Source organism: Actinomadura graeca (assembly GCF_019175365.1).
Classification (GTDB): domain Bacteria; phylum Actinomycetota; class Actinomycetes; order Streptosporangiales; family Streptosporangiaceae; genus Spirillospora; species Spirillospora graeca.
This window is the reverse complement of record NZ_CP059572.1, coordinates 57,672-169,393: the sequence shown is the minus strand read 5'-3', so window position 1 is coordinate 169,393 and position 111,722 is coordinate 57,672. Positions and strand designations below refer to the sequence as shown.

General features: G+C 74.4%; 103 protein-coding genes, 1 pseudogene and 3 riboswitches (1 of these 107 only partly in view). Of the genes and pseudogenes, 53 read left to right on the top strand and 51 right to left on the bottom strand.

The features are described 5' to 3' along the window. Window positions 1-465: the 5' portion of a TetR/AcrR family transcriptional regulator gene (locus tag AGRA3207_RS00775; RefSeq protein WP_231332608.1), read on the bottom strand. 237 nt of this gene lie to the left of the window's left edge; 465 of the gene's 702 nt are visible here — the first part of the coding sequence; it begins with the start codon at window positions 463-465; the stop codon falls past the left edge of the window. Between the two features lie 101 nt (window positions 466-566). Here AGRA3207_RS00775 and AGRA3207_RS00770 point away from each other — a divergent pair, with 101 nt between their 5' ends. Together AGRA3207_RS00770 and AGRA3207_RS00765 are read left to right on the top strand one after the other, a co-directional pair. After that, window positions 567-1,514 carry an ATP-binding cassette domain-containing protein gene (locus tag AGRA3207_RS00770; protein WP_231332607.1) on the top strand — a complete coding sequence of 316 codons (948 nt, stop codon included), beginning with the start codon at window positions 567-569 and terminating at the stop codon, window positions 1,512-1,514. 63 nt (window positions 1,515-1,577) lie between these two features. After that, the gene (locus AGRA3207_RS00765; protein WP_231332606.1) at window positions 1,578-2,366 is read left to right on the top strand and encodes an ABC transporter permease; all 789 of its coding nucleotides are present in this window, start codon (window positions 1,578-1,580) and stop codon (window positions 2,364-2,366) included. Here the strand turns inward: AGRA3207_RS00765 and AGRA3207_RS00760 are convergent. Beyond that, window positions 2,299-3,420: an EamA family transporter gene (locus AGRA3207_RS00760; RefSeq protein WP_231332605.1), complete on the bottom strand. Its 1,122-nt coding sequence runs from the start codon at window positions 3,418-3,420 to the stop codon at window positions 2,299-2,301. The genes AGRA3207_RS00765 and AGRA3207_RS00760 overlap by 68 nt on opposite strands. A 150-nt stretch (window positions 3,421-3,570) precedes the next feature. Here AGRA3207_RS00760 and AGRA3207_RS00755 point away from each other — a divergent pair, with 150 nt between their 5' ends. Continuing rightward, entirely contained in the window at window positions 3,571-6,384 is a 2,814-nt protein-coding gene (locus tag AGRA3207_RS00755) for a hypothetical protein (protein WP_231332604.1), read from the top strand. 141 nt (window positions 6,385-6,525) lie between these two features. After that, entirely contained in the window at window positions 6,526-7,653 is a 1,128-nt protein-coding gene (locus tag AGRA3207_RS00750) for a helix-turn-helix transcriptional regulator (RefSeq protein WP_231332603.1), read from the top strand. Window positions 7,654-8,044: 391 nt separating this feature from the next. On the opposite strand, the gene AGRA3207_RS39685 is transcribed toward AGRA3207_RS00750, so the two are convergent. From AGRA3207_RS39685 to AGRA3207_RS00735, 3 genes are all read right to left on the bottom strand, one after another. Beyond that, on the bottom strand, window positions 8,045-8,563 hold the full coding sequence (locus AGRA3207_RS39685; protein ID WP_273699986.1) for an ATP-binding protein: 519 nt from the start codon (window positions 8,561-8,563) through the stop codon (window positions 8,045-8,047). 564 nt (window positions 8,564-9,127) lie between these two features. Next, on the bottom strand, window positions 9,128-9,331 hold the full coding sequence (locus AGRA3207_RS00740; protein WP_231332602.1) for a DUF3040 domain-containing protein: 204 nt from the start codon (window positions 9,329-9,331) through the stop codon (window positions 9,128-9,130). A gap of 56 nt (window positions 9,332-9,387) precedes the next feature. Then, a complete protein-coding gene (locus AGRA3207_RS00735) occupies window positions 9,388-11,001 on the bottom strand; it encodes a glycoside hydrolase family 10-like protein (RefSeq protein WP_231332601.1) in 1,614 nt (537 codons plus the stop codon). 139 nt (window positions 11,002-11,140) lie between these two features. Here AGRA3207_RS00735 and AGRA3207_RS00730 point away from each other — a divergent pair, with 139 nt between their 5' ends. Continuing rightward, entirely contained in the window at window positions 11,141-12,166 is a 1,026-nt protein-coding gene (locus tag AGRA3207_RS00730; protein ID WP_231332600.1) for an Rv2578c family radical SAM protein, read from the top strand. A 148-nt stretch (window positions 12,167-12,314) separates the two neighbouring features. Here AGRA3207_RS00730 and AGRA3207_RS00725 read toward each other — a convergent pair whose 3' ends face one another. Together AGRA3207_RS00725 and AGRA3207_RS00720 are read right to left on the bottom strand one after the other, a co-directional pair. Next, window positions 12,315-13,334, bottom strand: a complete 1,020-nt coding sequence (locus AGRA3207_RS00725; RefSeq protein WP_231332599.1) for an aldo/keto reductase — start codon at window positions 13,332-13,334, stop codon at window positions 12,315-12,317. Between the two features lie 407 nt (window positions 13,335-13,741). Next, window positions 13,742-14,320: a MarR family winged helix-turn-helix transcriptional regulator gene (locus AGRA3207_RS00720; RefSeq protein WP_231332598.1), complete on the bottom strand. Its 579-nt coding sequence runs from the start codon at window positions 14,318-14,320 to the stop codon at window positions 13,742-13,744. A gap of 92 nt (window positions 14,321-14,412) precedes the next feature. Between AGRA3207_RS00720 and AGRA3207_RS00715 the strand changes: the two genes are divergently transcribed. Both AGRA3207_RS00715 and AGRA3207_RS00710 read left to right on the top strand, forming a co-directional pair. Then, window positions 14,413-15,414 carry an EamA family transporter gene (locus AGRA3207_RS00715; RefSeq protein ID WP_231332597.1) on the top strand — a complete coding sequence of 334 codons (1,002 nt, stop codon included), beginning with the start codon at window positions 14,413-14,415 and terminating at the stop codon, window positions 15,412-15,414. Window positions 15,415-15,416: 2 nt separating this feature from the next. Further along, window positions 15,417-16,316: an NAD(P)H-binding protein gene (locus AGRA3207_RS00710; protein ID WP_231332596.1), complete on the top strand. Its 900-nt coding sequence runs from the start codon at window positions 15,417-15,419 to the stop codon at window positions 16,314-16,316. Window positions 16,317-16,483: 167 nt separating this feature from the next. On the opposite strand, the gene AGRA3207_RS00705 is transcribed toward AGRA3207_RS00710, so the two are convergent. Continuing rightward, window positions 16,484-17,083, bottom strand: a complete 600-nt coding sequence (locus AGRA3207_RS00705) for an HAD family hydrolase (RefSeq protein WP_231332595.1) — start codon at window positions 17,081-17,083, stop codon at window positions 16,484-16,486. A 59-nt stretch (window positions 17,084-17,142) separates the two neighbouring features. Here AGRA3207_RS00705 and AGRA3207_RS00700 point away from each other — a divergent pair, with 59 nt between their 5' ends. Then, window positions 17,143-17,901, top strand: coding sequence for a DeoR/GlpR family DNA-binding transcription regulator (locus AGRA3207_RS00700; RefSeq protein ID WP_231332594.1), 759 nt, complete (start codon window positions 17,143-17,145; stop codon window positions 17,899-17,901). Between the two features lie 113 nt (window positions 17,902-18,014). Here the strand turns inward: AGRA3207_RS00700 and AGRA3207_RS00695 are convergent, their stop codons facing one another. The 4 genes from AGRA3207_RS00695 to AGRA3207_RS00680 all read right to left on the bottom strand — a co-directional run bounded on the left by AGRA3207_RS00695 (window position 18,015) and on the right by AGRA3207_RS00680 (window position 20,648). After that, the gene (locus AGRA3207_RS00695; RefSeq protein WP_231332593.1) at window positions 18,015-18,524 is read right to left on the bottom strand and encodes an SRPBCC family protein; all 510 of its coding nucleotides are present in this window, start codon (window positions 18,522-18,524) and stop codon (window positions 18,015-18,017) included. Further along, window positions 18,521-18,841, bottom strand: coding sequence for an ArsR/SmtB family transcription factor (locus AGRA3207_RS00690; protein ID WP_231332592.1), 321 nt, complete (start codon window positions 18,839-18,841; stop codon window positions 18,521-18,523). The genes AGRA3207_RS00695 and AGRA3207_RS00690 overlap by 4 nt, the downstream gene beginning before the upstream one ends. 16 nt (window positions 18,842-18,857) lie before the next feature. Further along, window positions 18,858-19,238, bottom strand: coding sequence for a VOC family protein (locus AGRA3207_RS00685; RefSeq protein ID WP_231332591.1), 381 nt, complete (start codon window positions 19,236-19,238; stop codon window positions 18,858-18,860). A gap of 462 nt (window positions 19,239-19,700) precedes the next feature. Further along, on the bottom strand, window positions 19,701-20,648 hold the full coding sequence (locus AGRA3207_RS00680) for a S1C family serine protease (RefSeq protein ID WP_231332590.1): 948 nt from the start codon (window positions 20,646-20,648) through the stop codon (window positions 19,701-19,703). Window positions 20,649-20,987: 339 nt separating this feature from the next. Here AGRA3207_RS00680 and AGRA3207_RS00675 point away from each other — a divergent pair, with 339 nt between their 5' ends. From AGRA3207_RS00675 to AGRA3207_RS00660, 4 genes are all read left to right on the top strand, one after another. Then, on the top strand, window positions 20,988-21,698 hold the full coding sequence (locus AGRA3207_RS00675) for a spermine/spermidine synthase domain-containing protein (protein WP_231332589.1): 711 nt from the start codon (window positions 20,988-20,990) through the stop codon (window positions 21,696-21,698). 152 nt (window positions 21,699-21,850) lie between these two features. Then, window positions 21,851-22,444: a biotin transporter BioY gene (locus AGRA3207_RS00670; RefSeq protein WP_231332588.1), complete on the top strand. Its 594-nt coding sequence runs from the start codon at window positions 21,851-21,853 to the stop codon at window positions 22,442-22,444. A 130-nt stretch (window positions 22,445-22,574) separates the two neighbouring features. Beyond that, window positions 22,575-23,810, top strand: a complete 1,236-nt coding sequence (locus AGRA3207_RS00665; protein WP_231332587.1) for an isochorismate synthase — start codon at window positions 22,575-22,577, stop codon at window positions 23,808-23,810. Window positions 23,811-23,956: 146 nt separating this feature from the next. Further along, the gene (locus tag AGRA3207_RS00660; RefSeq protein ID WP_231332586.1) at window positions 23,957-24,553 is read left to right on the top strand and encodes a YbhB/YbcL family Raf kinase inhibitor-like protein; all 597 of its coding nucleotides are present in this window, start codon (window positions 23,957-23,959) and stop codon (window positions 24,551-24,553) included. A 76-nt stretch (window positions 24,554-24,629) separates the two neighbouring features. On the opposite strand, the gene AGRA3207_RS00655 is transcribed toward AGRA3207_RS00660, so the two are convergent. Continuing rightward, a complete protein-coding gene (locus tag AGRA3207_RS00655) occupies window positions 24,630-25,445 on the bottom strand; it encodes an Fpg/Nei family DNA glycosylase (protein ID WP_231332585.1) in 816 nt (271 codons plus the stop codon). A 71-nt stretch (window positions 25,446-25,516) separates the two neighbouring features. Further along, window positions 25,517-26,560, bottom strand: coding sequence for a fatty acid desaturase family protein (locus AGRA3207_RS00650; RefSeq protein WP_231332584.1), 1,044 nt, complete (start codon window positions 26,558-26,560; stop codon window positions 25,517-25,519). A 283-nt stretch (window positions 26,561-26,843) separates the two neighbouring features. Here AGRA3207_RS00650 and AGRA3207_RS00645 point away from each other — a divergent pair, with 283 nt between their 5' ends. Together AGRA3207_RS00645 and AGRA3207_RS39680 are read left to right on the top strand one after the other, a co-directional pair. Next, window positions 26,844-27,644 carry a tyrosine-protein phosphatase gene (locus AGRA3207_RS00645; RefSeq protein ID WP_231332583.1) on the top strand — a complete coding sequence of 267 codons (801 nt, stop codon included), beginning with the start codon at window positions 26,844-26,846 and terminating at the stop codon, window positions 27,642-27,644. A gap of 74 nt (window positions 27,645-27,718) precedes the next feature. Next, entirely contained in the window at window positions 27,719-27,841 is a 123-nt protein-coding gene (locus AGRA3207_RS39680) for a hypothetical protein (RefSeq protein WP_273699985.1), read from the top strand. Between the two features lie 163 nt (window positions 27,842-28,004). Here the strand turns inward: AGRA3207_RS39680 and menD are convergent, their stop codons facing one another. Together menD and AGRA3207_RS00635 are read right to left on the bottom strand one after the other, a co-directional pair. Then, entirely contained in the window at window positions 28,005-29,675 is a 1,671-nt protein-coding gene (gene menD, locus AGRA3207_RS00640; RefSeq protein ID WP_231332582.1) for a 2-succinyl-5-enolpyruvyl-6-hydroxy-3-cyclohexene-1-carboxylic-acid synthase, read from the bottom strand. Beyond that, window positions 29,672-30,625 carry an o-succinylbenzoate synthase gene (locus AGRA3207_RS00635; protein ID WP_273699984.1) on the bottom strand — a complete coding sequence of 318 codons (954 nt, stop codon included), beginning with the start codon at window positions 30,623-30,625 and terminating at the stop codon, window positions 29,672-29,674. The genes menD and AGRA3207_RS00635 overlap by 4 nt, the downstream gene beginning before the upstream one ends. A gap of 300 nt (window positions 30,626-30,925) precedes the next feature. On the opposite strand from AGRA3207_RS00635, the gene AGRA3207_RS00630 reads away from it, so the two are divergent. Beyond that, window positions 30,926-31,267, top strand: coding sequence for a PadR family transcriptional regulator (locus AGRA3207_RS00630; protein WP_231332581.1), 342 nt, complete (start codon window positions 30,926-30,928; stop codon window positions 31,265-31,267). Beyond that, a complete protein-coding gene (locus AGRA3207_RS00625) occupies window positions 31,264-31,989 on the top strand; it encodes a hypothetical protein (RefSeq protein WP_231332580.1) in 726 nt (241 codons plus the stop codon). The genes AGRA3207_RS00630 and AGRA3207_RS00625 overlap by 4 nt, the downstream gene beginning before the upstream one ends. Before the next feature lie 72 nt (window positions 31,990-32,061). Here AGRA3207_RS00625 and AGRA3207_RS00620 read toward each other — a convergent pair whose 3' ends face one another. Continuing rightward, a complete protein-coding gene (locus AGRA3207_RS00620) occupies window positions 32,062-32,961 on the bottom strand; it encodes a 1,4-dihydroxy-2-naphthoyl-CoA synthase (protein WP_231332579.1) in 900 nt (299 codons plus the stop codon). 131 nt (window positions 32,962-33,092) lie between these two features. On the opposite strand from AGRA3207_RS00620, the pseudogene AGRA3207_RS00615 reads away from it, so the two are divergent. The 3 genes and pseudogenes from AGRA3207_RS00615 to AGRA3207_RS00605 all read left to right on the top strand — a co-directional run bounded on the left by AGRA3207_RS00615 (window position 33,093) and on the right by AGRA3207_RS00605 (window position 37,038). Continuing rightward, window positions 33,093-34,276 (top strand): annotated as a pseudogene (locus tag AGRA3207_RS00615) (AMP-binding protein). 58 nt (window positions 34,277-34,334) lie between these two features. Further along, window positions 34,335-35,405, top strand: coding sequence for a cation diffusion facilitator family transporter (locus AGRA3207_RS00610; protein ID WP_231332578.1), 1,071 nt, complete (start codon window positions 34,335-34,337; stop codon window positions 35,403-35,405). 259 nt (window positions 35,406-35,664) lie between these two features. Further along, window positions 35,665-37,038: an RNA polymerase sigma factor gene (locus tag AGRA3207_RS00605; protein WP_231332577.1), complete on the top strand. Its 1,374-nt coding sequence runs from the start codon at window positions 35,665-35,667 to the stop codon at window positions 37,036-37,038. Window positions 37,039-37,185: 147 nt separating this feature from the next. Here the strand turns inward: AGRA3207_RS00605 and AGRA3207_RS00600 are convergent, their stop codons facing one another. From AGRA3207_RS00600 to AGRA3207_RS00590, 3 genes are all read right to left on the bottom strand, one after another. After that, a complete protein-coding gene (locus AGRA3207_RS00600; RefSeq protein ID WP_231332576.1) occupies window positions 37,186-38,337 on the bottom strand; it encodes an esterase-like activity of phytase family protein in 1,152 nt (383 codons plus the stop codon). A gap of 191 nt (window positions 38,338-38,528) precedes the next feature. Next, window positions 38,529-39,407 (bottom strand): ABC transporter permease, encoded by an 879-nt coding sequence (locus AGRA3207_RS00595; RefSeq protein WP_231332575.1) that lies wholly within the window; start codon window positions 39,405-39,407, stop codon window positions 38,529-38,531. Window positions 39,408-39,409: 2 nt separating this feature from the next. After that, window positions 39,410-40,393 (bottom strand): ATP-binding cassette domain-containing protein, encoded by a 984-nt coding sequence (locus AGRA3207_RS00590; protein ID WP_231332574.1) that lies wholly within the window; start codon window positions 40,391-40,393, stop codon window positions 39,410-39,412. A gap of 94 nt (window positions 40,394-40,487) precedes the next feature. On the opposite strand from AGRA3207_RS00590, the gene AGRA3207_RS00585 reads away from it, so the two are divergent. Next, window positions 40,488-40,982 carry a MarR family winged helix-turn-helix transcriptional regulator gene (locus tag AGRA3207_RS00585; RefSeq protein WP_231332573.1) on the top strand — a complete coding sequence of 165 codons (495 nt, stop codon included), beginning with the start codon at window positions 40,488-40,490 and terminating at the stop codon, window positions 40,980-40,982. 305 nt (window positions 40,983-41,287) lie between these two features. Continuing rightward, window positions 41,288-41,776, top strand: a complete 489-nt coding sequence (locus tag AGRA3207_RS00580; RefSeq protein WP_231332572.1) for an NUDIX domain-containing protein — start codon at window positions 41,288-41,290, stop codon at window positions 41,774-41,776. A 23-nt stretch (window positions 41,777-41,799) separates the two neighbouring features. Here the strand turns inward: AGRA3207_RS00580 and AGRA3207_RS00575 are convergent, their stop codons facing one another. The 3 genes from AGRA3207_RS00575 to AGRA3207_RS00565 form a co-directional block, all read right to left on the bottom strand. Then, window positions 41,800-42,048, bottom strand: coding sequence for a hypothetical protein (locus AGRA3207_RS00575; protein ID WP_231332571.1), 249 nt, complete (start codon window positions 42,046-42,048; stop codon window positions 41,800-41,802). 99 nt (window positions 42,049-42,147) lie between these two features. Next, on the bottom strand, window positions 42,148-42,861 hold the full coding sequence (locus tag AGRA3207_RS00570; protein WP_231332570.1) for a maleylpyruvate isomerase N-terminal domain-containing protein: 714 nt from the start codon (window positions 42,859-42,861) through the stop codon (window positions 42,148-42,150). Between the two features lie 241 nt (window positions 42,862-43,102). Further along, a complete protein-coding gene (locus AGRA3207_RS00565; protein WP_231332569.1) occupies window positions 43,103-43,519 on the bottom strand; it encodes a plectin in 417 nt (138 codons plus the stop codon). Window positions 43,520-43,654: 135 nt separating this feature from the next. On the opposite strand from AGRA3207_RS00565, the gene AGRA3207_RS00560 reads away from it, so the two are divergent. Next, window positions 43,655-44,230, top strand: a complete 576-nt coding sequence (locus tag AGRA3207_RS00560) for a TetR/AcrR family transcriptional regulator C-terminal domain-containing protein (RefSeq protein ID WP_231332568.1) — start codon at window positions 43,655-43,657, stop codon at window positions 44,228-44,230. A 202-nt stretch (window positions 44,231-44,432) separates the two neighbouring features. Here AGRA3207_RS00560 and AGRA3207_RS00555 read toward each other — a convergent pair whose 3' ends face one another. Genes AGRA3207_RS00555 through AGRA3207_RS00545 form a run of 3 tightly spaced genes read right to left on the bottom strand, consistent with a single transcriptional unit; the run spans window position 44,433 to window position 47,343 of the window. Next, on the bottom strand, window positions 44,433-45,098 hold the full coding sequence (locus AGRA3207_RS00555; protein WP_231332567.1) for a LutC/YkgG family protein: 666 nt from the start codon (window positions 45,096-45,098) through the stop codon (window positions 44,433-44,435). Beyond that, window positions 45,095-46,618 carry a lactate utilization protein B gene (locus AGRA3207_RS00550; protein ID WP_420830848.1) on the bottom strand — a complete coding sequence of 508 codons (1,524 nt, stop codon included), beginning with the start codon at window positions 46,616-46,618 and terminating at the stop codon, window positions 45,095-45,097. The genes AGRA3207_RS00555 and AGRA3207_RS00550 overlap by 4 nt, the downstream gene beginning before the upstream one ends. After that, window positions 46,615-47,343, bottom strand: coding sequence for a (Fe-S)-binding protein (locus AGRA3207_RS00545; RefSeq protein ID WP_231332566.1), 729 nt, complete (start codon window positions 47,341-47,343; stop codon window positions 46,615-46,617). Before AGRA3207_RS00545 ends, AGRA3207_RS00550 begins: the two co-directional genes overlap by 4 nt. 395 nt (window positions 47,344-47,738) lie before the next feature. Here AGRA3207_RS00545 and AGRA3207_RS00540 point away from each other — a divergent pair, with 395 nt between their 5' ends. Then, a complete protein-coding gene (locus AGRA3207_RS00540) occupies window positions 47,739-47,945 on the top strand; it encodes a DUF5999 family protein (RefSeq protein WP_231332565.1) in 207 nt (68 codons plus the stop codon). A 95-nt stretch (window positions 47,946-48,040) separates the two neighbouring features. Here AGRA3207_RS00540 and AGRA3207_RS00535 read toward each other — a convergent pair whose 3' ends face one another. From AGRA3207_RS00535 to gcvP, 3 genes are all read right to left on the bottom strand, one after another. Then, complete coding sequence (locus tag AGRA3207_RS00535) at window positions 48,041-48,658, bottom strand: alpha/beta hydrolase family protein (RefSeq protein WP_231332564.1); 618 nt, start codon at window positions 48,656-48,658, stop codon at window positions 48,041-48,043. Between the two features lie 125 nt (window positions 48,659-48,783). Continuing rightward, window positions 48,784-49,926 carry a tetratricopeptide repeat protein gene (locus AGRA3207_RS00530; RefSeq protein WP_231332563.1) on the bottom strand — a complete coding sequence of 381 codons (1,143 nt, stop codon included), beginning with the start codon at window positions 49,924-49,926 and terminating at the stop codon, window positions 48,784-48,786. A gap of 105 nt (window positions 49,927-50,031) precedes the next feature. After that, the gene (gcvP, locus tag AGRA3207_RS00525) at window positions 50,032-52,905 is read right to left on the bottom strand and encodes an aminomethyl-transferring glycine dehydrogenase (protein WP_231332562.1); all 2,874 of its coding nucleotides are present in this window, start codon (window positions 52,903-52,905) and stop codon (window positions 50,032-50,034) included. Window positions 52,906-52,965: 60 nt separating this feature from the next. After that, window positions 52,966-53,077, bottom strand: a riboswitch (glycine riboswitch). Continuing rightward, window positions 53,078-53,173, bottom strand: a riboswitch (glycine riboswitch). A 280-nt stretch (window positions 53,174-53,453) separates the two neighbouring features. Here gcvP and AGRA3207_RS00520 point away from each other — a divergent pair. Then, window positions 53,454-55,943 carry a lysylphosphatidylglycerol synthase transmembrane domain-containing protein gene (locus AGRA3207_RS00520; RefSeq protein ID WP_231332561.1) on the top strand — a complete coding sequence of 830 codons (2,490 nt, stop codon included), beginning with the start codon at window positions 53,454-53,456 and terminating at the stop codon, window positions 55,941-55,943. Window positions 55,944-56,107: 164 nt separating this feature from the next. Here the strand turns inward: AGRA3207_RS00520 and AGRA3207_RS00515 are convergent, their stop codons facing one another. The 8 genes from AGRA3207_RS00515 to AGRA3207_RS00480 form a co-directional block, all read right to left on the bottom strand. Beyond that, entirely contained in the window at window positions 56,108-56,713 is a 606-nt protein-coding gene (locus AGRA3207_RS00515) for a MerR family transcriptional regulator (RefSeq protein WP_231332560.1), read from the bottom strand. Window positions 56,714-57,063: 350 nt separating this feature from the next. After that, window positions 57,064-57,534, bottom strand: a complete 471-nt coding sequence (locus AGRA3207_RS00510) for a bifunctional nuclease family protein (protein WP_067468341.1) — start codon at window positions 57,532-57,534, stop codon at window positions 57,064-57,066. Window positions 57,535-57,676: 142 nt separating this feature from the next. After that, entirely contained in the window at window positions 57,677-58,417 is a 741-nt protein-coding gene (ftsR, locus tag AGRA3207_RS00505; RefSeq protein WP_231332559.1) for a transcriptional regulator FtsR, read from the bottom strand. Between the two features lie 147 nt (window positions 58,418-58,564). Further along, window positions 58,565-59,101 (bottom strand): FHA domain-containing protein, encoded by a 537-nt coding sequence (locus AGRA3207_RS00500; RefSeq protein ID WP_231332558.1) that lies wholly within the window; start codon window positions 59,099-59,101, stop codon window positions 58,565-58,567. Window positions 59,102-59,420: 319 nt separating this feature from the next. Beyond that, window positions 59,421-60,086 carry a DUF881 domain-containing protein gene (locus AGRA3207_RS00495; RefSeq protein WP_231332557.1) on the bottom strand — a complete coding sequence of 222 codons (666 nt, stop codon included), beginning with the start codon at window positions 60,084-60,086 and terminating at the stop codon, window positions 59,421-59,423. A 164-nt stretch (window positions 60,087-60,250) separates the two neighbouring features. Beyond that, window positions 60,251-60,583 (bottom strand): small basic family protein, encoded by a 333-nt coding sequence (locus tag AGRA3207_RS00490; RefSeq protein WP_231332556.1) that lies wholly within the window; start codon window positions 60,581-60,583, stop codon window positions 60,251-60,253. Window positions 60,584-60,611: 28 nt separating this feature from the next. Further along, window positions 60,612-61,583 (bottom strand): DUF881 domain-containing protein, encoded by a 972-nt coding sequence (locus AGRA3207_RS00485; protein WP_231332555.1) that lies wholly within the window; start codon window positions 61,581-61,583, stop codon window positions 60,612-60,614. A gap of 117 nt (window positions 61,584-61,700) precedes the next feature. Next, entirely contained in the window at window positions 61,701-62,342 is a 642-nt protein-coding gene (locus AGRA3207_RS00480; RefSeq protein ID WP_231332554.1) for a LysE family translocator, read from the bottom strand. A 98-nt stretch (window positions 62,343-62,440) separates the two neighbouring features. On the opposite strand from AGRA3207_RS00480, the gene AGRA3207_RS00475 reads away from it, so the two are divergent. The 3 genes from AGRA3207_RS00475 to AGRA3207_RS00465 all read left to right on the top strand — a co-directional run bounded on the left by AGRA3207_RS00475 (window position 62,441) and on the right by AGRA3207_RS00465 (window position 67,494). After that, entirely contained in the window at window positions 62,441-63,781 is a 1,341-nt protein-coding gene (locus tag AGRA3207_RS00475) for an aminotransferase-like domain-containing protein (RefSeq protein ID WP_231332553.1), read from the top strand. A gap of 205 nt (window positions 63,782-63,986) precedes the next feature. Continuing rightward, window positions 63,987-65,975: an ABC transporter ATP-binding protein gene (locus tag AGRA3207_RS00470; RefSeq protein WP_231332552.1), complete on the top strand. Its 1,989-nt coding sequence runs from the start codon at window positions 63,987-63,989 to the stop codon at window positions 65,973-65,975. 97 nt (window positions 65,976-66,072) lie between these two features. Further along, window positions 66,073-67,494 carry an aminotransferase class V-fold PLP-dependent enzyme gene (locus AGRA3207_RS00465; RefSeq protein WP_231332551.1) on the top strand — a complete coding sequence of 474 codons (1,422 nt, stop codon included), beginning with the start codon at window positions 66,073-66,075 and terminating at the stop codon, window positions 67,492-67,494. A gap of 775 nt (window positions 67,495-68,269) precedes the next feature. On the opposite strand, the gene AGRA3207_RS00460 is transcribed toward AGRA3207_RS00465, so the two are convergent. Next, window positions 68,270-70,768 (bottom strand): mannose-1-phosphate guanyltransferase, encoded by a 2,499-nt coding sequence (locus AGRA3207_RS00460; protein WP_231332550.1) that lies wholly within the window; start codon window positions 70,766-70,768, stop codon window positions 68,270-68,272. A 9-nt stretch (window positions 70,769-70,777) separates the two neighbouring features. After that, window positions 70,778-71,491: a cardiolipin synthase ClsA gene (gene clsA / locus AGRA3207_RS00455; RefSeq protein WP_231332549.1), complete on the bottom strand. Its 714-nt coding sequence runs from the start codon at window positions 71,489-71,491 to the stop codon at window positions 70,778-70,780. A 79-nt stretch (window positions 71,492-71,570) separates the two neighbouring features. Here clsA and AGRA3207_RS00450 point away from each other — a divergent pair, with 79 nt between their 5' ends. Further along, window positions 71,571-72,098, top strand: coding sequence for an NUDIX hydrolase (locus AGRA3207_RS00450; RefSeq protein ID WP_231332548.1), 528 nt, complete (start codon window positions 71,571-71,573; stop codon window positions 72,096-72,098). Here AGRA3207_RS00450 and AGRA3207_RS00445 read toward each other — a convergent pair. Then, window positions 72,085-73,254, bottom strand: coding sequence for a sensor histidine kinase (locus AGRA3207_RS00445; protein ID WP_231332547.1), 1,170 nt, complete (start codon window positions 73,252-73,254; stop codon window positions 72,085-72,087). The genes AGRA3207_RS00450 and AGRA3207_RS00445 overlap by 14 nt on opposite strands. Window positions 73,255-73,373: 119 nt before the next feature. Between AGRA3207_RS00445 and AGRA3207_RS00440 the strand changes: the two genes are divergently transcribed. Further along, the gene (locus AGRA3207_RS00440; protein ID WP_231332546.1) at window positions 73,374-73,907 is read left to right on the top strand and encodes an AAA family ATPase; all 534 of its coding nucleotides are present in this window, start codon (window positions 73,374-73,376) and stop codon (window positions 73,905-73,907) included. 87 nt (window positions 73,908-73,994) lie between these two features. Next, window positions 73,995-74,106, top strand: a riboswitch (TPP riboswitch). Continuing rightward, a complete protein-coding gene (gene thiC, locus AGRA3207_RS00435; protein ID WP_231332545.1) occupies window positions 74,103-75,836 on the top strand; it encodes a phosphomethylpyrimidine synthase ThiC in 1,734 nt (577 codons plus the stop codon). It overlaps the preceding riboswitch by 4 nt. Window positions 75,837-76,119: 283 nt before the next feature. Here the strand turns inward: thiC and AGRA3207_RS00430 are convergent, their stop codons facing one another. After that, the gene (locus tag AGRA3207_RS00430; RefSeq protein WP_231332544.1) at window positions 76,120-76,617 is read right to left on the bottom strand and encodes a hypothetical protein; all 498 of its coding nucleotides are present in this window, start codon (window positions 76,615-76,617) and stop codon (window positions 76,120-76,122) included. Beyond that, entirely contained in the window at window positions 76,614-76,820 is a 207-nt protein-coding gene (locus tag AGRA3207_RS00425) for a hypothetical protein (protein ID WP_231332543.1), read from the bottom strand. The genes AGRA3207_RS00430 and AGRA3207_RS00425 overlap by 4 nt, the downstream gene beginning before the upstream one ends. Before the next feature lie 244 nt (window positions 76,821-77,064). Here AGRA3207_RS00425 and AGRA3207_RS00420 point away from each other — a divergent pair, with 244 nt between their 5' ends. The 3 genes from AGRA3207_RS00420 (at window position 77,065) to AGRA3207_RS00410 (ending at window position 79,222) form a co-directional block, all read left to right on the top strand. Beyond that, entirely contained in the window at window positions 77,065-77,811 is a 747-nt protein-coding gene (locus AGRA3207_RS00420; RefSeq protein WP_231332542.1) for a helix-turn-helix domain-containing protein, read from the top strand. A gap of 123 nt (window positions 77,812-77,934) precedes the next feature. After that, the gene (locus AGRA3207_RS00415; RefSeq protein ID WP_231332541.1) at window positions 77,935-78,429 is read left to right on the top strand and encodes an NUDIX hydrolase; all 495 of its coding nucleotides are present in this window, start codon (window positions 77,935-77,937) and stop codon (window positions 78,427-78,429) included. Between the two features lie 211 nt (window positions 78,430-78,640). After that, window positions 78,641-79,222: a TetR/AcrR family transcriptional regulator gene (locus AGRA3207_RS00410; RefSeq protein ID WP_231332540.1), complete on the top strand. Its 582-nt coding sequence runs from the start codon at window positions 78,641-78,643 to the stop codon at window positions 79,220-79,222. A gap of 76 nt (window positions 79,223-79,298) precedes the next feature. Here AGRA3207_RS00410 and AGRA3207_RS00405 read toward each other — a convergent pair whose 3' ends face one another. Both AGRA3207_RS00405 and AGRA3207_RS00400 read right to left on the bottom strand, forming a co-directional pair. After that, window positions 79,299-79,937: a 4'-phosphopantetheinyl transferase family protein gene (locus AGRA3207_RS00405; RefSeq protein WP_231332539.1), complete on the bottom strand. Its 639-nt coding sequence runs from the start codon at window positions 79,935-79,937 to the stop codon at window positions 79,299-79,301. After that, the gene (locus AGRA3207_RS00400; protein WP_231332538.1) at window positions 79,934-80,770 is read right to left on the bottom strand and encodes a metallophosphoesterase family protein; all 837 of its coding nucleotides are present in this window, start codon (window positions 80,768-80,770) and stop codon (window positions 79,934-79,936) included. The genes AGRA3207_RS00405 and AGRA3207_RS00400 overlap by 4 nt, the downstream gene beginning before the upstream one ends. Before the next feature lie 209 nt (window positions 80,771-80,979). On the opposite strand from AGRA3207_RS00400, the gene AGRA3207_RS00395 reads away from it, so the two are divergent. The 4 genes from AGRA3207_RS00395 (at window position 80,980) to AGRA3207_RS00380 (ending at window position 86,047) form a co-directional block, all read left to right on the top strand. Beyond that, window positions 80,980-81,546: an RNA polymerase sigma factor gene (locus tag AGRA3207_RS00395; protein WP_231332537.1), complete on the top strand. Its 567-nt coding sequence runs from the start codon at window positions 80,980-80,982 to the stop codon at window positions 81,544-81,546. A 169-nt stretch (window positions 81,547-81,715) separates the two neighbouring features. Continuing rightward, complete coding sequence (locus AGRA3207_RS00390; protein WP_231332536.1) at window positions 81,716-83,218, top strand: DUF4331 domain-containing protein; 1,503 nt, start codon at window positions 81,716-81,718, stop codon at window positions 83,216-83,218. A 109-nt stretch (window positions 83,219-83,327) separates the two neighbouring features. Next, complete coding sequence (locus AGRA3207_RS00385; RefSeq protein WP_231332535.1) at window positions 83,328-84,653, top strand: tetratricopeptide repeat protein; 1,326 nt, start codon at window positions 83,328-83,330, stop codon at window positions 84,651-84,653. After that, window positions 84,650-86,047, top strand: coding sequence for a nickel/cobalt transporter (locus tag AGRA3207_RS00380; protein WP_231332534.1), 1,398 nt, complete (start codon window positions 84,650-84,652; stop codon window positions 86,045-86,047). The genes AGRA3207_RS00385 and AGRA3207_RS00380 overlap by 4 nt, the downstream gene beginning before the upstream one ends. Window positions 86,048-86,064: 17 nt before the next feature. Here AGRA3207_RS00380 and AGRA3207_RS00375 read toward each other — a convergent pair whose 3' ends face one another. Both AGRA3207_RS00375 and AGRA3207_RS00370 read right to left on the bottom strand, forming a co-directional pair. Then, on the bottom strand, window positions 86,065-86,568 hold the full coding sequence (locus AGRA3207_RS00375; RefSeq protein ID WP_231332533.1) for an anthrone oxygenase family protein: 504 nt from the start codon (window positions 86,566-86,568) through the stop codon (window positions 86,065-86,067). After that, window positions 86,565-87,428 carry an NAD(P)H-binding protein gene (locus AGRA3207_RS00370; protein ID WP_231332532.1) on the bottom strand — a complete coding sequence of 288 codons (864 nt, stop codon included), beginning with the start codon at window positions 87,426-87,428 and terminating at the stop codon, window positions 86,565-86,567. Before AGRA3207_RS00370 ends, AGRA3207_RS00375 begins: the two co-directional genes overlap by 4 nt. Window positions 87,429-87,526: 98 nt before the next feature. Here AGRA3207_RS00370 and AGRA3207_RS00365 point away from each other — a divergent pair, with 98 nt between their 5' ends. Next, a complete protein-coding gene (locus AGRA3207_RS00365) occupies window positions 87,527-88,468 on the top strand; it encodes an AraC family transcriptional regulator (RefSeq protein WP_231332531.1) in 942 nt (313 codons plus the stop codon). A 3-nt stretch (window positions 88,469-88,471) separates the two neighbouring features. Here the strand turns inward: AGRA3207_RS00365 and AGRA3207_RS00360 are convergent, their stop codons facing one another. Both AGRA3207_RS00360 and AGRA3207_RS00355 read right to left on the bottom strand, forming a co-directional pair. Next, complete coding sequence (locus AGRA3207_RS00360) at window positions 88,472-89,593, bottom strand: carbohydrate kinase family protein (protein ID WP_231332530.1); 1,122 nt, start codon at window positions 89,591-89,593, stop codon at window positions 88,472-88,474. A 94-nt stretch (window positions 89,594-89,687) separates the two neighbouring features. Beyond that, the gene (locus tag AGRA3207_RS00355) at window positions 89,688-91,013 is read right to left on the bottom strand and encodes a hypothetical protein (protein WP_231332529.1); all 1,326 of its coding nucleotides are present in this window, start codon (window positions 91,011-91,013) and stop codon (window positions 89,688-89,690) included. A gap of 184 nt (window positions 91,014-91,197) precedes the next feature. On the opposite strand from AGRA3207_RS00355, the gene AGRA3207_RS39675 reads away from it, so the two are divergent. From AGRA3207_RS39675 to AGRA3207_RS00320, 6 genes are all read left to right on the top strand, one after another. After that, entirely contained in the window at window positions 91,198-91,929 is a 732-nt protein-coding gene (locus tag AGRA3207_RS39675) for a GntR family transcriptional regulator (RefSeq protein WP_273699983.1), read from the top strand. 101 nt (window positions 91,930-92,030) lie between these two features. After that, window positions 92,031-93,467, top strand: coding sequence for a PTS ascorbate transporter subunit IIC (locus tag AGRA3207_RS00340; RefSeq protein ID WP_231332528.1), 1,437 nt, complete (start codon window positions 92,031-92,033; stop codon window positions 93,465-93,467). Between the two features lie 39 nt (window positions 93,468-93,506). After that, window positions 93,507-93,809, top strand: a complete 303-nt coding sequence (locus AGRA3207_RS00335) for a PTS sugar transporter subunit IIB (RefSeq protein ID WP_231332527.1) — start codon at window positions 93,507-93,509, stop codon at window positions 93,807-93,809. Then, complete coding sequence (locus tag AGRA3207_RS00330; RefSeq protein WP_231332526.1) at window positions 93,806-94,243, top strand: PTS sugar transporter subunit IIA; 438 nt, start codon at window positions 93,806-93,808, stop codon at window positions 94,241-94,243. The genes AGRA3207_RS00335 and AGRA3207_RS00330 overlap by 4 nt, the downstream gene beginning before the upstream one ends. Beyond that, window positions 94,236-94,976 carry a sugar isomerase domain-containing protein gene (locus AGRA3207_RS00325; RefSeq protein WP_231332525.1) on the top strand — a complete coding sequence of 247 codons (741 nt, stop codon included), beginning with the start codon at window positions 94,236-94,238 and terminating at the stop codon, window positions 94,974-94,976. Before AGRA3207_RS00330 ends, AGRA3207_RS00325 begins: the two co-directional genes overlap by 8 nt. Window positions 94,977-95,074: 98 nt before the next feature. Then, a complete protein-coding gene (locus AGRA3207_RS00320) occupies window positions 95,075-95,332 on the top strand; it encodes an EF-hand domain-containing protein (protein ID WP_231332524.1) in 258 nt (85 codons plus the stop codon). 149 nt (window positions 95,333-95,481) lie between these two features. Here the strand turns inward: AGRA3207_RS00320 and pgi are convergent, their stop codons facing one another. Beyond that, window positions 95,482-97,113 (bottom strand): glucose-6-phosphate isomerase, encoded by a 1,632-nt coding sequence (gene pgi / locus AGRA3207_RS00315; RefSeq protein ID WP_231332523.1) that lies wholly within the window; start codon window positions 97,111-97,113, stop codon window positions 95,482-95,484. Between the two features lie 265 nt (window positions 97,114-97,378). On the opposite strand from pgi, the gene AGRA3207_RS00310 reads away from it, so the two are divergent. The 9 genes from AGRA3207_RS00310 to AGRA3207_RS00270 all read left to right on the top strand — a co-directional run bounded on the left by AGRA3207_RS00310 (window position 97,379) and on the right by AGRA3207_RS00270 (window position 107,184). Continuing rightward, window positions 97,379-98,398: a lactonase family protein gene (locus AGRA3207_RS00310; RefSeq protein WP_231332522.1), complete on the top strand. Its 1,020-nt coding sequence runs from the start codon at window positions 97,379-97,381 to the stop codon at window positions 98,396-98,398. A gap of 83 nt (window positions 98,399-98,481) precedes the next feature. After that, a complete protein-coding gene (locus AGRA3207_RS00305; protein ID WP_231332521.1) occupies window positions 98,482-99,858 on the top strand; it encodes an NADP-dependent succinic semialdehyde dehydrogenase in 1,377 nt (458 codons plus the stop codon). A 484-nt stretch (window positions 99,859-100,342) separates the two neighbouring features. Continuing rightward, a complete protein-coding gene (locus tag AGRA3207_RS00300; protein ID WP_231332520.1) occupies window positions 100,343-101,404 on the top strand; it encodes an NrtA/SsuA/CpmA family ABC transporter substrate-binding protein in 1,062 nt (353 codons plus the stop codon). After that, the gene (locus AGRA3207_RS00295; RefSeq protein WP_231332519.1) at window positions 101,401-102,300 is read left to right on the top strand and encodes an ABC transporter permease; all 900 of its coding nucleotides are present in this window, start codon (window positions 101,401-101,403) and stop codon (window positions 102,298-102,300) included. Before AGRA3207_RS00300 ends, AGRA3207_RS00295 begins: the two co-directional genes overlap by 4 nt. After that, window positions 102,297-103,019: an ABC transporter ATP-binding protein gene (locus AGRA3207_RS00290; protein WP_231332518.1), complete on the top strand. Its 723-nt coding sequence runs from the start codon at window positions 102,297-102,299 to the stop codon at window positions 103,017-103,019. The genes AGRA3207_RS00295 and AGRA3207_RS00290 overlap by 4 nt, the downstream gene beginning before the upstream one ends. Window positions 103,020-103,027: 8 nt before the next feature. Next, window positions 103,028-104,056 (top strand): ABC transporter substrate-binding protein, encoded by a 1,029-nt coding sequence (locus AGRA3207_RS00285; protein ID WP_231332517.1) that lies wholly within the window; start codon window positions 103,028-103,030, stop codon window positions 104,054-104,056. Next, complete coding sequence (locus tag AGRA3207_RS00280; RefSeq protein WP_231332516.1) at window positions 104,053-105,096, top strand: LLM class flavin-dependent oxidoreductase; 1,044 nt, start codon at window positions 104,053-104,055, stop codon at window positions 105,094-105,096. The genes AGRA3207_RS00285 and AGRA3207_RS00280 overlap by 4 nt, the downstream gene beginning before the upstream one ends. Next, a complete protein-coding gene (locus AGRA3207_RS00275; RefSeq protein WP_231332515.1) occupies window positions 105,086-106,255 on the top strand; it encodes an LLM class flavin-dependent oxidoreductase in 1,170 nt (389 codons plus the stop codon). Before AGRA3207_RS00280 ends, AGRA3207_RS00275 begins: the two co-directional genes overlap by 11 nt. Beyond that, window positions 106,255-107,184: an ABC transporter substrate-binding protein gene (locus AGRA3207_RS00270; RefSeq protein WP_231332514.1), complete on the top strand. Its 930-nt coding sequence runs from the start codon at window positions 106,255-106,257 to the stop codon at window positions 107,182-107,184. Before AGRA3207_RS00275 ends, AGRA3207_RS00270 begins: the two co-directional genes overlap by 1 nt. A gap of 117 nt (window positions 107,185-107,301) precedes the next feature. Here the strand turns inward: AGRA3207_RS00270 and AGRA3207_RS00265 are convergent, their stop codons facing one another. Continuing rightward, entirely contained in the window at window positions 107,302-109,254 is a 1,953-nt protein-coding gene (locus tag AGRA3207_RS00265) for a glycine betaine ABC transporter substrate-binding protein (RefSeq protein ID WP_231332513.1), read from the bottom strand. A gap of 106 nt (window positions 109,255-109,360) precedes the next feature. Next, window positions 109,361-111,508, bottom strand: a complete 2,148-nt coding sequence (locus tag AGRA3207_RS00260; protein ID WP_231332512.1) for a thiamine pyrophosphate-dependent enzyme — start codon at window positions 111,506-111,508, stop codon at window positions 109,361-109,363. Window positions 111,509-111,722 lie beyond the last annotated feature (214 nt).

The window sequence follows — 111,722 nt, the reverse complement described above, 5'->3', positions numbered from 1 at the left end:
GGTCTCCTCGGCGAGCAGCGCTGCGAGGTGCTCCTGGGCCTGCCGGCCGATCTCGCGCTGGCGGGCCATGAGCGCGGGGCTGTCGTGGACGGTGCGGGTCCAGGTCTCCGAGCCCTCGTGGAAGGCGGTGTGGTAGGCGCGGGCGTCCAGGCCCTCGAAGAACCGGCGGCGGAACAGCGCGACGACGCTCTCGCCGGGGCGGCGGTCGCGGAACTGGCGGGCGGCCTGCTCGATGTGCTCGCCCTGCCGGTCGAAGAACAGGTCCTCCTTGGTCCTGAAGTAGTTGAAGACGGTGTTGACCGAGACGTCGGCGGTGCGGGCGACGTCGGCGATGGTGACGTTGTCGAACCCGCGCGTGAGGAACAGGCCGGTGGCGATGTCGGAGATGCGCCGGCGCGTCTCGCGCTTCTTGCGCTCGCGCAGCCCCAGGCCCTCGCCGGGCCGGGGGGCGGTCCCGTCTGCCATGCCGGAGATCTTACCGGCGATAGACCGGCTTAAAATTTGGAGTGACTTAAAATTTGTGGTTACTCTAGTGAACGTCGTCCCCCTCGTCACCGGAGGTCACCGTGATCGATGCACGCGGGCTGGCCCGCACCTTCACCACCAAGCGCGGAGCGGTCGAGGCCGTGCGCGGCGTCGACATGGCCGTGGGGCCCGGTGAGATCGTCGGGTTCCTCGGCCCCAACGGCGCGGGCAAGAGCACCACCCTGCGGATGCTGACGACGCTGCTGGCGCCGACCGCGGGCGCCGCCACCGTCGCCGGGCACGACCTGCGCGCCGACCCGGCGGGCGTGCGCCGCGCCATCGGGTACGTCGCGCAGGGCGGCGGCACCGACCCGCTCGTGCCCGTCGGCGAGGAACTGGATCTGCAGGCCCGCCTGCATGGGGTGCCCGGCCGGGCGCGGCGCATCGCCGCGCTGTGCGCGCGGCTGGACCTGGAGGGGCTGGGAGCGCTCCCGGCGGGGTCGCTGTCGGGCGGCCAGCGGCGGCGCCTGGACATCGCGCTCGGGCTCCTCCACCGGCCGCCGCTGCTGTTCCTGGACGAGCCGACCACCGGCCTGGACCCGCAGAGCCGCGGCGACCTGTGGGAGCACATCCGCGCGATGCGCGGCGAGGACGGCACCACCGTCTTCCTTACCACGCACTACCTGGACGAGGCCGACGCGCTGTGCGACCGGCTGCTGATCATCGACCGGGGCCGGATCGTCGCCGAGGGCACGCCCGCCGACCTCAAGCGCCGCGTCTCGGGGGACGTGGTCGTCCTGGAGGTGGCCGACGCGGCGGCGGCCGCGCGGGCGCGGGCCGCGCTGTCGGGGTGCCCTGCGGTCCGGGAGGCCGTGGTCGCCGGGCGGGTCGTGCGGCTGTCGGTCGCCGACGGCGGGCGGGAGCTGGCGGGCCTGGTCCGCGCGCTGGACGCGGCGGGGGTGGAGCCGTCCTCGCTGAGCCTGGCGCGTCCCACGCTCGACGACGTCTTCCTCACCGTCACCGGCCGCCCGCTGCGGGACGCGGCCTGAACCCCTCAGCCCCCTCAGACCCCTCAGCCCTTCCCTCGATCCCGGACTGCCTGGAGTAGCGCGATGCCCTTCTGGAGCGATGTGACGTCCCCTCCCCGTGTCGTTCGCGACACCCGCCTGATCTTCCTGCGGTGCCTGCGGCAGACCCTTCGCAGCAGGGTCGCCGTCGTGTTCGGCGTGCTGCAGCCGCTGCTGTACCTGCTGCTGTTCGGGCCGCTGCTGTCGGGGCTGGCGGGGGTGCGCGGGTTCGGCGGGGGCGCCTGGCAGGTGTTCGTGCCCGGCGTGCTGGTCCAGCTCGCGCTGTTCGGCGCCGGGTTCGTGGGGTTCGGGCTGATCGCCGACCTGCGCTCGGGCGTGGTGGAGCGGCTGCGGGTCACGCCGGTGAGCCGGACGGCGCTGCTGCTCGGCCGGGTGCTGCGCGACGCGCTGGTGCTGGCCGTCCAGGCGGTGATGCTGCTGGCGGCGGGATTCGCGCTGGGGCTGCGCGCCCCGGTGTGGGGGGTGGCCGCGGGCCTGGCGTTCGTGGTGGCGCTGTCGGTGAGCATCGCCTCGCTGTCGTACGTGCTGGCGCTGCGGACGCGCAGCGAGGACGCGTTCGCGCCGCTGCTGTCGGCGCTGACGCTGCCGCTGATGCTGCTGTCGGGGGTGCTGCTGCCGATGGGCCTGGCGCCCGGCTGGCTGGACGCGGTGTCGCGGTGCACGCCGTTGCGGTACGTGGTGGACGCGGCGCGCGCAGCGTTCCGCGGCGACTACGCCGGCGCGGCGGCCGCCGAGGGGGCGCTGGTCACGGTGGTGCTGCTGGTGGTGTCGGTGACGCTCGGCGCTCGGCGGTTCCGCAGGGAGAACGCCTGATCCGCCGGGACGCAGGGCCCGGGGTCCTGGTGTCCTCGGGGCTTGGGGCCCGGGGTCGGCGGCCGGGTGCGGGGGCCGCGGTCCCGGGCGCCTCGTCGGGCGCGCCGCGGTGGGCGGCATGCGCGGGCGGGCGCCCGCCCGCGGCGCGCTGGGCGATGTAGGCGCCGGTCAGCACGATGGCGCCGCCCGTCATCTGGAGCGGGGTGAGGCGCTCGCCGAGGACGGCCCAGGCGATGAGGGTGGCGGCGACGGCCTCGGTGTAGCAGATCGCCCCGCCGACCTGCGCGGGCAGCCGCTGCAGGCCCGCGACGCCGGTGAGGTAGGCCAGGACGGTGCTGACCAGCGCGATCGAGGCGAGGAGCGTCCAGCCGGGCGCGGCGTGGCCGCCGACGGGCACCGAGGCGGGCAGCACCTCCCACGGCAGCGCCCAGGGCGCCGCGGGCACGGTCAGCGCGGCGGTGGCGACGGCCAGTCCGGACGCGGTGACGACCAGGGGGTCGACCCGGCCGGCGAGGCCGTCGACGAACAGGAAGTAGCACGCCTGGCAGGCGGCGGCGCCGCATCCGGCGGCGAGGCCGACCGGGTCGAGGTCCAGGCCCGCCCACACCTGGACGACCAGCGCCAGGCCCGTCATCGCGACCGCCACCCCCGCGACGGCGGTGCGGCGGACGGGGGCACGGCGCGCGAACCGCAGCCACGCCAGCACCAGCACCGGGCCGCTGAACTCCAGCAGGATCGCGACGCCGACCGGCAGCCGTGACGCGGCGACGTAGTAGCACGCCTGGCAGCCGGCGACGCCGGTGAGCCCGTTGAGCGCCAGCCGGCCGAGATGCGGGCGCAGGCCCCGCGCGGCGGTCCGCCCGCGCAGCAGCGCCACCGCCGGGACCAGCACGGCCGCCGCCACCGCGATCCGCAGCCACACCGCCTGCAGCGGCGCGAGCCCCGCTTCGATGAGGGCCTTGCCGAACGGCCCCGAGGCCCCGAAGCACACCGAGGACACCAGCACCAGGCCCACGCCCCCGGCGCGCGCCCGCGCCGCACCGTCCGCCGCCACCCGCGCACCCCTCCGCAGCCCGGCCTTCGCCTTATCATGAGCATCGTGCCATAACGCTCCTTACGGGACGAGGGGTGCGGCCGGGCCCGGCCGTCCCGGGAACACCGGGCGGGGCCGGGCATACCGTCCGCAAGGACTACTATTCGCCGGGTGAGCTGGCAGGCGGCCGGGGCGGGACCCGGTGGAACCGGAGGCGGGCCGAGCGGGGACCTGTTCGCGGCGGTCGAGGGCAACGTGCGGGAGCTGGTGGCCTCGCCGTGGTGGCAGACCGCGCCGCCGCAGGAACGCGCCGGGCAGATCGCCGCGCGGATGCTGTGGGGCGCCGGGGAATGGTGGCTGTACGGCGCGTGGGGCCGCTGGTACCGGTGCGGGCTGGACGGCAGCTGGCATCCCTGCCCGCCCCCGGCGGACGCCGAGGACCGGCGGGTCGCGGTGCCCGCGCCGCGCGGCGCGGGCACGCCGCCGGTGCCGCCGCAGCTGTTCCCCACCGGGCCGGACCTATCGGCCGGGCGGGTCGCGCCGCTGGGGTTCCTCGGTGCCGTCCCCGACACCGCCGTGGTCGCGCGGATCTCCCAGGCGCTCACCACCGCGCTCGCGGTGAACCCGGCGCAGTTCGCCCAGCGCGACCCGATGTTCCAGCCGGGCACGCCCAGCACCGTCGCCGCGGCCTGGGGCGCGCTGCTGTGGTGCGCGGGGTCGCCGGTGGTGCTGACCGAGCACCCGCTGATCGAGTCGTTCATCCCGTTCCTGACGACCTCGGCCGAGCAGCTGCACTGGATGATGCCGCCCGACTTCGGCACGCTCGCCGGGTACTACGTCCACCGGCTCGGCGCGGGCGACGGCGGCGGCGCCGCGCACATCGCGCGGGTGATGTACGAGGTGGCGGCGGGCCTGCAGGCCGACCCGCGGTTCCGGCCGGGCGCCGACGCGCTCGCCGCGGTGACGGCGGCGTCGCTGCGGCTGGTCAACCAGGACCTGGCCACCGTCCGGTACGGGCCCGAGGCGATCCTGCAGGAATGGCGGCGCCGCTGCCCCGCCGAGCACGCGACGCCGATGGTGCGCGACACCGCGCCCGGTGAGTACCTGCGGCTGGCCCTGTACGACCTGCAGCAGATCGTCGCGGGGCTGACGGGCCCGCGGCGGCCGGCGGCCGCGGGCCGCGGCCACGACGAGGTGCGGCGCGCCGGGATCGCGGTGCTGGCCGCCGACCTGCAGGCCGCGCCGAACGCGCTGGCGGCGCTGCAGCGCTGGCTGGACCCAGACAGCGCCCGGACGCTGCAGGCGGTGCTGTCGGATCCGGCGAACCCGCTGCGTTCGCTGTGGCCGCGTGACGGGCGGCTGCCCGAGGCGCTGCGCAGCGACGACCCCGACGCGCTCGCCGCGCTGCTGGCCACCACCTACACCCTCGGGCTGACCTGGTGCCGGCTGGCGCAGGTCCCGCCGCCGTCGACGGGCTTCGCGGTGCCGCAGGCGGTCGCGGCGGAGCTGACGTCCCCGGCGATGCACTCCCCGCCGTCCACCGACGAGCTGTCGGCCTGGGACATCATCAAGGCGGCGCGCGCGCACATGGCGGCCGAGCGCGCCACCGGCGACCAGCCGGTCGCGCCGGTGCCCGACCCGCAGCAGCGGCCGCCGGGCCCGCCGCCCGCGGTCGCGCCGGTGGAGCCCCCGGCGGCGCCGCCCGTCCCGCCCGTCCCGCCGGTCGCGTCCGCGCCGCCCATGCCGCCTGTGCCGGCACCGGTCCCGCCGCCCGTGCCCTCACCCGTCCCTCCGCCGGTCCCGGTCCCGGCGCCCCCGGGCGACCCGTTCCAGGCCCGCGCCGAGCCGCCCGCCGCGGCACAGCGGCCGCAGGCTCCCGCGCCGGCCGAACCGCCCCCTCCCCCTCCCCCTCCCCCTCCTCCCCCGGTCCCGGTGGCGCCGCCGACGGCCGTGGTGGAGGAGGGCCCGGCCGCGGCGGCCGACCCGGTGTGGCCGGTGGAGCCGGCGACGCAGCTGGACACCGACGCGTTCAAGACCCAGCTCGACCCGGGCCCGGCGTGGCCGGCCGCCGACCCCGCGCCCGCACCCGGCCCCGCGGCGGCTCCGGTGCCGCAGCCGGATCTGCCGGTGCCGCCCGCGCCGGTGCCCGGCCCGGTGCCCCCGGCGCCGCCCGCGCGGGTCCCCGAGCCGGGCGCGCAGGTCGCCGAGGCGTACGGGATCCGGTTCCTGTGCGGCGCCGACGACATCGGCCGGGTGGTGACGGAGGTGCGGCGCCGCGGCAAGTGGGCCAGGCGGCTGCGCGGGCAGGAGGTGTCCAGCGCGTCGGCGCCGGCGCTGCTGCTGATCGGCGCGCCCTCCAGCGGGCAGCGCCGGCTGGCGCGGATGGTGGCGCGCGCGCTGGCGGAGGTGGATGCCTCCAGCGGGGAGGTCCACGGCGTCCACGCCGAGGACCTGCGCGAGGACGGCCCGGAGGGGCTGCGCGCCGCGCTGGACGAGCACGCCGGGCACGTCCTGCTGCTGGACGGCCTGGACGGGCTGATCCTGGACGAGACGCAGGGCCCGGCGTATGCGTCGGTGCTGTACCGGGCGCGGCTGGAGGGCGTCAACGACACCGCGCTGCTGGCGACGTGCGAGCCGGACCGGGTGGGCGAGCTGTCGGCGGTGTCGCCGGAGCTGGTCACCGACCTGCGCGCGGTGCGGCTGCCCGATCTGGCCGACCCGGCCGCGCGCGCGGCGCTGCTGGGGGTGCTGGCCGAGGAGCGGTCGCTGCGGCTGGGGCCGGACGCGTGGGTGGTGGTGAACCGCGAGGTGGGGGCGCTGCGCAGCCGCGGCCGGCTGACCGGCGCGCGGCTCGTGGAGTCCTACCTGGACCGGGCCGTGACCCGTCATCTGGGCAGTGCGGAGGCGACGCAGGCGATCGGCAGCGCCCTGTCGCTCACCGCGGCCGACTTCGAGGGCCTCGCGGCGGAGTTGTCGGGCAGGTGACCGCGCCGCACGCCGCCGCCGCGCTGTGCCGCCGCGCGGTGAAGTGCGTGCTGCGGTGAAGTGCGTGCTGCGCCGTGCCCGCAGGGGTTTGAGACCTTCGCGCCACCGCATAATGTCGGCGGCGCGGGTCACGATGGTGGTGTGGATCGCGTGGACCGGTTACTGGCGCTCGTCGCCGAGCTGCGCGCGGCCTCGCCCGCGCCGGTGCAGCCGTCGGTGCTCGGCGAGCGGCTGGGGGTGAGCGAGCGGACCGTGCGGCGCGATCTGGAGCTGCTCACGCACGGGGGGCTGCCCGCCGAGGCGGGCGAGGGCGGGTACGCGCTGCCGCGGGTGCCCGCGCCGCCCGCGCTGGGCGAGGTCGCCTCGCTGATGGGCCCGGTGCACGACACGCTGGCCGAGGCGGTGCGCACCCGGCGGATCGTGCGGCTGGCCTACACCGACCAGAGCGGCGTGCGCAGTTTCCGTGACGTCGAGGCGCACGGCCTGGTCGTCGCCCCGTACGGGGAGTACCTGGTGGGCTGGTGCCGGATGCGCGAGGGGCCGCGGATGTTCCGGCTGGACCGGGTCGGGGCGGCGTTCCTGTCGGGGCGGGGCGCGGAGGTCCGAGATCTGGACGACCTGCTGGCGGCGCTGCGGGTGCCGATGCCGCGTCCTCCGGCCGAGCCGGGGCCGCGGGGCCCGGCGGGCGCGGCGCGTGCGCGGGCGTGGACGCTGGACCGGCTGGCGTCGGTGCGGTCCCGGCTGCGGGAGGCGGCCGCGGAGGTGCGCGAGGGCGGGGAGGGCGCGGCGGCGCTGCGCGGCGTCCTCGGGCATCTGGCGGAGTGGACGCGGTGGCAGCTGGCGGCGGTGCGGGCCGCGGCGACCGACGAGGAGCCGGTGCTGGAGGGCCGCCGCCCGCCGTTCCCGCCGGAGTTCGACCGCGACCTTCCCTACAGCGAGCGGGAGCGGATGATCCAGGACGCGATGGCGCTGCGCTCGCTCGGCGACCTGGCCCGCGACCTGCAGGCGGTGCTGGAGGCGGCGGCGCACTGGGTGGCCGACTGCGACGACGCGCTGTGGGAGCAGGAGCTGCCCGACCCGCGTCCGTTCGGCCCGCCGGGCGCGCCGCGGCCGCTGGCGGACCTGCTGGCGGGGTGGCGCGGCCCGCTGGCGCACATCGAGTGGCATCTGGACCGGCTCGCCGACGAGCCGCCCGCCGAGGGCATGTGGCCGCCGTCGGTGGACGACGAGGGCGTGTGGCTCGTCGACCGCTGCCCTCTGCAGGCGTGACCGAGCGCCGTCCGGCACCCGCGTCCGGCGAGCGCCGTCCGGCGGGCGGAGCCCGGCCTGCGCCATCTGCCGCCCGCCGTCCGACCCTTGCATCCGGCGTGCGGTGCTGACGTGCGGTGCTGACACCCGCCGTGGGGCATGCGGCACAGAGGTGCGCTGTTCGCCACAGCAGGCTGGAACGCGCGGGCCGGCGCGCGCTGCACGTGGGCTTCGACGCGGGGTCACGCGCGGAGGACGCGCCGCCCTGAGATGGGCCCGTCGGCGTGGGGTGGCGCCTGAGGCCCTCGGAGGGCTTGGGGGAACGCGGCGGATCGGGCTGGGAGCTCCGCCGCGGCTGGTGCGGCCTCGGCGCGTCGGTGGGGGGTCCTGGAGGGGGGCCAGGGTACGGGGGTCAGTTCCCGGGGGCGCCGACGGTGAGGGGGCGGCTGTCGAGGGGGTCCAGGAGGCGGGTGAACCACACGGTCTTGCCGGCGCCGTCGGGGCGGGCGCCGAACTCGGTGGCGAGCGCGGCGACCAGCAGCAGGCCGCGCCCGGCCTCGGCCCAGTCCAGCACGTGCGGCGGGGTTCCGGGCGCGGGGGGCGCCATGGGGTTGCCGTCGCCGACCTCTCCGGCGATCCGCCGCCCGTCCAGGCGCAATGTGAGCCGGACGGGGCCGGTACCGTGGACGACCGCGTTGGTGACCAGCTCGTCGACCATGAGCACGATGTCGTCGATGTCGGCGGGGTGGCTCACCCGCCACGCCCGCAGCGTCCGGTCCGTGAGGGCCCGCGCGCGTGAGGCCGCGCGGGTCTCCGCGGCCAGTTCCCACACCGCGCGGTGGTGGCCTTCTCTGTCGATCTCGTCGATCTCGTCGATCTCGTCGATGGACCCTTCGATGGACCCGTCGATGCCGAGTTCCTTCGTTCCCAATGCCCCGTCTCCTCACCTCTGGTGGTTTCCGCAGGTCAGCGGCCCTCAACAGGCTTCTTCCCCGCAGACGACGCGGCATGGGGCGATGCCCGCAGATCTGGCCGCGCCGGCAGTTCCCCGTGTCGGCGGCGGACAGGGTGGTCGCACCCGGCCGCGGCGGCGCCTCCGCGCACCGCCCACGGTCGATCCAGGGCAGTTCCCTTCTTTTCCCGCGTCGGTCTAGATAAGAGGACGCACCGCCCACCGGGTCGGTGCACGGGTCAAGGTGGGCCTCACTCTCAGGTGAGGTGATCGTGACACACGGGGACCGGTGGAGGGAGCACGGCGCGGTTGCCGCTAGGCTGGGGGGCGTCGGTGTGGCATGTGTCCCCCGGGCTCTACACAACGCCTTCGGGGAATACCGCCGGTCCGTCCGGGCTGGAGCTCCGTTGTGCCTTTCGCCGTGAGGCGACCACCACACCGGCCTCAGCGTCGAGGCCCCGGCGAGATCTGATCTCGCCGGGGCCTCGGCGTTCACCGGGCGCGTCCGGGGCGCGGCGGGCGTGCCGGTGCGCGGGGGTCCCGCTAGGACATCGCGGCGGCGACCGCGCCGCCGACGGCGGCCAGGACGACGATCGCGGTGACCACGACGACGGCGACCACGCGGACGCGGTGTCCGGTGCGGTCCTCGCCGAGCCTGGAGAGGCGATGGGCCAGCCGCGGATCGTCCTCGCTCAGGCGGACCTCGATCTGCATGAGGATCCGCTGCTCCTCCATCGACAGCGCCATGCTCGTACCTCCGGGGGGCGTTCAGGTGTCTGGTTCCTGCCCGCGGAGCAAGATCATTATCCCCCGGTGGCGGTAACCGTTGCGCCACGTGCCGGGGCGCTCTCGTGGTGGAGGCGGTCGAGGGCGGTGACGTAGTAGGTGTAGGTGCGGCCGGGCTTGGCGGAGGGGTCGATGATGGCGCCGCCGCGGACGTCGGCCACGAGTGCGGACGGGTCGACGGGGGCGCAGCCGGGCCGCCGGCCGCCCACCCGGTACACCGCGTAGGACGCCGCGCCCTCCGAGGGCCGCCAGCGCACCCGCACGCCACCGCCGTCGGCGCCCGCGGCGACGTCCTGGACGGGCGGCGGCGCCTTGCCCGCGCCGTCGCGGGCGGGCGGGGGGATCGCGGGGGCGGCGTAGTGGTCGCGGCGCAGCCGGTCGGCGAACCCGCGCCGGTCGGAGACGATGTCGGTGGCGCTGAAGAACACGTCGCCGCGCACCTGGGGGTGCCGGGCGTTCAGGGTGAGATGGCGCGACAGCTCGGCGGGCTTCTTCCAGGTGTCGTCCTGGCCGACGCGGTAGGCGGCCTGCCCGATGGTCAGCTGCACGCCGGTGCCCTCGACCTGCCGGGACCACCACTCGGCGAGGGTGGCGTAGTCGGCGCGCTCGTCGCCGATCGGCCAGTACAGCTGCGGGGTGACGTAGTCGAGCCAGCCCTCGCGGATCCAGGTGCGGGTGTCGGCGTAGATGTCGTCGTAGCTCTGCAGCGCGCGGGTCGCCGACCCGGCGGGGTCGGTGCTCTTGTTGCGCCACACCCCGAAGGGGCTGATGCCGAACCGCACCCACGGCTTGGTGCGGTGGATCTGGTCCGACAGCGACTCCACGAGGGTGTCGACGTTGCGGCGACGCCAGTCGGCCTTGCCCAGGCCGCCGCCGTGGGTCTTGTAGGTGGCGGCGTCGGGGAAGTCGCCGTCCTCGGGGTAGGGGTAGAAGTAGTCGTCGAAGTGGACGGCGTCGATGTCGTACTTGCGGACGACGTCCAGCACCGCGCGGGTGGTCAGGTCCCGCACCTGCGGCAGGCCCGGGTCGTACCACAGGCCCTTGCCGTACTTGCGGACCCAGTCGGGATGCTGGCGGGCGGGGCTGTTGGGGGCGAGCTTGTCCAGGTCGCCCTGCCGGCTGACGCGGTAGGGGTTGAACCAGGCGTGGAACTCCAGGTTGCGCTCGTGCGCCTCCTTCAGCATGAACGCCAGGACGTCGTAGCCGGGGTCCTTGCCCTGCGTGCCGGTGATCCACTGCGACCACGGCTCGTACGGGGAGGGGTAGAACGCGTCGGAGTTGGGGCGGATCTGCACGAACACCGCGTTCATGTTCATCGCCTTGGCGGTGTCGAGCAGCTTGACGAACTCGGCCCGCTGCCGCTCGGCGGGATGGGCGGTGTCCTTGGGCCAGTCGATCCCGGCGACGGTGGCGATCCACATGCCGCGCACCTGCCGGGCCTTGGAGTCGCGGGGGGCGGGCGTGCCCGGGCACTCCGCGCGCGCGCCCGCGGGGACGGGCGCGCGCCCGGCGCGGTCGTCGTCGGTGCCGCCGAGCGCGGCCACGCCGCAGCCGGCCAGCGCGCCCGCCGACAGCGTGGCGGTCATCGCCGCCGCCGTGACCCTGATCCGCGTCCTCACTCGCCATGCCATAGCGAGTCATTGTTACGTACCCGTTGCGATGCCACGCACGGAACGGCGATCCCGGGGCGCCGCCGTCGTTGCATCGTTCGAACATGTGTTCCATACTGTCAGTCGAGGTCAGGCCGATCACGTGTTCGATGGAGGCGGTGTGCGCTGGGATCATCTGCGGCTGGCGGAGGACGCGGCCGCGCCGGGGCTGCCATTGATCGAGCGGCGGTCGGTGGCACGCACGTTCGACACGCCCGGGTTCCGCGGCATGACCTTCTACGAGGTGCGGGCCCGGACGGTCATCAACCGGGTGCCGGCCGCCTCCCGCGTGCCGTTCGAGTGGACGATCAACCCTTACCGGGGCTGCTCGCACGCGTGCGTGTACTGCTTCGCGCGCAAGACCCACGAGTACCTGGACCTGGACGCCGGGGCCGACTTCGACTCGCGGATCGTGGTGAAGGTCAACGCCGCCGAGCGGGTGCGGGCGGAGCTGGCGGCGCCCCGGTGGCGGGGCGCGCCGATCGCGATGGGCACCAACGTCGACTGCTACCAGCGGGCCGAGGGCCGCTACCGGCTGATGCCGGGCATCCTGGCGGCGCTGCGCGACGCCGCCAACCCGTTCTCGATCCTGACGAAGGGGTCGCTGATCCTGCGGGACCTGCCGCTGCTGCGCCAGGCGGCCGGGCGGACGAGGGTGAGCGCGGCGGTGTCGGTCGGGTTCGCCGACGAGTCGCTGTGGCGGCTGGTGGAGCCGGGCACACCGTCCCCGCGGCGGCGGCTGGAGGTGTGCGCGGCGCTCAACGGCGCGGGCGTCGGCTGCGGCGTGCTCATGGGACCCGTCCTGCCCTACCTGGCCGACTCGCCCGCGCAGCTGGAGGACGCGGTGCGGCGGATCGCCGCGGCGGGCGCGACGTCGGTGACGCCGATCCCGCTGCACCTGCGGCCCGGCGCGCGGGAGTGGTTCCAGGCGTGGCTGCGCCGGCACCGCCCCGACCTGGTCGTCCCCTACGCGCGGCTGTACCGCGGCGGCGCCTACGCGCCGCGGGAGTACCAGGACGGGATCGCCGCGCAGGTCCGTGACCTGGCCGCCCGGTACGGCATCGCGGGCCCGCAGCACCGGGACGCCGCGCCGCCTGCTCCCCCGCCTGCTTCCCCGCCGGGCCCCCGGCAGCTGACCCTGCTCTGAGCCGGGCCCGGCGCCGCCCGGGCGGGGGCGCGGCGCCCGGCCCAGAGCAGGGCCCCGCGGTCCTCGGACGCATGACCCGGTCCGCCGGGGGCGGGGCCCGGATCGCCGTGGCCCCCGGGTCGCCCCGCGCGGACGCCGGTGGCCGCGGTCAGCGGCGGCGCAGTGCCGGGTCGAGCAGCGAGGGCGGGGTGTCGTGCTTCTCGTGCGGGGCGAGGTCGGTGCCGGGGGCGACGATCGCGTCGATCGCGTCGAGGACGTCGGCGGGCAGCACGGTGCCGGCGGCGGCGAGCTGCGAGCGCAGGTGCTCCGGCGTGCGCGGGCCGATGATCGCGCAGGTCACGGCGGGGTGCGCGGTCACGAACCCGAGCGCGAGCTGAATCATGGTCAGGCCGGCCGCGTCGGCGACCGCGGCCAGCCGCTCGACGGCGTCGAGCCGTGCCCGGTTGGCGGGGACGGCGGGGTCGAAGCGCTCGGGCATGAACGCCGACCGGTGGGTGGCGATCTCCCGGCCCGCGCGGACCGCGCCCGACAGCCACCCGGAGGCCAGCGGGCTCCACGCCAGCACGCCCAGCCCGTACTGCCCCGCGACGGGCAGGACGTGCGCCTCGACGCCGCGCTGCAGGATCGAGTAGCTGGGCTGCTCGGTGGCATAGGCGCCCAGGTGGTGCTCGCGGGCGGCCCACCGCGCCTGCACGAGGCGGTAGGCGGGGAAGGTCGAGGAGCCGAAGTAGCGGATCTTGCCCGCGCGGCGCAGGTCGGTCAGTGCCGACAGCGTCTCCTCGTCGCCGGCGCCGGGGTCCCACCGGTGGATCTGGTAGAGGTCGACGTGGTCGACGCCGAGGCGGCGCAGGCTGTCCTCCAGCGCGGTGACCAGCCAGCGGCGCGAGCCGCCCCGGTGGTTGCGGTCCTCGCCCATCGGCATGCCCGCCTTGGTGGCCAGCACGATGTCGTCGCGGCGTCCGGCGATGGCCTTGCCGACCATCTCCTCGGACTCGCCGCGCCCGTACATGTCGGCGGTGTCGATGAGGTTGATCCCGCCTTCCAGCGCGGCGTCGACGAGGGCGGTGGCCTCGTCCTGGGTGGTGCGGCCGATGCCGCCGAAGTTCATCGCGCCGAGCGCGAGGGAGCCGACCTGCACACCGGTGCGGCCCAAGGTGCGGTACTGCATGAGCGTGTTCCTCCAATGCGGCGGGCTTGCGGAACTGGCAGCGGGTGGACGAGCCGGGCGATCGCAGGCGGTGCGCGCCCGGCACGCGCGCCCGGCGCCGCCCCCTCGTCCGAAATAAACGGGACCTTGTCCCGTTTGTGGATCCGACGATACGGGACGATGTCCCGTTTAGCAACGGCGAAGGTCAGGAGCCGGGTGGTCGCGGTCGCCGCGGCCGGACGCGGCCGGCCGCGGCACCCCGTACAGCTCGGCCTGGAAGCGCAGGTTCCGCTCCCCCCCGGCAGGTAGCCGTCGAGGGTCCGCTTCGCTGGATCTGTGGCCCTCGGGCATGGGCCTGCGGGTGCGCCGCGGCCCGGCGGCGCGGCCGCGCGGAGGCGGGAGGCCGGGAGCGAGGGGGCGCGGGGGGCTCAGCGCCTGGCGGCCGTCCCTCCGCCGCCCTGCTCTCCCGCCTGCCCCGCCTCAGCCGCTTCGGCGGGCCCGTCGGCGTCGTCGGCCTTGTCGCCGAGGCTGAGGAGCAGGGTGCGCAGGGTCGCGGCGAGGCCGTCCTGGCCGTGGCGGTCGAGCCCGGCGAGGATGCGCCGCTCGTTGTCGAGGTGGGCGGCGACGGCGCGGTCGATGAGCTCGCGGCCGGCGGGGGTGAGGGCGACCACGACGCTGCGCCGGTTGGCGGGGTCGACCTCGCGCGTGACGTAGCCCTTGGCGACGAGCCGGTCGAGCCGGTTGGTGACGGCACCGGAGGTCACCATGGAGTGCCGGGCCAGGCCGCCCGCGGTCATGCCGTCGCGCGGCCCGGCGCGCCGGAGGGTGGCCAGGACGTCGAACTCGCCCCGGTTGAGCCCGAACTCCGCGAAGGCCGCCTGGAGCTCGCGGTCGACGATCTGGGCCAGCCGGGAGAGGCGGCCGAGGACCCCCATGGGGGAGGCGTCGAGGTCGGGGCGGGCGCGGGCCCACTGCTCCACGACGAGGTCGACGGCGTCGCGTGCCACGGGGACTCCTCAGCGTTGAACTGTTTGACGCCAAGCTATCACCGGCGTACGGTCCTTAACGTTGAACATTTCAATGTTGAAAGGTTGTGAGGATGGGTACCGCGTCTCCCCCCGCACCGGCCGCTCCCCCGGCGGTTCCGGCGCCGCGTCCCGTCGGGGGCGCCCTGGCCGCGACGGCGCTGACCGCGACGGCGCCGGTCAGCTGGGGCACCACCTACCTGGTGACCACCGAGTTCCTCCCGCCCGGCCATCCGCTGGTGTCCGGCGTGATCCGCGCGCTGCCGGCGGGGCTGGTGCTGCTGGCCGTCACGCGCCGCCTGCCGCGCGGCCGGTGGCTGTGGCGCTCGCTGCTGCTCGGCACCCTCAACATCGGGGCGCTGTTCGCGCTGCTGTTCGTGGCGGCCTACCGGCTGCCCGGGGGGGTCGCGGCGACGCTGTTCGCCGTCCAGCCGCTGCTGGTCGCCGGTCTCGCGTTCGCACTGCTCGGCGAGCGTCCCGCCCGGCGGCGGCTCGCCTGGGGCCTGGCGGGCGTGGCGGGCGTCGGGTTGATCGTCCTGCGCGGCGGGCCGTCGTTCGACGCGCCGGGCGTCCTGGCCGGTCTCGCGGCGGCCGCCGTGATGGCCGCCGGGATCGTGCTGACCAAGCGGTGGGGCCGCCCGGAGGGCGCGGGCGCGGCGGCCATCGCCGGGTGGCAGCTCACCGCGGGCGGCCTGGTGCTCGTCCCGTTCGCGCTGGCGTTGGAGGGGCTCCCGCCGGCGCTGGACGCGCGCGCGGCCGGCGGCTACGCGTGGCTGTCGGCCGTCGGCGCCCTGCTGTCCTATCCGGTCTGGTTCCGCGGGATCGGCCGGCTGCCCGTGGTGGCGGTGTCGTTCCTGCCCCTGCTCTCGCCCGTGGTCGCGGCGCTGCTGGGCCTGCTGTTCCTCGGGGAGTCCCTGACGCCGCCGCAGGGGGCCGGTTTCATGCTCGCGCTGGCCGCGATCGCCGCCGCGCAGCTGCCGCCCGGCGCCCTGCGCGCCCACCTCCCCGCCCGGGGCCCCGCCCGCGTCTTCGCCCGTCGTCCCGCCCGTGTCCCCGCCTCCCCCGAAGGAGAATGACCATGCCGCGCACCGTTCTGATCACCGGCGCCACCGGGACCGTGTCCACCGCGCTGATGGGCGCGCTGGAAGGGACGGGGGTGGGGCTGCGCGCGCTCGTGCGCGATGGGTCCGCGGCCGCCGCCGCCCGCGAGCGGGGAGCCGAGGTCGTCGTCGGCGACCTCGGCGACCCCCGGTCCCTGCCGCCCGCCTTCGAGGGGGTGCAGGACGTGTGGCTGCTCACCCCGAACGGGCCGCGCGCCCCGGAGTACGCCCTGAGCGCCGTGCGGGCCGCGCGGCGGGCCGGGGCGGAACGTCTCGTGCGCCTGTCGGCCGTCGGCGCGGCGCACGACGCGCCGAACCGCAGCGGCAGGCTGCACGCGCTGGCCGACCGCGAGACCGAGCGGTGCGGGCTGCGCTGGACGATCCTGCGCCCGCACTGGTTCATGCAGAACCTGCTGGGCGAGGCGGGCGACATCGCCGCCACGGGCACGTTCTCGCTGAACATGGGCGCGGCGCGGATCGGCATGGTCGACGTCCGCGACGTCGCCGACTGCGCGGCCCGCGTGCTCCTGGACGCCCCGGACCGCCACCACGGCCGGATCTACACCCTCACCGGCCCGCGCTCGCTGACGTTCGGGGAGGCCGCCGCCGAGCTGGGCGCGGCGCTCGGCAGGCCGGTCGCCTACCGCGCGGTCGGCGACGACGTCAAGCGCGCCGCGCTGCTCGGGCTCGGCGTCACCGAGTGGATCGTGGACATGCTGGAGGAGTACGCGCGGGCGTACGCCGGCGGCTGGGGGGACCTCACCACCGGCACGGTCGCCGGGCTGCTCGGCCGTCCCCCGCGCGACGTCGCCGACTTCGCCCGCCACCACGCCGCCGCGTTCGCGCCGCCCGGCGGGGCGTCAGCGGGCGGGGCGTAGCAGGCAAGGCGTAGCAGGCAAGGCGGGCGGCGCGAGCCGTACGGCGTCGATGCCACCGGTGACCCGGAGGGATGATCATCATCCGTTGCCCGTGCCGGTGAGGGCCTGGCGCAGGTCCCCCGGTGCCGGGGCCCTCGGCGGCTTCTCGGCCCGCGGGGCGGCGGGGGTCACCCGGCCGGCAGCCGCAGGTCCTGACGGAGGCGGTCGGCGCCGGTGAACAGGTGGGCGCGCAGCCCCGCCTCCCGTGCCCCGTCGATGTTCTCCTGGCGGTCGTCGACGAACACCAGGTCGCCGGGGTCGGTGTCCAGGGCGTCGCTGACGTGCCGGTAGATGCGGGGGTCGGGTTTGGCCATGCTCAGGTCGGCACTGAAGAACCGGCGGCGGAACAGCGCGGCCCAGGGGCGGCGCTCGATGTCGCGGGCCAGTTCCAGCGGCGCGTTGGACAGCAGCGCGAGCGGGACGCGGCGGGCGGCCAGGTCCTCCAGCACCGCCAGGGTGCCGGAGTCCAGGTGCGACCACATGTCCAGGTCCAGCTCGACGAGGGTGTCCAGCAGGGCGGTGCCAGCGACGCGGCCGAGGTCCCCGCACAGCGCGCCCCAGTAGCCGGCGGCGTCGACGGCGCCGAGGTCGTAGGCGCGGCGGCCGCTCCAGTAGGCGTCCCAGAATGGGCCGGGCTCGGCGCCGAGCGCCGCGGGCAGCCGCGCGGCGGACTCGTCGGGCGGCCTGCGGCACACGACCTCGCCGTAGTCGATGACGACCCACTTCATGTGACCCTCCGATGTTCGCTCCGCCGCCTTTCTAACACGGATGACGTTAGATTGAACATATGGAAGGTGCGGAGCGGGTGCTGGCGATCGTGGAGCGGCTGCGGTCGGCGGAGCGGGTGACGGTCGCGGACCTGGCGGCGGAGACGGGCTGCTCGGAGATGACGATCCGGCGGGACATGGACCGGCTCGCCGAGGACGGGGTGCTGCGGCGGGTGCGGGGCGGGGCGGTGAGCCTGCTGCTGCGGGGGGAGGCGACGCCGTTCGCGCTGCGGCTGCGGGAGGCGGCCGAGGCCAAGCGGAGGATCGCCGCGCGGGTGGGCGCGCTGGTGGCCGACGGGGAGTCGGTGGTGCTGGACGGCGGGACCACGACGCTGGAGGCGGCGCGGGTCCTGGCCTCGCGCAGGCTGACGGTGGTGCCGCTGGACCTGCACTCGGCGAACGCGCTCAGCGCCGCGCCGGAGGTGACTCTGCTGGTGCCCGGCGGCCGGACGACGCCGGGGACGCTGTCGCTGACGGGGCACCTGGCGGAGGCGTCGCTGCGGGCGCTGCGGGTGGACACCGCGGTGCTCGGGGTGTGCGGGCTGTCGGCGCGGCACGGGCTGACCGCGCACGACCTGGCGGAGGTGCCGGTCAAGCGGGCCGCGCTCGCCGCGGCGCAGCGGGTCGTGGCGGTGTGCGACGGCGCCAAGCTGGGCCGGACGGGCCTGGGCCATGTGTGCCCGGTCACGGCGCTGGACGTGCTGGTCACCGACGCCTCCGCGCCCGCCGCCGCGGTCGCGGAGATCGAGGCGGCGGGCGTGGCGGTACACCGGGTGTGACCGGCCGCAGGACGGGCGCGTCCCCGGGACGCCCCCCGGCCGCCCACCGCGTGCGGGGCCTTTGCCCGGTCGTGCCTGGTCTCGTGCCTGGTTTTTGTGGGGGCGTGCGGTGGTCAGGCGGCGGCCGCGGCGACGGCGGTGGCGAGGCGGGCGACCACGGCCGTCCAGCCGTTGCCGCCGCCCATGATCCGCCGGGACATGGCCTGGTAGGGGTTGTCGGGGTCGAAGCCGTCGTGCTCGAGGAACAGGCGGGTGCCGGTGCCCTCGGGTTCCAGCCTCCAGGTGACGGTGGAGTCCAGCGCGTTGTCCTCGCCGGGGTCGGTCCAGCTGTAGCGGAGCATCCGCCCGGTCTCGAAGTCCAGGACGCGGCAGTGGCAGACGCCGCCGAAGGCGACGTTGGGCCGGGGCGTGGTCGTCAGGGTGAAGGCGTGGCCGATCTCCAGGCGGAAGTCGCAGGGCATGAACCAGCGGGCGAGCAGCTCGGGATCGGTCAGGGCCCGCCAGACGCGGTCCGGGGGGTGGGGCAGGAACTCCTCCACCCGGATGGTGCGCAGGTCGTCCGCGGCGCCGGATCCCTCATTCCGGGATCGGGGCGCCCCGGGGTCGTCGGGGGCGCGGGTCATGGGTCCTCCTCGTCCAGGACGCGGCGCAGGGCGGCGGTCTTCTGCCGCCAGAACCGCTCGTAGGGGTGCAGCCAGTCGGCCAGGTCCATCAGGGGCGCGGCCTCCAGGTGGTAGTGGCGTTCGCGTCCGCGGCGCGTCTCGGCCACGAGCCCGGCGTCGCGCAGCACCCGCAGGTGCTCGGAGACGCTGGGGCGGGCCATGTCGAAGTGGGCGGCGAGCGCGCCCGCGGTGCGGGGCCCGTCCAGCAGCAGGCGCAGCAACTCGCGGCGGACGGGGCTGGCCAGCGCGGAGAACAGCGCGTCGGCGGTGGCGGTCACGGGACCGGTGCCCGGCTCAGGCGGCCCCGGCGGCGGCCTCGGCCAGGACGATGCCGTTGCCGTCGGGGTCGGCGAAGGTGGCCTGCCGCCCCCAGGGGGTGTCGGCGGGGCCGTGGACATCGACGCCGGCGCCGCGCAGGCGCGCCAGGTCGGCGTCGATGTCGGTGGTCTCCAGCATCAGGCCGGTGAGGGCGCCGGGTTCCATCTCCAGCCAGGTGACCAGGACGGCGCTGGTGCCGCCGCCGGCGGGCCCGACCTCCAGCCAGCGGGCGCCGTCGGCGAAGGGGACGGGACTGTCACCGAGGACCTCGAAGCCGAGGACGCCGACGTAGAAGTCCTTGGCGCGGTCCTGGTCGGAGACGGGGAGGGAGAGGCGGCTCATGCGGGTGATGGTCATGCGGCCACTATACGTAGGATTTTCCCTACGTATCAAGGGTGCGGCGGACGGGCGGGGACCGACAAGGTGGACGGCGAGGCCGGTGGCGCCGGGAGACGAGACCGGGGCCGTCGTAGTCGCCGCCGCACCCGGCCCGGCAGGGCAGGGCGCGGCGGTGGGCAGGTCGCGCAGCCGTTGGAGCTGGCGTCGTCCACCAGCTGTTCGGGGCGGCGCGGCCGACGGACGGCGCGCCACTGGGCGAGGTGGTGGCGCGGCGGGGCTGGAGGAGAGGGACCTGCCGGTGGAGCGGGTGGCCGGGCGCGCAGCTCGGCGACCTCCCCGTCGGTGCCGGCGCCGCGGCAGTCGGGGACGGCGGGATCGCGGCGGGCACGGCCGCACACCGAGCTGTCCGCCCGGCCCATACCGGGCGGCGTTCCGGCGGCCCGCCTTGGCCGGTCACTGGCCGCCGCCGGGGCGGGCGGGTCAGGCGTGTTCGGCGTCCAGCTCGTCGGGTTCGGCGATGACGTCGACCATGGCGCCGTTGCGCAGGACGGTGATGGGCAGCGGCCGTCCGATGGCCTCGGCGAACATGAGCCGCTGCAGGTCCTGGGCGCTGGTGACGGGGGCGCCACCGGCGGTCAGGACCAGGTCGCCGCGCCGCAGGCCGGCGCGGTCGGCGGGGCTGGCGGGGACGACCTCGGCGACGCGGACGGCGCCGTCCTGGCCGGTGCGGGCGCGCAGGGCGGCGGGGACCGGGACGGGCGCGGCGGCCAGCCCGAGGTAGGCGCGGCGGACGCGGCCGTCGCGGATGAGCGCGCCGATGATGCGGCGGGTGGTGGCGTTGATGGGCACGGCCAGGCCGAGGCCGATGCCGGCGACGGCGGTGTTGACGCCGACGACGCGGCCGCGGGCGTCGGCCAGCGCGCCGCCGGAGTTGCCGGGGTTGAGGGCGGCGTCGGTCTGGATGACGTCCTCGATGACGCGGACGGCGCCGCCGCTGCGGGTGGGCAGGGACCGTCCGAGGGCGGACACCACCCCGGCGGTGACCGACCCGGCGAGGCCGAGGGGGTTGCCGACGGCCACGACGAGCTGCCCGACGACCAGGCGGTCGCTGTCACCGAGGGCGACCGGGCCGGGGGTGTCGCCGTCGGCCCGGACGACGGCCAGGTCCGACAGGGGGTCGGTGCCGATGACGGTGAACGCGGTGGTGGTGCCGTCGGCGAACGCGGCCTGCCCGCCTGCGGCGCCGCCGACGACGTGGGCGTTGGTGAGCAGGAACCCGTCGCCGGTGAAGGCGACGGCGGACCCGGCGCCCTCGCCCCGCCGGTGGCGGACGCGCAGCGCGGCCACGCGGGGCGTCAGCTCGCGGGCGACGGCGGACACCGCGGCGGAATAGGCGTCCAGGGGCTCGCCGGGGTCATGGGGGATCATCGCACCTCCCGATGATTACATGTTTACAACGCAACATTTGCGAAGGCCGAAGTGTTCCCGGGCCGAAGCCGGGCGGCATGATCGGGACGGCGCGCCAAGGACGGCCGTCACGGCGGTTCGCGCGGCGCGCTTCAGGGGCGGCCTCGCGGCGCAGGACGCTGCGGACCACCCCGCCGGGAAGGCGCTGGCGCGGAAGGAGGTGCCGCTCGACAGCCTCCGGGAGCTCAGATCCTCCTCGGGTACCGAAGGCAGCCGCGCGTGCCCGATCCTCGCGGGTGATCGCCCTCGGGGGCGTCGGCGCGGGCGCGAGCGGCCCGGCACGGGCCCTAGGGTCGGGGCATGGGCGTGATGCCGGAGGCGGCGGGGGAACCCGTGGTGCTCGAACGGGCCGCGGGGGTCGGCGGGGAGATGGTGCTGCGCCGCGCGGGCGCGCACCTGGAGATCATCGGCAACGGGGTGTTCCTGATGGACACCCGCAACGGCGAGTCCGAGCGGCTGCTCGTCCGGGCGGCGGCGGAGGGGCTGCGGGGTCCGGCGCGGCTGCTGATCGGCGGCCTGGGCGTGGGGTTCTCGCTGGCGGAGGCGCTGCTGCTGCCGCAGGTGGCGGCGGTGACGGTCGTCGAGCGCGAGCCCGCGGTGGTCGGCTGGCACCGGACGCTGCTGCGCCCGTGGTCGCGGGGCGCGCTGGAGGACCCGCGCGTCACACTCCAGTGCGCCGACCTGCTGGACGTCGTCGCCGACCCGCGCGCGGGCACCTTCGACGCGCTGTGCCTGGACATCGACAACGGGCCCGACTGGACGGTCACCCCGGGCAACGCCCGCCTGTACGGCCCGGCGGGGCTGGAGCTGCTGGCGGAGCGGCTGACGCGCCAGGGGGTCCTGGCGGTGTGGAGCGCGAACGCCGCCCCGCGTTTCGAGGAGCTGCTGCGGGAGCGTTTCGCGCGGGTCGAGGCGCGTCCGGTGCCGGTGCCCCGGGGCGAGCCCGACGTCGTCTACCTGGCGCGCGACCCGTTCCCGGCCGCCCGTTTCCCGGTGACCGTCTCCGGGTGACCGTCGCGTGCGCGTCGAGTGCTCTGCAGCCGGGCGGGGGGGCGGAAGCGGCGAGGCACAAAGCGGCGCGGGTGGATTCTGTGGCCGTCGGCATCGGAGCCCGGTGAGCGGTTCGCTAGGTTTCGCCTGGTAACAGCTTCTTGGGAGGACCAGTGGTTTCTGTCCACGCTGCCCGGCGGCGTCCCGTCGTCCTGGGCGACCTGCTGCCCGGATCCCTGGCCCGCGACGCCGCGCTCGTCGCGGGCGCGGCCGCCCTCGTCGGCGTCGCCGCGCAGATCGCGGTGCCGCTGCCCGGCACACCGGTCCCGGTGTCGGGGCAGACGTTCGCGGTGCTGCTCGCGGGCGCCGCGCTCGGCCGGGTCCGGGCGGCCCTCGGCATGGTGGTGTACCTGCTGGCCGGTATGGCGGGCGTGCCCTGGTTCGTGGACGGGGCGTCCGGCACCGGCGCGCCGTCCCTCGGCTACGTGATCGGGTTCGTGGTCGCGGCGGCCGCGGTGGGATGGATGGCCGAGCGCGGCGGCGACCGCAGCCCGGCGCGCACCGTCGCCACGATGACGGCCGGAACGGTGATCATGTATGCGGCGGGCGTCCCGTACCTGATGGCCGCCCTGCACGTCGGGCCGGCGCGGGCACTGGAACTCGGGGTGACGCCGTTCCTCGCGGGCGACGCGCTGAAGGTGCTGCTGGCCGCCGGGCTGCTGCCGGCGGCATGGCGGCTGACCGGCGCCCGGCGCGGCCCCGCGTGAAGGCGCGCGTCACCCCCGAATGAGGCGCGCGGCGCGGGGAATACACGGGGCCGGGCTGTGGCGCACGCCTCACCGCACACGGCCGCCCCGGCTGTTTGAACGGGTTCAAATCTGCCGTACAGTGGCTTGCGTGAACCTCGCCGTGACCGCACCGGACCGGCTGTCCGTCCGCAGCGTCCCGATCCCCGACCCTGGCGACCTGATCTCACGCCTGCCCGACCCCGCCGCGCTGGCGTGGGTCCGGCACGGCGAGGGCATCGTCGGCTGGGGCGAGGCCGCGCGGGTGACCCTGCCGGGCGGCGCGGACCGCTTCGCGGCGGCGGGCCGGGCACTGGGCGAGCTGTTCGGCGCGGCCGGCGTCGACGACCGGGTCGGCGTGCCGGGGTCGGGGCCGGTGGCGTTCGGCGGGTTCGGGTTCGACCCGGCGTCGCCGGACTCGGTGCTGATCGTGCCCCGGCAGGTACTCGGGCGCCGCGGCGGCCGGGCATGGCTGACCACGATCGGCGAGGCCCCCGACCCGCTGGCGCTGGTACGCCCGCCGGCGGAGCCGTCCTCGCTGACCTGGAACGACGGCGCGCTCCCGGCACCGGCGTGGCAGGCCGCGGTCGCCGCGGCGGTACGGCGGATCCGCGGCGGCGCGCTGGGCAAGGTGGTGCTGGCCCGGGACCTGGCCGTGCGCGCGGCCGAGCCGATCGACGCGCGCGTGCTGCTGCGGCGGCTCGCCGCGCGGTTCCCCGGCTGCTACACCTTCGCGTGTGCGGGACTGGTCGGCGCGACGCCGGAGCTGCTGATCCGCCGCACCGGCGGCGACGTGGAGTCGCTGGTGCTGGCGGGCACGACCGCGCGCGGCGCGGGACCCGCCGGCGACGCCGAGCGGACGGCGCGCCTGCTGGCCTCCGCCAAGGACCGCGAGGAGCACGCCTACGCCGCGGAGATGGTCCGCGACGCGCTCGCGCCGCTGTGCGCGGAACTGCACGTCCCGGACGAGCCCGAGCCGCTGACGCTGCCGAACCTGATCCACCTGGCCTCGCCGGTGCGGGGACGGCTGGCCGGGGACCGGTCGGTCCTGGACGTGGTGGCCGCGCTGCATCCGACGCCCGCGGTGTGCGGGACGCCGACGCCGGTGGCGGCGGAGCTGATCCGCGAGCTGGAGGGCATGGACCGGGGCCGCTACGCCGGGCCGGTCGGCTGGGTGGACGCGCGCGGCGACGGCGAATGGGGCATCGCGCTGCGCTGCGCCCAGCTCGACGGGACGCGGGCGCGGCTGTTCGCCGGATGCGGCATCGTCGCCGACTCCGACCCGGCGGCGGAACTGGCCGAAGCGCAGACCAAGTTCGGCGTCATGCGCTACGCCCTGCAGGGCTGAACCCCCGCCCCCGACTGCCCGCCAGAAATGGACGGTAGCGGATAAAAAGGGGCGATCCGTACACTGTCGGCCACGGAGCCACACGACGACGGCAGTTCCGAGAGCGGGCGGGCGCCACCAGGACCGAACCATCCTGAGGAGCACTCATGATCACCAAACGAGTCATGTCGTACGCCCTGATCGCCGCCTCGGCCACCGGCCTGTCCTGCGCCGCCGCGCCGCCGGCCGCCGCGTCCCCCCGTCCCCCCGCCGCGCCCGCCGCGTTCACGGTGACCAGCACCGCCTTCACCGAGGGCGGCACCATCCCCAAGGTCCACGAATGCACCAGCGGCGGCAACGACCCCCGCCAGAAGAACGAATCCCCGCCCCTGGCCTGGACCGGCTCCCCCGCCGCCGCGCAGAGCTACGCCCTCATCATGCGCGACCTCGACAACAACAACCTGCTCCACTGGATCATCTACGACATCCCCGCGACCGCGACGTCGCTCCCCCAGAACGTCGAGCACGTCTACCAGCCCCCCGTCCCCAAAGGCTCCCGGCAGATCTACTACCGCGGCAGCGCCAGCCTCTTCGGATACCAGGGCCCCTGCTCCCCCAACAGCGTGAACACCTACGAATTCGTCGTCCACGCGCTCAACAAGGCCACCCTGGACAACCTCGACGCCGACTCCTCCATCCAGACCGCCGCCCGCACCATCACCCAGGCGTCGATCGGCTCCGCACGCATCACCGGCGAATCCTGACACCACCGCCGCCGCCTCCCCGGCCGCCCGCGGCCGGGCGGGGCGGCCCCGCCCTCCACCGGCCCACCAGGGACGATCAGACCGCCGCGGGCTGGCACACCGGACACCAGAACAGGTTCCGCGCGGCCAGCTCCGCCGCCCGGACCGGCGTGCCGCACACCAGGCACGGCTGCCCCGCACGCCGGTACACGTACACCTCACCGCCATGGCCGTCCACCCGCGGCGGACGCCCCATCGCCTCCGGCGTGTGCTCCGGACGGACCGTGTCGATCCGCCCCGCACGGACCCCGTCCGCCATCAGCAGCACCAGATCGTCCCAGATCGCCGCCCACCGCTCCCGCGCCAGACGCCGCCCCGGCAGCCGCGGGTCCACGCCCTGCCGGAAGAGCACCTCCGCCCGGTAGATGTTGCCCGGCCCCGCCACCACCGACTGGTCCATCAGCAGCACCGCGATCGCCGTGCGGCTCCGGGACACACGCCGCCACGCCACATCCGGATCCGCGTCCGCACGCAGCGGATCCGGCCCGAGACGGTCCCGCAGCACCTTCACAACCCCCGGCTCCAGCAGCTCGCACCTGCTCGGCCCCCGCAGATCCGCGAAATGCGCCGCCCCGGCCAGCCGGAGCCGGACCGCACCCGTCGGCTCGGGCGCGGGCAGCGACCCGAACGTGTACGTCCCATAGATCCCCAGATGGACGTGCAGCGTCCGCTCATCGGCCAGCACAAGCAGCAGATGCTTGCCATGCGCGTCGGCCCGGACCAGCACCTGCCCGTCCACGGCCGCGGCCCCCACGGCGAAACGCCCCTGCGGACTCGAAGCACGCACGGCACGGCCGCCGAACATCCGCTGATGCTCGGCGGCCAGACGATGGATGGTGTGTCCCTCGGGCACCTGGCCAGCATAGGCGCGCGAGCACCCGCCACGGGCCGGATCGGTCCCGGATCCTCCCGTCCCGGACCGGTTCAGGGACGGCCCCGCAACGGCGCCCCCGCCTCACGCATGTGCCCGAGCGCCTCACGGTAGGACGCGACCAGCCCGGCCTCGGTGAACGGCAGCCCCACCCGCGCGCAGTGCTCACGCACCAGCGGCTGCACACGGCGCAGGTTGCACCGCGGAATGCCCGGGAACAGATGGTGCTCGATCTGGTAGTTCAGCCCGCCCATGAACCAGTCGGTCACACGCCCGCCGCGCACGTTCCGGGACGTCAGCACCTGGCGCCGCAGATGACCCCACCGCTCCCCCGGCCGGGGCATCGCCATCCCCTTGTGGTTCGGCGCGAACACACTGCCCAGGTGCACACCGAACAACGCCTGATGCAGAGCGATCAGGACCAGCGCCTTCGCCGGGGACACCAGCGTGAACGCCAGGCCCACATACAACGCGGCGTGCAACGCCAGCAGCCCGCCCTCGACCACACGCTCACGCCGAGACCGCCCGCGCAGGAACAGCGCACTCCCCACCTTGAGGTTCAGCCCTTCGAGCGTGAGCAGCGGGAAGAACAGCAGCGCCTGATGACGCGCCACCCACCGCAGCGGACCGCGCCGGCCCGCCGCCTGCTCACGCGTCCAGGCCAGGACGCCCTCGCCCACATCCGGGTCCTTGCCGACATGGTTGGGATTGGCATGGTGACGGTTGTGCTTGTCGGTCCACCAGCCATGCCCCATGCCCAGCAGCAGGTTGCCCAGCAGCAGCCCCAGGACCCGGTTCGCACGGGCGCTCCGGGCGATCTGCCGGTGCCCCGCGTCATGGCCGAGGAACGCGGTCCGCGCCGACACCACCGCCAGCGGCACCCCGAGCAGCACCACCCACCAGGACCCGCCCGCCCACGCGACCGCCGCCCAGAGCGCCGCCGTGGCGGCCAGGTTCAGCCCGATCGCCCTCGCGTAGTAGCCGGTGCGGCGATCCAGCAGCCCGCTCGCGCGGACCTGCCGCGCCAGCGGCGCGAAGTCGCTGCCGGCACCCGCCCTGCCGGGAGAGGCGGGAGGGGCATCGAGGGTCGCGGGCATGAAGGCTCCATTCGTGGGACTCGGCGCCCGTCCGGGCCGCCGGGTCGCCAAGTTACGGAGCGTAGATGCGCCAGGTCGCCACGCTACGGAGCCATCCGCCTTCTCACTCGCAGGTCCCGGTGTGCCCATGACAGATCGCTCCGGCCACCGACGCGGCCGGGACACGTCGTCCCCCGGCACCACCCCGGGCAGGGACGGAGTCAATGCGCATACCGGGACGTATCAGACAATGGGGCACCCTGAGTCAAGGAAGAGTCAGAACAGACCTATAGGGTCATAAGCCATGAACGAATGCACTCGGTGGATCGATCTGGACGGCGCCGCCAACGCCCGCGACCTCGGCGGCCTCCCCACCACCGACGGCGGCTCGACACGCTGGGGCCGCGTGCTGCGCTCGGACAACCTCCAGGACCTCTCGGTCACCGACCTGCGCGTCCTCCTCGATGACTACGCCCTCAAGAACATCATCGACCTGCGCACCGACGCCGAGGTGCGCCTGGAGGGCCCCGGACCGCTGACCCGCGTCCCCGCCGTGACCATCCACCAGCTCTCGCTGTTCGCCGAAGGCGGCCGCCACACCGACGCCGCCGCCGACCTGCCCGCCTCCCCCCGGACGGCACTCCCCTGGCAGGACGACACCGACGACGTCCCCGAGCACGACCGCTCCCTCGGCCACTACCACGGCTACCTCGCCGACCGGGCCGACTCCATCGTCGCCGCCCTGCGGGTGATGACCCGCACCGACGGCGCGGCACTCGTCCACTGCGCCGCCGGCAAGGACCGCACCGGCGTCGTCTGCGCCCTGGCACTGGAGGTCGTCGGCGTCACCCGGGACGCCATCGTCTCCGACTACGCCCTCAGCGGCGAGCGCATGGAACGCATCCTGGGCAGGCTCCGCGCCAGCGGCACCTACGCCGCCGACCTCGACTCCCGCCCCGCCGACACCCACCGCCCCCGCGCCGCGACGATGACGAGGTTCCTCGACTGCGTCGACGAGCGATCCGGCGGCCCCCTCGCCTGGCTGACCGCCCACGGCTGGACCGACGAGGACACCGGCGCCCTCCGCGACCGCCTCCTCGGCTGACTTCACCCATGGTGTAGTCATGCGGCCGAGGGGTAGCGCCGGGATCACCGGCCCGCTACCCGGAAGGCACACCCATGACACCGCGCCCGCCCCACCGGACCACCCTGCGCAACCTGCTCGCCCGTCCCGCCGACGCCCCGCCGACCCGCACCCTCGCGATCCCAGCCGATCGGCCTACCGCGCACGACGGCGCCTGAGCTGCATCGACTGCGCAACCCCGGTAAGGCGAATGGCGGTTCGAGTTCTCATGTGGGTGTTGTTCTTAGTTTTTCAGAGGTTGTGGAGTTGCTAAACGTCCAGCGCCTTTACATTGTAATTTGAGGGTTGAAATGATTGAGGGTCGTGGCGACGCGTAGGTCGTCAGTGCTGGAGGACGGAGCGGACGGCGGCGTGCGCCGCCTTGCGCATCTCGGCGTGCAGGACCGCGTTCGCCTCCCTGTCGGTGCGGGCCTCCACGATCCGCAGCCCCTCCCCCGCGATGGCCTTGGGCAGGTCCGCCGCCGCGTCCAGCCGCCGGTACGGGACACCGTGCGCCGCCGCGACCGCCTCCAGGTCCACGCGGTGCGGGGTCCCGAAGACCCGCTCGAACGGCCCGTGCATCGCCGCCTGCGGCAGCAGCGAGAAGATCCCGCCGCCCCGGTTGTTGACGATCACGATCGCCAGGTCCGGGCGGCGGTCGTGCGGGCCCATGATCAGGCCGTTCTGGTCGTGCAGGAACGCCAGGTCGCCCAGCAGCGCGTACGAGCGGCCGCTGTGCGCCAGCGCCGCGCCGATCGCCGACGACACCAGCCCGTCGATGCCGCTCGCCCCGCGGTTGGCCATGATCCGGATGCCGCGCCGGGGACGCATCACCTGGTCCAGGTCGCGGATCGGCATGCTCGCCGCCGTGAACAGCAGCGACCCGCCCGGCAGCGCCGCCACCAGGTCCCGCGCCAGCCTCGGCTCGCTCACCTCGGTCACCGCGTCCAGCACCGCGTCGACCGCCGCCGCGGCCGCGAGGTCGGCCGTCCGCCAGGACTTCAGCCACACATCGTCACCCGAGACCACCGGGATCTCCACCTCCGGCGCGACCTGCGTCGCCGACCGGACCGGATCGGGCCAGTGCGCCAGGTCCGGCGCCAGCACGATGTGCTCCTCCGCCCGCCGCAACAGCGACAGCAGCGGACGTGACAGCCCCGGCTTCCCCAGCGTCACCACCACTTCCGGGCGGTGCCGCTCCACGAACTCCGGCACGCCCAGCAGGAAATGGTGCGACGACAGCGCGTGGTCGCCGTAGCGGGCGTTGCCGTTCGGCTCGGCGAGCACCGGCCAGCCCGCCATCGACGCCGCCGCCACGTACCGTTTGACGTTGACCGCGCCGTCCCCCACCACCAGGACCCCGCGGCGCGTCGGCGGGACGTGCAGGACCGACCCCGGCGTGGCGGCCCGTACCTTCGTCCACGCCCCCGTCGCGTCACCATCGAGGGGCTCGCACCACGTCTCGTCCCCGTCCGGGATCAGCGGCTCCCGGAACGCCGCGTTCAGGTGCACCGGCCCCGGGACGGGCGCCTGCGCCAGCCCCCACGCCCGGCTGATCAGCGACCGCCAGTACGCCACCATCCCCGGGCGGTTCTCCGGCACGCCGATCTCTGTGCTCCACCGCGCCGCCGTCCCGTACAGCTTCACCTGGTCGACCGTCTGGTTCGCACCGGTGTCACGCAGCTCCGGCGGACGGTCCGCGGTGATCACGATGAGCGGGACACCGGACTCGTGCGCCTCGATCACCGCCGGATGGAAGTTCGCCGCCGCCGTCCCCGACGTGCAGATCAACGTCACCGGACGGCCCGCGCGCTTGGCCATGCCCAGCGCCAGGAACGACGCCGACCTCTCGTCGATCCGCACGTGCAGCCGGACCCGGCCCGCCTCCTCGGCGGTGTGCAGCGCCAGCGCCAGCGGAGCGGAGCGGGACCCCGGCGCCAGCACCACGTCGGTCGTCCCGCAGCGCAGCAGTTCGTCCACCACGACGGCCGACAGCGCGGTCGCCGGGTTCAACGCGCCTCCCCGATCACCGGCGGGCCGTCCATGTGCGCCTGCGCCGCGAGCGCGCGGCGCCGCCACGGCCCGGCGTCCCGCACCTCGAACCGGCGCAGCGCCTCCTCGTCCACGACGGGACGGCGCACCGCGATCTCACCGGCCACCGGCCGCAGCGGATCGTGCACCACGTCGCCCTCCAGCAACGACAGCGTCGCCAGGCCGCACGCGTACCGCAGGTCCGGAAGCGCCGCCGCCAGCGCGACCCCCGCCGCCAGGCCCACCGACGTCTCCACCGCGCTCGACACCACCACGGGCAGCCCGCACGCCTCGGCGACCCGCAGCGCCGCCCGCACCCCGCCCAGCGGCTGCGCCTTCAGCACCGCCACGTCCGCGGCACCGGCGGCGCGGACCCTCAGCGGGTCCTCCGCCCGGCGGATCGACTCGTCCGCCGCGATCGGCACGTCCACACGCCGCCGCACCAGCGCCAGGTCCTCCAGCGTCGCGCACGGCTGCTCGGCGTACTCCAGCCCCCACCGGTCCAGCGACCGGATCATCCGCGCGGCGTGCTCGACGTCCCACCCGCCGTTGGCGTCCACGCGGATCAGGCCGTCGGGTCCCAGCGCGTCACGGACGGCCTCCACCCGCGCCATGTCGTCGGCGTCGTCCTGCCCCCGCTCGGCGACCTTCACCTTCGCGGTGCCGCACCCCGACACCTTCGCCATCTCGAACGCCGTCTCCGGGCCGACCGCCGGGATCGTCGCGTTCACCGGGACGCGGTCGCGGACCGGCGCGGGGAAACCCTCCACCGCGGCCTCGCGGGCCGCGGCCAGCCAGCGCGCGCACTCGGCCGGGCCGTACTCGGCGAACGGCGAGAACTCCCCCCAGCCGGCGGGGCCGCGGAACAGGACGCCCTCCCGCCGCGTCACGCCGCGGAACCGCGTCCGCATCGGGATGGAGTAGACCCGCACCCGCTGACCCCCTGCCGCGCCCTTACCGAACAATAAGTAGTACCCCAGAGAACGTATCGGATGGGCCCAAGTCATGACGCACCGGTTTGTTCCAGCTGCTCAAGCCCAGACTCTCATGCCGGAACGTGTCGCGAGATCCGTACCCGACCGCACGGACCCCGTCCGGCCAGGCTCCCGATGGTTCCCAGCCGAGCCGGTCCGGCCCTGTAAGCCCCTCTGACCTTCACCAGCCGGCGGATAGCCGTACCTCGCGGCACATCCGCCGGGACGGGACGCCCTCTGATGGGTACATTAGTACCCATGGAACGGGTGACCGGGGCGCAACTCGACATCCTTGAGACGCTCCTGAACGCACATTCCCAGCAGGTCCAGCTCCACGGCTGGGAGATCATGAAGATGACCGGCCGCCACGGCCCCACCGTGTACCGCGCACTCGACCGCTTCCTCGACGCAGGCTGGGTCGAACGCGAATGGGAGACCGGCCACCCCGACGGCCGCCCCCGGCGCCGCTACTACTCCCTCTCCCCCACCGGCGCCATCGAAGCCAGGCAGGTGCTGCTGCGACGCCGGCCGAAAGCCCTCAGGCGACAGCACCGGCGAGCACCCGGCGGCACCGCCTTCCCCACCCGGGAGGGCACATGACCGCGACCATGATCGCCATTGTCTGCGGCATCGCCGCCGGGCTGGCCGTCGCCGAGCTCAGCGCCCTCGCCTCCACGACCTCCCGCAAGATCATCATCTGGTCCGCCCGGCAGATCTACGCCCACGACCCCGCCGCCGCCGACGGGTACGCCGAAGAATGGGCCGGCGGCGTCGCAGGCCAGACCAGCAACATCGCCAAACTCGCCACCGCCCTCCGCTTCTCCATCCCCGCACTCACCGCGATCGCACGGCGGGCGATCCGCAGAACCCGGCAGGCACCACGCGGACTCGGCGGAGCCCTGGCCGACCTCTTCAAGCAGCTCCGTGACCTGCGTCGCGAGCTGGCAGAAGCGACCCCGACCGCCGAACACCGCTGGCTGCTCCTGGTGGCGCTCCTCGGGAGCCTGACAGGCGTCGCCCTGGCGCTGACGTTCGCGGGCATGGATGTCTTCACCGACCGCGCATTCCCCAGCTCCGCCACCGTGATAGGCGGAGGCGGCGCCCTTGGCTACTCGACCCTGAGCTTCGTCGTAATAAAGCGACTGCTTCGAGTGGCGAGACCGATCCCCCTGTCCTCGAAGAACCGAGGAGCACAGGCCGGTCGCACGGACGCCGCACCCGGCGAGGACGAACCCAGCACCACCCAGGCGTTCTTTCTCGTCAATCCCCCTGCCAGTTGCTTCTCCACCACCCCGCCGCACGGGACGAAGCGCACGCTCTGATCTCGCTGGATCAGCAGGTCGGAGGCCAGGGGGCGGGGTCGCCCGTAAACCCCGGACCGAACGGCGAAACTGCTAGTAGTGCCACGGGAAAGGCGACCAATCGGGGTCGCGCTTCTCAAGGAAGGAGTCCCGCCCTTCGGCCGCCTCGTCGGTGCCGTAGGCCAGCCTCGTCGCCTCCCCGGCGAACACCTGCTGCCCCACGAGCCCGTCGTCGACGAGGTTGAAGGCGTACTTCAGCATCCGCTGCGCCGTCGGGCTCTTGCCGTTGACCTTCCGCGCCCACTCCAGCGCCGTCGCCTCCAGCTCGGCGTGCGGGACGACCGCGTTCACCATCCCCATCCGGTGCGCGGCCTCGGCGTCGTAGGCATCGCCCAGGAAGAAGATCTCCCGCGCGAACTTCTGCCCGACCTGCCGCGCCAGGTACGCCGACCCGAACCCGCCGTCGAAGCTCGCCACGTCCGCGTCGGTCTGCTTGAACCGGGCGTGCTCCCGGCTGGCCAGGGTCAGGTCGCACACCACGTGCAGGCTGTGCCCGCCGCCCGCCGCCCACCCCGGGACCACGCAGATCACGACCTTGCCCATGAACCGGATCAGCCGCTGCACCTCCAGGATGTGCAGCCGCCCCGCGCGCGCCGGGTCGATCGTGTCGGACGTCTCACCCTCGGCGTACCGGTAGCCGTCCTTCCCGCGGATCCGCTGGTCGCCGCCCGAGCAGAAGGCCCAGCCGCCGTCCCGCGGCGACGGCCCGTTGCCGGTCAGCAGCACGCATCCGATGTCGCTGGACATCCGCGCGTGGTCGAGCGCCCGGTACAGCTCGTCCACGGTGTGCGGGCGGAAGGCGTTGCGCACCTCGGGACGGTCGAACGCCACCCGCACCGTCCCATGGCCGACGGCCCGGTGGTAGGTGATGTCGGTGAAGCCGAAGCCCTCGACCTCCTTCCACGCGTCCGCGTCGAACAGCTCCGAGACCATGTCTTCCTCTCCTGCCGGGTCCGCCGCGCCGGCGCGGCGGTCCGGCCCATTCAACCGCGTCGCCGGGGCCGCCACGGCGACGCCACCTCCGTTTGAACACGTTCAGCGCAGTCGTCTACCCTGGCGGGATCATGGATCGCCGCCTGCACGCCGTCGTCCTCCCGCCGGGCCCCCGCCTGTTCAGGGCGCTCGCGGCGGCCCTCGACGGCACGGGGCCCGCGGTGTGCCCGCTGCCGCCCGGCCTGCCCGCGCCCGCGTTGCGCGACCTCCTCAGCGCCCTGGCCCCCTGCTCCGTCGAGACCGAGGACGGCCTCACCCGCCACGATGGCGGCACGTCCGCGGCCCCCGTGCCCGGCGATGCCGCCGTGCTGATCGCCACGTCCGGCTCCACCGGCGCCCCGAAGTTCGTCGAGCTGACCGCCGCCGCGCTCCGGCACTCCGCCGCCGGCACCCTCGCCCGCATCGGCGCCGCCCCTGGCGACCGGTGGCTGTGCTGCCTGCCCACCAGCCACATCTCCGGCGTCCAGGTCCTCGTCCGCGCCCTCGTCTCCGGCACCGAACCGATCATCCTCCCCCGCTTCGACACCGCCGCCGTCACCGCCGCGGCCGCCCCGGGCGTGCACACCGCGCTGGTCCCCACCCAGCTTCGCCGCCTCCTGGACGCCGGGGCCGACCTGTCGCGCCTCGGCGCCGTCGTCCTCGGCGGCGCCGCCGCCACGCCCGGCCTGCTCGACGAGGCCCGCGCCCGGGGCGGACGCGTCTTCACCAGCTACGGCATGAGCGAGACGTCCGGCGGCTGCGTCTACGACGGCGTCCCCCTGGACGGGATGCGCGCCGCCATCGGCGACGGCGGCCGCATCCGCCTCACCGGTCCGTCCCTGTTCGGCGGCTACCGGCTGCGCCCCGACCTGACCGCAGCCGCCCTGGACGGCGGCTGGTTCCTCACCCAGGACCTCGGCACCGTCGAGGACGGCCGGCTGCGCGTCCGCGGCCGCGTCGACGATGTGATCAACACCGGCGGCGAGAAGGTCGTCGCCGGCGAGGTCGCCACCGCGCTGTCCCGCCATCCCGGCGTCCGCGACGTGGTGGTGGTCGGACGGCCCGACCCCGAATGGGGTGAGCGCGTCACCGCGGTGATCGTCCCCGTCCCGGGCGCCCCCGCCGCACCGGCCCTGCCCGAGCTGCGCGCACTCGTGCGCGAGACCCTGCCCGCGCACGCGGCCCCCGCGAGCTGGAACTGGTCGAGGCCATCCCGCTGCTCGCCTCCGGCAAGCCCGACCGGGCCCGCCTGCGCGTCCCCGCCTCCGGGCGGTAGCCGCGGCGGAGCATCCGGACGCGCATGGCGAGGCGATCACCGGGGCAGGACGTCCACCATGACCAACGGGCACGGCGACCCGCCCGGCGGCGGGCACCGGGAGGAGCGCCGCGCCGGGCACGACGGGCCGGAGCACGAACGGCCGGAGCACGAGAGCGGCCTGACCGTCCTGCTCGCGCTCGCCGCCAACCTCGGGATCGCCATCGCCAAGATCGTCGCGGCGGTGGCCACCGGGTCGGCGTCGATGGCCGCCGAGGCCGCCCACTCCATCGCCGACACCTTCAACGAGGTGCTGCTGATGGTCGGGCTGCGCCGCAGCGGCCGCCCCGCCGACCGGCGCCACCCCCTCGGCTACGGCAAGGAGCGCTACATCTGGACGCTGCTCGTCGCCGTCGCGATCTTCGGGATGGGCGCGCTGTTCGCCTTCTACCAGGGTTTCCAGACGCTCACCGGCCACCGCGGCGGGGAGGCCGACCCGCTGGCCGGGTACTGCGTCCTCGCCGTCTCGTTCGTGCTGGAGGGGATCTCGTGGCGGCAGGCGCTGCGGCAGGTCCGCGGCGCCGCCCGGGACGAGCGGCTCCCCCTCGCCGCCTACATCCGCCGGACCGACGAGCCCACCGCGATCAGCGTCCTGCTGGAGGACTCCGCCGCCCTCATCGGCCTTCTGCTGGCGTTCGCCGGCCTCGGGCTGCACCAGCTCACCGGCGCAGCCGCCTGGGACGGCGTCGGATCGGTCCTCATCGGGGTGCTGCTCACCGCCGTCGCGCTGGTCCTCGGCCGCATCAACCTCAACCTGCTCATCGGCAACCAGGCCGACCCCCGCGTCGTCGCCGACGTCCGCGACCGGCTCGGCGCCGCGCCCGAGGTCGACTGGGTCGTCGACATCGTCACCATGACCGTGGGCGCCGACCGCGTCCTGGTCTGCGCCCGGCTCGACTTCCGCGACGCCCTGACCGCCGGGGACGTCGAGCGCGCCTGCGTCCGGATGGCCCGCGAGCTGCGCGCCGCCCACGAGGAGATCGACGAGGTCTTCCTTGAGCCGGTGCCCCGCGACGACCCCGAGCTGCGTGAACGCGTCATCGCGCGGTACGGCCGGACGCTGCGGCCGCGGGAGCCGGGATCCGGGTGAGGTCTATCACGTTGCCCTGGCCCCGGCTCCGGCCCTTTACGCAGTAAGGTCGGATCGGGGCGGCCTGACGGCATGAAACAGCCCATTCCGGGCACCACGACCGCCTGGACCGGCCTCCCCGAGGCCCTCCGGCAGGACGGCCGGTCCGGCACACCGGGAACAACGACCCGGCCGTGCGACGTTGCGATAAGTGCGTGCGCCACCAGGGACCGAAAATGACGCGCCGCACTCACACCACTGAAGGGAGGGGGGCGTCCTCATGCCGCGAACCGCCGCACAGACCCCGCTCACGGAGCCCGCGAGCCCGGCACTCGACGAGCTCCTCAAGCGTGGCCGCGCCCAGGGGCGCCTCTCGCTCGACGAGGTGCGGGGGGCCTTCGAGGCCGCGGGCATCAGCCCCGCGCAGGGCCGCTCCCTGCTGCGCGAGCTGTCGGAGTCCGGCATCTCCCTCGCCGGCGAGGGCGACGCCGCCGGGCACGCGGCCGCCGCGAACGGCACCACCGCCAACGGCACCGCCGACCACGCCGGGAGCGAGCCCGCCCTGGCCAAGACCGCCCCCAAGAAGCGCTCCACCAGGAAGGCCACCGCGAAGCCCGCGGGCAAGAGCGCCGCGCAGACGGCCGGGAAGACCACCCGCAAGGCCGCCGAGGACGCCACGGACGAGGGCTTCGAGGTCACCGAAGTCGAGGCCGCCGACTCCGCCGCGGACCTGGACGACCAGTCGACCACCATGGGCGACTCCGTCCACACCTACCTCAAGGCGATCGGGCGGCGGCAGCTGCTCACAGCCGAGCAGGAGGTGGACCTCGCCAAGCGCATCGAGGCCGGCCTGTACGCCGAGCACAAGCTGGAGACCGAGCGGCCCGGCCCGCGCGTCCGCGCCGACCTGGAGTGGGTGGCCGCCGACGGCCGCCGCGCCAAGGCCCACATGCTGGAGGCCAACCTCCGCCTCGTCGTGTCGGTCGCCAAGAAGTACTCCGACCGGGGCCTGTCGCTGCTGGACGTCGTCCAGGAGGGCAACCTCGGCCTGATCCGGGCGGTCGAGAAGTTCGACTACTCCAAGGGCTACAAGTTCTCCACCTACGCGATGTGGTGGATCCGGCAGGCCATCCAGCGCGGGTTCGCCGACTCGGCCCGCACGATCCGGCTGCCCGTCCACGTCCTGGAGATGCTGAGCAAGCTCAGCCGCGTCGAGCGCGACATGCACCAGCGCCTCGGCCGCGAGCCCACGCCCGAGGAACTGGCCGTCGAGCTGGACAGGAGCCCCGAGCAGATCCGCGAGCTGCTGCGCACCAGCCGCCAGCCGATCAGCCTGGACTCCACCATCGGCGAGGACGGCGAGACCAGGATCGGCGACCTCATCGAGGACACCGACAGCCCCGAGGCCGCCGAGCTGGTGGACCGCCAGCTCATGGCCGACCAGCTGCGCCGCACCCTGGACATCCTGTCCCCCCGCGAGGCCAAGATCATGGCGATGCGGTTCGGGCTCTACGACGGGACGCCCCGCACCCTCGACGAGATCGGCAGGGCCCTCGGCCTGACCCGGGAGCGGATCCGCCAGCTGGAGAAGGAGTCGCTGTCCAAGCTGCGGCACCCCAGCAACGCCAGTCCCCTCCTGGACTTCGCGGTCTGACCCGCGCCGCCCGGACACCGACGCGAGACGGGGCCCGCCGGATCTCAGCGATCCGGCGGGCCACGTGCCGTACGCGGTCGGTCCTGCGCGGTCGGTCCTGCGCGGTCGGTCCTGCGCGGTCGGCCGCGCCCGGTCAGCGATACCCGGTCAGCAGCCCCGGGCGGCGAACGCCAGGAACTGCGTGGTCTCACGGCTGTCGAAGTTGTCGTCCGACCCGATGACCAGCGTGCACTCCCCCGTCCTCAGGCGCGGCCCCCAGGCCAGCGCCTCCAGGTTCTGCGTCGGCGTGCTGTAGCGGCCGAGGTCGGCGACGAGCCGCTTGGCCGCCGGACGGTACCGGGCACCGTCGGCCAGCCTGTCGCGGGACAGCACGTTCGTGGCGCCCCGGACGTCGAACTCGTACAGCCTGACCTTGTAGTCGACGCCCTCGATCCACGACCGTTCCAGCGCGAGGAAGCGGCCGTCACCGGCGGAGAGGATCTCCGAAACGCCGCTGTCGGCGGCGCCGCCCGCGGGGATCGGCGCCGCCGGGAGCGGGTCGACGGGGTAGGCGTACTGCGCCTGCGGGCGCCCGTCACGGCTCCACAGCGTCAGGCGGGTCACCGAGCCGTGCTCGACGGTCGGCGGCTCGCCGTCCTCGTAGCGCGGGCCCTCCACCATCGCGGCGATGCCGTGCGGGGTGAACGTGAGCCCCTCGAACCCGAAGTTGCGCCGGGGGCCGCGGTCGGCGTCGGTCAGCGAGAGGTTGGCGGGGATCCGGAGCCCGCCCCGGTACCGGCCGTCCCGGTCCGACCAGCGGACGAAGAGGTCCGACACGGGGATGTCCTGGTGGGTCGCGTCCGGGCGGTCGCCCTCGTGCCCCCACAGCAGCCGGCCGCTCCACGCGTCGAAGCGGATCGTCTCCGGATCGGCCGACTCGGGCTTGCCGTACGCCGGATAGGGGCCGCCGCCGGGCCGCTGGAGCGTCGTGACCCCGGTGATCCTGGCATCGGTGAACGCCCCGCTTCCGGGGTCGATGTCCAGCCGGCCGGTGTAGAACCGCGCCGGGTCGTACCGCCACCGGTCGTCGGAGATGAAGTACCAGGTGCCGGTGCGCGGGTCCCGGTCGATGCCCGACAGACCCCCGACGGTGGTGTCCTGGAATTTCATCATGTGCGGCAGCCGCCGCTCGCCGAGGAACCGCGTGATCCGCAGCGGCTGCGGCGCCGCCGCCGGGGCCGCGGCGTCCGCGCGCGGCGCCGCGGCGTCCACGGCCACCGCCGCGGTCGCCGCCGCCAGGACCGCGGTCACCGCCGCCACGCCGCGATTGACCGCCTTAAATCTTTTCGCGTTCAATGTCACCCTTTGCTTAGGACCGAATCCACTCCGTTCGCAAAGGTTATGCGCGGGCACCGCGCGGCGCGGTGCTTTTCTTCGTACAGGCGCGGCGCGGCTCCGGGCGCGCCACGACCCGGCGGGCCTCCGGGGAGGACGGCCCGCCGCAGGGTCGCTCACTCGGCGCGGCGGAACTCCAGGATGGCCACGCCCATCAGCCCCAGCCCCATGAGCAGGACGATCAAGACCTCCAGCCACACCGGGACGACCCAGCCGTTCCAGGTGACGCCCGGGTTGAAGGTCCGCTCCAGCGCCGGCGAGACGTCCAGGTGCGCGAAGACCGCCTGGCGCAGCGGATCCACCGCGTAGGTCAGCGGATTGAAACGGGTGAGGACGGTCAGCCAGGTCGGCAGCCCGCTCAGCGGGTACAGCGCGCCCGACAGGAACATCATCGGCATCATCGCCATCTGCATGAGGCCGAAGAACGACTGCATGCTCTTGATCCGCGCGGCCATCATCACGCCGAACCCGGTGAGCGCGAACGCCCCGATGAACATCAGCCCGACCAGCTCCAGCAGCAGGAGCGGGTCGTAGGGCACCCCGGCGAGGCCCGCCAGCAGGACGATCACCATGCCCTGCAGCGTCGCGACCAGCGCGCCGCCGACGCACTTGCCCACCACGATCGCGCCGCGGGCGACCGGCGCCACGAGCATCTCGCGCAGGAACCCGAACTCGCGGTCCCACACGATCGACCCGGCGGAGAACATCGCGGTGAACATCACCGACATCGCGCAGACGCCGGGGAAGATGAAGGTCTTCAGGTCCACGTCCCCGCTGGGCCCGCCGCCACTGGCCATCAGGTTCGACAGGCCCGTGCCCATGACCAGCAGCCACAGCACCGGCTGGATCAGGCCCGACACCATCCGCAGCTTGTCCCGCCAGAAACGGATCAGCTCCCGGTGCAGGACGATCTTCACCGCGCGCAGGTCGTGCCGGACGCTGCGCTCGGGCACCGTGACCCGCACGACCCCGGCGCTGGGAGCGGTGCTCGTCATCGTCACCTCCTCGCGATGCGCATCATCATGCGCATGTGGTCGCTCGCGCCGGCCTCGGCGTCGCGGATCGTCGTCCCGGTGAAGGACATGAAGACGTCGTCCAGGGACGGCCGCGAGACGCTCACCGACCTGATCGGCACTCCCAGCTCCGCGAACAGCCGCGGCACGAACGCCTCCCCCGAGGCCACCGCGAAGGCGACGGCGCCCTCGGACACCACCGCCTCCAGCCCGAACCCGTCCCGCAGCGCGGTGATCGCGGCCTCGTCGTCGGCGGTCTCGATGCGCACCCGGTCCTTGCCGACGCCCGCCTTCAGCGCCCCGGGGGTGTCCAGCGCCACGATCTCGCCCTTCTCCATGATCGCGATCCGGTCGCAGTACTCGGCCTCGTCCATGTAGTGCGTCGTCATGAAGATCGTGATCTCCTCGGCCTCCTTGAGCTGCCGGATGTACTCCCAGATCGACGACCGGGTCTGCGGGTCCAGGCCGACGGTCGGCTCGTCCAGGAACAGCACGCGCGGCGAGTGCAGGAGGCCGCGCGCGATCTCCAGCCGCCGCTTCATGCCCCCCGAGTAGGTCTGCACCCGGTCACCGCGCCGCTCCCACAGCCCGACCATGGTGAGCACCTGGGCGATGCGGGCGGACGTGGCCGACCGCGGCACCCCGTACAGCTCGGCGTGGAAGCGCAGGTTCTGCTCCCCCGACAGGTAGCCGTCGAGGGTCGGGTCCTGGAACACCAGCCCGATGTTGCGGCGCACGGCGTCGCGCTCGGCCACCACGTCGTGCCCGGCGACCCGCGCGGTGCCGCCCGAGGGACGCAGTAGCGTGCAGAGCATGTTGATCGTGGTGGACTTCCCCGCGCCGTTCGGGCCGAGGAAGCCGAAGGTCTCCCCTGGCCGCACCGCGAACCCGATCCCCCGCACCGCCTCCACGTCGCCGAATCTCTTGATCAGGCCGTCGACCTCGACGGCCGGCCCCGCGCCCGGCATGAAGCCTCCCGCGTGCTCGGCTTTTGGACCATCCAACGGTAGGATTCCCCTATCTCTCAGGTCAAGAGAAATTAGCGATGCCAAGGGAGGGGCCGTGCAGGAGAAGCCGGACCCGCTGCGCGACTCACCGTCCTACCTGCTGTTCGAGCTCCTGAGGCTCGCCCGGCGGACCTCGGCGCGGATCTTCCCCGGAGAGCGCGTGCGCCTCCCCCACCTGATGGTCCTGGGCTGCGTGGCGCGCCTGGGGCCGCTGTCGCAGCGCGAGGTGAGCGAGCACCTGCGGATGGACGCCGGCGACATCGTCGGCCTGGTGGACACGCTGGAGGAGGCCGGCTACGTGGAGCGGCGCCGCGACGCCGAGGACCGGCGCCGCTACGCCCTCGGCGTCACCGAGGCGGGACGGCTGTTCCTCAGCGCGGCCCGCGAGCGCCGCGACCATCTCGACGCCTTGCTGTTCGGCCCCCTCGCACCAGAAGAGCTCGAACAGTTCACGCACCTGATGCTGCGGGTGCTGGCCCACCACGACCCGCGCTTCACCGCCCGGCCGCCCGGCCGTCCCGCGGACCGGGGATCGCACGCCGGACGGTGACCGCGGGCCGTTTCGCGAACGCGCCGCCTTTGTCACCACCGTGTTAAGGGACCCTCACCTCTGAGCCCGATCTTCGCCCGGCGACGTTCGCCCTGGTCAGCGGCCCGCCACCCGTCAGCGCACGGGCCCGTCCCACCCCTTGACGATCTCGTGTCAAGCGTTGTCGCCCCCAGTCATGGCCCTTTCGTCATCGTTCGGGCGGTTACCGAACGGATTCGCGGCACCGCGCCGATCCCGCGGACGGATGCGGTCCCGCGTCCTCGGCGGCCGATCCGGAGGGTGCCCGTCACGCCTACCCTCGGTACATGCCTGACCTTGCGTACTACGCCTCCCTGCCGCGTACCCGCGGCGCCGCGGCGGCCCTGCTCCTAGACGACCTGGGACAGGTCCTCCTGGTCAAGCCCACCTACAAGGAGGGCTGGTTCCTGCCCGGCGGGGTCATCGAGGCCGACGAGTCGCCCCTCGCCGCCTGCGTCCGCGAGTGCGAGGAGGAGCTCGGCCTCGTCCCCCGCCTGGACGGCCTCGTCTGCGTCGACTGGTGCTCCCCGCAGAACGGCGTCGACTCCGTCAACGTCTTCGTCTTCGGCGGTACCATCACCGCCGCCGAGGCCGGGGCGATCCGGCTGCCGCCCGAGGAGCTCTCCGACCACGTCCTGGTGACGCCGGAGAAGATCTCCGAGCTGGCGCCGCCGCACATCGCCCGCCGGATGCCCCACAGCCTGCGGGCCATGGCCGAGCGGCGCGCCGTCTACCTGGAGAACGGCCGCGAGCAGCCCTTCGGCGCCGTCCCCTGAAGACCCCGCCCGCCGCGCCCGGCTCACACGGGCGCGGCGTCGTTGATGTGCCGGGCGCGCTCGGGGTCGGCCGCGCGGGCGCAGTGGGCCGAGCAGTACCAGTGCCGGTCCACCTCGACACCGTGCCCGAGGACACGGCACTCGCAGTGCTCGCAGATGGGCGCCATCCGGGTGATCGCGCACTCGAACGAGTCGAACGTGTGCACGCCGCCCTGGGCGTGCACCTCGAAGGACAGCGCGTAGTCGTTACCGCAGACCTCGCAGATCGCCATCGGGTCTCCCTCCTCTCCGCCCGCCGCACCGCGCTCCCTGTCTACCCAGGTCGCGCCGCCGCTATCCCGGCGTCCGGCGTCCCGCCGCCCCGGCGGCGCTCACCCGCAGCGCCCGGCCCCGGCCCCGCCCGGCGACCCCGGCGGACGACGGCCGCCGCGCCTCCCGCCCCGCCGCCGCCCGGCCCCCTCGTCGGGCTCCGGCCAGCGCGGTGACCGTCCCGAGGAGCGCAGCACCGCCTCCCATGCGTCCCCCGCCGCCAGCGGCAGGTGCGGCACGCCCCAGTGCCACGCCGACACCAACAGGTCGGGGTCGCGCGGCCGGTAGTCGGCGCCGCACGCCCGGGCCATGTCCCACGCGTGCAGATGCCACTCCACGCACGCCGCGCCCGCGTGGTCGCCGACCGTGTACTTGGTCCCCCGGTAGATCAGATGCGTCCGGTCCCACATGTCCGGCATCAGGTCGGCGTACGCGCCCGCCGACACCCCGAACGCCATGATCCGCTCAGGCCCGGGCTCGGCCGGCAGCACCGCCAGCTCCGCCGCGTTCTGCCTGGCCTGCTGCCTGATCAGCACCGCGGACGCCGCGTCCTGCGCGAACAGCTTCGCGAGCCGGCTGTCGGGCGCGTCCTGCAGGTACTCCAGGAAGTTCTCCGCGACGCACCGCAGGTGTCCGGCCAGGTCGAGCAGCTGCCAGTCGGCGCACGGCGTCGGCACGTCCCAGTCGCCGATCCCGTCCGAAAGCGCGCGGATCGCCTGCACCCCGTCCTGATAGGACTCGAGGACGCGATGCCGGTCCGGCGGCGTGCGCTCCACGTGTCTTCCCCCCGCGTCCAGAGCACCCCTGCGCGTGCCCTCCCCGCCGGGACTCCCCCGCCGCCGCGGTCCCCCGCGGCGTTGCGATGCGAGGAGCCCCCGGCGTTCCCCGAGAGGGCAGACTCTCAGAGTTCGGTGGCCGGTGCCACTCGGTGAACCTGTGTCGTCCCACGTCGGGGACTTCCCGCCCGCCTCCCCAGGCGGACGGGACGACCCGGCCGCGCGCGGCGGCCCGGCCCGCTCAGAGCACGGTGGCCGGCCGCGTCCGGAAGGCCAGCCGGTGCGCCTCGCGGGCGGTGCGCAGCCGGTCGACCTCCTCGGTCCACGGGTGGACGGACGGACGCGCCTTGGCCTTGCGGTAGGCGATCTCCGCCGCCCGGCGCGTCTTGGCGTCCTGCGTGTCGGTCGAGTACGCCTTGGGGCCCATCGCGGCGCGCTCGGCCGCCTCCGCCGCCGTGAGCGCGCCGGTCAGCGCCTCGTCGAACGCGACCGTCAGCGCCCGCAGCGCGGCCTCCGGCGTGTCCGCGCCCTGCGCGTCCCGCAGCGCCCGCTCCGCCTCGGTGGCCGCCGCCAGCAGCCGGGGATAGTCGTCGGCCAGCCGCCGGTCGGCCTCGTACGACTCCGCGACGTCCTTGCTCACCCGGCGGCCCAGCGGCATGGTGGTCTCTCCTCTAGCTCACGATCGTCAGGCTGCGATCGTCGTGTCCGATCCAGGCAAGCGTACGCGGGCCGTCCGGTGTGTCGTGACGGGGCACACCCGGCCCCGGCCCTTTACGTAGTAAGGTTCAGACCCATGGTCAGGCAACCAGCCATCAACGCCCAGAACCGCGCCCCGCTGTCGACCGAGCGGATCATCGAGACCGCGCTGCAGATCGTCGACGGCCAGGGCCTGTCCCGCCTCACCATGCGCCGCCTCGGCGACGCGCTGGAGGTCGAGGCGATGGCGATCTACCACCATCTCCCCCGCGGCAAGGAGCAGCTCCTCGATGGCCTCGTCGCGCACGTCGCCGCCGCGCCCGCGGCCGTGCCCGCCGGAGCCGCGGACGGCGGCTGGCGCGGGGCCCTGCGCTCGTGGGCGCGCGACTACCGTGCCCGCCTGCTCGCCCACGCCGGCGTCCTCCCCCTCGTCGTCACCCGCCGCAACCCCACCGCGCTGACGGAGACCGTGGTGTCCCTGCGCGAGATCATGCGGCGCGGCGCCGTCACCGAGGACGCCGCGGCCACCGCCGCGCACACCCTCGTCGGCTACGTCATCGGCCACTGCGCGCTGGAGGTCCGCGGCACCGGCGAGGACGGCGCCGACCGCGTGGTCGACTGGGACGCCCGCTTCGACGCCGGCCTCGACCTCGTCCTCACCGCCGCGGGCTGAGCATCGACGACACCCGCTCGGCCGGAGCAGGTGACCTCACGCGGGCGGGCCGGAACCGTCACGCGGGCGCGCTACCAGCCCGTCGGGATGACGCCGGAGGCGAGTCGCGACGGGCTGATCGCGAAGCGATGTCGCGCCCGCCCAAGCGCGGTCAAGGGGGTGAGCCGCCAGGCGAGCCCCCTTGGGCCGGGATTGCATGAGTTCAGTCCTCCACGACCAGGACTTCGAGGTGGCATGGGCCGTGGACGCCTTCGACCCGGGTCATCTCGATGTCGTGGGTGGCCGAGGGTCCGCTGATCCAGGTGAGCGGGCGGGACGGGTCGAGCCGGCCGACGGCCTCCGGGACCGTTCCGACGATCTGGTCGGCCTGCACGACGCACAGGTGGTAGCCCGGGACGAGGGTCAGGGCGCGCCGTCCCTGGGCGCGGCCGCCGTCGAGGACGACGGTCCCGGTCTGCGCGACGGCGACCGCGCAGCCGGTGACGGCGCCGTCCACGGCCGCCAGGGTCCCCATGTCGACGGCGGGGGTGTCGGCGAGGGCGCGCACGCCGTCCAGTTCGGCGAGCCAGCCGAACGGCAGGTCCGCCGGGACGACGATCTGCTTGGCCTCGCGGCCCCACAGCGCCGCCGCGACGGCGGTGGCCAGCTCGTCGGCGCTGACGTGCCGGACCGCGGCGCGCTGGTCGGCGACCCGCTCGGTGAACAGGGCGAGGACGTCCGCGCGGGTCTCGGCCTCGGAGCCGGTCAGCCGCCGGGCGTAGTCGCGCGGCACCGGCGGGCGGGCGGCGCGCGGGCCGCCGACGGCCTCGCGGACGCGCCGCAGGATCTCCTCCCGCGGGCCCGCGGCCGCCTCCCCCGGGGCGCTCACGCGTTCCTCCGCCGCCACCAGCCGCGGAAGCTCTCCGACGGCGGGAGGGGCAGGTCGCGCGCCTCGGTCCACGTGCCGAGCAGGCCCGGCAGCCGCCGGATCCGCCCGCCGCGCGACATCAGCCGGACCCAGCGGGTGCCGCGCCGCAGGGCCGTCTCGTAGCGGCGGGGGTCGCCCATCGTCCAGGCGAGCCCGCGCATCATGAGCAGCTCCGGCGTGGGGACGGGACGGCGGCGGCGGGACTCGACGACCTTCCCGCGCAGGTGCACCAGGACGCCCGGGATGTCGATCTTCACGGGGCAGACGTCCGCGCAGGCGCCGCAGAGGGTGGAGGCGTACGGCAGGGACGCGTCGGCGGCGCTCTCCACGCCGCGCATCTGCGGGGTGAGGATCGCGCCGATCGGGCCCGGGTAGACCGGGCCGTACGCGCGGCCGCCCGTCCGCTCGTAGACGGGGCAGACGTTCAGGCAGGCCGAGCAGCGGACGCAGCGCAGCGCCGCCCGGCCGATCTCGTCGGCGAGGGCCTGGGTGCGCCCGTTGTCGAGCAGGACGAGGTGGAACTCCGCGGGCCCGTCGCCCGGGGTCACGCCCGTCCAGGACGAGACGTACGGGGTCATCCGGTCGCCGGAGGAGGAACGCGGAAGGAGCTGGAGGAACACCTCCAGGTCCGCCCAGGTGGGGACGACCTTCTCGATCCCGGCGACGGTGATCAGCGTGTCGGGGAGGGTGAGGCACATCCGGCCGTTGCCCTCGGACTCCAGCACCACCACCGTGCCCGTCTCGGCGACCAGGAAGTTCGCGCCGGTGATCGCGACGCGGGCGCTGAGGAACCGGCCGCGCAGGTGCGCGCGGGCCGCGGCGGCGAGCGCCTCCGGGTCGTCGGGCAGGTCGGGCGGCGCGCCCGGCATCTTCCGCAGGAACAGCTCGCGGATCTCCGCCCGGTCGCGGTGCGCGGCCGGGGACAGCAGGTGGGACGGCTCGTCCTCGCCGAGCTGGACGACGAGGTCGGCGAGCGCGGTCTCGCGGAGGGTGATGCCCGCCCGCGCGAGCGCGTCGCCCGCGCCGATCTCGCGGACGGCCAGCGACCCGGCCTTCAGCACCTCCGCCGCGCCGGTGGCCCGCACCAGCGCGGTGACGATCCGGCGGGCCTCGGCGGCGTCCGGCGCCCAGTGGACGGTGCCGCCCGCGGCGGTGACCGCGCGCTCCAGCCCTTCCAGGTGGGTGTCGAGGCCGAGCAGCGTCTCGTCCCTGATCGCCCGGCCGGCCTCGCGCAGCGCCTCCCAGTCGGCGGGCTCGGCGGTGGCCGCGGCGGCGCGGCCCCGGGCGACGGCGGTCGCGCCGCGCAGGTTGCGGCGCTGCCGGGTGTCGGTGAGCGCGGCGCGTGCCGCGGCGGCGAACTTCGGACGGGGCGGCGGGCCGGGCCCGCGCGCCCCGGCGGTGCCGCGCCCGTCCGTCCCGGCGGTGCCATCGCCGCCCGTCCCGGCGGAGGAGGGCGTCCTCCCCGGGGACGAGGGCGTCACGACGGCCCCGTCTCGGCGAGGATCTCGGCCAGGTGCACGGCCCGGACGCCGCCGCGCAGCCGGGACAGCGCGCCGCCGATGTGGGCCAGGCACGAGTTGTCGGCCGCGCACACCACGTCGGCGCCGGTGTCGCGGATGTGCCGGACCTTGTCGGCCACCATCGCGACCGACACGTCGGCGTTCTTCATGGCGAACGCGCCGCCGAAACCGCAGCACTCCTCCGCCGCCGGGAGTTCCACCAGGTCGAGGCCCCTCACCGCGCGCAGCAGCCGCAGCGGGCGGTCGGCGACGCCGAGCGTCCGCGCGGACTGGCAGGTGGGGTGGTAGGTGACGCGGTGCGGGAAGTAGGCGCCGACGTCGGCGGCGCCGAGGACGTCCACCAGGAACTCCGTCAGCTCGTAGACGGCGAGCCCCTCCGCGGCGCGGGCGAGCGCCGGGTCCCGGGCGGTCCGCGCGATCCGCGGGTAGGCGCCGCGGACGGTGGCGGCGCACGAGGCGGACGGGGTCACCACGACCTCGCAGCCCTCGAACGCGCCCGTGAACGCGCGGGCGAGCGCGGCGGCCTCACGGTGGTAGCCGGTCGTCCAGTGGACCTGCCCGCAGCACGTCTGCCCGGGCGGGTAGGCGACCTCGTGGCCGAGCCGTTCCAGCAGGACCGTGACGGCCTTGCCGGTCGCGGGGAACATCGCGTCGTCGAAGCACGCGACGAACAGCGCCACGCGCATAAAGGCCCCACCCCCAAGACGCCCTTGCGGGTGCCCATGCCCCTTGGGACACCGGCCCCCGATCCCGTGGGACATCGTAGGGGCCGGGGCCGGGACGTCCGGGTGAAACGATCGCACCCGGCTGGCCGGAACCGGGCCGCCCCGGTCATGGTGATCGCACCGGATGGAACGTTTGCCGACCGGACGGCGTGTCGTTCTCCGTCCGTTATCGACGGCCAGGCACGCTATGCCTGGCACTTCGGGGTGAGACGGGTCACACGCCTGCGGTACTCCGGTACCAAAGGACAACCGTCCCAACGGGCTATGGCCCGATGGGGACGAACCGAATCACACTGGGGTGCGTCAATTAGGAAAAGCACCGCCACCAACGAGTAGTTGAGACCGGAGGCACGCCGATGTGCCCGCACCAGCCGCCTTGTCCCTCCCACGAAGCGCCTGACCGCGACGCCGCGCGCACCCTGGCCGCCCACCCCGAGCAGGGGTGGAGCCTGCTGTGCAACGGCGTCGTGCTCTTCGAGGACACCGGTGAGCTGCTGCCCGACGGGGGAATCATCGCACCGCACCGGCCGACGGACCTCCAGGCTCCGTCAGCCGCCGCCTAGACAGTCTCCACGGGGGACTAGTTCGAACGGGTGATCATCCTCGGGGGCACGCACTCATGCCCATGACCTCTGGGCCCGCCCCGGGCCCAGAGGTGTCACTCCCGGGCCGTCCGCGCAGGACGGCCCGCCCAGCGGCGGAGCCATGGCTCCACCGCCCGTCCCACCGCCGCCGGGTCCCGGTTCAGATCATGCCGCTCTCCGGCGAGGACCGTGACCCGGGCGGCGTCCGCCGCGCCGGGGACGCCGAACGGGTCACGGTCGCCGTTGACGACCAGCACCTCCACGCCCGCGCCGCGCAGCTCGTCCACGCGCGTCTTCTCCGGGCGGCCCGGCGGATGCAGCGGGAACGCCAGCGCGACCACGCCCGCCGCCCCCGCCGCCCGCGCGGTGCGGCAGGCGACCCTGGCCCCGTTGCTCCGCCCGCCCTGGATCAGCGGGACGCCGCCGAACCGCTCCCGGACCGTCCCGACGGCCTCCAGCCACGCCTCGTCCTGCTTGGCGGCGGGGCCCGGTGCCCGGCGGCCCGCCAGCCGGAACGGCTGTGTCACCCGCGCGACGGCGCCGCCGAGGCCGAGCGCCACCTCCCGGACGGCCAGCAGGTCCGCGGCCTCCACCCCCCCGTTCGAGCCGTGGGTCAGCACGAGCAGGAACGCGGGGTTGTCCGCCGCGTCCACCCTCACCTCGGCCGGCCCGTGCGCCGTGACGATGTCCATGCAGGTCACCGTAGTCCTCCCGGTGATCGTCCGGGGCGGACCCGCGCGACGGAGACGACCGGTGGTGATCGGGGTCCCCTCGCCTCCGAGGGGCCGGGTGGCCGGTGGCCGGGTGGCCTGCCGGGTCAGGTCTCCGGCCAGTTCGGCGCCGCGGTGCCCATGGCGAGCCGCAGCCGCTCGGCGAAGCTCTCGTGCAGCAGCGGACCCCAGGGGTAGTCGCTCGGGACCCGCACGGCCTTCCCCAGGACCTCGCGCGTCTCGCCGGGCCGCCGCTCCCCCGGCCCGTCGGCGTACCGCACCGCCAGCAGCGCGTACATGTGGTCGAGCGCGCCGAACGCCTCGCCCGCCAGCGCCGGGAGCGTCCCGTCGGTGACGGACTGCTCGACGACCGGTTCCCACCACAGGTCCGCCGGGTCGGCGTCCTCGTCCTCGCCGCCGAAGTCGCGGCGGAGCCGGGCGCGCACCTGCCCTGCGATCCCGGGGTCGGACAGCCCGCGCCGCCACACCTCCCCCGCCTCGCCGCCACGTCCGCGCAGCGGCAGCGTCCGCGCCAGCAGCTCCGTCGCCAGCGGCCCGACCTCGGGGTCGGCGGGGTCGGCCGGATCGCCGAGGGACGCGGCGAACGCCCCGATCGCCTGGTCGAGGTAGGAGATGCCCAGCGCGACGGCCAGCCGCGCGTACGCGTACGGCGCGCCGTCCCGGTCGATCAGCCTGAGCCCGGCGGCCAGCATCCGCTGGGCCCGCGCCGGCTCGCCGCGTTCCAGCAGCCGCTGCGCGAGATCGTGCGCGGCGAGGGGCCCGTATCCGGCGTCACCGGTCGCGACCACCGCCTCCCAGTGCTCCCGGGCGGCGTCGAAGTCGCCCGCGTCGTCGGCGGACCTGGCGAGCGCCAGATGTGCCGGAGGCAGGTACGCGGGATTCCCGAACTCCACCACGGCCCGCCAGGCGGGCGCCGCCAGCTCGTGTTCACCGGCGCGCTCATGGGTCAGCGCCAGGTGGTACGCGGCGCGCGGGCCGTACTCGGGATCGCCGGTGGCGATGGCGGCCCGGTCGGCCTCCCGCGCCCGCGCCACGTCCCCCGCGTCGTCCAGGACGACCGCGAGCCCGAGCGCGGCCCGCGCCCGGTGCGGCGTGTCGCCCCGGGCCAGCACCTCCTCGAAGAGGAGCGCGGCCCGGTCGGCCTCGCCGTTCTCGGCGAGCGCCCGCGCCTCCTCGCACAGCCGGGCCGGGTCATCGGATGCGGACGCGGTATCCGCGGGCTCGCTCATCGATCTTCCGCCCTCTGGGGGTTCGGGGTCCGCACAGAGCCTAGCGACCCGTCCCCCCGGCGTCTCGTGGCGACACGATCGTTTATGGGGGCGGCCCCCTGAGGATCAGTCCTCGAAGGCTTCGGGGGGCGGGCAGGAGCAGACCAGGTTGCGGTCGCCGTAGGCCTGGTCGATGCGGCGGACGGGAGGCCAGTACTTGGCGTCGCGGAGGGCGGGGAGGGGGTAGGCGGCCTCCTCGCGCGAGTAGGGGTGCTTCCAATCGTCGGAGATCAGGCAGTTCGCGGTGTGCGGGGCGTTCTTGAGCGGGTTGTCCTCGGCGTCGTAGGCGCCGTCGGCGACACGCTGGATCTCGCGGCGGATCTCGATCATGGCGTCGCAGAAGCGGTCGAGCTCGGCCAGGTCCTCGCTCTCGGTGGGCTCGATCATCAGGGTGCCGGCGACCGGGAAGGACAGGGTCGGGGCGTGCAGGCCGTAGTCGATCAGGCGCTTGGCGACGTCCTCGGCGGTGACGCCGGTCTCCTTGGTGATCTTGCGGAGGTCGGCGATGCACTCGTGGGCGACGAGGCCGTTGCGTCCGGTGTAGAGGATCGGGTAGTGCGGGGCGAGGCGGGCGGCCAGGTAGTTCGCGGCGATGATCGCGCCCTCGGTGGCGGCCTGGAGCCCGTCCGGGCCCATCATCGCGATGTAGGCCCAGGAGATCGGGAGGATGCCCGCCGAGCCCCAGGGGGCGGCGGAGATCGGTCCGACGCCGGTGGCGGGACCGGCCTCCTCGCGCAGCGGGTGGCTCGGCAGGAACGGCGCCAGGTGCTCGCGGACGCCGATCGGGCCCACGCCGGGACCGCCGCCGCCGTGCGGGATGCAGAAGGTCTTGTGCAGGTTCAGGTGCGAGACGTCCGAGCCGAACTCGCCGGGGCGGGCGAGGCCGACCAGGGCGTTGAGGTTGGCGCCGTCCACGTACACCTGGCCGCCCGCCTCGTGCACGGCGGCGCACACGTCGGTGATCGTCTCCTCGAAGACGCCATGGGTGGACGGGTAGGTCACCATGATCGCCGACAGCCGGTCACCGTGCGTGCCGATCTTGGAGTGCAGGTCGTCCAGGTCGATGTTGCCGCCCTCGTCGCAGGCGACGACGGCGACGCGCATCCCGGCCATGACGGCGCTGGCGGCGTTGGTGCCGTGCGCGGAGGACGGGATGAGGCACACGTCACGGTGCCCCTCGCCGCGGGAGGCGTGGTAGGCGCGGATGGCGAGCAGGCCCGCCAGCTCGCCCTGGGAGCCGGCGTTGGGCTGGACGGACACCTTGGCGTAGCCGGTCATCTCGGCCAGCGCGTCCTCCAGCTCGCCGATCAGCTCCAGGTAGCCCTGGGCCTGCTCGACGGGCGCGAACGGGTGGATGCCGGCGAACTCCGGCCAGGTGACCGGCTCCATCTCGGTGGTGGCGTTCAGCTTCATCGTGCAGGAGCCGAGCGGGATCATGGAGCGGTCGAGCGCGATGTCCTTGTCCTGGAGCCGGCGCAGGTAGCGCAGCATCGCGGTCTCGGAGCGGTGCGCGTGGAAGACGGGGTGGGTCAGGTACGGGCTCTCGCGGCGCAGCCCGCCGGGAAGCGCCTCGTCCGCGCCGGAGACGTCCGCGGGGACGCCGAACGCCTCCAGGACGGCGGCGACGTGCCCGGGCAGCGTCGTCTCGTCGCAGGCGACCGCGACGTGGTCGGCGCCGGACGGGCGCAGGTTGATCCCGCGCTCGCGTGCGGCGGCCACGACGGCGGCGGCCCGTCCGGGGACGCGGGCGAGGACCGTGTCGAAGAAGGAGCCGTGCACGACCTCGACGCCGCCGCGGCGCAGCCCCGCGGCGATCTCGGCGGCGCGGCGGTGCGTGCGCTGGGCGATGGCGGCCAGGCCCTCGGGGCCGTGGTACACGGCGTACATGCTGGCCATCACAGCGAGGAGCACCTGGGCGGTGCAGATGTTGCTGGTGGCCTTCTCGCGGCGGATGTGCTGCTCGCGGGTCTGCAGCGCCAGGCGGTAGGCGGTGGCGCCGTCGGCGTCGACGGACACGCCGACGAGGCGTCCGGGGAGCTGCCGCTGGATGCCCTCGGCGACGGCCATGTAGCCCGCGTGGGGGCCGCCGAACCCGTAGGGGACGCCGAACCGCTGCGCGGAGCCCACCGCGATGTCGGCGCCGAACTCGCCCGGCGGGCGCAGCAGCGTCAGCGCGAGCAGGTCGGCGGCGACGACGACCTTCGCGCCCCGCTCGCGGGCCTGCGCGCAGACGGGCTCCAGGTCGCGGACGGCGCCGGACGCGCCCGGGTACTGCAGCAGGACGCCGAAGAAGTCGCCCTGGGGCAGCCCGTCCGACACGTCCGCGGTGACGACGTCGATGCCGAGGGGGACCGCGCGGGTCCGGACGACCTCGATCGTCTGCGGGAGCGCGTCGGCGTCGACCAGGAACGTTCCGGGCTCACGGCGCCGGGAGGCCCGGTGCGCGAGCGCCATGGCCTCGGCGGCGGCGGTCGCCTCGTCCAGCATGGACGCGTTGGCGACCGGCAGCCCCGTGAGGTCGCCGACGGCGGTCTGGAAGTTCAGCAGGGCCTCCAGGCGGCCCTGGGAGATCTCCGGCTGGTACGGCGTGTAGGCGGTGTACCAGCCCGGGTTCTCCATGACGTTGCGGAGGATCACGCCCGGGGTGATCGTCCCGTGGTAGCCCAGCCCGATCATGGACGTGAGGACGGTGTTGCGGGCGGCGAGCTCGCGCAGGCGGTCCAGCGCGGCGGTCTCGCTGAGCGCGGGCGGCAGGTCCAGGGGGCGGCCGGTGCGGATCGCGGCGGGCACCGCGTCGTCGATGAGCGCCTCGGCGCCGGAGTAGCCGATCGCCGCCAGCATCCTCGCCTGGTCGTCCGGCGAGGGGCCGATGTGACGGTCGGCGAACACGGCGCGGGGATGCTGCGGCGAGGCCACCGGTGCGAAGTACTGGGCGGTCATGGGGAGAGCCTCCTGGCTGCTGCGGTCGCTCAGGCCACCGCCGGCGCGGACCGGCGGCCTGTCTCCCCCTCTGTCATCGGCACCTGAGAGCTTCACCCGCGCGGCGGGGTTTCCCCTTCGGTGAGCCGTCCTTCCCCGTCGGGGGAGATCGACGCCTGCTTTCCAGAGGTGCCTCGCCCGAACGGTCCTTTTGCCTGAGAGGTTCCGGGGAGGTTGCCCCTTCGGCGCCTCACGCCGGCTTGCGCGAGGTCTCTCCCGTTCAGGGTCGACGGCGTGTCTGGGGCAAACCCTACCCAACGATCGCCCACTCCGATCGTCCCGGGCCCGCGAAGATCGGGACGGTGCCCCGGTGACCTGGGGCGCCGCGCGTGTACCGACCAGTACGATGAGCACGGCCCGGCGACGGGACGGGCCGCGGGGCCGGGGCGGAGAAGGGCGGCGGACACGGGTGGAGGCGCGCGCTGCCGGTGACGGGCTCCCGCTCGACGGCGCGGCTCCGGGTCTGGGACGCTGATCACGATGACCGATGGCCAGTGCGGCGGCCCGGCGTGACGCGGCCGACCGGAGTGACACCGGCCCGCGGCGGGACGCGGCGCCCCGGGCGGGGCACCGCCACGGGCGTACCCGTCGACGAGCCCGCCCGGCCGGACCGGATCCGGCGTCCCGTGGACGCGATCCGGTTCGCGGCGTCCTGCGCCCTGCTGGTGGCGGTGATGCTGCTGGTGTCGATCGCGCAGCAGACGACGCACGGCCTCCAGACCGACATCGCCGAGGGCACCGCGCACGCGCCGAGGCTGCTGCTGTCGCTGGCGACGCTGGCGTCCAGCTTCGGGGTCCTGGCCGTCCCGGTGGCCTTCGCCTTCGAGCGGCTGTTCCACAAGGACGGGACGCGCGTCGCCATCGCGCTGCTGGCCGCCGCGATCGCGTTCCTGATCACGATCGGGCTGGACGACCTGGTGGTGCCGTCGGCGCCCGGCGGCGTGCTGGACTCGCTGATCTGGGGCGGCACGGCGACCGCGCCCGTGCACACCGACATCGCGCCGGTGATCGCGTTCGTCACCGCGGTCGGGATGGCGGGGCGGTTCCGCTGGCAGGCCGCGACGTGGACGATGATCGGGCTGGCGGCGCTGACCGGGCTCACCGCGTCCTACGCCTCGGTCGCCGCGCTCGCGGCGACGTACCTGCTCGGCCGGGCGATCGGGCACGGCACCCTGTACGCGGTCGGGACGCCGAACCCCCGCCCTCCCGGCACGGCGGTGATGGGGGCGCTGGAGCGGCTCGGGCTGCGGCCGGAGCGCGCCGCGCGCCTGGACGCCGAGGAGGGCGGCGGCACCGAGGAGGCCCGCCGGTACGGGGTGGTCCTGGCGGACCGCCCGGCCGGCGACGGCCCGGCCCGCGTCCCGCCGCGGCGCGGCGAGTGGCATCTCGACGTGCGGGTGCTGGACCGCGACCAGCAGACCGCCGGGGTCCTGTACCGGGTGTGGCGGCTGCTGCGGCTGCGCGGCACGATGACCGGCCGGGCGCTGCGGTCGCTGCGCCGCTCGCTGGAGCAGGAGTCGCTCATGGCCTACGCCGTGGACGCGGCGGGCGTTCGGACGCCGCGGCTGGCCGGCACGTCGGAGGTCGGCACCGAGGCGGCGCTGCTCGCCTACGAGTTCGTGCCGGGGCGGCGGCTCGGGGACGTCCCCCGCGAGGAGGTCACCGACGGGCTGCTGACGGACGTGTGGCGGCAGTTCCGGCGCCTGCAGGCGGGGAGGCTCGCGCACCGCCGGCTGGAGGACGGCGCCGTCCTGGTCGGCGACGACGGCCGCGCCTACGTCACCGACCTGCGCTCCGGCGAGACCGCCGCCGGCGATCTGGCGCTGCGGCTGGACCTGGCGCAGCTGCTCACCACGCTGGCGCTCCGGGCCGGGCCCGAGCGCGCGGTGCGGACGGCGGCGGACGTGCTGGGCGAGGAGGCCCTCGCGGCGACCGTCCCGCTGCTGCAGCGGGTGGCGCTGTCGAGGGCGACGCGGACGACGCTGCGGCAGCACAAGGACCTGTTGACGCGGATCCGGGAGCAGATCGTCCGGCTGGAGCCGGAGACGGAGGCCGCGCCCGTCCGGCTGGAGCGCTTCCGGCCCCGGACGATCTTCAGCATCGTGGCGCTGTCGATCGCCGCCTACATCGTGATCCCGCAGGTCGGGAGCCTGGACATCGGGCTGCTGGTGTCGACGGCGACCTGGTGGTGGGTCGCGGTGGCGCTGGGCGCGGCGATGCTCACCTACCTGGCGGCGGCGTTGATGCTGATGGGCTTCGTGCCCGAGCGCCTGCCGCTGTGGCGGACGGTGCTGGCCCAGGTCGCGGCGTCGTTCGTCAAGCTGGTGGCGCCGGCCGCGGTCGGCGGGGTGGCGGTCAACACCCGGTACCTGCAGCGCTCCGGCGTCCGCCCGGGCCCGGCTGTGGCGAGCGTCGGCGCGTCGCAGCTGGTCGGCATGGTCACGCACATCCTGCTGCTGGTCCTGTTCGGGTTCCTCACCGGGTCCGCGAACAAGGCCACCCAGGACCTGGCGCCGTCCCGCACGGTCGTCATCGCGGTGCTCGCGCTGGGGCTGGTGGCGGGGCTGGCCGTGACCGTCCCGAAGGTGCGCCGCGTGGCCGCCTCGCGGATGCGGAGCATGTTCTCCGGCGTGGTGCCGCGTCTGGTGGACGTGCTGCAGTCGCCGCGGAAGCTGGCCACGGGGATGGGCGGGACGCTGCTGCTGACCGTGGCGTTCGTGCTGTGCCTGGACGCGTCGATCCGCGCGTTCGGGGGGTCGCTGCACTGGACGTCGGTGGTGGTGGTGTTCCTGACGGCGAACGCGCTGGGGTCGGCGGCGCCGACGCCGGGCGGGCTGGGCGCGGTCGAGGGCGCGCTGACGCTGGCGTTGACGATCTCGGGGCTGACGGCGGAGACGGCGACGTCGGCGGTGCTTCTGTACCGGCTTCTGACGTTGTGGCTGCCGGTGCTGCCGGGCTGGGCCGCGTTCGCCTATCTGCAGCGCAAGGAGGCGCTCTAGGGGCCGCGCCGGGGCCGCCGGAGGTGAGGGGCGATCCTCGGCTCCGCCGCCTTCCGCCCGGGTTCCGGGGCCGCTTGGAGGACGCGTCGCCGGGGCCGCTGGGGCGGGGCCGAGCGGGGGTGTTCGGGCTCGGGCCGTACCGGGTCGTGTCGGGTCGGGGGATGTCAGCCGGTGCGGCGGGCGCGACGGCGGTTGGCGAGCTCGTCGTGGGGGTGCCCGGAGGGGTCCTCGTCGTCGGTGGCGGCGCGTTCGCCGGGCAGTTCGGCGAGGCTTCCCTCGACCTCCTGCCACACCCGCCCGAGCGCGATGCCGAAGACGCCCTGCCCGCCCTGGAGGAGGTCGACGACCTCGTCGGCGGACGTGCACTCGTAGACGCTGACGCCGTCGCTCATCAGGGTGATCTGCGCCAGGTCCTGGACCCCCCGGTCGCGCAGGTGCGTGACCGCCGTGCGTATCTGCTGGAGCGAGACGCCGGTGTCGAGGAGGCGTTTGACGACCTTCAGGACGAGGATGTCGCGGAAGCTGTAGAGCCGCTGGCTGCCCGATCCGTGGGCGGCGCGGACGCTGGGCTCCACCAGCAGCGTGCGCGCCCAGTAGTCGAGCTGCCGGTAGGTGATCCCCGCCGCGGCGCACGCCGTCGGGCCGCGGTAGCCGACATCCTCCGGCGGCACCGACACCTGCGTATCGAAGAGCAGGCCCTGCTCCCCGGCACGCCGGGACGCCATCTGCCTCTCGGGGGTCGCCTTGCCCTCGCCGCTGCTCACCGCCACGCGGACCTCCGGCTTCTATCAGCCCGTGGCGCTTCGTCAAGGGGGTTTGACGAATTACACCACGGGTGTTCCACCAGCACGGTAGGTGCCGGTCAGGGCGTGGTCAACGTTCACCGTCGGCGCGTCGCATGCCCGGATGAACCGGCTTCACGTGGGCAAACTGCACACCTTCGCCGTCACCGCACTCCTACCCCGATCGTCGCCCATCGGAAACGGCCAGGTCCAGGGCAATGCAAGACCAATCGCGGCGGGGCATGACCTTGCACCCCAGAGTGACATATCCCACTAAACTCGAACATACTACCCAATCACCCAGAGTGATCAACACTGGGCGGTGGCACGGCGCCGGGTCAGCCCGCCCGGCCGAAGTCCTCCGGGGAGATCGTGTCGAGGAACTCGCGGAACTTCTCGACCTCGTCCTCCTGCTCGTCGGGGATCGCGACGCCGGCCTCCTCCAGGACGTCCTCGCTCGCGAAGATCGTGGCGCCGGTGCGCAGCGCCAGCGCGATCGAATCGGAGGGCCGGGCACTGACCTCCACCCCGTTCGAGAAGATCAGGTCGGCGAAGAAGATCCCCTCGCGCAGGGCGGTGATGTTCACGGTGCGCAGCTGCACGCTGAGGGCGTCCAGGACGTCGCGGAACAGGTCGTGGGTGAGGGGGCGGGCGGGCAGCACGCCCTGCTGGGCGAAGGCGATCGCGGTCGCCTCGACCGCCCCGATCCAGATGGGCAGGTACCGGTCGCCCTCCGTCTCCTTCAACAGGACGATCGGCTGATTGGAGGGCATCTCGACCCGGACGCCGACGACCTCCATCTGCTTCACTGCGGCTCCCTGCTGGTTCTCGCTGTCTCGGTCACCACGTGCGCCGGACCGAATCCTGACCGAACCCTGTAGCCAACGTACACCCCGTGTCGGACCCCCCGCGGCACGGCCGGGGCGGCAAAATCCTCCGCGGGCCGCATGATCAGGGGTCGAGGCTTTCGCGGAGTCCGGCGGCGACCAGGGCCGCGTGCAGCCGCACCGACAGCGCGGCGATCTCGCGGGCGGCCTCGGCCGCCCGCTCGTGCGCGTCGGGGCTGCGGCGGCGCAGCTGGGGGGCGACCATCTGCTCGATCAGCCCGACCTGGCGGTCCGCGGCCGCCTTGACGGCACGCAGATGCCGGACCTCGAAGCCGTGCCCGCCGAGTGCGGCGGCCGCGCGGGCGATGGCGAGGTCCTCGCCGTGGTAGTGGGTGCCGGTGCGGCGGACGAGGCCGTACTCCTCCAGCCCGGCGAGCAGGTCCTCGTCGATCCCGGCGCCGTCCAGGAGCTGCCTGCGGGTCAGCCGGACGGCGGGCTCGTCCGCGGTCGTGTCGGCCGCCACGAGCGTGCGGGGACGGCGTCGCCCGTTCTCGGACGCCCCGGAGGAGCCGGCGCGGCGGGCCCCGAGCGGCGGGACGGCCTCGCCGCGGTCCCGGGCCTCCAGATGCTGCCGGATCACCCGCAGCGGCATGTAGTGGTCGCGCTGCGCGGTGAGGACGAACCGGAGCCGCTCGACGTCGGAGGCACCGAACTTGCGGTAGCCGGAGGGGCTGCGCTGCGGCTCGACCAGGCCCTCGGCCTCCAGGAACCGGATCTTGGAGATGGTGACGTCGGGGAAGTCGGGCCTGAGCAGGCCGAGGACGTCCCCGATCGTCATCGGGGACCGGGCTGGCTGCGCGTTCATGGCCCCTCCCCTCGTCGCCGCGGCCCCGTGCCCCCCTCCGCCGCCCGGCGGCGGGCGGGCGGCCCCGTCAGTGTCGTCTCCGGGGGGATCCCCCGGCAAGTACGCCGGCCGGCGGCCTCCACTCGCTGGCGCTCCGTCCGGTGCCGGTCAGCCGTGCTGCGGATTGGTCAGGAAGACCAGCCGGAACTTGCCGATCTGGACCTCGTCGCCGCCCGAGAGGCCGGCCTGGTCGATCCGCTGCCGGTTGACGTAGGTGCCGTTGAGGCTGCCCACGTCGCGCACGGAGAACAGGCCGCCCTGGCGGGCGAACTCGGCGTGCCGCCGGGACACGGTGACGTCGTCCAGGAAGATGTCGCTCTCGGGGTGGCGGCCCGCGGACGTGCGGTCCTTGTCGAGCAGGAAGCGGCTCCCGGCGTTCGGGCCGCGCTTGACCACCAGCAAGGCCGTCCCGGGGGGCAGCGCCTCCACGGCGACCTGCTCGGGCCCGACCGGCTCCTCGGCGCCCTGGTCTCCGTCCAGGGCCTCGAACCCGCCGATGGAGATCGTCGAGGTGGACTCGCCGGGCGACTCCCGGGGAGGCAGCGGCGACGGCGAACTCCGGTTCAGCGGAGTGCCGCAGTTCGAGCAGAAGCGGGCATCATCCGGGTTGGCGTGACCGCACTGCGTGCAGTAGACGCTCGGCATCGATCGGCTCGGCCTCCTACCATCGGCGTGCCGCCGGCGGGCGCCCCGCTGCCGCGGGAGCCGCCTGCGCCACGCGCATCCATCAACCAACCCACGCCGGGGACCCGCCCCCGACCACGGTCCAACTCACCGCCCGCTCACACGACGGTCGCCGCAACTTACGCGGGTATTACCCGAGGGGTCAACTGGAACGGTGAGCCGACTCGCCCCAAACTACATTCGCCAATGATCGCCGGTCTACGCCGCCGCGCGGACGGCCGCCGATCGCGGCACCTGGCCGGGCCCCGGTCCACCGCTTTCCGCATCCCCCCGTCTCCCTCTACGACGACCGTATCGCGCTGACGGCGATCCTCGCGCGCGGGGCGATCGACACGGCGGCGCCCGCTCCTTGCAATGTCTTCACCACACCGCCCGGGATGTTGAGCGCCGTGGTCATCGTGTGGGGGTCGCCGATGGCCAGGAACCGGTACGGGGCTTGCAGGAGCCTCCCGTCCATCTGCACGCCGCCCTGCTCGTCCAGGAAGTAGGTGTCGACCCCCGCGCGGACCTCGTTGACCTGTATCACCTCGGCGCCCGCGTCGCGCAGCTCCTGCATGGCGTCCAGGAGGTGGAGGGCGCGCACCCCGCGCCTCCGGTCGTCGATGAGCACCTCCACTCCCGGCCCCTCGGCGGGCAACGTCCCCGCCAGGAGGCCATAGGTGGTCGCCCGCTTGCGCGCTTCCTCCAGGGCCGTACCGCCCTCCGCGTCGCGTTCCAGCCCGGCCTTGGTCTCCTCCAAATCGCGCAGGTCGCCCCGGAGCCGGTCCGATCGCTGCCCCAGGTCGGCCAGGATCCCGACCAGTTCGTCTTGCCGCGCCGTGGCGAACGTGGTGTCCCGGTTGTTCGCCTGCACCTGCGCGACGACAGCGAACCCTAGGACGAGGCACAGCGCCGCCCCGATGAGTTGCCCCCATGAGAGGCGGGGACGCAGCAATCCCACGAGCACTGCGATTCCCCCCGCGCACGGGGCCTTTTCCGGCTTCTCTCCACCGGTGGTTTCCGTGAAGGAGGGGGCGGATTTCGCCGAGGGTGCGGCGGCCGGTTCTGTTCCGCGCTCCTTTTCGGGAATGTTGCCGACTTCAGCGGAGCCGAGGTTTTCGTCGGGTGTGTTCATGCGCCGAACAGCTTCCGCCGGATCGCCGCCGCGTTGGAGAAGATGCGGATTCCGAGGACGACCACGACCCCGGTGGAGAGCTGCGAGCCGACCCCGAGCTGGTCCCCCAGGAACACGATCAGCGCGGCGATGATGGTGTTGCTGACGAAGGAGACCACGAAGACCTTCTCGTCGAACACGTCCTCCAGCCGGGCGCGGACGCCGCCGAACATGGCGTCCAGCGCGGCCACGATGGCGATCGGCAGGTACGGCTGCAGCCACAGCGGCACCGTCGGCTCCAGCACGAAGCCGAGCGTGACCCCGATCGCGAGGCCGATCAGCGCGAACACCGTCGGATCCCCCCTCCCCCGGTCGTCCTCACCGGCCCTCCCGGGGCGCGGCGTACCGCAGCCGCAGCCCGGCCGCGGCCGGCAGGCGCACCCGGCCGGCCCTATGGGTGCCGTAGGCGATCCGGTAGCGCTCCTCCAGGCGCCGCAGCCACCGGTCCGCGTCGGAGCCGTCGAAGGCGTCCTCCATCTCGCGGGGCTCGCCCAGGGCCGTCACCTCGTACGGGGTGCGCAGCGGCCGGTAGTCGACGAGGACCGCCTCGCCCGCGGTGCGGATCGCCGTCACCGGCGTGATCCGCTGGCCGTTGATCCCGATGGCGCGGGCACCGGCCGCCCAGAGGCCGTTCACCACCACCTGGAGGTCCTGATCATAGACCCGGCCGTCGTCGGGGGCGTGGCCCCCGCCGGCGTCCGGCTCCCCGTGCCGGGCGTCGTCCAGCGTGATGACCAGGCCGGGACCGGCGGCGGGCGCGCCGGCCGCGGCGGCGCGGGCCTCGGCGAGCCGCTGCCTGGCGCGCCGCCCGGCGTCGCTGCGCGCCAGGGCCGCGGCGCGCCGCCGCTCGGTCTCGGCGCGCAGCCGGTCGAGGCGGCGCTGGAGGCCGTCCGTCTCACCCGTGCGGACGTGGATCTCGTCGATGAGCCTCGCGCGCCGCTCCGCCGCCACAGGCTCGCCACGGCGCACCTCGGCCCCCGCCACGGCGAGGAGGACGCCCACGAGGAGCAGGATGAGCAGGATGCCGCCTCCCCTGAACCGTCCTCTCGCGCGCGGGCCTTCCCCGGAGGCGGCGCGTCGCGCGGCGGCCTCCGTGTAGCCGGGGTCCAGGATTTTTCCGGCGAACAGGTCGAGCAGGAGGGACATGGACGCGTCCGGCCGTCGCCAGCCGCCCGCCCCCGGTCCCCTCGCGCCCGCCCCTGGCGCCTTCGCCTCTGGATACGGCTCCTGGACGTCCGGATTTGGGGCGGCCGGTTCGGGAATTTCCGGCCCGTCGTCTCGTGCGATCACCGGCTCATCATGGCAAGGAGCATCGGGAGGGCCCTACAAGCGGCCGTCGGGCGAGGTCGGGGGGACCGGCGGGACCGGCGGGCGCGCGCGGGGGGCGCCTCGCGTCGTGCGAGCGGGTCAGGCGACTGCGCGGGAGCGGTCGAAGCCCACGTGGAGAGCGAGCCCGGCGAGGACCGAGCCCATCATGTAGCGCTGGGCGCGCCGCCATCCGGGACGGTGTGCGAGGAAGGAGGCGATGCCGCCGGCGCCGAGGACGATGAGGGCGTTCACGGTCACCGCGACGACGATCTGGGTGAGGCCGAGGAGGAGGCTCTGGAGCGCCACGTGCCCGCGGGCGGGGTCGACGAACTGGGGCAGCAGCGACATGTACATGACGGCGATCTTCGGGTTCAGCAGGTTGGTCACGAGCCCCATGGTGAAGAGCCGCGAAGGCGGGTCGGGCGGCAGATCCTTCGCCTCGAACGCGGACGCCCCGCCGGGCCGGAAAGCCTGCCAGGCCAGCCACAGCAGGTACAGCGCGCCGCCCACCTTGATCGCGGTGTAGAGCGGCGGGACGAGGCCGAAGACCGTAGTGATCCCCGCGGTGGCACCCAGGACGAAGACCAGGAACCCGGCCGCGACGCCGCCGAGCGAGACGAGCCCCGCGCGCCGGCCCTGCGCCACGGACCTCGACACCAGGTAGACCATGTTGGGGCCGGGAGAGAGCACCATCCCCAGGGCGACGAGGGCGATGCCGGCCGCGGCGCTCGCTGTGATCATTGCGCTCCTGTCTCGCGTTTGCCTCGATGCTAGAAGTCGGAGCATCTCGGTGCAATAATCTCTTTGCTCTCGGTGCAATCGGGAACGGGGTTGGCGCTATGGAGGACTACCGCTGCGTGGCCGATGGGGTGGCCGCCGACATCGAGGCCGGGCGGTTCCGGCCCGGTGAGCGGCTGCCGCCCCAGCGCGCGTTCGCCCGCGAGCGGGGCATCGCCGGTTCCACGGCGAGCCGGGTCTACCAGGAACTGGCCCGGCGAGGGCTCGTCGTCGGCGAGGTGGGGCGCGGCACCTTCGTCCGGGCCGCCGAGGCGCCGCCGTCCCCCGCCTTGGCCGAACCCTCGGAAGCGCGGATCGACCTCGAACTCAGCTATCCCGTCGTACCGGAGCAGAGCGCGCTGCTGGCCTCCGGGCTGGGCCGGATGCTGCGCCCGGACGTCCTGGACGCGGCGCTCGGTCCCGTCGGCGTGAAGGGCACCGGAAGGGCACGCGAAGCGGCGGCGGCGCTGCTGGAGGTACCGGGGTGGCGGCCCGCGCCCCAGGACGTGCTGTTCGCGGGGAACGGCCGCCAGGCCATCGCCGGGGCGGTCGCCGCGCTCGTCCCGCCGGGCGGGCGGCTCGGGGTCGAGGCCCTCACCTACCCGGTGATCAAGGGCATCGCGTCCAGGCTGGGCGTCACACTGGTGCCCCTCCGCATGGACGAGCAGGGCCTGTGCCCCGAGGCGATCATCGAAGCGCACAGGAGAGCACCCCTCGGCGCGGTCTACGTGCAGCCCACATTGCACAACCCCTACGGGACGACGATGCCGTGGCAGCGGCGCGCCTCCATCGCAGCCGCTCTCCACCGCCTGGACCTGAGCGTGATCGAGGATCGCGTCTGGGCGTTCATCCTGGGGGACGGCCCTGCCCCGCTGGCGTCCCTCGCCCCGGCCCGCACAGTGCTGATCGACAGTCTGTCCAAGCGTCTGGTGCCCGGCCTCAGCATCGGGTTCGTGGTCGCTCCCCCGCCTATGGCCGGGCGCGTCGCCGCCGCGCTGCGATCGGGTGGCTGGGCGCCGGGCGGGTTCGCGCTGGACGCGGCGGCCGGCTGGATCGCCGACGGGACGGTCGAGACCGTGGTCCGCGCCAAGCGCGCGGACGCCGCGTCCCGCCGGCGGATCGCCGACGAGATCCTGGGAGGTTTCGCGGTCCGGTCCGATCCGGCCTCGTACTTCTGCTGGTGGGAGCTCCCGGAACCCTGGCGCGCGGAGACGTTCGTGGCCGCCGCCGCCCGCCGGGGCATCGCCGTCACGCCCGCCGCCGCGTTCGTCGTCGGGACGGCCGCGGCCCCGCGCGCCGTCCGTCTCGGCCTGGCCTCGTCGCCCCCGGACGTCCTCGCCCGGGCGCTGACCGTCCTGGCCGAGATCGCGAAGGGCGCCCCGGAGGACACCGCAGTCGACTGACCTGGGGAAACGTTTACGCCCGAGATTCGGTCACGCAGCGCCGGCCCAGACGGGCGACCGTGGCCCCGGCGGTGCCGCCCCGCTCAATGATCTTCGAAGTTATCCACATCTTCGCGGTGCCTGGACTTCGGGGCACGGGTCGTTCATCTTTTTCGGAGGGGAGGCGCCCGGGGGCGGGCGCCGGTGTTCCGGGGGGAGCGGCGACATGATCGAGGTGCGCGGGATCGGGCAGCGGGTGGACGGCGGGCGCCGCACGCTGCGAGACGTGTCGATGACGATCGCGCGCGGGGAGCTCGTCGCGATCATCGGCGGCAGCGGCGCCGGGAAGACGACGCTGCTGGACGCCATCGCGGGCGTGCGGCCGCCCGCGGAGGGCGAGGTCCGGCACGACGGGGCGGGCGGCGCGCTCGGCTACGTCCCGCAGGACGACATCGTCCACATGGAGATGCCGCTGCGGCGCACGCTGCGGTACGCGGCCGGGCTGCGGCTGCCCGCGGGGACGCCGCAGGAGCAGGCCGAGAAGGCCGTCGACGAGGTCCTTGAGGCGCTGGCGCTCACCGACCGCGCGTCCCAGCGCGTGGGGGCGCTCAGCGGCGGCGAGCGGAAGCGCGCAAGCATCGCGGTCGAGCTGCTGACGAGGCCGCGCGTGTTCTACCTGGACGAGCCGACGTCGGGTCTCGATCCCGCCACGGCGGCCGACCTGATGCGGCTGCTGCGCGGCCTCGCCGACGCCGGGACGACGGTGGTGCTCACGACGCACCATCCGCCGGACGTCGCCATGTGCGACCAGGTGGCCGTCCTGGCACCGGACGGGCGGCTGGCGTTCTACGGCTCCCCCGGCGACGCCACGGAGGAGTTCCAGGCCGACGGGATCGAGGACATTTACCTGCGCTTGGCCGAGACCGGGGAGGCGCACGACTGGACGGGCCGTTTCGACGCGCCGAGGGAGTCGGCCGGCCCGGGCATCGGCGCGTTCGCGCAGTGGGCCCTGCTCACCAGGCGCAACGTCGACCTCCTGACACGCAACCGGCTGACGCTGGCCGTGCTCGCCGGCTCTCCGCTGATGGTGCTGGCGATGTTCGCCGTCCTGTTCCGTCCCGGGGCGTTCTCGCCCGAATCGCCCAGCCCGGGCTCCACGGTGATGATCCTCTTCTGGATCGCGTTCGGCGGGTTCTTCTTCGGCCTGACCTACGGACTCCTACAGATATGTACGGAACTGCCCGTTCTGCGACGCGAACGGCTCACCGGCCACCGTCCGGCGGCCGCGCCCGCCCACGCCGCTTCACACCCGGCTCCGGCAGTCCCTCGGGCCGCTCTGCACAAGACCATGGGCAATGGCGCGCCCGCCAACGAGACGACGGCCGCCGGCGCCCGGCAGCCGACCGCATCCGGCAAAACCGACCACACCGCGGCGAACGGCACGAGCGACAACCCCACGCCGAACGGCACGGCCGATCACACCGCGGCCAATGGCAGGAGCGACCACACGGCGGCCAACGGCGCGGGCGTCGGACTCTCCTCCGGCCGGCAGGGAACACAGCGGTCCGGCGGCCACGCCGCAGGTGAGCGCGAGGCCGCAAGCCCGGGGGCGGCAGGGGCGCGCGAAAAGGCGCGGCGGCCTTGGCGGCGGGGGGCGCGGCGACGCGGGCTGGGGATCGGGCCGTACGTCCTGGCCAAGGTGGCGGTGCTGCTGCCGTTGCTGGCCGTCGTGGACACGCTGATGCTGGGGGTGCTGCGGGCGCTGGACCGGCTGCCACCGCTGGGGTGGCGGACGTACGGGGAGCTGTTCCTCACTCTGCTGCTCTGCTCGCTGGCGGCCCTGGCGCTCGGGCTCCTGGTGTCGGCGGCCGTCACGGATCCCGCTCAGGCGACTTTGGCTTTGCCAATGCTGTGCTTTCCGCAGGTGCTGTTCGTGGGCGCGATCCTGCCCGTGCCGGAAATGGCGGCGCCGGGGCGCTGGCTGAGCTATGCCATGTCCAACCGCTGGGCGTTCGAGGGGCTCGCCCACAGCCTGGGCGTGGAACAGCTCTGGGGGTCGGGACGGTCCCCGCTGGGCCCTCCGCTGCTCGCCTCGTACGGCGACAGCTTCTCCCGCGCCATCGCCATTGACTGGGCCCTGCTCGGGGGATTCGCGGTGCTCTTCCTCGTGGCCACAGGGATCGTCCTCGCACGCCGGACACCAAACGTAGGCTAACCGGCCGAAAAAGGACAGTGCGCCCTCTTGCGGGAAAGCGTTCGATTTTGGACCGTTTTTTCTAGGGCGTGTGGCGGTTTCGCTCTCGGGGGTAGCAATGTCCGATTTTCGGGTCGGCGCGATGCCGACCGTCCATCCCGACTACACCGGCACGTGGCGGCTCGACGAACTCCGCGCCACGGAGTACCGGCATCTCGACGAGCACGGCCAGGTCTATCTCGACTACACCGGCGCCGGGGTCGCCGCGCAGGCGCAGTTCCGTGCGCACTTCGAGCGGCTGGGCGCCGCGTGCTACGGCAACCCGCACTCGGAGAACCCGACGTCCAGCGCGTCCACGGTGCTGGTCGAGGAGGCCCGCGCGGCGATCCTGCGCTTCTTCAACGCCTCCCCCGACGACTACGCGGTGATCTTCACGGCGAACGCCACGGGGGCCTGCCGCCTCGTCGGCGAGGCCTATCCCTTCCACCGCGGGACACGGCTCGTCCTGACCGGGGACAACCACAACTCCGCGAACGGGATCCGGGAGTTCGCCAAGGCCCGCGGCGCCCGGGTCGTCCAGCTTCCGGTGCGGCGCCCGGACCTCCGCGTCGGCGAGGCGGAGGTCCGCGCCGCCGTCGGACGGCGGCGGGGCCTGTTCGTGTTCCCCGCGCAGAGCAACTTCACCGGCGTCCAGCATCCCCTGGAATGGGTCGGCCTCGCGCAGCGGCACGGCTACGACGTGCTGCTGGACGCGGCCGCGTTCGCCCCGGCCAATCCCCTGGACCTGACTGCGGTCCCGGCCGACTTCGTCCCGGTGAGCTGGTACAAGGTGTTCGGCTATCCGACCGGGGTCGGCGCGCTGGTCGCACGGCGTACCGCGCTGGCGCGGCTCCGCCGTCCCTGGTTCTCCGGCGGGACGATCCAGGCGGTCAGCGCGCACGGCGGGTGGCACGTCCCCGCCCCCGACGAGACGGCCTTCGAGGACGGCACGCTCAACTTCCTGTCCATCCCGGACGTGCGGTTCGGCATCGACTGGGTCGCCGGCATCGGCATGGACCTGATCCACCGCAGGGTGCGCTGCCTGACGTCCTGGCTCCTGCGGCGCCTCGGCGACCTCCGCCACGCCGACGGCTCGCCCATGATCCTTCTCTACGGGCCGGAGGGCACGCGCCTGCGGGGAGGCACGGTCGCGTTCAACGTCCTCGACCGCCACGGCCGGATCGTGGACGAGCGCCTCATCGCCCGCGACACCGCCGCCGCGGGGATCTCGGTCCGCACCGGCTGCTTCTGCAACCCCGGCGCGGGCGAGGCCGCCTTCGAGATCTCCGAGCGCGCCCTGCGCCGCCCCGCCGACGACGGCATGCGGACGCTCGACGACTATCTGGGCCACCTCGGCCTGCCCACCGGCGGCGCCGTCCGCGCCTCGCTCGGACTCGTCTCGAACATCGCCGACATCGAACGCTTCGTCACCTTCCTGGACGACGCCTACGCCGACCGCGCCCCGACCCCGGACGGGCTGAAACCCCGAGAGCGCTGCTAGCCGGTGTTTCACAGTCCCGGCCCACTTCACTCGCCTGGCGGCTCGCTACGTGACCGGACCTGGGCGAACGCGACATCGCTTCGCGATCAGCCCGGTCCCGCCCGCCTTCGGCATCGCGGCACCGGGCAGGTCACGCGTTCGCGCGCGTGGCCGAGGCCACTTCGAGACAGTCCCTCACCGACGCCGCGCGCCACCCATCCAGCGCCGCGCGCCACCCGGCCGCCCGTTGCGCACTGCCCCATCCAGCGTCGGCACGCCCACCCGCCGTCGCACCCCGCCGGTCCAGGCATCGCGCCCCGCCGGTCAAGGCCACGTGCCCTGCGCTCCGTTGCGGGCTGTCCATCCAGCGCTGTCTCTCGCCCCTCCGGCGTCGCGTCCCGCCCATCCGGCGTTGCGTCCCGCCCATCCGGCGTTGCGTCCCGCCCGGCCAGCGTTGCGTCCTGCTTGCCCCTTACGCGCTGTCGGTAAGGCATTGCGCGCTGCCCATCACGCCTGGGGAACCGCCCGGCCAGCGTTGCGCGCTGCCTTTCCGTCGCGGGCCCTCCATTTGATGGTGTGCGTTGCCCGTCCAGTTAGGTGGGCCCGGGACGAGGTTCCGGGCAGAACGCGACGCTCCGTCGTGCGAGATGTGGCGTGTTCTTCGTGCGTTCGTCAGGCACATCGCCCCGCGGACCGTCTGGGGGTCACTCAAGCTGATCGCGACGAACGGTGGTGGTGGCTTGAGGCGGTCGAGCGGGCCGCGGGGAACCGCCCGGCGTCGTCGGGGTGGTGCGGGTCAGGAGCCGGCGTTTTCTACTACGGCGGCCCATTGCTCCAGGAGTTCCTGGGCGGCGTCCTCGTCGGGGCCCTCGGCCCACAGGTGCGTCACGGCCTCCGCCGGGTCGGGCAGGATGAGGGCCCAGCGGCCGTCGCCCTCGATGACGCGGACGCCGTCGGTGGTGTCGACGGTGCGGCCGGAGGCGGCCTCGACCACGTGGCGCATGACGGCCCCCTTCGCCGCCCAGGGGGTCGGGACGGAACGTCGCAGGAGGTGCGCGTCGGGGATGCGGCGGTCGATCTGCGAGAGGGTCAGGCGGGTCCTGGCGACGAGGCCGACGAGGCGGATGAAGGCCGCGATGCCGTCGACGGTGCCGCTGAACTCGGGCATCAGGAAGCCGCCGCGGCCGTCCCCGGCGAAGATCACGTCGGGGTGCCCGGCGGCCTTGGTGAGGACGTCCTGGGAGGTGGAGGTCCACTCGACCTGGACGCCGTGGAAGCGGCAGACCTGCTCGGCGACGCGGGTCGTGGTGACCGGGAGGGCCACGCGGCCGGAGCGGCGCTCGGCGGCGACGAGGTCGAGCATGACGAGCAGGCCCCGGTCGTCGCCGACCAGCTCGCCGTTCTCGTCCACGAGGGAGATCCGCTCCCCCACCGGGTCGAACCGGACGCCGAACGCCGCGCGGGACGACGACACCAGGCCGCCGAGGCGTTCCAGGTCGCGCATCCGCTCGGCGAGCGTCTCGGTGGGGTTGGCCTCGTCCAGGCGGTTATTGCGGGTGAGGACCTCCACGCCGAGCTTGCCGAGCAGGTTCGGCAGGACGAGCGACGCCGTGCCGCCCGCGCAGTCCAGGACGATCTTCAGCCCGGCCTCGCGGACGCCGCTGATGTCCACGCGGCGCAGGAGGTCGCGGGTGTAGGTCTCCACGACGCGGGGCGGGTAGGTCAGCTCGGCGATCTCGCCGGGGAACGCGCGCCGGTACTCCTGCCGGCCGAAGACCCGTTCCAGCTTGCGCTGCGCCGCCTGGGAGAGGTCGGCGCCGTCGGCGCCGAGGAAGACGATGTCGACGCCCTGCGGGTCGCCGAGGGTGGTGCGGATGTAGATGCCGCCCACGCAGTCGGCGCGGCCGGTCTCGAAGCGGGCGACGGTCAGCGGGGTCGCCTCCAGGTCGAGGACGTCGATGGCGCTCGCGGTCAGCGCGCTGATCACGGCGCGTTTGAGGGTGCGGGCGGCGCGGGAGGCGTCCCGTCCGGCGACGACGGTGGTCCCCTTCTTCAGGGTCGTGGCGTAGGCGCTGGCGAGGCGCACCGCGAGCTCCGGGGTGATCTCCACGTTGACCAGGCCGGACACGCCCCGCGGGCCGAACAGGTTGCGCTGTCCCCGCGACTCCCAGATCACGCTGGTGTTGACGACCGCGCCGGCCTCGATCGTCTTGAACGGATAGACCTTCACGCCGCTGGAGACGTACGCCTCCGCCTCGATGACGCACTCGTCGCCGACGACCGCGCCCTCCTCGACGCGGGCGCCGGCCATGATGTCGGTGTTCTTGCCGACGACGCAGCCGCGCAGGCTCGTGGACGGCGCGACGAACACGTTGTCGTGGACGATCGCCCGGTGCAGGAAGGCGCCCTCCTTCACCACCACGTTGCTGCCGAGGACGGTGTACTCGCGCAGCTCGACGCCGGCCTCGACCTTGGCGTAGTCGCCGATGTACAGCGGACCCTTCAGGACGGCCTCGGCGTCCACCTCGGCGCCCTCGGCGACCCACACGCCGGGGGACATCTCGAACCCTCCGAGGTCGATGCCGACCTGCCCGGACAGCATGTCGGCCTGCGCCTTCATGTAGCTCTCGTGGGTGCCGACGTCCTCCCAGTAGCAGTCGGCGACGTACCCGAGCAGCGGCGCGCCGTCGGCGAGGAGCCGGGGGAACACGTCGCCGGACCAGTCGACGACCTCGCCCGACGCGACGTGGTCGAGGACCTCGGGCTCCATGACGTAGATGCCGGTGTTGACGGTGTCGGAGAACACCTGGCCCCACGTGGGCTTCTCCAGGAACCGCTGCACGCGGCCCGCGTCGTCCACGATGATGATCCCGAACTCCAGGGGGTTCGGGACGCGTTTCAGCCCGATGGTGACCAGGGCGCCGCTGCGTTCGTGGAACCGCACCATGTCGGTCAGGTCGATGTCGGTGAGGGCGTCCCCGGAGATCACCAGGAACCGGTCGTCGCGCAGGGCCTCCTCGGCGTTCTTGACGCTGCCGGCGGTGCCGAGCGGAATCTCCTCGGTGGCGTAGCTCAGCGACATGCCGAGCTCCTCGCCGTCGCCGAAGTAGTTGCGGATCAGCGCCGCGAGGAACTGGACGGTGACGACGGTCTCGCTGAACCCGTGCCGTTTGAGCAGGCGCAGCACATGTTCCATGATCGGCCGGTTGACGAGCGGCAGGAGCGGCTTGGGCTGGTTGGCGGTCATCGGACGCAGCCGCGTCCCCTCGCCCCCCGCCATCACGACGGCCTTCATCGGGGGTTCTCAGCTCCCTTCTGATCGCCGGCCGGCGGAGCCCGCCCCGGGCACTCCCCCCGGGTCCGGCGCGGCGGCCGGGCCGGGCGCGGCGCCCGGGTCCGGCGCGGTTTCCGGCGCGTTTTCCGGCACGGGGGCCGGGGGCGAGGCGCGGCCTGCCGCGGCCAGCCGCCGCGTCTGCGCCCAGTACAGGACGGCGGCCCACCAGTACAGGGCCGTCCCCCAGATGGCGAAGGACCATCCGATGACCTTCGCCGTGGTCCCCGCGCCGCCGTCATGGTCGCCCAGCAGCAGCAGCGGGAAGGCGTACAGCAGGCAGAGCGTGGCCGCCTTGCCGATGAAGTGGACGGGGAGCGTCCCCCCGTACCCCAGCCGCCGCACGATCGGCGCGATCGGGACGATCACGACCTCGCGGGCCACCAGCAGGACCACCAGCCACACCGGGATGATGTCGCGGATCGTGAGGCCGACGAGGGTGGCGAAGATGTAGAGCCGGTCGGCGGCGGGGTCGAGCACCATCCCCAGCCTGCTGGTCTGGTTCAGCGCCCGAGCCAGCTTCCCGTCCAGCCAGTCCGACAGCCCGGCGAACACCAGCAGGCCGAGCGCCCACCAGTCCGCCTCGGCGAGGACGAGCCACAGGAACAGCGGGACGCCCACGAGACGCGCCAGGCTGAGGACGTTCGGCACCGTCCAGATCCGGTCCTGTCCCGCCACAGCACTCACCGACGAGCTCGCCTCCCTGCGTCCCCCTTGATCCTGACCCTACCGGTAAGGGTTTGAAAGCCCCCGATAGCGTCCGGTCATGCGATGGACTGTGCACGGGGAGAGGTCGATCTACGACAGCCCCTGGATGGACGTGCGGCTGGCCGATGTCGAGCTCCCCGACGGGCGCCGCGTCGACCACCACCTTCTGCGGGTGCGCCCCGCCGCGGGCGTGATCGCGGTGGACGGCCGCGCGCGGGCCCTGCTCATCTGGCGGCACCGTTTCATCACCGACCGGTGGGGCTGGGAGGTTCCGGGCGGACGGGTCGAGGACGGCGAGGACCCCGCCGGCGCCGCCGCGCGCGAGCTGGTCGAGGAGACGGGGTACCGCGCGGGGCCGCTGCGCCGGATCCTGGAGGTGCCGCCGTCCCCCGGTGTCCACGACGGCGTCCACCACATCTTTCGGGCGGACGGCGCCGAACGGGTCGGCGAGCCCACCGACGTGGAGGCGGAACGCATCGAGTGGGTTCCGCTGGCCGACGTCCCGGACATGGCGGCGCGCGGTGAGATCGGCTCGGCGTCCAGCCTCTGCGGGCTGCTCCTGTTGCAGCGTCTCAGCGGGGGGTGACGGAGCCCACGTCCGCGACGGGCAGGAGGGCGGTGACGGTGAACCCGCCGCCCGCCCGGGGACCGGCGTCCAGGGTCCCGCCGACGCTGCGCGCCCGTTCGATCATCCCGAGCAGGCCGAACCCCCGCGGCGACCCTCCGGCCGGGCCGCGCCCGTCGTCGGCGACCCGGACGGCGAGCCGGTCCCCGTCCCGCGCCAGCCCGACCTCGACGGTCGTGGCGGCGGCGTGCTTGACGACGTTGGTCAGCGCCTCCTGGACGATGCGGTAGGCGGCGACGCCCACCTCCGGCGGCGGCGTCCCGGCCCCCTCGTCGTCGAGGACGACGGTGAGCCCGGCCGCGCGCGCCGCCTCCGCGAGACCGGCGATCCCCGCGATGCCCGGCAGGACCTCCGGCGGTCCGCCGTCGGCGCCGCGCAGGACCTGGAGGGTCCCGCGCAGTTCCGTCCGGGCGTCCCGGCAGGTCGCGGCGATCGAGGCGAGCGCCTCGCCGAGCTCCCCGCGGTCCACCGGGCGGTCGCCGCGGACGAGGTGCGCCGCCGCGCCCGCCTGCACGCCGATCAGGGTGATGCTGTGCGCGAGGAGGTCGTGCAGGTCACGGGCGATCCGGAGGCGTTCCTCGGCGACCCGGCGGCGCGCCTCCTGCTCCCGTGTCCGCTCGGCGCGCTCGGCCCGCTCGGTGATCGCCGCGACGCGGGCGCGGTGGCTCCGCCACACCTGGACGGCGATGGCGATCGCGACGACGCCCTCGATCACCGCGATCTGCTCCCGGACGCTGCCGCCGCCCGCGCGCATCGCCATCCCGACCACGCAGGTCAGCAGCAGCAGCGCGACGACGCTGAGCACGACCCGGACCCGCCGTCCGAGCACGGCGTACCCGAACAGCGCGATCACCTCGGCGGGCACCAGCGCGTGGTGCTGGTACTGGAGCAGGTGGTACGGCAGCGCCAGGACGACCAGCGACGCCAGCGCCCGGCCCGGCCAGCGCCGCAGGACCGCCAGCGGCGCGTGCACACCGGCCAGCAGCAGGAGGCCCGGCGCGTCCAGCGGGCGCACCTCGGGCCACACCGCCGCCGCGACCGCCGCGCAGACGGCGAGCGCCGCCGCCGCCAGCGCATCCCTGACCTGACCGCTCACCCGGGGGACCGTCACCACCACGCCACCATCCTCCCCGACGGGATCCCCGTCCCGCACCCGCCCCGCGATGGCGGTGCGCCGGCTCCGGGCGCGCCGGCGGTACGGTCGGAGGCGCCCGGTACGGTCACGGACGGAGCGGCATGAAAGCGATCTTCCTCATCACCGGGATCCAGGCGGCCGGGAAGTCGACGGTCGCGCAGCTCCTCGCGGAGCGGTTCCCCCGCTCGGTGCACGTGCGCGGCAGCGTGTTCCGGCGGATGGTGGTGGGCGGGCGGGCGGACATGACACCGGACCCGTCCGAGGAGGCCGTGCGACAGCTCCGCCTGCGGCATCGCCTGACGGCACGGACGTGCGACGCCTACTTCCGCGAGGGGTTCACCGTCGTCGCGCAGGACGTCGTCCTCGGCGGCCACCTGACCGAGATGACCGCGCTCATCGAGGGGCGGCCGCTGCTCGTCGTGGTCCTCGCCCCGCGGCCGGAGGCGGTCGCGGCCCGCGAGGCGGCCAGGGGCAAGGACGCCTACGGCGTGTGGACGATCGAGCAGCTCGACGAGGGCCTGCGGACCGGGACACCGCGCATCGGGCTGTGGCTCGACACGTCCGGCCAGACGCCGGAGGAGACGGTGGACGAGATCCTGCGGCGCGCGCAGGAGCCGGAGTCCTGGGCGCTGTAACCGGACACCGTAGGGCGATTCACCCACCGGCCCTTATCCCATGGGCGCCGCTTGCGGCAACGGGGGTGCGGCGGGTTAGCGTCGGGCACGACAGATCGCGGGGGCCCGGCGAACCGGGCTGAGATAGCGGCTGGGACGGCCGCTGACCGCTGGAACCTGACCGGGTAATGCCGGCGTAGGGAGAGATCGAGTCGTATGACCGAGACCGTGGTTTCCTCTGCCCGCAAGACGTTCCTCCAGGGTTCGCGGCCCGACCTGCGCGTGCCCATGCGGGAGGTGCCGCTGACCGACGGCGGCGCCGTCGTCCTGTACGACACGTCCGGGCCGTACACCGACCCGTCGCACGAGACGGACGTCCGGCGGGGGCTGCCCGCCCTGCGGGACGCGTGGATCACCGAGCGCGGCGACACCGCCGCCTACGACGGGCGGGCCGCACGGCCCGAGGACGACGGGCGGCGGGCCGGCGACCCGCTGCGCGACCGGGCGGCGTTCCCGCCGAGACGGCCCAGGCGCGCGACCGGAGGGGCGGTGACCCAGCGCGCCTACGCGCTCCGCGGCGAGGTCACACCCGAGATGGAGTTCGCCGCGCTGCGCGAGGGCGTGGCGCCGGAGTTCGTCCGGGACGAGCTGGCCGCCGGGCGGGCGGTGCTGCCCGCCAACGTCAACCACCCCGAGATCGAGCCGATGGTCATCGGCCGGAACTTCCTCGTGAAGGTGAACGCGAACATCGGCAACTCCGCCGTCGCCTCGTCCATCGAGGACGAGGTGGAGAAGATGACCTGGGCGACCCGGTGGGGCGCGGACACGATCATGGACCTGTCGACGGGCCGCGACATCCACACCACGCGGGAGTGGATCCTGCGGAACTCGCCCGTCCCGGTCGGGACCGTCCCGCTGTACCAGGCGGTGGAGAAGGTCGGCGGCGACCCGGCCGAGCTGACCTTCGACGTCTTCCGCGACACGGTGATCGAGCAGGCGGAGCAGGGCGTGGACTACATGACCGTCCACGCGGGCGTGCTGCTGCCGTACGTGCCGCTGACGGCGCGCCGCAAGACCGGGATCGTGTCCCGCGGCGGGTCGATCATGGCGGCGTGGTGCCTGGCGCACCACGAGGAGAACTTCCTGTACACGCACTTCCGGGAGCTGTGCGAGATCTTCGCCGCCTACGACATCACCTGGTCGCTCGGGGACGGGCTGCGCCCCGGGTCGATCGCCGACGCCAACGACGAGGCGCAGTTCGCCGAGCTGCGCACCCAGGGCGAGCTGACCCGGATCGCCGCGGAGTACGGCAACCAGGTGATGAACGAGGGACCCGGGCACGTCCCGATGCACAAGATCAAGGAGAACGTCGACCTCCAGCAGGAGTGGTGCGACGGGGCGCCGTTCTACACGCTCGGGCCGCTGACCACCGACATCGCGCCCGGCTACGATCACATCACCTCGGCGATCGGCGCGGCGATGATCGGCTGGTACGGCACCGCGATGCTCTGCTACGTCACCCCCAAGGAGCACCTGGGCCTGCCGGACCGTGACGACGTCAAGGCCGGCGTCATCGCCTACAAGATCGCCGCGCACGCCGCCGACCTGGCGAAGGGCCACCCGGGCGCCCAGGCGTGGGACGACGCGCTCTCCGACGCGCGGTTCGACTTCCGGTGGGAGGACCAGTTCAACCTGTCCCTCGACCCGGACACCGCACGCGCGTTCCACGACGAGACGCTCCCGGCCGCCCCGGCGAAGACCGCGCACTTCTGCTCCATGTGCGGGCCTCACTTCTGCTCCATGAAGATCACCAGGGACGTCCGGCGATACGCCGACGAGCACGGCCTCGGCGAAGACGAGGCCCTCGCCGCCGGGATGCAGGAGAAGGCCGGCGAGTTCCGCGCCACCGGCGGCCGCGTCTACCTGCCGATATCACCCGGCGGCTCCTGACCTGCCACCACCCGGGCCCGCCGCCGTCCTCGACGCAGGAGGCGCCGGTGATGTCGCGGGTGCGGTCGTCCACGATGCCTCGTAGCCGCCGCACGGCGGTCCGGGCCAGGGGGCCGCGATGGTCCGGGCCCCGTGCCCGGTGGGAAGGGGCGGCGCGGCTGCTGCGGCGCCGCCCCCGGCTCCTGGCACGCCGCCGCCCCGCGCGGCCCTGCTCTCCAGCAGCTGCCGGACCTGTTCGGCCAGGTCGTTCAGGGTCATGCCCTCGACCAGCCGGTATCCCACGTCATTCCAGGGCCAGGGCACCAGCGCCCAGTAGCGGCCGGTGGCTTCGCCGCGCCAGTGCCGCACCCGGCCCGGGAACCGCGCCGGAGCCTGAGGGCCGGACGTCAGGGCGAGCGTGGTCACGGGAGCGTCCGGCGGGATCGGCGCGCTCACGACGAGCCCCCTTCGCGGCGTCGGCGACGTCCTGCACCGCGCGGTCCATGCCGGTGACGAGCCCGATCTCCTCGCCCACCGCCCACCGGAACACCGCCCGCTGGCAGATGACGATCAGCTTCCGCTCGTCCGACCCGGTCACGATCAGGCTGGTCCGGTAGATGCGGACCGTGACGCCGCGCTCGCCCAGCCTGGCCACCAGCGTCCGCAGCGCCAGCCGGTGGTCGCACTCCTGCGCCGCCTCCAGCAGCTTCCGCAGTACCAGGGGGCTGTCGGCGTAAGTCGCGACGATCCCGCCGGGGAACTGCCCGCCCACCGCGCGGATCACCGCCTCGTGCCCGCTCACCGCGCGGGCCTCCCGCCGGTCTCGGCGTCGGTGACCTCCCGCAGGTTCTCGCGCAGTGCCTCGGCGGTGTCGGCGTCCAGCTCGGTCACCACCCGGCCGCCGAAGGGGCCGTGGTGCCCGGCGCGCCCGGTCGGCCGCGTCGCCCACCACCGCGCGGTGTCGGCGGTGTGAATGATCGACCAGCCCGGAAACTCCTCCCGCAACGCCGCCTTCCGCTTCTGTACGGCGTCCGTATTGTGCGGTTGCTGTACTTTGCCCATAGCCGGATCTCACTTCCGGTCAGACCCCGGCCGGTGCTCCTAACACCGCGTCCGGGGTCGCCTTATTTGGGGTGGGATCGAGCATGCTCCTGAGCCTGCGGACGTTTGAACAGCGTTCCAAGGACGTCTACGACGTGTCAGAGATACGTTCGGGGAACGTCCCTTCCGTCCCGACGCTGGGAGCGCAGTGGCCAACGACGCGCTGAGGCAGGCCCTGAACGATGCGAGACTGACGGAGCAAGAACTAGCCGACGCGTGCCAGGTGGACGTGAAGACGGTGGCTCGGTGGATCGTCGATGAAGGGCGGACGCCCCACCTGCGACACCGGTGGGACGCGTCTCGGGCCTTAGGAGTTGATGAGGCCGTGCTGTGGCCCGACGCAATCCGAAAGAACGTCAAGACCGGCCCCGATCGCGAGGTCGTCGCGGTCTACCCGCACCGATCCGCCTGCCCGAAGTCGGTGTGGCGACGCCTGATCGACGATGCCTCCAAAAACCTCATTTTCGCCGGTTACACGAACTACTTCCTGTGGCTTGAGATCCCCAACCTCCGGGGGATTCTCCGCCGCAAGGCTCAGAATGGCAGTCGGGTTCGGTTCCTGATCGGCGATCCCGAAAGCGATGTGACCCGGCGCCGTGAAACTCTTGAATCCGTGCCGCTCACGGTCGGCACACGCATCAAGATCACTTTGGACGAGCTTTCCAAGGTCGCCGACGTCCCAGGCATCGAAGCCCGCTACGGAGACGATCACATTGCCATGAGCGTCTTCATCTTCGATGACCAGATGCTCGTGACACCGCATCTCGCATACCTGGTCGGGCACGACTCTCCCATGCTCCACGTGCAGCGCTGCCAAGAAGAGGGCCTCTTCGATCGCTTCGCCTGCCATGTCAACGAACTCTGGAACAACGGACGCCCCGTGGCCGGCAACTGATCAACCGTCCCCGAGACGACAGAGCGCCGGTCGCGAGCAGGCTGAGCAGCTGATCGAGAACTCGCGCCGTTCCAACCTGTCGCTCGGACTCAACCCGATAGACCGGCTGGCCGAGGATGGAGCATGAGCACGACGAAAGCCCGGCGCGTCGACCACTGGCAGGACCCGGACGCGCCCAAGCCCACCAGCCGCAAGCCCTCGGCGTCCGCGCTCGTACGTGACGACGATGGCCGGGTGCTGCTGCTGCGGCGCCCTGACAATGGTTTGTGGACGATTCCCACAGGCGGGCTGAAGAAGGGCGAGACCATCCGGGAGTGCGCCGTCCGGGAGTGCCGCGAGGAGACCGGCGTCGAGATCGAAACCGGCGATCTCGTGGGCGTGTTCACCACCCCCGACCACGTGATCGAGTACATCAAGGACGGGCGGGTGGACGAGGTCCGGCAGCCGGTGAACATCTGCCTGCACGCGCGGCCGGTCGGCGGTGTCCTGATGACGACGGACGAGGCGTCCGAGGTCGTCTGGGTCGCGCCGGACGACCTGGACGACTACGAGATCCATCCCGCACTCTGGCGGCGGATCCGGCATGGCCTCGACAGCAGGGAGCCGCAAATCGACTGAGGCCTCTGACGCCGGCGGCGGGTGCGTCTATCTGTCCTTGTTTCCCGGCGGCTCCTGACCGGTCCTTCCGAGGCCGCCGCGGACCACTCGTCCGCGGCGGGTTCGGCGGCCTTCTGTGTGCGGGGACCATGCGGCTCATCACCGCTACTATCTGGGGACCGTTCCAAAAACAGGCGTCCCCGTCCCCCGCCAGGAAGGACCGAAGGACCAGGTGACCACCGACGACACACCCCGGCGGGCCGCCGCCGCCCGGACCGAGCGCGCCGATGTCCGCCGCAACCGCGCGCGGCTGCTCGCCGCGGCCCGGGAGATGTTCCTGCGCGACGGCGCCGACGCCTCCCTGGAGGGCGTCGCCCGGCTGGCCGGCGTCGGGATCGGGACGCTCTACCGGCACTTCCCCACCCGGCAGGACCTTTTGGAGGCCATGCTCGCCGGGGTCTACGACGAGCTCGCCGCCCGGGCCCGCGGCCTGCTGGCCGCCCCCGCGCCCGGCGAGGCGCTGCTGACGTGGCTGCGCGCGTTCATCGAGCAGGTCACCGTGTTCCGCGGCATGCCCGCGTCGGTCATGGTGACGCTGAAGGACGAGCGGTCCGAGCTCAACCCGTCCTGCCGGGCCATGCGCGCCGCCGGCGAGGAGCTGTTCGTCCGCGCGCAGAAGGGCGGCCTGGCGCCGGCGGACACCGCCTTCGACGACGTGCTCCGGCTGGCCAACGCGATCGCCATGGCCACCGAGAACGACCCCGCCGCGGCGAACCGCCTGCTCGCCCTGGCCGCCGCCGGGCTGTGCCCGTGAATCCGGGCCCGAGGGGCCCGTTCCCGCGGCCGGCGCGTCACCGCCTCGCGGTGGGCGGGCGCGGGAGGCCGCCCGGCTAGGCGGGGACGGTGATGGCGGTGGCGATCAGGCCGCGGCCGGCCGTCCAGCGGCCGGTGAAACCGCGGAACGGCGGGTCGGGGACGAGGATCTCGGCGGTGAACGTGCCGCCGGGGTCGAGCACGAGGGTGGCGTCCTCGAAGCCGAGCCAGCGGCGCGCCACCGGGAACCACGCCTTGTACACGGCCTCCTTGGCGCAGAACAGCAGCCGGTCCCAGTGCACGTCCGGGGAGGCGCGGCCCAGCTCCTCCAGCAGGGGGAGCTCCTCCTCGCGGGCGATGGCCTCCAGGACGCCGTCGGGAAGGGGGCCGTGGGGTTCTGCGTCGATGCCGAGGGCGGCGACGTCCCCTGACCGGGCGACGGCGGCGGCCCGGTAGCCGTCGCAGTGGGTCATGCTGCCGACGACGCCGTCCGGCCACCGGGGCGCGCCCCGCTCGCCCCGCGTGATCGGGACGGGCGGCATCCCCAGCCCGGCGAGGGCCTCGCGGGCGCACCAGCGGACGGTCGTGAACTCCCGGCGCCGCTTGTCGACCGCCCGCGCGACCACGGGCTCCTCCTCGGGGAACAGGACGGCGCCGGGCGGGTCGTCGTAGACGGCGGACGTGCGGACGCCCGCCGGGACGATCCCCTCGATCACGCGTCCTCCCGCGGGAGCAGGACGGGACGCGGGCCCTGCGGCGCGGTGTCGCGCTTGCGCCATTCGCGCGGGTAGCCGACGGACACCTCGACGTGCGGCACGCCGTCCGCCCAGATCGTCCGGGGGATGTGCAGGTGCCCGTACACGACGGAGACCGCGCCGAACCGGACGTGCCAGTCGGCGGTGCGCTCGCTGCCGCACCACTGGGCGAACTCGGGGTACCACAGGACGCGCGTGGGTTCGCGGATGAGCGGCCAGTGGTTGACGAGGACCGTCCTGGTGTCGGGCGGCAGCTCCTTGAGACGGCGCTCGGTGTAGGTGATCCGCGCGTCGCACCAGGCGTCCCGCGTGGGGTGGGGGTCGGGGTGCAGGTAGACCTCGTCGGTGCAGACGATCCCCGCCTCGCGCGCGATCTCCAGGGCCTCCTCCTTGGTGGAGGCGCCGTCCGGGCGGAACGTGTAGTCGTACAGGATGAACAGGGGCGCGATCGTCACCGGGCCGCCCTCGCCCTCCCACACCGGGTACGGGTCCTCGGGCGTCAGCACGCCCAGGCCGCGGCACATCTCGACGAGCCGCCGGTAGCGGGCCTCGCCCCGCAGGGCCACGGGGTCGTCCTTCGTCGTCCACAGCTCGTGGTTGCCGGGCACCCAGACGACCCTGCCGAACCGCCCTGCGAGGGTGCGCAGCGTCCACTCGACATCGGAGAAGCGCTCGCCGACGTCCCCGGCGACGATCAGCCAGTCGCCGTCGGACGCGGGCCGGAGTCCCTCGACGAACGCGCGGTTGTCGGAAAATCCCACGTGCAGGTCGCTGATGCCGTACAGACCGCTCATCCAATGATCGTAGGCTGCCGGGGACGCGGCCCCGCCGCGTCCCCGGCACCCGTGGCCCGCGGGCGGGCGCCCTGGCCGGACAAGGCCATCCGGGCGCCGGACCTGCGCCGCACCTCAGGCGCCGGGCCGTCCCGGACGAAGGTCGTTCACGGCCGATCACGCGGGTGAGACAATTCACGGCGAGCCGGTCAGAGACGGGTGGTGGTTCGGTGGACGCGCCCCGGCCGGCGCCCGCCGGTGACGAGGATCTGCGCGCCCGGCTCGCGGCGGGCGACGAGCAGGCGCTCGGCGAGGTCTACGACCTGTACGCGCCGCTGGTGTACGGGCTCGCCCGGCGGGTCACGGGCGACCGGGAGGCGGCGCACGACGTCACGCAGGAGGTCTTCGCCGGGCTCTGGGAACGCCCGCTGGCCTTCGATCCCGGGCGCGGTTCGCTGCGCGGGTGGATCGCGACGCTCGCGCACCGCAGGTCGGTCGACTGGGTGCGCCGGGAGGCCCGGCGGCGCCGTCCCCTGCCGGAGCCCGCGCCCGCGGCCGCCGAGGGCGGGGCCGACGAGGCCGTGCTCGCCGGGGAACTGGCGAGCCGGATGAAGGAGTCGCTGAACGCGCTCCCCGTGCCCATGCGCGACGCTCTGGAGCTGGCCTACTACCGCGGGCTGACGTACCGGCAGGTGGCCGCGGCGCTCGGGATCCCCGAGGGGACGGCCAAGTCCCGCATCCGCAGCGGCCTCGCCCGGTTAGGGGACCGTCTGGAGCGCGAGGGTCTCTTCCCCTGAGCGCCGTGCGCGGGCGCGCGCGTACGCCTGAGACGCCCGCAAGGCTCAATCCGCCGGGATGTTGACCCCTTCCGGTCACGACCCAATCCGCGGCGGGCGAGGGCGACGAAGCCGTGACATCCGCGGTGCCGGTCGAAGGCACCGCCTGGCTCGCGAGAAGGTTCCAGCGATGTCACGACCGTTCCATCTCAAGGCCGCCGCGCTGTTCACGGCGGCCGCCGCACTCGCGGCGGCGGCCCTGTCCGGCTCCGGGCCGGGTGCCGCGACGGCGTCCAGTCACCGCGAGGCACCGCTCATCTCCGGACAGCCGCAGTACGACAACACCGACGTCTACGCGTTCGTCAGCCCGGATAAGCCGGACACGACGACGCTGGTGGCCAACTTCTCGCCGTTCGAGGAGCCGGCCGGAGGGCCCAACTTCTTCAAGTTCGCGAACGACGCGCGGTACGACATCAACGTCGACAACGACGGCGACTCCCTGCCGGAGTTCACCTACCGGTTCTCCTTCAAGGACTCCTTCCAGAACCGGAACACGTTCCTGTACAACACCGGGCCGGTGAAGAGCCTCGCCGACCCGAACCTCAACTTCCGGCAGACCTACGACCTGACGCTGATCCACCGCAGGCACGGCATACCGGTCGCCTCGCGGAGGCTGGCGTCGGACGTGCCGGTCGCGCCGTCCAACGTCGGCCGGGCGTCGATGCCCGACTACCGGAAGCTGCGCGAGCAGGCCGTCAAGACGCTGTCGAGCGGCGCGCAGGTGTTCGCCGGGCAGGCCGACGACCCGTTCTTCCTGGACCTGCGCGTCTTCGACCTGCTGTACGGCGGGAACCTCAAGGAGGTCGGCAACGACACGCTGCGCGGCTACAACGTGCAGACGGTGGCGCTCCAGATCCCGACCAAGGCGCTGATCGCCCATGGCCAGCCGATCGTCGGCGTGTTCTCGACGGTGCAGCGCAAGAGCGCGGGCGGCGACTGGGTGCAGGTGTCGCGGCTGGGGATGCCGCTGGTGAACGAGGTCGTCAACCCGATCAAGGACAAGGACAAGTTCAACGCCTCCTCGCCCTGGCATGACGCGCAGTTCCTGCCGAACGTCACGAACCCGGAGCTGCCGAAGCTGATCGAGGGGATCTACCAGATCGCGGCGCCGGCCGCCCCGCGCAACGACCTCGTGCAGGTCTTCCTGACGGGCGTGCCGAAGCTGAACCAGCCGCCGAAGGTCCGCCCGGCGGAGCTGATGCGGCTCAACACCTCGATCCCGCCCGCGGCCGAGCCCAAGCGCCTCGGCGTGCTGGACGGCGACAACGCCGGCTTCCCCAACGGCCGCCGGCTCGGCGACGACGTGCTCGACATCTCGCTGCAGGTCGTCGAGGGCGAGCTGCTCGGCAAGAAGAACGACCTCGGCGACATGGTGGACGCCAACGACGTGAAGCTGGAGAAGGCGTTCCCCTACGTCGCGCTCCCGACGTCCGGCTCCGCCGTGCAGCGCGGCGACCGCAAGGAGACGCTGAGCAAGCGGGCCGCCAACCTCAGGGCCACGCCGGCGGCGAGCACTGAGCCGACCACCGAGCGCATGCCGCTCGTCCCCGTCCTCGCCCTGGGCGTGGGCGCGGCGTTCCTCGTCAGCGGCGGCGCCCTGTGGTTCCGGCGCAGGCGCGGCCCCATCCGCTGAGCCCCGGGCCCATCGCCCCGCGACACCCGAACCCGGTCCGGCCGCGCCCCTGCCCCGGCGCGGCCGGGCCGCCCGCCCCCACGACGCACGCCCGTACGAGGGAACTTCCATGGGACACGTACTCGCACGCCGCCTGCTGATGGCGGGCCTGATCGCGGCGATGATCACCGGTTTCACGCTCGCCGCGACCATCCGGGTGGAGCGGCCGCCGCGCACCTCCGACGCCGCGTTCGCCGCGGGCGCCGCCGAGGCCCCCGCGGCGGCGCTGAGCGGATCGCTCGACCGGCTGCAGCACCACCTGCGCGACCAGCCGCGCGACGCGTCCGGCTGGGCGGCGCTCGGGCTGGCCTACGTGGAGCGGGCGCGGCTCACCGCCGACCCGTCCTACTACCCGAAGGCTGCGGACGCCCTGAAGACGTCGATGGGACTGCGCCCGCGGGACAACGACACCGCCCACACGGGCCTCGCCGCGCTGGCCGCGGCGCGGCACGACTTCACCACGGCGCTGGCGGAGGCCGACCGCGCCCTCGCCATCAACGCCTACGGGGCGCGCGCGCTGGCCGTCCGGGTGGACGCGCTGGTGGAGCTGGGCCGCTACGAGGACGCGCGGAAGGCCGCCGAGCACGCCGACGCGACCGCGCCCGGCATCCCCGTGTTCACGCGGCTCGCCTACGTCCGGGAGCTCCAGGGCCGGACGGGCGAGGCGCGGCGCATCCTGGAGCTCGCGGCGTCCTCGGCCACCGGCAAGGGCGACGTCGCCTACGTCCGGACGCAGCTCGGCGAGCTGGCCTGGAACCGCGGTGACACCGCCGCCGCGGGCCGCGAGTTCGCGGCGGCGCTGCAGGCCGACCCCGCCGACCTCGGCGCGCTGGACGGGCGCGCGCGGGTGCGCGCGGCGACCGGCGACCTGGCCGGCGCGACGCGCGACCAGCAGGCCCTGGTCGGCCGGTCGCCGCTGCCCGGGCGGCTGACGTGGCTCGGCGAGCTGCACGAGGCCGCGGGGCGCCGCGACGAGGCGGCCAAGCAGTACGCGGTCGCCTCGGCGTGGGGCGCCCTCGCCAAGGCCAACGGGGTCACGCCCGACCTGGAGACAGCGCTGTTCGAGACCGACCACGGCGACCACGCGGCGGCCCTGCGCGCCGCGCGCGCCGAATGGGCGCGCCGCCACAGCGTCCACGTCGCCGACGCCCTCGCGTGGGCCCTGCACGCCGACGGCCGCGACGAGGAGGCGCTCCGGTACGCCAAGGAGGCCGCGGCGACCGGGTACCGCAACGCCGCGTTCCGCTACCACCGCGGCATGATCGAGCGTTCCCTCGGGCGGCGCGCCGACGCGCGGCGCGACCTGGCCGAGGCGCTGCGCCTCAACCCGCACTTCTCCCCGCTCCATGCCCCCCGCGCCCGCGCGGCGCTGGCGGACCTCGGGGGCGACGAGTGATCGCGCTGGTGCTGGCCGCCGGGGCCGCCGCGTCCATGGCGCACCCGCTCGGCAACTTCTCGGTCAACCGCTACGACGGCCTCGTCGTGGCGCCGCACGAGCTGCGGATCGACCACGTCCAGGACCTCGCGGAGATCCCGGCGGCGCAGGTGCTCCAGGACGGCGCCGACCTGCGCGGATGGGCCGGGCGCGAATGCGCGCGCTCGGCCGCCGCGTTCCGGATCACCGCGGACGGGCGGCCCGTCGCGGCGGCGGTCCGCTCGTCCTCGGCGGTCGCGCTGCCCGGGCAGGCGGGGCTGCGGACGCTGCGGCTGGAGTGCGCGATCACCGCGCCCTTCGACGGCGCCCGGCTCGGCTTCCGCGACACCGGCGCCGGGGACCGGGCGGGGTGGCACGAGGTGACCGCGGCGGGCGACCGGATGACGCTGACCTCGTCGGACGCCCCGCGCGAGTCCCGGACGGCGCGGCTCACCCGCTATCCGCAGGACACCCTCGGGTCCCCGCTCGACCAGCGCACGGCGAACGCGGAGGTGCGGGCGGGCGGCCCGCCGCTGGCCGCGCCCGCGCCCGGCGCCGCCGCGGACCGGGTGCTGCCGCGCGGCGCCGACCGGCTCACGCGGGCCTTCACCGGGCTCGTGGCCCGCCACGACCTGGACCTCGGGTTCGCCCTGTTCGCACTGCTCATCGCGATGGTGCTCGGCGCGGCGCACGCGCTGGCCCCCGGCCACGGGAAGACGATCATGGCGGCGCAGGCCGCCGGGCAGGGCCGCCGGTCGCGCCGCGAGGTGCTCACCCTCGGCCTGACCGTCACCGTCACGCACACCGCCGGTGTGCTGGCACTGGGGCTGCTCATCGCGTCCGGATCCTCCGTCGCCGCGCCGCGGGTCTTCCCCTGGCTCGGCGCGGCGGCGGGGCTCCTCGTCTCCCTGGCCGGCGTCACCCTCCTGAGACGCGCCCTGACCCGGGCTCGCGGAGGCGGCCACGGCCATGGGCACGAGCACGGACATGGGCACGGACATGGGCACGGGCACGGGCATGGGGACGGGCACGGGCACGGGCATGGGAATCGGGGTGAGAGACGGGGGATGGTCCTGGTGGGGTTCGCCGGGGGGCTGATGCCCAGCCCGTCCGCCATCGTCGTGCTGCTCGGCGCCCACGCGCTCGGGCACGCCTGGTTCGGCGTCCTGCTCGTGCTCGCCTACGGCGCGGGGCTGGCGGTCATGCTCGTGTCGGTCGGGGTGCTCGTCACCGGGTCCGGCCGGCTGCTGGCGCGGCGGCTGCCGTCGCTGCGGACGATGGTGGCGCCGCGCCTGCTGCCGGTCGGGACGGCGTCGCTGGTGGTGGCGCTCGGGGTGGGCCTCGCCGCGCGGAGCCTGGCGCCGCTGCTCGTGTGACGCCCGGCCCCGCACGGTCAGCCGTTCCTGCCCCACGCGTAGGCACCGGCGGTCATCAGCAGGAGGCTCGCCCAGCTGAACACGGCGCGGACGGTGTTCCAGGCCGTCCAGCGCCCGGAGTAGTCCGACCAGACCCTCGCGGCGTCGGCGGCGCCGGACGGGATCGTGACCGCGTCGAGGTCGGTGTTCATCGGGATGTTCACCGCGAAGCTCGGCAGCAGCGCGCCCGCGAAGTACACGGCCGCCGCCGCGAAGAACAGCAGCGCCGCGGACTTCTGGCCGAGCGTCAGCAGCAGGATCCCCGCGGCGACCGCCACGACGGGCAGGAGGATGAACGCCCCGACGAACACGGGGTTCTGGATCTTCTGATTGATGGCCTGCATCGCGTTGATCGCCGAGGCCGGCCTGGCGGCGTTCAGGCCCGGCATCACGCCGGTGGAGAAGCCGAAGAACGTGCCCGCCATCCCGGCGGCCATCAGGATCGACAGGGCCGCCGAGGCGACCGTGAGGGAGAACTTCATGAGTGGTCCGATTCCTTCCAGATGCCGCTGGCGGCGGTCTCGCGCGCGTAGTCGGCGAAGTCCCGGGGCTCTCGCCCGAGGGCCCGCCGCACGCCGTCGGTGGTGGGTGTGTTGCGGCCGTCCAGGACCGTGGTGAACAGGTAGACCAGGAACCCGGCGATCTCGGCGGGCAGCCCGTGGCGGACGAGGGCGGCGCCGTAGTCCTCCGCCGCGACCGGGACGTAGGCGATCTCGCGCCCCGCCGCGCGGCCGATCTCGGCGACCGCCTCGGCGAAGGTGAGCGCCCGCGGCCCGGTGACCTCGTAGACCTCGCCGACGTGCCCGTCCCCGGTGAGCGCCGCGACGGCCACGTCGGCGACGTCGTCGAGGTGGACGAAGGGCTCGGGCACGTTCCCGGCGGGCAGGGCGACCTCGCCCGCCCGGACGGGCTCCAGCAGGTGGTCCTCGCTGAAGTTCTGCGCGAACCAGCTGGAGCGGACGATCGTCCATTCCAGGCCCGAGCCCTCGACGATCCGCTCGCAGGCCCGCGCCTCGTCCTCGCCCCGCCCCGAGAGCAGGACGACCCGCCGGACCCCGGCGCCCGCCGCCGCGGCGGTGAACGCGCGGATCGCGTCCGCGGCGCCGGGGACCGCGAGGTCGGGGTAGTAGCTGAGGTAGACGCGCTCGACGTCCCGCAGGACCGGCGCCCAGGTCGTCCCGTCCTCCCAGTCGAAGGCCGGGTCCGCCGACCGGGAGCCCATCCGGACGGGGACGTCCAGGGCCTCCAGCCGCTCGACGATCCGGCGGCCGGTCTTGCCGGTCCCGCCGAGGACGAGGGTCAGGCCGCCCTCCGGGGCGCTGTTCTCGCTGATGTCCGTCATGCCTTCGAGTCAACAGGCGGACGGCTCCAGCGACCATCGTTGAGAAGCTCGGCCGCATACGCGAGCGTCCACGCCGGGCCGCCGTCTACGCTGGGCGGATGGACGCCCTGACCGATCTGCTCGACGGCCCGCGCGCGCGGGGGGCGTTCATGCTGCGCTCCTCGCTCAACCCGCCGTGGTCCATGCGGATCCAGGACGAGGCGCCGCTGACGCTGGTCGCGATGGTCCGCGATGAGGCGTGGGTGATCCCCGACAGCGGCCCGCCCGAGCGCGTCCGGCCCGGCGACGTGATGATCATCCGCGGGCCGGAGCCGTACACGGTCGCCAGTGGGCCCCGGATCGAGCCGCAGATCGTGATCGTCCCCGGCCAGCGCTGCACGACACCGGACGGCACGAGCCTGTCGGAGGCGATGGACCTCGGGGTGCGGGCCTGGGGCAACGACCCGGACGGCTCCGCGGTCATGCTGACCGGCACCTACCAGATGCGCGGCGCGGTCACGCAGCGGCTCCTCGCGGCGCTGCCCGCGCTGGCGGTCGTCCGCGGCGGCACCTGGAGGTCGCCGCTGGTCGGGCTGCTCGGCGAGGAGATCGGCAAGGACGAGCCGGGCCAGGAGGTCGTCCTCGACCGGCTGCTCGACCTGCTGCTCATCGCGGCGCTGCGCGCGTGGTTCTCCCGTCCGCAGGCGGAGAAGCCCGGCTGGTACCGGGCGCACGGCGACGCGGTGGTGGGCCCCGCGCTGCGGCTGCTGCACGACGACCTGGCGCACCCGTGGACGGTCTCCGGCCTCGCCGCGAGGGTCGGCGTCTCCCGGGCCGCGCTCGCGCAGCGGTTCGGGAAGCTGATCGGGGAGCCGCCGATGGCGTACCTGACGGGCGTCCGCCTCGCCCAGGCCGCCGACCTCCTCCGCGAGAGCGACGCGACGCTGGAGGCGGTGGCGCGGCAGGTCGGCTACGGCAACGCGTTCGCGCTCAGCGCGGCCTTCAAGCGCGAGCGCGGGATCAGCCCCCAGGAGTACCGGGCGGGGGCCGCCACCGCCTAGCGCCTACCCCGGCTTGCGCAGGGTGGGCTCGGCGCGGACGACCGTGTCGGACGCGGCCTCGGGGATGAACGGCACCACGAACGCGTACTCCGCCAGGACCGGCTCGGGGACCTCGCCCGACTCGCCGAACGCGGCGATCTCGCCCCAGCAGGGCGAGCCGAGCGAGCCGCTGTGGTGGCGCACCGACAGCCCGGCGCACAGGTTGGCGAACCGGAGCCGCTCGGCGAGCGGGAGGCCCGCCAGGGTCGCGAACACGAAGCCCGCGCCGAACACGTCGCCCGCGCCGGTGGCGTCCAGGGCCTCCACCGGCAGCGCGCCGGTCTCGGCCCGCTCCCCCGTCGCCGAGTCGATGGCGATGGCGCCGTCGCCGCCGCGCTTGACCACGACCACCGGCACCCGCCCGGCCAGGGCGGCGGCGGCCGACTCCGGCGTGCCGGTGCGGGTGTAGGCCATCGCCTCGGCGGCGTTCGGCAGGAACACGTCAACGTGCGCCAGGCGGTCGAGCACCTCGGCGGACCAGGCGCCCGTCGGGTCCCAGCCGAGGTCGGCGAAGACCAGGGCGCCCCGCTCGCGCATCGCGGCGGCCCACGCGGGCACCGGCCGGTCGACGTCGACGAAGCAGGCCCGCGCGGCGGGGGGCGCGGCGCCGGCCAGCCCGTCCGGCTGCGCGGGGACGGGACGGGCGTAGGTGACCATGCTGCGGTCGGAGTCGTAGGCCAGCGACACCGTGACGGGCGTCGACCAGCCCGGCACCCGCCGGGACAGGCCGAGGTCGACGCCCTCCTGCTCGGCGAGGGTCCGCCAGAGGTAGGCGCCGAACAGGTCGTCGCCGAAGGGGGCCGCGAGGCCGACGCGCAGGCCGAGCCGGCTCATCGCGACGGCGATGTTGGCGATGCCGCCCGGCGCCGACCCGAGCCCGTCGGTGACGATCTCGGTGCCGGGCGGCGGCAGCCCGGGCAGCCCGGTGAAGATCATGTCCATGAACACCTGGCCGGACAGGAAGACGTCCAGCGCGGGGCCTGGCGTGCCCGCCGCGTCGCGCAGGCGCTCGCCCGCCGGCTCCCGCTCGGCGCACGGATCGGTGAGGGACGGCTCGGGCGGCCGGCCCGGAACGGTCTTCGTCACGGTGCCCCCACGGCGTGGCTTGGAACGTTCTGACGGACGATAACCGCTGCCTCCGACAGAATCACAGCCGGTGCCGTGTCCCGTGACCGGATCGCTACCTCGGCACGGACAGGCGGATGTCGTCCACCTGCGCCTTCCCCTCGTAGAAGTTCACGTGCGGGTCCCCGATCATGAAGGTGTCGGGGTAGGCGGACCCGGCCGGCCAGGTGCCGCGGTCGACGAGGGTGCCGCCGGGGCCCTTCCACGTCCAGTCGGCGTCGAACCGCCCGTCGTACTCCCCGGGCGTCCGGTTGTAGTGCCAGATGGGCTCGCCGTCCTGGACGAAGGACCGCGTGTACCGGAACGTCGCCTCGCCCACATGCGCGAAGTCGCCCGACATCTCCATCGTGTAGGCGCCGTCACGCCGTTCGACGGCGAACCGGTAGGGCTTCCCGGGCAGCAGCTCGGGCCTCAGGTCGACGGCCGAGACTATTGCGCCGCCCTTGGCGAACCCGCACTCGCTCTGCATCAGGTACTCGGTGCCGGGCATCGCCGGGTAGCGCCGGTCGTCGGTCATGAAGAGGGCGTTCACCCCGTTTCCGGTCCCGGCGTCGTACGGCTCGTACCGCCCGGTCGCCGGGTCGCAGTACCTCAGGCCGGTGCCGGTGTACCTGTACCGGTTGTAGGCGTCCATGGCGACCTTGCGGTGGGCGTGGACGAACACGTTGTCGTGCGGCGCGACCCGCGCGTAGTCCATGATCGACAGGTAGTAGAAGCCGTTGGCGTCGGTGCGGACGTCCGGCCACCGGCACTCGGGCAGGGAGAAGTCGCCGCCCGCCGCCCACGGGAAGGAGGTCTTGCAGCCGCCGGGCGAATAGCCGTTGACCCGGCCGTCCGGGTAGTCCCAGGATCCGCCGCGCCGTCCGCCGAAGTCGAGGCCGCGAAGGGTCATCTCGATCCGGTACTCGGCCGGAAGCGCCCGCGTCGAGCGGATCACGACGCCGGCCTGGTGGGCGGGCTCGTCCAGGTGGGCGACGCCCCCGCGGGAGGTGAGCGCGGGAGGCGCATCGGGCCTGCCGTCGCCGTCGGCGTCGCGTGCGGCCAGCTCGGCGGTGAGCCAACCGCCCCGTCCGAACGCGAACGACCGGCGATAGATCCTCATCTTTGAAAGCTGAGCGCGGAAGGCCGGTCCCCCGACCGTGTCGAAGTACGCGCCATCGTTGTCGTACATGTCGACGTTGTAGGGACTTGACGGCCCGTCGTCGTCCGGCGCCCACGGCGCCTTCCCGTCGTCCACGGGCCCGTCGAACGACTCGGATTCCAGCAGCCGCCATGTCGCGGCCGCGGACGGCGCCGGGTCCGCGTGGCCGGTTCCCGCGGCCGTCACCGCCATGACCAGGGGGAGCACCGCCGCCAGCGTGCCCCGTACGACTCCGCCCATCCCGCGCCTCCTCGTGAGCGCCCGGCGCGTCTCGCCGTCGCCGGACATCGGACGATCTCCGGCGACGGTAGGCCGGACTATCCGCGTTGACCAGGGCAAAATCCCCTAAAGTGGTATTGACCAGTTGGCTCAATCGGACATACGTTATGCGCGAGCAGGAACTGGTTATCGGGGGGTGAAATACGTGCAATCTGCGGGTGAGGGGCGGGCCGCGAGCACGAAACGGCAGGCGGTGCGCCGCCGCCTGCTGGCGATGCTGGAGGGCCTCGACGTCGGCGACGCGCTGCCGCCCGAGCGCCGGCTGGCCGAGGACCTCGGCGTGTCCCGCCCGACGTTGCGGCAGGCCATCGACGACCTCGTCGCCGAGGGGCTGCTCGACCGGCGGCACGGGAGCGGCACGTACGTGGCCGAGCCGAGGATCGCCGTCTCGCTGACCATGACCTCCTTCACCGAGGACATGATCAGGCGGGGGATGAAGCCGGGGGGCAGGGTGTTGTCGTTCCGCACGGAGGCCGCGGGGGCGCGGATCGGCAGGCGGCTCGCCCTGTCTCCCCTGGAAGAGGTATTGACCATTCGGCGCCTGCGGCTCGCGGACGGGACCGCCATGGCCATCGAGACCCTCTGCCTGCCGCGGGCGCTCATGCCCGCCCTGCGAAGGCAGGACCTGGAAGGCCGGTCGTTCTACGATCTGCTGCGCGCCGGCGGCATCGTGATCGCCTCGGGCACCGAGACGATCGAGCCCACCGTCACCACCGCCGAGGAGGCCGCCGAGCTGGACGTCCCGGTGCACACCCCGGCGTTCCTGTTCGAGCGCGTGACCCGCGACGAGGACGGCAGGCCGCTGGAGTACGTCAGATCCGTCTACCGCGGCGACCGCTACCGGCTGGAACTCGACCTCAGACCGCCCACGCACTGACCGGCGGCCGCCGGGGGCGCCCGCCCCGGGGCCACGGCCGCCATCGCGCTGACGGGGGCGACAGCGCTCCACCAACCCCCGAGAAGTGAGGCGACCTCACCATGGACGTCATCAGGGACATCCTCACCTTCCTGGCCGACAACGTGTTCGGCCAGGTGCCCATCCTCATCGGCCTCATCACCCTGCTCGGGCTGCTGCTCCAGCGCAAGCGGTTCGAGGACGTGCTCGCCGGCGCGCTGCGGGCGACGATCGGCGTGGTCATCCTGTTCATCGGCGTCGACGTGTTCACCGGAGGGCTGACCAGCTTCCAGACGGTGCTGGCCAGCGCCATGGGCACGACGCCGCCGAAGGCCGACCACTCGCTGACGCGGTTCCTGACCGAGCAGGGCGGGACGATCGCGCTGGTCATCACCGTGGGGTTCCTCGCGCACGTGCTGATCGTGCGGATCTTCCCGGCGGCCCGGTACCTCTACCTGACCGGGCACCTGATGTTCTGGGTCAGCACGGTCACGGTCGCGTCGCTGGTGACGATCGCGCCGGGCCAGGACCAGCTCACGCTGGTGCTCTGCGGCGCCGGGTTCGTCGCCGCCTACTGGACCGTCCAGCCGCTGTGGATGCGCCCGCTGATGCGCCGTGTCATGCCGGGCGACCGGTTCGGGTTCGCGCACACCAGCTCGCTCGCGTGCCTGGTCACCGGGTACGCCGCCCGGCCGCTCGGCAGCCGTGGCAGGCACGACACCGAGCGGCTCAGGCTGCCGCGCCAGCTGTCGTTCTTCAAGGACGTCAACGTCAGCACCGCGCTGATCATCTCGGTGATCATGCTGGTGGCGGTCGCGTTCGCCGACGACGGCGTGGTGGGGAGGGCCTCCGCCGAGATGGACCCCAAGCTGTCCTCGTGGGTGTGGGCGCTGCTGGTCGGCCTGCGCTTCGCGGGCGGCATCGCGATCCTGCTGTTCGGCGTGCGGATGTTCCTGGGCGAGATCGTCCCGGCGTTCAAGGGCTTCAGCGACAGGGTGATCCCCGGCACCCGTCCCGCGCTGGACGCGCCGACCGTCTTCCCGGTCGCGCCGACCGCGGTCATGGTCGGGTTCGTGGCCTCCACCGGCGTGTTCCTGGTCTGCCTGGCGGTGTTCGCGGGCGCCGGCTGGTTCACCCTCGCCCCGCCCATGATCATGCTGTTCTTCGTCGGCGGCGCCGCCGGGCTGTTCGGCAACGTCGTGGCGGGCTGGCGCGGGGCGGTGCTCGGCGGCGTGATCTCCGGCCTGGTCCTCGCGATCGGCCAGGCCGTCACCTGGGGGCTGTACGAGAGGACGGCGCCGGAGCTCGCCACCCTCGCCGACCCCGACTGGTACGCGATCGGGTGGCTGCTGAAGGCCGCCGACCCCGTCGTCGGCGACGGGACGATCTGGCTGGTGCCGCTCGTGGCGCTGGCCGCCATGGTGGCGACCCTGGTCGTGCTCGGCCGTTCCGGGCGGCGCGGGACCGCGGACGAGCCCGAGGCCGCCGACGCCGGGGACAAGGCCCCCGCCGGGGCCTGAACCGACCGTCAGGGAGAGAACCGACAGAAGGGGACCGACATGGCACTGGACCGGCAACTGGAGATCCTCGCGGTCTGCGGCGTCGGCATGGGCTCCAGCCTGATGCTGAAGATGACCGCCGAGGACGCGCTGCGCTCGCTCGGCGTGGACGCGCGGGTCGAGAACACCGACGTGTCCACGGCGCGCGGGATGGCGCCGGACGTGGTCATCGGCCAGGGGATGCACACCGGCGAGATCGCCGGCCTGGCGCCCGTGGTGATCACCATCAGCGACTTCCTGGACAAGGAGGGCCTGGAGGCCCGGCTGCGGGAGCGCCTGGCCGAGCAGGGCTGGCTCTCGTGACCGTCACCGTGGCGGCCGACGGCGTCGCGGCCGCCGGCTGGCGGGAGGCCGTCCGAGAGGCGGCGTCCGCCCTGGTCGGCGCGGGCGCGGCGGGCGAGGGCTACCCGGACGCGTGCGTCCGGGTCGTGGAAGAGAACGGCCCGTACATCGTCCTGGCCAAGGGGCTGGCGCTCGTGCACGCCCGTCCCGAGGAGGGCGGGCTGGCCGTCCGCGTCGGCGTGACCCGGCTGGCGGCGCCCGTGGAGTTCGGCCATCCCGACAACGACCCGGTGGACCTGCTGCTCTCGTTCTGCACCCCGGACCCCGGCGTGCACGTCGGGACGCTCGCCGCGCTGGCGCGCGCCCTGTCGGCCGGCCTCGCCGACCGGCTCCGCGCCGCCCCGGACCGGGAGGGGCTGGCACGCGCCCTGAAGGAGGCCCTGCCCGATGGCTGACACCGCCGGGACGCCGCTCCCGGGCCGGGTGCGGGACCTGCTGGACGACCTGGACGCCGTCTCCGGCGATGCCATCGGCGACGCCGCCGCGCTGCTGCTGGAGTCGGTGGCGAACGACGGGATCGTGCACGTCGCGGGCGCCGGGCACTCGCTGGCGATGGTGTGCGAGACCTTCTACCGGGCCGGTGGGCTCGCCGCCGTCCGGCCGATCTGGGACGCGGGGGTGCTCCCGCTCGACGACGCCGTGCGCAGCACCCGCGTCGAGAGGGAGCCGGGGGTGGGGCGCCGGGTCGTCGCGGCCGCCGCGCCCGCCCCGCCGGACGTGGCGGTGGTCTTCTCCACCAGCGGCCGCAACCCCTACCCCGTCGAGGTCGCCGAGGCGTGCGCGGCGCGGGGCGTGCCGGTCGTCGCGGTGACCTCGGCGCGGGCGTCGCGCGGTGCCGCGGCGCGGGCGCCGACGAGCCTCGCCGACCACGCCGCGATCGTGCTGGACACGCGCGTGCCGCCCGGCGACGCGCTCCACCCGCCCGAGGGGCCCCGCACCGCGGCGGTGTCCACGATCCTCGCCGCGTACACGTGGGCCCGCGTGCTGGCCGACCTGGACGACCTCGCCGCGGCGCGGGGCGTCGGGCTCCCCCGCTGGACGAGTGCGAACGTCCCGGGAGGGGACGAGGGGAACGCGGCGCTCCTCGCCCGCTACAAGGACCGGATCCCCGAGCTGGCCGGAGGATGAGGGGCCGCGGAACACCGGCGCGGTGCCCGGCGTTTCGCGAGAGGACCGGCCCGCACCATGCGATGATGCGGGCATATCGGACCTATGCGAGGAGTGAGATGACCACCAGGCCGACCGAGGACGACCTTCATGCCGTGTTCACGCGCGCGGACCTCGGCGGTGACGACAAGCTCGACCTGATGGAGTACACGCTCGTCCTGGAGAGCCTCGGGCTGTCCTGGACGCGCGCGGAGACCCAGGACCGGTTCGAGCGGGCGGACACCAACCGGGACGGTTTCATCTCCTACGCCGAGTTCCGCGCCATCCTGGAGTCGCAGGGCTGGATCGCAGGGCCGCCGCCGGACGCGCGGGGCTGACCTGACGCGACGTGGACGGGCCCGCCGGGAAACCGGCGGGCCCGTCCCGTACGCACCGGGCCGCGGACGGTCAGACCGCGGCCGGTCAGACCGCGCGCACGTCAGACCGCGCGCACGTCAGACCGCGCGCACGTCAGACCGCGCGCACGTCAGACCGCGCGGCCGCGCATCCGCCGGTACTCGCGCACGAGCGCCGCCGTGGACGGGTCGGGCGCCCCGGACGGCGGTTCCTCCGAGGTCAGCGCGGGCGCCAGGTCCATCGCCATGACCTTGCCGAGCTCCACGCCCCACTGGTCGAAGGAGTCGATGCCCCAGATCGTCCCCTCGACGAACACGATGTGCTCGTACAGCGCGACGAGCTCCCCGAGGACCTTCGGGGTCAGCTTCGGCGCGAGGATCGTGCTGGTCGGCCGGTTGCCCGGCATGACCTTGTGCGGGACGACCGCCGCGGGCGCGCCCTCGGCGGCGATCTCCTCGGCGGTCTTGCCGAACGCCAGCGCCGAGGTCTGCGCCAGCAGGTTCGCCACCAGCAGGTCGTGCATGCCGGCGGGGTCCTCGAACGGCTCGGCGAACCCGATGAAGTCGGCGGGGACGAGCCGGGTGCCCTGGTGCAGCAGCTGGTAGAAGGCGTGCTGGCCGTTGGTGCCGGGCTCGCCCCAGAAGATCTCGCCCGTCTGCGCGACGACCGGGGCGCCGTCGGCCCGCACCGACTTGCCGTTGGACTCCATCGTGAGCTGCTGGAGGTAGGCGGGGAACCGCGACAGGCGCTGGCTGTAGGGAAGCACCGCGCGGGTCTGCGCGCCGAAGAAGTCGGTGTACCAGACGCCGAGCAGGCCCATTAGGACCGGCATGTTCGCCTCGAAGGGCGCGGTGCGCAGGTGCTCGTCGATCTCGCGGAACCCGGCGAGCATCTCGCGGAACGCCTCGCCGCCGATCGCGATCATGAGGGACAGGCCGATCGCGCCGTCGAAGGAGTACCGGCCGCCGACCCAGTCCCAGAACCCGAACATGTTGGCCGTGTCGATGCCGAACCCGGCGACCCGCTCGGCGTTCGTCGACACCGCGACGAAATGCCGGGACACCGCCTTGTCGTCGCCGAGCCGGTCCACCAGCCACTGCCGCGCGACCTTCGCGTTGGTGAGGGTCTCCAGCGTGCCGAACGTCTTGGAGCTGATGACGAACAGCGTCCGCTCGGGGTCGAGGCCGGCGAGCGTCCCGACGATGTCGGCAGGGTCGATGTTGGACACGAACCGGCAGGAGATGCCCGCGTCGGCATAGTCGAGCAGCGCCTCGTAGGCCATGGCGGGGCCGAGGTCGGAGCCGCCGATGCCGATGTTGACGACGGTGGTGATCGACTTGCCGGTGAACCCCGTCCACTCCCCCGCGCGGACCCGCCCGGAGAACTCGGCCATCCTGTCCAGGACGGCGTGGACGTCGGCGGCGACGTCCTGCCCGTCCACCGTCAGCGGCTCGCCCGGCGGCAGCCGCAGCGCGGTGTGCAGGACCGCGCGGTCCTCGCTGACGTTGATGTGCACGCCGGTGAACATCGCCGCGATCCGCTCGCGCAGCCCCGCCCGCTCCGCGAGCGACACCAGCAGCCCGAGCGTCTCGGCGGTGACGCGGTGCTTGGAGTAGTCCAGCCGGAGGTCGCCCGCGGTGACCGTCATGCGCTCGGCGCGTCCGGGGTCGTCGGCGAACAGCTCGCGCAGGTGCCTCCCCGCCAGGGCCGCCTGGTGGTCGGCGAGCGCGGACCACTCGGGCGCCTCGGTGATATCAGCCATTGCCTCTCTCGTCCTCCTCGGCGGGGGCCGTGCGGGCACCGCGCTGTGCCCCGGTCACTCCGCCGCCCCCACGGCGATCATAGGTCGACCGCGCGCGACCGTACCAAAGGGCTCCCGCGCCCGGGGCGTTCCGGGCGACTTCGGGCGGGCGGGCCGTCCCGGCCCGGAGGTCCGCCGGGCGGGCCGCGCCGGTCGTTAGGCTCGGGGGCCTGCCGCCCGCCATGGACGGCGGGTGGTCGCCTTTCGGACCGGGATGGGGGCAGGGGTGGGCGAGCGTGACTTCTGGGTGGGCACCTACACCGGGGAGGCGGGCGCCGGTAAGGGCGTCTACCGGGTACGGCGTGGACGGGACGGCTCGCTCGGGGCGCCGGAGCTCGCGGCCGCGACGGTGTCCCCGTCCTATCTGGCGGTCCATCCGGGCGGGGACGTGGTGTACGCGGTCCGCGAGGAGGAGGCGGGCGCCGTCCTGGCGTTCGCGGCCGCGGGCGGGAGGCTTCGGGAGATCGGCAGGGTGGACGCGGGGTCGCTCCCGTGCCACCTGTCCGTCGGCCCCGGCGGCGGGTACCTGATCGTCGCCGACTACGGGTCGGGGACGGTCAGGGCGGTGCCGCTCGGCCCCGGCGGCGGGTTCGCGGGCGAGCCGGACGTGGCGGAAGGGCACGGGCGCGGCCCGCGCGAGGACCGCCAGGAGGGCCCGCACGCGCACGCGAGCGCGCACGCCCCGGACGGCACCGTCCTGTCCACCGACCTCGGGGCCGACCTCGTCCGCTCCTTCCGCGTCGAGGGCGGGAGGCTGCGGCCCGTCGGCGAGACCCCGCTGCCGCCCGGCTGCGGGCCCCGGCACCTGGCCGTCCACCCGAGCGGGCACGTGTACGTGCTGACCGAACTGACGGCGACGGTGCTCGTCCTGCGCCCGGCCGGCGGCTACGCCCGCCTCGACCTGGTCGCCGAGTCCCCCGCGACGGCGGGGCCGGTGGCCGGCGATCCGCTGGGCGCGGCGATCAAGCTGGGGGACGGCGGCCGGTTCGCCTACACCTCGGCACGCGGCGCGGACGTGGTCACCGCCCACCGCGTGCTCGACGACGGCGCCGCGCTCGCGCCCGTCGCGGACGCCGGATGCGGCGGGCACTGGCCCCGGGACCTGCACGTGGACGGCGAGTGGATGCACGTCGCCAACGAGCGGAGCGGGCAGGTCGCGACGTTCCGGATCGGCGCCGGCGGCGTCCCCGCGCAGGTGGGGGCCCCGCTGGAGGTGCCGTCGCCGGTCTGCGTCGTCCCCGCCTGAGGCGCCCTTCCGGCGGCCCCCGGCCGGTGTTTCCGGCACGGACGCGCGGGCACGTCCCGGGGAGGACGAGGGGGGATCCGGACATGACGGCCATCGCGACGACCAATCCCGCGACGGGACGGGTGGAGAAGACCTTCGACGCGCACCCGCCGGAGGAGGTCGACCGGCGCATCCGGCGGGCGGCCACGGCGTTCGCCTCGTACCGCACGACCCGCGTCGCCGAGCGCGCCGCGTGGATGAACGCGGCGGCGGACATCCTCGACGGCGAGGCGGAACGGATCGGCGCCCTGCTGACCACCGAGATGGGCAAGACGCTCAAGGCCGCGGAGGCGGAGGCGCGCAAGTGCGCGAACGCGTGCCGGTACTACGCCGGGCACGCGGAAGGGTTCCTCGCCGACCGCCCCGCCGACGCCGCAGCCGTGGGGGCGTCCGGCGCCTACGTCCGCTACCAGCCGCTCGGGCCCGTGCTGGCGGTCATGCCGTGGAACTTCCCGCTCTGGCAGGTGATCCGCTTCGCGGCACCGGGGCTGATGGCGGGCAACGTGGGGCTGCTCAAGCACTCCTCGAACGTCCCGCAGACGGCGCTGTTCCTGGAGGAGCTGTTCCGGCGCGCGGGCTTCCCCGAGGGCGTGTTCCAGACGCTGCTCATCGGCTCGGGCGACGTCGAGCGGGTCTTGCGCGACCCGCGGGTGAGGGCGGCGACGCTCACCGGCAGCGAGCCCGCCGGCCGGTCGGTCGCCGCCATCGCCGGGGACGAGATCAAGCCGACGGTGCTGGAGCTCGGCGGCAGCGACGCGTTCGTGGTGATGCCGTCCGCGGACGTCGGGGCGGCGGCGGAGGCGGCGGCCACGTCCCGCTGCCTCAACAACGGGCAGAGCTGCATCTCCGCCAAGCGCTTCATCGTCGACACCGGCGTCGCCGACGAGTTCGAGCGGCTGTTCGTGGAGGCGATGCGCGCCCGGCGGGTGGGCGACCCGATGGACGAGGCCACCGACGTGGGGCCGCTGGCCACCGAGCAGGGCCGCGCCGACGTGGAGGAGTTCGTCGCCGACGCGGCCGGCAAGGGCGCCGCGGTGCTGTGCGGAGGCGAGCGCCCGGACGGGCCCGGCTGGTACTACCCGCCGACGGTCGTCTCGGGCGTCACCCCCGACATGCGCATGTTCCACGAGGAGGTGTTCGGGCCGGTCGCGTCGCTGTTCCGCGTCCGCGGCGTGTCCAAGGCGGTCGAGGTGGCGAACGCGACCGGCTTCGGCCTCGGCTCCAACGCCTGGACGCGGGAGCCGGACGAGCGGGAGCGGTTCGTCCGGGAGCTGGACGCCGGGCAGGTCTTCATCAACGGGATGACGACGTCGTACCCGGAGCTGCCGTTCGGCGGGGTCAAGCGCTCCGGCTACGGCCGCGAGCTGTCCGAGCAGGGCATGCACGCGTTCTGCAACGTCAAGACGGTCTGGATCGCCTAAGCCGCCCGGCTGTCCCCGGGGGGTGTGGGGGTCGTCCCCTGCAAGAGACCGGGCCGGCGGCGCGAGCCCCGTCCGATCCGCTGCGGGATGCCCGCCGGGCGGGGTGTGACGAGGGCGATAGCAGGTCGGGGGCGTCTTTACGCTTGACTTCCAGTATTCCTACCTTAATTATGGGAAATATGCCGCACGTCGTCCTGACCGTCCGGCGCGTGGTCGACTTCATGCGCCTGAACAGCACTCTCTGTCGGTGACCGCGCCGCCCGCGCCGCCTCCGCGCCCCCGCGCGCGACCCGGCCGGGCCCTTCCCGCCCCGTCCGCCCGTCCGGCGCACTGACGCGCCCGCGACCGGGCCCTTTCCTCGCACACACCACCGTTCTCCGCACCGAGCCCGCCGTCGCCGCCGTCCGGCGCCGGCAGGGCTCCCGCCGGCGTGCGGCCGGCGCCCGCCGCCGCCCCGCCCGATCACATGAGGGGCTACGCCACCATGTTCGACTTCCGTCACCGTTCACGTCTCGCCGCCGCCGCGGCCGCGGCCGCCGCCCTGCTCAGCCTCGCCTCCGCGTGCGGCGGGAAGGCCGAGGCGGGCGGCACCGCGGGCGGCCCCGGCGGGGCCGCCGTGATCAAGCTCAAGGACCCCGGGAACGCCGGCCCGCTCGCCTACGCCAAGCGCGAGGGGATCCTGGAGGAGCGGCTGAAGGCCGTCGGCGCGCGGGTGGAGTGGGGCGGCTCGTACGCCTCGTTCACCGCGACGATCGACGCCGTCCGCTCCGGGTCCGTGAACGTCCTGGAGGGCGCGATCTCGCCCGCGCTGGGATACCTCGCCAACAGCCGCAACATCAAGATCTTCTCCTTCACCGACCCGGTGACCGACCGGTCCGCGCCCCCGCGGGACGGCTTGGTCGTGCCCGCCGACAGCCCCGTCCGGTCCGTCAAGGACCTGGTCGGCAAGCAGGTCGCGGTCAACAAGGGCGGCCGCGGCGAGTACCTGCTGCTGCTCGCGCTGCGGCAGAACGGGATCCCGGCCGACCGGGTCAAGCGGGTCTACCTCAACCCGGTGCAGGGCGCCTCGGCGTTCGCCACCGGCAAGGTGGACGCCTGGTGGGCGATCGTCGACGCCTACCCCGAGGTGGTCGCCAAGGGCGCCCGCGTCCTGGTCAACGGGCGCGACCTCCCCGACCGCGACCTCAGCATCTGGGCCGCGCGGACGGAGCTGCTCGACCGGCACCCCGAGGCCGTCAGGGTCGTCCTCGACACCCTGCGCGAGCTGACCGAGCAGGAGAAGCGCTCGCCCGAGCGGTTCCAGAACGTGTTCCTCAAGAAGGGGCCGACGGCGGTCTCGGGGGCGCGCCTCCAGGACAACCTCGCCGAGGCCCGGTTCCAGAACGTCCCCCGGTACGCGGGCGCGGCCGACGGGAAGTACGTCGAGGACGTCGCCGGGATCTTCCGCCAGTACGGCGTCCTGCCCGCCGCCATCCCGGCCGCCGAGGTGATCTTCGACCTGAGGGCGGCACCGGCCTCGGCGGCGCCGTCGGGGCGGGCGTCATGACGCTCGGGCGATCCACCGCGCCGCCCGTCCGCCGGGAGCCGCCGGACACGACGCCGGACGCGACGGCCGGCGGGTCCGGCGGGGGGACCGCGGACCTCCGCGTCCCGCCCCGGATCGGGCCCCGGCACCGTCCCCCGGCGGTGTCGCTCGCGGTCCGGACCGCGGTGCCGGTGCTGCTGCTCGCGGCCTGGTGGTACGGGTCGGCGAGCGGGCGGATCCCGCCGGACGTCCTGACCGGGCCCGGAGCGGTGTTCGGGGCGCTGCGCGAGCTGGCCGAGACCGGGCAGCTCACCGACTACCTGCTGGCGTCGGGACGGCGCGCGGCGCTGGGCGTGCTCGCCGGCGCCGGCGCCGGGCTGCTGCTCGGGATCGCGGCGGGGCTGTCGGCGCTCGGCGAGGAGCTGATCGACCCGACGATGCAGATGAAGCGGGCCGTGCCGTTCCTCGCGCTCGTGCCGCTGTTCATCTCCTGGTTCGGCGTCGGCGAGACCTTCAAGGTCGTCCTGATCGCGGTGGCGACGGCCGCGCCGATGTACGCCTACACCTACCTCGGCGTGCGCGGCGTCGACCGCGAGGTGGTGGAGGCGGCACGCGGCTTCGGGCTGCGCGGCGCCCGGCTGGCCGCCGCGGTGATCGTGCCGAGCGCGCTGCCGAGCATACTGATGGCGCTGCGCATCAGCCTGTCGGTCTCGCTGACCGGGCTGATCGCCGCCGAGCAGATCGGCGCGAGCGAGGGCATCGGCTACCTGGTCACACTCGCGCAGCAGTACTACCGCAACGACTACATGGTGCTGTGCATCCTGATCTACGCGCTGATCGGCCTGGTCATCGACCTGGTGATCCGGGGCGTGGAGCGGGTGGCGATGCCGTGGCGCGGGCAGGTGGCGGCCCGGTGAGCGACGTCGCCGTGCGCATCACCGGCCTGCGCAAGTCGTTCGGCCCGAAGACCGTCCTGGACGGTGTGGACCTGGAGATCCGGCGCGGGGAGTTCTTCGCCCTGCTCGGGCCCAGCGGCACCGGCAAGACCACCCTCCTGCGCGTCCTCGCGGGCCTCCAGTCCCCCGACGCCGGGACGGTGCTCGCCGCCCCGCGGCGCACGACCGTCTACCAGGAGCCGCGGCTGGTGCGGGCCCGGCGCGTCCTGCCGAACGTGACGCTGGGCCTGCCGCGCACGTCCCGGAAGGCGGGGCGGCGCGCGCTGGACGAGGTCGGGCTGGCGGGGCAGGGGCGGTCCTGGCCCGCGACGCTGTCGGGCGGCGAGGCGCAGCGGGTGGCGCTGGCGCGGGCGCTGGTCCGCGACCCGCAGGTGCTGCTGCTGGACGAGCCGTTCGCCCCCCTCGACGCGCTCACCCGGCTGCAGATGCAGGACCTCGTCGCCGAGCTGTGCGCCCGGCACCGCCCCGCGGTCCTCCTCGTCACCCATGACGTGGACGAGGCGCTGCGGCTCGCCGACCGGGTCGCGGTGCTGCGCGACGGGGTCTTCGCCGCCGACGAGGTCATCGGCCTGCCGCGGCCCCGCGACCGCGACGACCCGGCCCTCGCCCGGCTCCGCCGGGCCTTCCTGTCCCATCTCGGGGTCGGGCCCGTCCCGGCCCCGGTACCCGAACCGCGTTGAGGAGTGCCGTGTCTTCGGTAGAGAGAATCTGGTTCACCCGCTGCCCGGTGCCGACGGCCAGCGGCCTGGCGCACCGCCGGGGCTGGCTGTCGGAGGCGTTCGGCGCCGCCGGGCTGGAGGTGGGCGTCCTGCAGGACGCCGGCCCGGAGCTGGCCCGGCACCACTTCGACCACGACCTGCTCGGGCTGTTCCGCGAGGGCGGGAACGTCCCCGCCCTCGCGGCCCGCTCGGCGGGCGCGCCGACACGGCTGATCGGTCTGACGTGGATCGAGGAATGGCAGTCGATCCTGGTGCGGCCCGGGTCGGGGATCGAGGACGCCGCCGGGCTGCGCGGCGTCCGGGTCGCCCTGCCCGGCTGGGCCGGGACGCGCGCGACGAGCTTCCCGCGCGCGATGGCCCTGCACGGGGTGAAGGGCGCCCTCGCACAGGGCGGCCTCACCCTCGACGACGTCACGTTCGTGGAGGTCCCGGCCGACCTGTCCCCCTCCGTGGGACGGGACGCGCGCGGCGGGCGGCTGTCGTGGCCCGGCCTCGACCACCTGGTCCGCGGGGAGGTGGACGCGGTGTACGTCAAGGGCGCGCGGGCCGCCGACCAGGCCCGCGAGCTCGGCCTCGCCGTCGCCGTCGACCTGGACGCCCACCCCGACCCGCGGACCCGCGTCAACAACGGCACCCCGAGGCCCATCACCGTCCACGAGCGGCTGCTGGAGGAACGCCCCGACCTGGTGGTGACGTTCCTGACGCAGACGCTGCGGGCGGCGGAATGGGCCGCGGGCGACCTCGGCGCCGTCCGCGAGATCCTCGCCGGCGAGACCCGCTCGGACGCCGAGGGCGTCGCCACCGCCTACCGGGGCGGCTTCCACCGCTCCCTGCACCCCGACCTGTCGGGCGAGCGGCGCGCGCTCCTGCGCGTCCAGAAGGACTTCCTGCTCGTGCACGGGTTCCTGGACGCCGACGTGGACCTGGACGCCTGGGCGGCGCCCGAGCCGCTCCGCGAGGCGCGCGAGCGCCTGGCCGCGGGAGAGGTGGCGGCATGACGGAGTTCATCGTCACGCTGCCGTCACGCGGGGACGGCGCCCGCGGGGACTGGGGGCCGCCGCCCGCCTCCCTCCCGCCGTTCGTGACCGACCTGCGGTACGGCGTGTACGGGCCGTTCGACCATCTGGCGGAGGCCGGCCGGGCCGCCGAGATCGTCGGCTTCGACGGGGCGCTCGCGCCGTTCGACCCGGGCGGCGAGGAGTCGGTCGTCGTCACGTCCGGGCTGCTGCGGGCGAGCCGGTGGCTGCGCGGCGTCGCGGGCCTGCATCCCGGCGTCGCCACGCCGGTGTACGCGGCGAAGGTGTCGGCGTCGTTGCAGCGCTTCTCCGGCGGGAGGCTCGACTGGCGCCTGTCGGTAGACCTCGACCCGGCCGTCGCGCGGGCCCAGGGCGACTTCGTGGAGGGCCTCGACCGCTACGCGCGCGCGGACGAGTTCCTCACCATCGCCAAGGGCGTGTGGCACGAGGAGTCCTACACCTACGAGGGACGGTTCTTCCATGTGCTGGCGGGCGGCTTCCAGGAGCCGCTGTCCAGCCGGCCGTTCCCCCGCGTCCATCTGACCGGGACGTCCACGGAGGCCCTCGACCTGTCGGCGCGGCACGCCGACGTGCACGTCTTCGATCTCGGGGACGACCTGGACGCGCTCACCGCCGACCTCCGCGGGCGGGCGGCGGTCCACCGCCGGGCCGTGGCGGCCGGGCTGACCCTGCCCGTGCTGGCGCGCGAGGACGGCGAGGAGGCCGCGGCCGAGGCCGCCCGCCGCGCCGCCGCGGGCGCCCCGCCCTCGGGGCTCGTCGGCTCGTACGAGGACGTCGCGGAGGTGATCGGGGACTTCGCCGCGCGCGGCGTCACCACGTTCGTCCTGCAGGCCGTGCCGCACATCGAGGAGACCTACCGCCTGGGCGAGAACCTGCTCCCCCTGCTGGCCCGCACGGGCCCGGCGGGCGCCCCGGGCACCGCGGAGACCCCCGGCACGGCGGGGGCACCGGACACGGCGGGGACGCCGGACAGGAGCAGGGAGCACGCGCATGCCGATTGACATCTACTGGCGGATCGGGACCCACGGTGACCAGCGCTCGCTGCGCCGCCGCGTCGCGAGCCGCGGGGACTGGGCACCGGGCGAGCCCGGCGCCATCACGCCCGGCGTCCGCGGCGGGCGCGGCGACGGGTACAGCCACCTCGACCACATGGCGGACGTGGCGCGGGCGTCGGAGCTGTCGGGGTTCGTCGGCGGGCTGCTGCCGTCGTTCCCGTTCACCGACGACCCCTGGGCGGCGGCCGCGAGCCTGGCCCGGGAGACCACCACCTACCGGTTCATGATCGCCTACCAGCCGGGGTTCCTGCATCCGGTGCAGGCCGCGCGGATGTCGGCGAGCCTCCAGCGGGTGACCGGCGGGCGCGTGGTCTACAACGTCATCTCCGGTGGCGGCGGGCCCCCGCAGCTGTGGTGGGGCGACAAGGTCGACCACGACGACCGGTACGCGCGGACCTCGGAGTTCCTCGACGTGCTGAAGGGCGTGTGGGACGGCGGGCCGTTCGACTACGAGGGCCGCTTCTACCGCGTGGAGGGCGCCGGGCTGCCCGGTCCGCTCGCCCGCCAGCCGTTCCCGGAGATCTACTTCTCCGGCTCCTCGCCCGCGGCGATCCGGGCCGCCGGGCGGCACGCCGACTACTACCTGTCGTGGCTGGAGCCCTTCGAGGCGCTGGCCGCCAAGTTCGCGCAGGTGCGCGAGCACACCGAGGCGCTCGGGCGGGCGCCGCGGTTCGCGGTGCGCGTCGACGTGCTCGCCCGCGAGACCGAGGAGGAGGCCTGGGACGAGATCCGGCGCGGCTGGCGGCACGTCGACCCCGCCCGGCTCCGCGGCCCCGAGGCCACGGGCGACTCGGTCGGATGGCTGCGCAGCTCGTCCTTCGTCGGCTGGCCGGTCACGCACTACCGCGAGCTGGAGGCGGCCCCGAACGTGTGGGGCGGCTTCCACCTGCTGCGGGGCGGCCCGGCGTTCGGCCTCGTCGGCAGTCACGCGCAGGTCGCCGCGCGGCTTGACGAACTGATCGGCATCGGCGTGGACGCGTTCATCCTCGCCGGTGTGCCCCACCTGGAGGAGGCGTACCGCGTGGGCGAGCGGGTGCTGCCCCTGCTGCGCGGCCACGACCTCCGCGACCACTCCCCCATCTCCGCGACGAGAGGAACCCCCTGATGTCCGAGTCCAAGCCCGTCCGCGTCGGCTACTTCCCGAGCAACAACTCCCTGTGGGTGCTGCGCCACCGGGGCGTCCTGGAGCGTTCCCTCCCCGACGTCGAGTGGGTGGACTTCCGCTCGCTGCCGTCCGGGGACCGGCCGTCGCCCGCCGAGGGCCTGCCGTCCGCGCACGGCGACCACCTCTTCGACGGCGGGTACGACTTCATCGGCACCGGCTCGACACCGCCGGTCACGGCGCAGGCCAAGGGCCACGACATCGTGTACGTGGCGACGTCGGGCCCGCGGCACGAGAACGGGCGGCTCGTCGTCCACGAGGACTCGGGCATCGCCTCGCCCGCCGACCTCAAGGGCCGCAGGGTCGCGCTCGGGCACGGCTCCTGGCAGACGACGCTGCTGCTGTTCGCGCTGGACGGCGCCGGCCTCGGCTGGAGCGACATCGAGCCGGTGGACGCCTACGGCGACGCCGCGCAGCTGTTCCTGGACCGCGAGGTCGACGCGTGGGTCGGCTCGTACCCGGCGCTGACGCGGGTGGAGCGGGAGGCGGCCCCGCGCACGCTCATCGAGACCGGCGGCCTGTTCAGCCACCGGTCGCTGTGGTTCACGCGCCGCGACTTCGCCGAGGAGCGCCGGGAGGAGCTGGCGGCCATCGTCGCCGCGCTGCGCGAGTCGGACGCCTGGATCAAGGAGAACCCGGCCGAGGCGGCGAAGCTGTTCGCGGCCGACGACGGCGGCGACCCGGCAGCCTGGGAGCACGCCCTGCGGCACCGGCCGTTCGGCCTGGAGCCGGTGAGCGGGGAGTTCGTCGCCGAGCAGCAGCGCGCGGCCGACCTCTTCCACGCCGCCGGGCTGATCGACCGGAGGATCACGGTCGCGGACGCGGTCCTGCCGGGCGTGGCGGAGCTGGTCGGGGCGGCCCGCACGCCCTGACGGCGGGACCGGGGCGGCGCCGGGCGGCCGTCACAGCGTGACGGCCGCCCGGCGCTGTCGAGCGCGCGAGGGCGAGGGCCGCTCACCGATCTCCACAAGAGATCTCGTGCCCGGCCGTCAGACCAGGCCGTTCTGGACGAGCCACGCCTTGGCGACGGCCTCGACGGGGTCCCGGTTCACCTCGACCCGCGCGTTCATGTAGCGCAGGTCGTCGGTGGTGAGCTTGGCCGAGACGGCGTCGAGCGCGGCGCGGGCCGCGCCGTCCACGCCGCCGCGGTTGACCAGCGGCGTGACGTTCTGGGCGCCGAACAGCCGCTTCGGATCGTCCAGGACGACGAAGTCGCGGGCGCGGAGCGCGGGGTCGGTGGTGAACATCTGCGCCGCCTGCAGCGACCCCTTCTCCAGCAGGTCGGCGAGGGTGCCGAAGTCGTCGTGCCGGAAGGGCTGGAAGTCCTTGAACCGGGCGCCGTAGACGGCCCTGAGGCCGATCATCCCCTGGTGCCGTGTCTCGGCCTCCGGCGTGCCGCCGAGGACGAAGCCGTCCGAGACCTCCGCGAGCCCGGCAAGCGAGGTGAGGCCGTAGCGTGTGACGGTCCGCCGCGTGACGACGATCGCGTCCTTGTCCTCGGCCTTCGCGGAATCGAGGATCTCCAGCGGGGCCGGCAGCTCCGTGCGGAGTGCGGCGTTCACCGACGGCGTGGTCGCCGGGGCCCCGGCGTCCAGGTCCAGGGCCCCGACGTAGGAGGCGAGCGCGCCGTTGTACTCGGGGACGACGTCGATCTCACCGGACCGGGCCAGCGGATAGTAGGTCTCGCGGGACCCGATGCCGCGGCGGCGGACGACGGACCGGCCCCCGGCCTCCAGTTTCTGGGCGTAGATCTCGCTCAGCAGGACGCTCTCGGGGAAGTTCGCCGAGCCCACGGTGATCCGCCGCGCCGTGGACGGAGGTCCCGCCACCGCGGGGCGGCGTCCGCCGGAACCGCCCTGGCGCGGCCACAGGACGGCCGCGGCGGCGACGGCGCCGGACAGGGCGAGCGCGGTGGCCACGATCAGGATGCGGTGGCGGCGCCAGGCCGAGATGACCGTCCCGCCCGACGCGGGCCCGGGATGCCCGGCGGCGGCGGCCCCGGAGCGCGCCTCGGCGCGCCGCCCGATGGTCGGCGCGCGCGGATGCCCCACCCGCGCCTCGGGCGCCGGTGGCGGTCCCGGCTCCGCGCCGTCCCCGGTGTCGCGGCGCGTGGACGTGCCGTCGTCCTCCCCGGCGCGGGCCGGGCCGTGGCCGAGCAGGCGCAGCAGCACCTCGCTCGCCGCGGGGCGCTCCACCGGATCCTGCGCCAGGCAGGGCGCGACGACCCGGCTCAGCCAGGACGGCAGGTCCACCAGGTACCGCTCCAGCCGCAGCCGCCGGTCGAACGCGCTGTGCGGCCCGCCGTCGCCGAACACCCGCGGGCCGAGCGCGGCGAAGCTCATCGTGACGGCCCAGGAGTAGACGTCGGCGGCCGCGCCGACCTCGCCGCCCGCCTCCTGCTCGGGCGCCATGAACGCGGGCGTCCCGGACACGCCCGGTTCACCGCGCCCGGACGGCCCGAGCGCCCTGGCGACCCCGAAGTCGACCACGCGAGGGCCGTCGGCGGCGAGGAGCACGTTCCCCGGCGTGAAGTCCCGGTGGACGACGTTCGCGGCGTGGGTGGCGGTGAGCGCCACCATCGTCCCGACGGCGAGGCGCTCCAGCTCCGCGCCGCCCAGCGGCCCGTGCTCCTCCACGGCGGCGCGCAGGGATGGGCCGTCGACGTACTCGCTGACGATGAACGGACGGTCCCCGTCGGTCCCGGCGTCCAGGACCCGCGCGGTGCAGAAGCGGGCGATCTGGCGGACGAGCGCGATCTCCGAGAGGTCGGCGTCCGCGGCCCCGGCGGGACGGGGGTGGGGCGTCTTGACCGCCACCCGCCCGTCCGACCCGGGGCGGCGCGCGACGTAGACCACGCCCTGCCCGCCCGCCCCGAGACGGCCGAGGAGCTCGTATCCGCCGATGTCGGCCGGGTCGTCCGGCCGCAGGGGTTCGACCGCCACCGCGGGCCGCCTTTCCTGGGACGAGTGCAGACGTGTGCCCCGTGGGACACCGTGCGCGGCGGGGCGGTTCAGGAATATAGTCCGATTCTTCGCGAGATCAGGGATTTCATACCGGGCCGTCGAGAAGCCGCAGGACGGCGTCCTCGATCGCCCTCTCCGACAGCAGCACGTGGCGGGCGGCGTCGCCGAGGGGGATGAAGCTGTCCTCGCCGGCGACGCGGGCCGCGCGGCCCCGGAAGCCCCGGTCGGCCAGCGCGGCGAGGACCGCCTCGGAGACGCCCCCGGTGCGGCGGGTCTCGTCGGCGACCAGGACGGCGCCGGTGGCCTCCGCCTCGCGCAGCAGGTCGTCCACGGGCAGCGGGGCGAGCCAGCGCAGGTCGAGGACGCGGCAGCGCACGCCCCGTCCCTCCAGGCGGCGGGCCGCGCGCAGGCTCAGCCGCAGCCCGTTCGCGAAGGTGACGATCGTGACGTCCCCGCCCGACCCGTGCAGGCGGGCCCGGCCGAGCGGGACCGGGGCGGGCGGCGGCGCGGCGAGCCAGCCGCCGTCGCCGTCCTCGTGCAGGTCGCGGTGGTGGTAGAGGGCGATCGGCTCCAGCACCGCGCAGACGCGCCCGGCGTCCTCGGCGGCGTCCACGCAGGCGCGCAGCATCCCGGCGGCGTCGTCCGGCCGGGCCGGCGAGGCGATGACGAGGCCCGGCACCTCGCGCAGCGCCGCCACCGCGTTGTCGTTGTGGAAATGGCCGCCGAACCCCTTCTGGTAGGCGTACGCGGCGATGCGCACGACCATGGGGTTGCGGTACCGCCCGGCGGAGAAGAACGGCAGCGTCGCCGCCTCGCCGCGGATCTGGTCGATGGCGTTGTGCAGATAGGCCAGGTACTGGATCTCCGGCACGGGCAGCATCCCGGCCACCCCGAGCCCGAGCGCCAGGCCGAGGACCGACTGCTCGTCCAGGATCGTGTCGAACACCCGCGCCGCCCCGGCCCGCCGCCGCAGCCCGCGGGTGACGCCGTAGACGCCGCCCTTGCGCGCCACGTCCTCGCCGAACACCAGCAGGCCCGGCCGCTCGTCGAGCAGCTCGCCGAGCGTCCGGTTGATCGCCCGCGCGACGGTCACCGGCTCCCCGTCGGGCACGCCGGGCACGGGCCCGGCCTGCGCCGGGCGCGGGCGGACGGGCGCCGCCAGCGGGGCCATGACCTCCGCGGCGGACGCGAGCCTCGGGGCTCCGGCGACCTCGGCGGCGAGCGCCGCCACCTCGGCGCGCTTGGCCTCGTACAGCGCGACGACCTCCGCGGCGGTCGCCGCGCCCCGGCCGACGAGCAGCCGCGCGGTGCCGAGCAGCGGGTCGGCGTCCAGATCGGCGGCGATCTCGGCGGGGGTGCGGTAGGACGTCTCGACGTCGGAGCCCGCGTGGCCCATCAGGCGGACCGTGCGCAGGTGCAGGAACGCGGGACGGCGGCGCCCGCGGACCCAGGCGGCCGCCCGGCGCGCCGCGTCGTAGGCGTCCTCCAGGTCGCCGCCGTCGGCGTGGAAGTAGGCCAGCCCCGGGCGGGAGCCGTACGCCGCGTGGATCCAGCCGGGCGGCGTGCGGACGCTGATGCCGATGCCGTTGTCCTCGCACACCAGCAGCAACGGCATGGGGAGGCCCTGGAAGCCGCAGTTCACCGCCGCGTTGATCGCGCCCGTCGCGGTGGAGTGGTTGGCCGAGGCGTCCCCGAAGCCGCAGACGGCCACCGCGTCGCGCGGCCACGGCGAGTCCAGGCCGAGACGCGCCGCGCGCTCGATCGCGAACGCGACGCCGAGCGCGCGCGGGAGGTGGGAGGCGATCGTCGAGGTCTGCGGGATGACGTTGAGCCGCCTGCTGCCGAAGACCTTGTGACGGCCCCCCGAGACCGGGTCCTCGGCGGCGGCGACCAGGCCGAGGAGGACGTCGCGGAGCGGGTCGCCGCCCGGCGCCTGCCGCGCGCGCTCCAGGAAGAACGCGCCCGACCGGTAGTGCAGGAGCGCCGGGTCACCGGGGCGCAGGACCGCGGCCACGGCGGCGCCGCCCTCGTGCCCGGCCGAGCCGATGGTGTAGAAGCCGTGGCCGTCCGCCTGGAGCCGGCGCGCGGCGAGGTCCAGGTGCCGGCTGCCGAGCTGGGCGTCGAACAGCTCCAGCAGGCGCGCGTTGCCGAGCGGCCCCGCGGGGGAGGGCGGCTCCGGCGGCCGGAGGGCGGCGGCCTGCTCCAGGAAATGGGCGTCGGCGGGCTCGGGCATGCGGGCTCCCTGCGTCGTCGTGCCCGCGAGGCGCCGCGGCGCGCCAGCGATGCGGGCTGCGGTATGGCCGCGGAGTCGAGCATCGGGCACCGCGGGCGCCGGAGCCAAGCTCTGGACCGGGAACCGGCCCGATGCCGCGGGACGGCCGGGCGGCGCGCGGCGGAAGCGTCAGCCGGGCTTGGCCTCACGGTAAGCAAGCCGTGCTCTGGCCGAT

Coding starts and splice junctions, on each gene's coding strand:
- AGRA3207_RS00595 (WP_231332575.1), bottom strand. CDS start 39,407: ATGACGAGCACCGCTCCCAGCGCCGGGGTCGTGCGGGTCACGGTGCCC.
- AGRA3207_RS39680 (WP_273699985.1), top strand. CDS start 27,719: ATGACACCGCGCCCGCCCCACCGGACCACCCTGCGCAACCTGCTCGCC.
- AGRA3207_RS00295 (WP_231332519.1), top strand. CDS start 101,401: ATGACGCTCGGGCGATCCACCGCGCCGCCCGTCCGCCGGGAGCCGCCG.
- AGRA3207_RS00460 (WP_231332550.1), bottom strand. CDS start 70,768: ATGAAGGCCGTCGTGATGGCGGGGGGCGAGGGGACGCGGCTGCGTCCG.
- AGRA3207_RS00735 (WP_231332601.1), bottom strand. CDS start 11,001: ATGGCATGGCGAGTGAGGACGCGGATCAGGGTCACGGCGGCGGCGATG.
- AGRA3207_RS00575 (WP_231332571.1), bottom strand. CDS start 42,048: ATGGCGATCTGCGAGGTCTGCGGTAACGACTACGCGCTGTCCTTCGAG.
- AGRA3207_RS00650 (WP_231332584.1), bottom strand. CDS start 26,560: ATGCCCGCGACCCTCGATGCCCCTCCCGCCTCTCCCGGCAGGGCGGGT.
- AGRA3207_RS00355 (WP_231332529.1), bottom strand. CDS start 91,013: ATGGGCGGAGTCGTACGGGGCACGCTGGCGGCGGTGCTCCCCCTGGTC.
- AGRA3207_RS00675 (WP_231332589.1), top strand. CDS start 20,988: ATGGGCGTGATGCCGGAGGCGGCGGGGGAACCCGTGGTGCTCGAACGG.
- pgi (WP_231332523.1), bottom strand. CDS start 97,113: ATGGCTGATATCACCGAGGCGCCCGAGTGGTCCGCGCTCGCCGACCAC.
- AGRA3207_RS00700 (WP_231332594.1), top strand. CDS start 17,143: ATGGAAGGTGCGGAGCGGGTGCTGGCGATCGTGGAGCGGCTGCGGTCG.
- AGRA3207_RS00685 (WP_231332591.1), bottom strand. CDS start 19,238: ATGACCATCACCCGCATGAGCCGCCTCTCCCTCCCCGTCTCCGACCAG.
- AGRA3207_RS00365 (WP_231332531.1), top strand. CDS start 87,527: ATGGACGCCCTGACCGATCTGCTCGACGGCCCGCGCGCGCGGGGGGCG.
- AGRA3207_RS00260 (WP_231332512.1), bottom strand. CDS start 111,508: ATGCCCGAGCCCGCCGACGCCCATTTCCTGGAGCAGGCCGCCGCCCTC.
- AGRA3207_RS00580 (WP_231332572.1), top strand. CDS start 41,288: ATGCCTGACCTTGCGTACTACGCCTCCCTGCCGCGTACCCGCGGCGCC.
- AGRA3207_RS00450 (WP_231332548.1), top strand. CDS start 71,571: ATGCGATGGACTGTGCACGGGGAGAGGTCGATCTACGACAGCCCCTGG.
- AGRA3207_RS00325 (WP_231332525.1), top strand. CDS start 94,236: ATGGCTGACACCGCCGGGACGCCGCTCCCGGGCCGGGTGCGGGACCTG.
- ftsR (WP_231332559.1), bottom strand. CDS start 58,417: ATGAACGCGCAGCCAGCCCGGTCCCCGATGACGATCGGGGACGTCCTC.
- AGRA3207_RS00275 (WP_231332515.1), top strand. CDS start 105,086: ATGCCGATTGACATCTACTGGCGGATCGGGACCCACGGTGACCAGCGC.
- AGRA3207_RS00320 (WP_231332524.1), top strand. CDS start 95,075: ATGACCACCAGGCCGACCGAGGACGACCTTCATGCCGTGTTCACGCGC.
- AGRA3207_RS00565 (WP_231332569.1), bottom strand. CDS start 43,519: ATGCCGCTGGGCCGCCGGGTGAGCAAGGACGTCGCGGAGTCGTACGAG.
- AGRA3207_RS00620 (WP_231332579.1), bottom strand. CDS start 32,961: ATGGTCTCGGAGCTGTTCGACGCGGACGCGTGGAAGGAGGTCGAGGGC.
- AGRA3207_RS00680 (WP_231332590.1), bottom strand. CDS start 20,648: ATGATCCCCCATGACCCCGGCGAGCCCCTGGACGCCTATTCCGCCGCG.
- thiC (WP_231332545.1), top strand. CDS start 74,103: ATGACCGAGACCGTGGTTTCCTCTGCCCGCAAGACGTTCCTCCAGGGT.
- AGRA3207_RS00475 (WP_231332553.1), top strand. CDS start 62,441: ATGGAGGACTACCGCTGCGTGGCCGATGGGGTGGCCGCCGACATCGAG.
- AGRA3207_RS00605 (WP_231332577.1), top strand. CDS start 35,665: ATGCCGCGAACCGCCGCACAGACCCCGCTCACGGAGCCCGCGAGCCCG.
- AGRA3207_RS00545 (WP_231332566.1), bottom strand. CDS start 47,343: ATGCGCGTGGCGCTGTTCGTCGCGTGCTTCGACGACGCGATGTTCCCC.
- AGRA3207_RS00540 (WP_231332565.1), top strand. CDS start 47,739: ATGTGCCCGCACCAGCCGCCTTGTCCCTCCCACGAAGCGCCTGACCGC.
- AGRA3207_RS00375 (WP_231332533.1), bottom strand. CDS start 86,568: ATGAAGTTCTCCCTCACGGTCGCCTCGGCGGCCCTGTCGATCCTGATG.
- AGRA3207_RS00645 (WP_231332583.1), top strand. CDS start 26,844: ATGAACGAATGCACTCGGTGGATCGATCTGGACGGCGCCGCCAACGCC.
- AGRA3207_RS00270 (WP_231332514.1), top strand. CDS start 106,255: ATGTCCGAGTCCAAGCCCGTCCGCGTCGGCTACTTCCCGAGCAACAAC.
- AGRA3207_RS00695 (WP_231332593.1), bottom strand. CDS start 18,524: ATGACCCGCGCCCCCGACGACCCCGGGGCGCCCCGATCCCGGAATGAG.
- AGRA3207_RS00500 (WP_231332558.1), bottom strand. CDS start 59,101: ATGCCGAGCGTCTACTGCACGCAGTGCGGTCACGCCAACCCGGATGAT.
- AGRA3207_RS00400 (WP_231332538.1), bottom strand. CDS start 80,770: ATGAGCGGTCTGTACGGCATCAGCGACCTGCACGTGGGATTTTCCGAC.
- AGRA3207_RS00415 (WP_231332541.1), top strand. CDS start 77,935: ATGAGCACGACGAAAGCCCGGCGCGTCGACCACTGGCAGGACCCGGAC.
- AGRA3207_RS00725 (WP_231332599.1), bottom strand. CDS start 13,334: ATGCAGTACCGCACCTTGGGCCGCACCGGTGTGCAGGTCGGCTCCCTC.
- AGRA3207_RS00465 (WP_231332551.1), top strand. CDS start 66,073: ATGTCCGATTTTCGGGTCGGCGCGATGCCGACCGTCCATCCCGACTAC.
- AGRA3207_RS00765 (WP_231332606.1), top strand. CDS start 1,578: ATGCCCTTCTGGAGCGATGTGACGTCCCCTCCCCGTGTCGTTCGCGAC.
- AGRA3207_RS00535 (WP_231332564.1), bottom strand. CDS start 48,658: ATGGACATCGTCACGGCGCACGGGCCGGCCGAGGTGAGGGTGGACGCG.
- AGRA3207_RS00480 (WP_231332554.1), bottom strand. CDS start 62,342: ATGATCACAGCGAGCGCCGCGGCCGGCATCGCCCTCGTCGCCCTGGGG.
- AGRA3207_RS00560 (WP_231332568.1), top strand. CDS start 43,655: ATGGTCAGGCAACCAGCCATCAACGCCCAGAACCGCGCCCCGCTGTCG.
- AGRA3207_RS00335 (WP_231332527.1), top strand. CDS start 93,507: ATGGCACTGGACCGGCAACTGGAGATCCTCGCGGTCTGCGGCGTCGGC.
- AGRA3207_RS00530 (WP_231332563.1), bottom strand. CDS start 49,926: ATGAGCGAGCCCGCGGATACCGCGTCCGCATCCGATGACCCGGCCCGG.
- AGRA3207_RS00625 (WP_231332580.1), top strand. CDS start 31,264: ATGACCGCGACCATGATCGCCATTGTCTGCGGCATCGCCGCCGGGCTG.
- AGRA3207_RS00305 (WP_231332521.1), top strand. CDS start 98,482: ATGACGGCCATCGCGACGACCAATCCCGCGACGGGACGGGTGGAGAAG.
- AGRA3207_RS00590 (WP_231332574.1), bottom strand. CDS start 40,393: ATGCCGGGCGCGGGGCCGGCCGTCGAGGTCGACGGCCTGATCAAGAGA.
- AGRA3207_RS00470 (WP_231332552.1), top strand. CDS start 63,987: ATGATCGAGGTGCGCGGGATCGGGCAGCGGGTGGACGGCGGGCGCCGC.
- AGRA3207_RS00610 (WP_231332578.1), top strand. CDS start 34,335: ATGACCAACGGGCACGGCGACCCGCCCGGCGGCGGGCACCGGGAGGAG.
- AGRA3207_RS00300 (WP_231332520.1), top strand. CDS start 100,343: ATGTTCGACTTCCGTCACCGTTCACGTCTCGCCGCCGCCGCGGCCGCG.
- AGRA3207_RS00710 (WP_231332596.1), top strand. CDS start 15,417: ATGCCGCGCACCGTTCTGATCACCGGCGCCACCGGGACCGTGTCCACC.
- AGRA3207_RS00660 (WP_231332586.1), top strand. CDS start 23,957: ATGATCACCAAACGAGTCATGTCGTACGCCCTGATCGCCGCCTCGGCC.
- AGRA3207_RS00340 (WP_231332528.1), top strand. CDS start 92,031: ATGGACGTCATCAGGGACATCCTCACCTTCCTGGCCGACAACGTGTTC.
- AGRA3207_RS00630 (WP_231332581.1), top strand. CDS start 30,926: ATGGAACGGGTGACCGGGGCGCAACTCGACATCCTTGAGACGCTCCTG.
- AGRA3207_RS00740 (WP_231332602.1), bottom strand. CDS start 9,331: ATGGCGCTGTCGATGGAGGAGCAGCGGATCCTCATGCAGATCGAGGTC.
- AGRA3207_RS00715 (WP_231332597.1), top strand. CDS start 14,413: ATGGGTACCGCGTCTCCCCCCGCACCGGCCGCTCCCCCGGCGGTTCCG.
- AGRA3207_RS00280 (WP_231332516.1), top strand. CDS start 104,053: ATGACGGAGTTCATCGTCACGCTGCCGTCACGCGGGGACGGCGCCCGC.
- AGRA3207_RS00370 (WP_231332532.1), bottom strand. CDS start 87,428: ATGACGGACATCAGCGAGAACAGCGCCCCGGAGGGCGGCCTGACCCTC.
- AGRA3207_RS00440 (WP_231332546.1), top strand. CDS start 73,374: ATGAAAGCGATCTTCCTCATCACCGGGATCCAGGCGGCCGGGAAGTCG.
- AGRA3207_RS00385 (WP_231332535.1), top strand. CDS start 83,328: ATGGGACACGTACTCGCACGCCGCCTGCTGATGGCGGGCCTGATCGCG.
- gcvP (WP_231332562.1), bottom strand. CDS start 52,905: ATGACCGCCCAGTACTTCGCACCGGTGGCCTCGCCGCAGCATCCCCGC.
- AGRA3207_RS00390 (WP_231332536.1), top strand. CDS start 81,716: ATGTCACGACCGTTCCATCTCAAGGCCGCCGCGCTGTTCACGGCGGCC.
- AGRA3207_RS00705 (WP_231332595.1), bottom strand. CDS start 17,083: ATGAAGTGGGTCGTCATCGACTACGGCGAGGTCGTGTGCCGCAGGCCG.